At 66.1% G+C, this 113,208-nt stretch carries 105 protein-coding genes and 1 tRNA gene (2 of these 106 running past the window's edge); 49 read left to right on the top strand and 57 right to left on the bottom strand.

What is annotated here, in order from left to right:
• Positions 1-870: the 5' portion of an MFS transporter gene (locus ACG3SL_RS13580; protein ID WP_448665126.1), read on the bottom strand. It extends 423 nt beyond the left edge of the window; the window shows 870 of its 1,293 coding nt (coding positions 1-870); its start codon is at positions 868-870; the stop codon falls past the left edge of the window.
• Between the two features lie 119 nt (positions 871-989).
• Between ACG3SL_RS13580 and pgsA the strand changes: the two genes are divergently transcribed.
• The 4 genes from pgsA to ACG3SL_RS13560 are packed head-to-tail and all read left to right on the top strand — an operon-like array spanning position 990 to position 2,408.
• The gene (gene pgsA, locus ACG3SL_RS13575; protein WP_448661697.1) at positions 990-1,544 is read left to right on the top strand and encodes a CDP-diacylglycerol--glycerol-3-phosphate 3-phosphatidyltransferase; all 555 of its coding nucleotides are present in this window, start codon (positions 990-992) and stop codon (positions 1,542-1,544) included.
• Positions 1,544-1,801: a molybdopterin converting factor subunit 1 gene (moaD, locus tag ACG3SL_RS13570; RefSeq protein WP_448661696.1), complete on the top strand. Its 258-nt coding sequence runs from the start codon at positions 1,544-1,546 to the stop codon at positions 1,799-1,801. The genes pgsA and moaD overlap by 1 nt, the downstream gene beginning before the upstream one ends.
• Positions 1,798-2,235 carry a molybdenum cofactor biosynthesis protein MoaE gene (locus tag ACG3SL_RS13565; RefSeq protein WP_448661695.1) on the top strand — a complete coding sequence of 146 codons (438 nt, stop codon included), beginning with the start codon at positions 1,798-1,800 and terminating at the stop codon, positions 2,233-2,235. The genes moaD and ACG3SL_RS13565 overlap by 4 nt, the downstream gene beginning before the upstream one ends.
• Positions 2,235-2,408, top strand: a complete 174-nt coding sequence (locus ACG3SL_RS13560) for a hypothetical protein (protein ID WP_448661694.1) — start codon at positions 2,235-2,237, stop codon at positions 2,406-2,408. Before ACG3SL_RS13565 ends, ACG3SL_RS13560 begins: the two co-directional genes overlap by 1 nt.
• Before the next feature lie 122 nt (positions 2,409-2,530).
• Here the strand turns inward: ACG3SL_RS13560 and ACG3SL_RS13555 are convergent, their stop codons facing one another.
• A complete protein-coding gene (locus ACG3SL_RS13555) occupies positions 2,531-3,532 on the bottom strand; it encodes an IS30 family transposase (RefSeq protein ID WP_448661285.1) in 1,002 nt (333 codons plus the stop codon).
• A 223-nt stretch (positions 3,533-3,755) separates the two neighbouring features.
• Here ACG3SL_RS13555 and ACG3SL_RS13550 point away from each other — a divergent pair, with 223 nt between their 5' ends.
• The 3 genes from ACG3SL_RS13550 to ACG3SL_RS13540 all read left to right on the top strand — a co-directional run bounded on the left by ACG3SL_RS13550 (position 3,756) and on the right by ACG3SL_RS13540 (position 4,950).
• A complete protein-coding gene (locus tag ACG3SL_RS13550) occupies positions 3,756-4,019 on the top strand; it encodes a ribbon-helix-helix domain-containing protein (protein ID WP_448661693.1) in 264 nt (87 codons plus the stop codon).
• Positions 3,964-4,308, top strand: a complete 345-nt coding sequence (locus ACG3SL_RS13545; protein ID WP_448661692.1) for a type II toxin-antitoxin system RelE/ParE family toxin — start codon at positions 3,964-3,966, stop codon at positions 4,306-4,308. Before ACG3SL_RS13550 ends, ACG3SL_RS13545 begins: the two co-directional genes overlap by 56 nt.
• 243 nt (positions 4,309-4,551) lie before the next feature.
• Positions 4,552-4,950 (top strand): hypothetical protein, encoded by a 399-nt coding sequence (locus ACG3SL_RS13540; RefSeq protein ID WP_448661690.1) that lies wholly within the window; start codon positions 4,552-4,554, stop codon positions 4,948-4,950.
• Between the two features lie 173 nt (positions 4,951-5,123).
• Here ACG3SL_RS13540 and ACG3SL_RS13535 read toward each other — a convergent pair whose 3' ends face one another.
• From ACG3SL_RS13535 to ahpC, 3 genes are all read right to left on the bottom strand, one after another.
• Positions 5,124-6,026, bottom strand: a complete 903-nt coding sequence (locus ACG3SL_RS13535; protein ID WP_448665125.1) for a hydrogen peroxide-inducible genes activator — start codon at positions 6,024-6,026, stop codon at positions 5,124-5,126.
• Positions 6,027-6,478: 452 nt separating this feature from the next.
• Positions 6,479-8,062, bottom strand: a complete 1,584-nt coding sequence (ahpF, locus tag ACG3SL_RS13530) for an alkyl hydroperoxide reductase subunit F (protein WP_448661689.1) — start codon at positions 8,060-8,062, stop codon at positions 6,479-6,481.
• 122 nt (positions 8,063-8,184) lie between these two features.
• Positions 8,185-8,748, bottom strand: coding sequence for an alkyl hydroperoxide reductase subunit C (gene ahpC, locus ACG3SL_RS13525; protein WP_448661688.1), 564 nt, complete (start codon positions 8,746-8,748; stop codon positions 8,185-8,187).
• 344 nt (positions 8,749-9,092) lie between these two features.
• Here ahpC and ACG3SL_RS13520 point away from each other — a divergent pair, with 344 nt between their 5' ends.
• Positions 9,093-9,386 (top strand): GIY-YIG nuclease family protein, encoded by a 294-nt coding sequence (locus tag ACG3SL_RS13520; RefSeq protein ID WP_448661687.1) that lies wholly within the window; start codon positions 9,093-9,095, stop codon positions 9,384-9,386.
• 191 nt (positions 9,387-9,577) lie between these two features.
• On the opposite strand, the gene ACG3SL_RS13515 is transcribed toward ACG3SL_RS13520, so the two are convergent.
• Entirely contained in the window at positions 9,578-10,342 is a 765-nt protein-coding gene (locus ACG3SL_RS13515; RefSeq protein WP_448661686.1) for a sulfite exporter TauE/SafE family protein, read from the bottom strand.
• Between the two features lie 157 nt (positions 10,343-10,499).
• Between ACG3SL_RS13515 and epsC the strand changes: the two genes are divergently transcribed.
• Positions 10,500-11,180: a serine O-acetyltransferase EpsC gene (gene epsC / locus ACG3SL_RS13510; protein WP_448661684.1), complete on the top strand. Its 681-nt coding sequence runs from the start codon at positions 10,500-10,502 to the stop codon at positions 11,178-11,180.
• Between the two features lie 135 nt (positions 11,181-11,315).
• A complete protein-coding gene (locus tag ACG3SL_RS13505; RefSeq protein ID WP_448661682.1) occupies positions 11,316-11,654 on the top strand; it encodes a DUF2794 domain-containing protein in 339 nt (112 codons plus the stop codon).
• A gap of 453 nt (positions 11,655-12,107) precedes the next feature.
• Here the strand turns inward: ACG3SL_RS13505 and ACG3SL_RS13500 are convergent, their stop codons facing one another.
• The 11 genes from ACG3SL_RS13500 to ACG3SL_RS13450 all read right to left on the bottom strand — a co-directional run bounded on the left by ACG3SL_RS13500 (position 12,108) and on the right by ACG3SL_RS13450 (position 22,522).
• Positions 12,108-12,563 (bottom strand): nuclear transport factor 2 family protein, encoded by a 456-nt coding sequence (locus tag ACG3SL_RS13500; protein ID WP_448661681.1) that lies wholly within the window; start codon positions 12,561-12,563, stop codon positions 12,108-12,110.
• Positions 12,564-12,623: 60 nt separating this feature from the next.
• Entirely contained in the window at positions 12,624-13,742 is a 1,119-nt protein-coding gene (locus tag ACG3SL_RS13495; RefSeq protein WP_448661679.1) for a hypothetical protein, read from the bottom strand.
• Positions 13,743-13,803: 61 nt separating this feature from the next.
• A complete protein-coding gene (locus ACG3SL_RS13490; RefSeq protein ID WP_448661678.1) occupies positions 13,804-14,703 on the bottom strand; it encodes an SDR family NAD(P)-dependent oxidoreductase in 900 nt (299 codons plus the stop codon).
• Positions 14,704-14,806: 103 nt separating this feature from the next.
• Complete coding sequence (locus ACG3SL_RS13485) at positions 14,807-15,199, bottom strand: hypothetical protein (protein ID WP_448661677.1); 393 nt, start codon at positions 15,197-15,199, stop codon at positions 14,807-14,809.
• A 70-nt stretch (positions 15,200-15,269) separates the two neighbouring features.
• Positions 15,270-15,962 (bottom strand): phosphate regulon transcriptional regulator PhoB, encoded by a 693-nt coding sequence (gene phoB, locus ACG3SL_RS13480; RefSeq protein ID WP_448661676.1) that lies wholly within the window; start codon positions 15,960-15,962, stop codon positions 15,270-15,272.
• A gap of 9 nt (positions 15,963-15,971) precedes the next feature.
• Complete coding sequence (phoU, locus tag ACG3SL_RS13475; RefSeq protein ID WP_448661675.1) at positions 15,972-16,673, bottom strand: phosphate signaling complex protein PhoU; 702 nt, start codon at positions 16,671-16,673, stop codon at positions 15,972-15,974.
• 1 nt (position 16,674) lies between these two features.
• Positions 16,675-17,442, bottom strand: coding sequence for a phosphate ABC transporter ATP-binding protein PstB (pstB, locus tag ACG3SL_RS13470; RefSeq protein WP_448661674.1), 768 nt, complete (start codon positions 17,440-17,442; stop codon positions 16,675-16,677).
• The gene (gene pstA, locus ACG3SL_RS13465) at positions 17,442-18,770 is read right to left on the bottom strand and encodes a phosphate ABC transporter permease PstA (RefSeq protein ID WP_448661673.1); all 1,329 of its coding nucleotides are present in this window, start codon (positions 18,768-18,770) and stop codon (positions 17,442-17,444) included. Before pstA ends, pstB begins: the two co-directional genes overlap by 1 nt.
• Positions 18,763-20,136: a phosphate ABC transporter permease subunit PstC gene (gene pstC / locus ACG3SL_RS13460; RefSeq protein ID WP_448661672.1), complete on the bottom strand. Its 1,374-nt coding sequence runs from the start codon at positions 20,134-20,136 to the stop codon at positions 18,763-18,765. Before pstC ends, pstA begins: the two co-directional genes overlap by 8 nt.
• Before the next feature lie 56 nt (positions 20,137-20,192).
• Positions 20,193-21,188, bottom strand: coding sequence for a substrate-binding domain-containing protein (locus ACG3SL_RS13455; RefSeq protein WP_448661671.1), 996 nt, complete (start codon positions 21,186-21,188; stop codon positions 20,193-20,195).
• Between the two features lie 131 nt (positions 21,189-21,319).
• Positions 21,320-22,522 (bottom strand): ATP-binding protein, encoded by a 1,203-nt coding sequence (locus ACG3SL_RS13450; RefSeq protein WP_448661670.1) that lies wholly within the window; start codon positions 22,520-22,522, stop codon positions 21,320-21,322.
• 81 nt (positions 22,523-22,603) lie between these two features.
• On the opposite strand from ACG3SL_RS13450, the gene ACG3SL_RS13445 reads away from it, so the two are divergent.
• The 4 genes from ACG3SL_RS13445 to ACG3SL_RS13430 are packed head-to-tail and all read left to right on the top strand — an operon-like array spanning position 22,604 to position 25,170.
• Positions 22,604-22,996, top strand: a complete 393-nt coding sequence (locus ACG3SL_RS13445; RefSeq protein ID WP_448661669.1) for a hypothetical protein — start codon at positions 22,604-22,606, stop codon at positions 22,994-22,996.
• Between the two features lie 4 nt (positions 22,997-23,000).
• Positions 23,001-23,285: an HPr-rel-A system PqqD family peptide chaperone gene (locus ACG3SL_RS13440; RefSeq protein WP_448661668.1), complete on the top strand. Its 285-nt coding sequence runs from the start codon at positions 23,001-23,003 to the stop codon at positions 23,283-23,285.
• A complete protein-coding gene (locus tag ACG3SL_RS13435; RefSeq protein ID WP_448661667.1) occupies positions 23,273-24,133 on the top strand; it encodes an HprK-related kinase A in 861 nt (286 codons plus the stop codon). Before ACG3SL_RS13440 ends, ACG3SL_RS13435 begins: the two co-directional genes overlap by 13 nt.
• The gene (locus ACG3SL_RS13430; RefSeq protein WP_448661666.1) at positions 24,118-25,170 is read left to right on the top strand and encodes a nucleotidyltransferase domain-containing protein; all 1,053 of its coding nucleotides are present in this window, start codon (positions 24,118-24,120) and stop codon (positions 25,168-25,170) included. Before ACG3SL_RS13435 ends, ACG3SL_RS13430 begins: the two co-directional genes overlap by 16 nt.
• Here the strand turns inward: ACG3SL_RS13430 and ACG3SL_RS13425 are convergent.
• Positions 25,167-25,838 carry an HAD-IA family hydrolase gene (locus tag ACG3SL_RS13425; protein ID WP_448661665.1) on the bottom strand — a complete coding sequence of 224 codons (672 nt, stop codon included), beginning with the start codon at positions 25,836-25,838 and terminating at the stop codon, positions 25,167-25,169. The two genes, ACG3SL_RS13430 and ACG3SL_RS13425, sit on opposite strands and share 4 nt — an antisense overlap.
• 76 nt (positions 25,839-25,914) lie before the next feature.
• Between ACG3SL_RS13425 and glmU the strand changes: the two genes are divergently transcribed.
• From glmU to glmS, 3 genes are read left to right on the top strand one after another with little or no spacing between them, the layout of a single operon-like run.
• Positions 25,915-27,276: a bifunctional UDP-N-acetylglucosamine diphosphorylase/glucosamine-1-phosphate N-acetyltransferase GlmU gene (gene glmU, locus ACG3SL_RS13420; RefSeq protein ID WP_448661664.1), complete on the top strand. Its 1,362-nt coding sequence runs from the start codon at positions 25,915-25,917 to the stop codon at positions 27,274-27,276.
• Complete coding sequence (locus ACG3SL_RS13415) at positions 27,273-27,713, top strand: hypothetical protein (protein WP_448661662.1); 441 nt, start codon at positions 27,273-27,275, stop codon at positions 27,711-27,713. The genes glmU and ACG3SL_RS13415 overlap by 4 nt, the downstream gene beginning before the upstream one ends.
• A gap of 33 nt (positions 27,714-27,746) precedes the next feature.
• Positions 27,747-29,570 carry a glutamine--fructose-6-phosphate transaminase (isomerizing) gene (glmS, locus tag ACG3SL_RS13410; protein ID WP_448661661.1) on the top strand — a complete coding sequence of 608 codons (1,824 nt, stop codon included), beginning with the start codon at positions 27,747-27,749 and terminating at the stop codon, positions 29,568-29,570.
• A 19-nt stretch (positions 29,571-29,589) separates the two neighbouring features.
• Here glmS and ACG3SL_RS13405 read toward each other — a convergent pair whose 3' ends face one another.
• The gene (locus ACG3SL_RS13405; protein WP_448661660.1) at positions 29,590-30,462 is read right to left on the bottom strand and encodes an HpcH/HpaI aldolase/citrate lyase family protein; all 873 of its coding nucleotides are present in this window, start codon (positions 30,460-30,462) and stop codon (positions 29,590-29,592) included.
• A gap of 375 nt (positions 30,463-30,837) precedes the next feature.
• Between ACG3SL_RS13405 and ACG3SL_RS13400 the strand changes: the two genes are divergently transcribed.
• Together ACG3SL_RS13400 and ACG3SL_RS13395 are read left to right on the top strand one after the other, a co-directional pair.
• Complete coding sequence (locus ACG3SL_RS13400) at positions 30,838-32,751, top strand: GGDEF/EAL domain-containing response regulator (protein WP_448661659.1); 1,914 nt, start codon at positions 30,838-30,840, stop codon at positions 32,749-32,751.
• Positions 32,751-34,604, top strand: a complete 1,854-nt coding sequence (locus ACG3SL_RS13395) for a sensor histidine kinase (protein ID WP_448661658.1) — start codon at positions 32,751-32,753, stop codon at positions 34,602-34,604. The genes ACG3SL_RS13400 and ACG3SL_RS13395 overlap by 1 nt, the downstream gene beginning before the upstream one ends.
• On the opposite strand, the gene ACG3SL_RS13390 is transcribed toward ACG3SL_RS13395, so the two are convergent.
• Together ACG3SL_RS13390 and ACG3SL_RS13385 are read right to left on the bottom strand one after the other, a co-directional pair.
• A complete protein-coding gene (locus ACG3SL_RS13390) occupies positions 34,601-35,755 on the bottom strand; it encodes an SET domain-containing protein-lysine N-methyltransferase (protein WP_448661657.1) in 1,155 nt (384 codons plus the stop codon). The two genes, ACG3SL_RS13395 and ACG3SL_RS13390, sit on opposite strands and share 4 nt — an antisense overlap.
• A 91-nt stretch (positions 35,756-35,846) precedes the next feature.
• The gene (locus ACG3SL_RS13385) at positions 35,847-36,626 is read right to left on the bottom strand and encodes a 3'(2'),5'-bisphosphate nucleotidase CysQ (RefSeq protein WP_448661656.1); all 780 of its coding nucleotides are present in this window, start codon (positions 36,624-36,626) and stop codon (positions 35,847-35,849) included.
• Positions 36,627-37,137: 511 nt separating this feature from the next.
• On the opposite strand from ACG3SL_RS13385, the gene ACG3SL_RS13380 reads away from it, so the two are divergent.
• Genes ACG3SL_RS13380 through kdsA form a run of 6 tightly spaced genes read left to right on the top strand, consistent with a single transcriptional unit; the run spans position 37,138 to position 49,545 of the window.
• Positions 37,138-42,534: a beta strand repeat-containing protein gene (locus ACG3SL_RS13380; RefSeq protein WP_448661655.1), complete on the top strand. Its 5,397-nt coding sequence runs from the start codon at positions 37,138-37,140 to the stop codon at positions 42,532-42,534.
• A 25-nt stretch (positions 42,535-42,559) separates the two neighbouring features.
• Complete coding sequence (locus tag ACG3SL_RS13375) at positions 42,560-44,353, top strand: type I secretion system permease/ATPase (protein ID WP_448661654.1); 1,794 nt, start codon at positions 42,560-42,562, stop codon at positions 44,351-44,353.
• 10 nt (positions 44,354-44,363) lie between these two features.
• Positions 44,364-45,758, top strand: a complete 1,395-nt coding sequence (locus ACG3SL_RS13370; RefSeq protein ID WP_448661653.1) for an HlyD family type I secretion periplasmic adaptor subunit — start codon at positions 44,364-44,366, stop codon at positions 45,756-45,758.
• Entirely contained in the window at positions 45,758-47,314 is a 1,557-nt protein-coding gene (locus tag ACG3SL_RS13365; protein WP_448661651.1) for a TolC family protein, read from the top strand. The genes ACG3SL_RS13370 and ACG3SL_RS13365 overlap by 1 nt, the downstream gene beginning before the upstream one ends.
• Before the next feature lie 42 nt (positions 47,315-47,356).
• Entirely contained in the window at positions 47,357-48,691 is a 1,335-nt protein-coding gene (locus ACG3SL_RS13360) for a polysaccharide pyruvyl transferase family protein (RefSeq protein ID WP_448661650.1), read from the top strand.
• Positions 48,688-49,545, top strand: a complete 858-nt coding sequence (gene kdsA, locus ACG3SL_RS13355) for a 3-deoxy-8-phosphooctulonate synthase (RefSeq protein ID WP_448661649.1) — start codon at positions 48,688-48,690, stop codon at positions 49,543-49,545. The genes ACG3SL_RS13360 and kdsA overlap by 4 nt, the downstream gene beginning before the upstream one ends.
• A 26-nt stretch (positions 49,546-49,571) precedes the next feature.
• Here kdsA and ACG3SL_RS13350 read toward each other — a convergent pair whose 3' ends face one another.
• From ACG3SL_RS13350 to ACG3SL_RS13340, 3 genes are read right to left on the bottom strand one after another with little or no spacing between them, the layout of a single operon-like run.
• On the bottom strand, positions 49,572-50,195 hold the full coding sequence (locus ACG3SL_RS13350; RefSeq protein WP_448661648.1) for a histidine phosphatase family protein: 624 nt from the start codon (positions 50,193-50,195) through the stop codon (positions 49,572-49,574).
• A complete protein-coding gene (gene kdsB / locus ACG3SL_RS13345) occupies positions 50,192-51,007 on the bottom strand; it encodes a 3-deoxy-manno-octulosonate cytidylyltransferase (RefSeq protein ID WP_448661646.1) in 816 nt (271 codons plus the stop codon). The genes ACG3SL_RS13350 and kdsB overlap by 4 nt, the downstream gene beginning before the upstream one ends.
• Positions 51,008-51,020: 13 nt before the next feature.
• Entirely contained in the window at positions 51,021-52,022 is a 1,002-nt protein-coding gene (locus ACG3SL_RS13340) for a KpsF/GutQ family sugar-phosphate isomerase (protein WP_448661645.1), read from the bottom strand.
• 229 nt (positions 52,023-52,251) lie between these two features.
• Between ACG3SL_RS13340 and ACG3SL_RS13335 the strand changes: the two genes are divergently transcribed.
• The 4 genes from ACG3SL_RS13335 to ACG3SL_RS13320 all read left to right on the top strand — a co-directional run bounded on the left by ACG3SL_RS13335 (position 52,252) and on the right by ACG3SL_RS13320 (position 55,963).
• Complete coding sequence (locus ACG3SL_RS13335; protein WP_448661644.1) at positions 52,252-53,046, top strand: hypothetical protein; 795 nt, start codon at positions 52,252-52,254, stop codon at positions 53,044-53,046.
• A gap of 40 nt (positions 53,047-53,086) precedes the next feature.
• Positions 53,087-54,193 carry a glycosyltransferase family 4 protein gene (locus tag ACG3SL_RS13330; protein ID WP_448661643.1) on the top strand — a complete coding sequence of 369 codons (1,107 nt, stop codon included), beginning with the start codon at positions 53,087-53,089 and terminating at the stop codon, positions 54,191-54,193.
• Entirely contained in the window at positions 54,190-55,332 is a 1,143-nt protein-coding gene (locus ACG3SL_RS13325) for a capsular polysaccharide export protein, LipB/KpsS family (protein WP_448661642.1), read from the top strand. Before ACG3SL_RS13330 ends, ACG3SL_RS13325 begins: the two co-directional genes overlap by 4 nt.
• A 106-nt stretch (positions 55,333-55,438) precedes the next feature.
• Positions 55,439-55,963 (top strand): Dps family protein, encoded by a 525-nt coding sequence (locus ACG3SL_RS13320; protein ID WP_448661641.1) that lies wholly within the window; start codon positions 55,439-55,441, stop codon positions 55,961-55,963.
• Between the two features lie 81 nt (positions 55,964-56,044).
• Here ACG3SL_RS13320 and ACG3SL_RS13315 read toward each other — a convergent pair whose 3' ends face one another.
• From ACG3SL_RS13315 to ACG3SL_RS13300, 4 genes are all read right to left on the bottom strand, one after another.
• On the bottom strand, positions 56,045-56,386 hold the full coding sequence (locus ACG3SL_RS13315; RefSeq protein ID WP_448665124.1) for a response regulator transcription factor: 342 nt from the start codon (positions 56,384-56,386) through the stop codon (positions 56,045-56,047).
• A 62-nt stretch (positions 56,387-56,448) separates the two neighbouring features.
• A complete protein-coding gene (locus ACG3SL_RS13310) occupies positions 56,449-57,102 on the bottom strand; it encodes a response regulator transcription factor (RefSeq protein ID WP_448661639.1) in 654 nt (217 codons plus the stop codon).
• Positions 57,099-58,622 carry a sensor histidine kinase gene (locus tag ACG3SL_RS13305; RefSeq protein WP_448661638.1) on the bottom strand — a complete coding sequence of 508 codons (1,524 nt, stop codon included), beginning with the start codon at positions 58,620-58,622 and terminating at the stop codon, positions 57,099-57,101. The genes ACG3SL_RS13310 and ACG3SL_RS13305 overlap by 4 nt, the downstream gene beginning before the upstream one ends.
• 115 nt (positions 58,623-58,737) lie before the next feature.
• Positions 58,738-59,397, bottom strand: a complete 660-nt coding sequence (locus tag ACG3SL_RS13300; protein ID WP_448661637.1) for a sensor histidine kinase — start codon at positions 59,395-59,397, stop codon at positions 58,738-58,740.
• 217 nt (positions 59,398-59,614) lie between these two features.
• Here ACG3SL_RS13300 and ACG3SL_RS13295 point away from each other — a divergent pair, with 217 nt between their 5' ends.
• On the top strand, positions 59,615-59,917 hold the full coding sequence (locus tag ACG3SL_RS13295; RefSeq protein WP_448661636.1) for a UBP-type zinc finger domain-containing protein: 303 nt from the start codon (positions 59,615-59,617) through the stop codon (positions 59,915-59,917).
• A gap of 7 nt (positions 59,918-59,924) precedes the next feature.
• Here ACG3SL_RS13295 and ACG3SL_RS13290 read toward each other — a convergent pair whose 3' ends face one another.
• Positions 59,925-60,599 carry a glutathione S-transferase family protein gene (locus ACG3SL_RS13290; protein ID WP_448661635.1) on the bottom strand — a complete coding sequence of 225 codons (675 nt, stop codon included), beginning with the start codon at positions 60,597-60,599 and terminating at the stop codon, positions 59,925-59,927.
• A gap of 160 nt (positions 60,600-60,759) precedes the next feature.
• On the opposite strand from ACG3SL_RS13290, the gene ACG3SL_RS13285 reads away from it, so the two are divergent.
• Complete coding sequence (locus ACG3SL_RS13285) at positions 60,760-62,640, top strand: alpha/beta hydrolase family protein (protein WP_448661634.1); 1,881 nt, start codon at positions 60,760-60,762, stop codon at positions 62,638-62,640.
• Positions 62,641-62,769: 129 nt separating this feature from the next.
• Here the strand turns inward: ACG3SL_RS13285 and ACG3SL_RS13280 are convergent, their stop codons facing one another.
• The 7 genes from ACG3SL_RS13280 to rpmH all read right to left on the bottom strand — a co-directional run bounded on the left by ACG3SL_RS13280 (position 62,770) and on the right by rpmH (position 67,391).
• Positions 62,770-63,096 carry a gamma-glutamylcyclotransferase family protein gene (locus ACG3SL_RS13280; RefSeq protein ID WP_448661633.1) on the bottom strand — a complete coding sequence of 109 codons (327 nt, stop codon included), beginning with the start codon at positions 63,094-63,096 and terminating at the stop codon, positions 62,770-62,772.
• A complete protein-coding gene (locus tag ACG3SL_RS13275; RefSeq protein ID WP_448661632.1) occupies positions 63,096-64,220 on the bottom strand; it encodes an acyltransferase family protein in 1,125 nt (374 codons plus the stop codon). The genes ACG3SL_RS13280 and ACG3SL_RS13275 overlap by 1 nt, the downstream gene beginning before the upstream one ends.
• A complete protein-coding gene (gene yihA, locus ACG3SL_RS13270; RefSeq protein WP_448661631.1) occupies positions 64,217-64,855 on the bottom strand; it encodes a ribosome biogenesis GTP-binding protein YihA/YsxC in 639 nt (212 codons plus the stop codon). Before yihA ends, ACG3SL_RS13275 begins: the two co-directional genes overlap by 4 nt.
• Positions 64,852-66,573: a membrane protein insertase YidC gene (gene yidC / locus ACG3SL_RS13265; protein WP_448661630.1), complete on the bottom strand. Its 1,722-nt coding sequence runs from the start codon at positions 66,571-66,573 to the stop codon at positions 64,852-64,854. The genes yihA and yidC overlap by 4 nt, the downstream gene beginning before the upstream one ends.
• Before the next feature lie 22 nt (positions 66,574-66,595).
• Complete coding sequence (yidD, locus tag ACG3SL_RS13260) at positions 66,596-66,808, bottom strand: membrane protein insertion efficiency factor YidD (RefSeq protein WP_448661629.1); 213 nt, start codon at positions 66,806-66,808, stop codon at positions 66,596-66,598.
• Entirely contained in the window at positions 66,805-67,155 is a 351-nt protein-coding gene (rnpA, locus tag ACG3SL_RS13255) for a ribonuclease P protein component (protein WP_448661628.1), read from the bottom strand. The genes yidD and rnpA overlap by 4 nt, the downstream gene beginning before the upstream one ends.
• A gap of 101 nt (positions 67,156-67,256) precedes the next feature.
• Positions 67,257-67,391: a 50S ribosomal protein L34 gene (gene rpmH / locus ACG3SL_RS13250; protein ID WP_044332822.1), complete on the bottom strand. Its 135-nt coding sequence runs from the start codon at positions 67,389-67,391 to the stop codon at positions 67,257-67,259.
• A 364-nt stretch (positions 67,392-67,755) separates the two neighbouring features.
• Between rpmH and ACG3SL_RS13245 the strand changes: the two genes are divergently transcribed.
• The 3 genes from ACG3SL_RS13245 (at position 67,756) to ACG3SL_RS13235 (ending at position 70,810) form a co-directional block, all read left to right on the top strand.
• Complete coding sequence (locus ACG3SL_RS13245) at positions 67,756-69,264, top strand: YifB family Mg chelatase-like AAA ATPase (protein WP_448661626.1); 1,509 nt, start codon at positions 67,756-67,758, stop codon at positions 69,262-69,264.
• Between the two features lie 91 nt (positions 69,265-69,355).
• Positions 69,356-69,440, top strand: a tRNA-Leu gene (locus ACG3SL_RS13240).
• A 206-nt stretch (positions 69,441-69,646) separates the two neighbouring features.
• A complete protein-coding gene (locus ACG3SL_RS13235) occupies positions 69,647-70,810 on the top strand; it encodes a tyrosine-type recombinase/integrase (protein ID WP_448661625.1) in 1,164 nt (387 codons plus the stop codon).
• Positions 70,811-71,290: 480 nt separating this feature from the next.
• Here the strand turns inward: ACG3SL_RS13235 and ACG3SL_RS13230 are convergent, their stop codons facing one another.
• Positions 71,291-71,923, bottom strand: coding sequence for a TetR family transcriptional regulator (locus ACG3SL_RS13230; RefSeq protein ID WP_448661624.1), 633 nt, complete (start codon positions 71,921-71,923; stop codon positions 71,291-71,293).
• Between the two features lie 112 nt (positions 71,924-72,035).
• On the bottom strand, positions 72,036-73,310 hold the full coding sequence (locus ACG3SL_RS13225) for an acetyl-CoA C-acetyltransferase (RefSeq protein ID WP_448661623.1): 1,275 nt from the start codon (positions 73,308-73,310) through the stop codon (positions 72,036-72,038).
• A 255-nt stretch (positions 73,311-73,565) separates the two neighbouring features.
• Here ACG3SL_RS13225 and ACG3SL_RS13220 point away from each other — a divergent pair, with 255 nt between their 5' ends.
• The gene (locus ACG3SL_RS13220; RefSeq protein ID WP_448665123.1) at positions 73,566-75,623 is read left to right on the top strand and encodes a 3-hydroxyacyl-CoA dehydrogenase NAD-binding domain-containing protein; all 2,058 of its coding nucleotides are present in this window, start codon (positions 73,566-73,568) and stop codon (positions 75,621-75,623) included.
• A 52-nt stretch (positions 75,624-75,675) separates the two neighbouring features.
• Here ACG3SL_RS13220 and ACG3SL_RS13215 read toward each other — a convergent pair whose 3' ends face one another.
• The 5 genes from ACG3SL_RS13215 to ACG3SL_RS13195 all read right to left on the bottom strand — a co-directional run bounded on the left by ACG3SL_RS13215 (position 75,676) and on the right by ACG3SL_RS13195 (position 80,639).
• Positions 75,676-76,359 (bottom strand): nitroreductase, encoded by a 684-nt coding sequence (locus tag ACG3SL_RS13215; protein WP_448661622.1) that lies wholly within the window; start codon positions 76,357-76,359, stop codon positions 75,676-75,678.
• A complete protein-coding gene (locus tag ACG3SL_RS13210; RefSeq protein ID WP_448661621.1) occupies positions 76,356-77,345 on the bottom strand; it encodes an NAD(P)H-dependent flavin oxidoreductase in 990 nt (329 codons plus the stop codon). The genes ACG3SL_RS13215 and ACG3SL_RS13210 overlap by 4 nt, the downstream gene beginning before the upstream one ends.
• Before the next feature lie 45 nt (positions 77,346-77,390).
• Positions 77,391-78,533, bottom strand: coding sequence for an acyl-CoA dehydrogenase family protein (locus tag ACG3SL_RS13205; protein WP_448665122.1), 1,143 nt, complete (start codon positions 78,531-78,533; stop codon positions 77,391-77,393).
• Positions 78,534-78,640: 107 nt separating this feature from the next.
• Positions 78,641-79,420 carry an SDR family NAD(P)-dependent oxidoreductase gene (locus tag ACG3SL_RS13200; RefSeq protein WP_448661620.1) on the bottom strand — a complete coding sequence of 260 codons (780 nt, stop codon included), beginning with the start codon at positions 79,418-79,420 and terminating at the stop codon, positions 78,641-78,643.
• A 46-nt stretch (positions 79,421-79,466) separates the two neighbouring features.
• The gene (locus ACG3SL_RS13195) at positions 79,467-80,639 is read right to left on the bottom strand and encodes an acetyl-CoA C-acetyltransferase (protein ID WP_448661619.1); all 1,173 of its coding nucleotides are present in this window, start codon (positions 80,637-80,639) and stop codon (positions 79,467-79,469) included.
• Between the two features lie 267 nt (positions 80,640-80,906).
• On the opposite strand from ACG3SL_RS13195, the gene ACG3SL_RS13190 reads away from it, so the two are divergent.
• From ACG3SL_RS13190 to ACG3SL_RS13180, 3 genes are read left to right on the top strand one after another with little or no spacing between them, the layout of a single operon-like run.
• The gene (locus ACG3SL_RS13190) at positions 80,907-82,100 is read left to right on the top strand and encodes an acyl-CoA dehydrogenase family protein (RefSeq protein ID WP_448661618.1); all 1,194 of its coding nucleotides are present in this window, start codon (positions 80,907-80,909) and stop codon (positions 82,098-82,100) included.
• A complete protein-coding gene (locus ACG3SL_RS13185) occupies positions 82,046-83,215 on the top strand; it encodes a phosphotransferase (protein WP_448661617.1) in 1,170 nt (389 codons plus the stop codon). The genes ACG3SL_RS13190 and ACG3SL_RS13185 overlap by 55 nt, the downstream gene beginning before the upstream one ends.
• 22 nt (positions 83,216-83,237) lie before the next feature.
• Positions 83,238-84,125, top strand: coding sequence for a crotonase/enoyl-CoA hydratase family protein (locus ACG3SL_RS13180; RefSeq protein ID WP_448661616.1), 888 nt, complete (start codon positions 83,238-83,240; stop codon positions 84,123-84,125).
• Between the two features lie 203 nt (positions 84,126-84,328).
• Here ACG3SL_RS13180 and ACG3SL_RS13175 read toward each other — a convergent pair whose 3' ends face one another.
• Positions 84,329-86,521, bottom strand: a complete 2,193-nt coding sequence (locus ACG3SL_RS13175) for a TonB-dependent receptor (RefSeq protein WP_448661615.1) — start codon at positions 86,519-86,521, stop codon at positions 84,329-84,331.
• 833 nt (positions 86,522-87,354) lie between these two features.
• Here ACG3SL_RS13175 and ACG3SL_RS13170 point away from each other — a divergent pair.
• The 4 genes from ACG3SL_RS13170 (at position 87,355) to ACG3SL_RS13155 (ending at position 90,972) form a co-directional block, all read left to right on the top strand.
• Complete coding sequence (locus ACG3SL_RS13170) at positions 87,355-88,131, top strand: SDR family NAD(P)-dependent oxidoreductase (RefSeq protein ID WP_448661614.1); 777 nt, start codon at positions 87,355-87,357, stop codon at positions 88,129-88,131.
• A 20-nt stretch (positions 88,132-88,151) separates the two neighbouring features.
• The gene (locus tag ACG3SL_RS13165) at positions 88,152-88,400 is read left to right on the top strand and encodes a hypothetical protein (protein WP_448661613.1); all 249 of its coding nucleotides are present in this window, start codon (positions 88,152-88,154) and stop codon (positions 88,398-88,400) included.
• A 35-nt stretch (positions 88,401-88,435) separates the two neighbouring features.
• The gene (locus ACG3SL_RS13160) at positions 88,436-89,767 is read left to right on the top strand and encodes an amidohydrolase family protein (protein WP_448661612.1); all 1,332 of its coding nucleotides are present in this window, start codon (positions 88,436-88,438) and stop codon (positions 89,765-89,767) included.
• A gap of 68 nt (positions 89,768-89,835) precedes the next feature.
• The gene (locus tag ACG3SL_RS13155; protein WP_448661611.1) at positions 89,836-90,972 is read left to right on the top strand and encodes a CaiB/BaiF CoA transferase family protein; all 1,137 of its coding nucleotides are present in this window, start codon (positions 89,836-89,838) and stop codon (positions 90,970-90,972) included.
• A gap of 24 nt (positions 90,973-90,996) precedes the next feature.
• Here the strand turns inward: ACG3SL_RS13155 and ACG3SL_RS13150 are convergent, their stop codons facing one another.
• On the bottom strand, positions 90,997-92,571 hold the full coding sequence (locus tag ACG3SL_RS13150; protein WP_448661610.1) for a FadR/GntR family transcriptional regulator: 1,575 nt from the start codon (positions 92,569-92,571) through the stop codon (positions 90,997-90,999).
• Positions 92,572-92,859: 288 nt separating this feature from the next.
• On the opposite strand from ACG3SL_RS13150, the gene ACG3SL_RS13145 reads away from it, so the two are divergent.
• Entirely contained in the window at positions 92,860-93,711 is an 852-nt protein-coding gene (locus ACG3SL_RS13145; RefSeq protein ID WP_448661609.1) for a MaoC/PaaZ C-terminal domain-containing protein, read from the top strand.
• Positions 93,712-93,748: 37 nt separating this feature from the next.
• On the opposite strand, the gene ACG3SL_RS13140 is transcribed toward ACG3SL_RS13145, so the two are convergent.
• The 5 genes from ACG3SL_RS13140 to ACG3SL_RS13120 are packed head-to-tail and all read right to left on the bottom strand — an operon-like array spanning position 93,749 to position 98,290.
• Entirely contained in the window at positions 93,749-94,066 is a 318-nt protein-coding gene (locus ACG3SL_RS13140) for a 2Fe-2S iron-sulfur cluster-binding protein (RefSeq protein WP_448661608.1), read from the bottom strand.
• Positions 94,067-94,107: 41 nt separating this feature from the next.
• Complete coding sequence (locus ACG3SL_RS13135; protein WP_448661607.1) at positions 94,108-95,220, bottom strand: acyl-CoA dehydrogenase family protein; 1,113 nt, start codon at positions 95,218-95,220, stop codon at positions 94,108-94,110.
• A complete protein-coding gene (locus tag ACG3SL_RS13130) occupies positions 95,220-96,179 on the bottom strand; it encodes an acyl-CoA dehydrogenase family protein (protein WP_448661606.1) in 960 nt (319 codons plus the stop codon). The genes ACG3SL_RS13135 and ACG3SL_RS13130 overlap by 1 nt, the downstream gene beginning before the upstream one ends.
• A 1-nt stretch (position 96,180) precedes the next feature.
• Positions 96,181-97,137 carry an acyl-CoA dehydrogenase family protein gene (locus tag ACG3SL_RS13125; protein WP_448661605.1) on the bottom strand — a complete coding sequence of 319 codons (957 nt, stop codon included), beginning with the start codon at positions 97,135-97,137 and terminating at the stop codon, positions 96,181-96,183.
• Between the two features lie 4 nt (positions 97,138-97,141).
• A complete protein-coding gene (locus ACG3SL_RS13120; RefSeq protein ID WP_448661604.1) occupies positions 97,142-98,290 on the bottom strand; it encodes an acyl-CoA dehydrogenase family protein in 1,149 nt (382 codons plus the stop codon).
• A 282-nt stretch (positions 98,291-98,572) separates the two neighbouring features.
• Between ACG3SL_RS13120 and ACG3SL_RS13115 the strand changes: the two genes are divergently transcribed.
• The 6 genes from ACG3SL_RS13115 (at position 98,573) to ACG3SL_RS13090 (ending at position 106,104) form a co-directional block, all read left to right on the top strand.
• Positions 98,573-100,699: an acetate--CoA ligase family protein gene (locus ACG3SL_RS13115; protein ID WP_448661603.1), complete on the top strand. Its 2,127-nt coding sequence runs from the start codon at positions 98,573-98,575 to the stop codon at positions 100,697-100,699.
• Between the two features lie 81 nt (positions 100,700-100,780).
• Positions 100,781-102,010, top strand: coding sequence for a cytochrome P450 (locus ACG3SL_RS13110; RefSeq protein ID WP_448661602.1), 1,230 nt, complete (start codon positions 100,781-100,783; stop codon positions 102,008-102,010).
• A complete protein-coding gene (locus ACG3SL_RS13105) occupies positions 102,007-102,807 on the top strand; it encodes an enoyl-CoA hydratase-related protein (RefSeq protein WP_448661601.1) in 801 nt (266 codons plus the stop codon). The genes ACG3SL_RS13110 and ACG3SL_RS13105 overlap by 4 nt, the downstream gene beginning before the upstream one ends.
• Before the next feature lie 87 nt (positions 102,808-102,894).
• Positions 102,895-103,296, top strand: coding sequence for a Zn-ribbon domain-containing OB-fold protein (locus ACG3SL_RS13100; protein WP_448661600.1), 402 nt, complete (start codon positions 102,895-102,897; stop codon positions 103,294-103,296).
• Positions 103,297-103,315: 19 nt separating this feature from the next.
• Positions 103,316-104,467 carry a thiolase family protein gene (locus tag ACG3SL_RS13095; RefSeq protein ID WP_448661599.1) on the top strand — a complete coding sequence of 384 codons (1,152 nt, stop codon included), beginning with the start codon at positions 103,316-103,318 and terminating at the stop codon, positions 104,465-104,467.
• The gene (locus ACG3SL_RS13090) at positions 104,464-106,104 is read left to right on the top strand and encodes a GMC family oxidoreductase (protein ID WP_448661598.1); all 1,641 of its coding nucleotides are present in this window, start codon (positions 104,464-104,466) and stop codon (positions 106,102-106,104) included. Before ACG3SL_RS13095 ends, ACG3SL_RS13090 begins: the two co-directional genes overlap by 4 nt.
• A 28-nt stretch (positions 106,105-106,132) precedes the next feature.
• Here ACG3SL_RS13090 and ACG3SL_RS13085 read toward each other — a convergent pair whose 3' ends face one another.
• The 7 genes in view from ACG3SL_RS13085 to ACG3SL_RS13055 are tightly spaced (at most 27 nt apart) and all read right to left on the bottom strand, a layout consistent with a single transcriptional unit that may run on beyond the window.
• Positions 106,133-107,008, bottom strand: a complete 876-nt coding sequence (locus tag ACG3SL_RS13085) for an alpha/beta fold hydrolase (protein WP_448661597.1) — start codon at positions 107,006-107,008, stop codon at positions 106,133-106,135.
• Positions 107,005-107,868 carry an SDR family oxidoreductase gene (locus ACG3SL_RS13080; protein ID WP_448661595.1) on the bottom strand — a complete coding sequence of 288 codons (864 nt, stop codon included), beginning with the start codon at positions 107,866-107,868 and terminating at the stop codon, positions 107,005-107,007. Before ACG3SL_RS13080 ends, ACG3SL_RS13085 begins: the two co-directional genes overlap by 4 nt.
• A gap of 23 nt (positions 107,869-107,891) precedes the next feature.
• Positions 107,892-108,707, bottom strand: coding sequence for an enoyl-CoA hydratase/isomerase family protein (locus tag ACG3SL_RS13075; protein ID WP_448661594.1), 816 nt, complete (start codon positions 108,705-108,707; stop codon positions 107,892-107,894).
• An 11-nt stretch (positions 108,708-108,718) separates the two neighbouring features.
• Positions 108,719-109,942 (bottom strand): CaiB/BaiF CoA transferase family protein, encoded by a 1,224-nt coding sequence (locus ACG3SL_RS13070; protein WP_448661593.1) that lies wholly within the window; start codon positions 109,940-109,942, stop codon positions 108,719-108,721.
• A gap of 10 nt (positions 109,943-109,952) precedes the next feature.
• Positions 109,953-111,404: an aldehyde dehydrogenase family protein gene (locus ACG3SL_RS13065; protein ID WP_448661592.1), complete on the bottom strand. Its 1,452-nt coding sequence runs from the start codon at positions 111,402-111,404 to the stop codon at positions 109,953-109,955.
• Positions 111,405-111,431: 27 nt separating this feature from the next.
• Positions 111,432-112,661 carry an acyl-CoA dehydrogenase family protein gene (locus ACG3SL_RS13060; RefSeq protein ID WP_448661591.1) on the bottom strand — a complete coding sequence of 410 codons (1,230 nt, stop codon included), beginning with the start codon at positions 112,659-112,661 and terminating at the stop codon, positions 111,432-111,434.
• A 9-nt stretch (positions 112,662-112,670) separates the two neighbouring features.
• Positions 112,671-113,208: the 3' end of an acyl-CoA dehydrogenase family protein gene (locus ACG3SL_RS13055; RefSeq protein WP_448661590.1), read on the bottom strand. The gene runs 572 nt beyond the window's last position; only the last 538 of its 1,110 coding nucleotides appear in the window; its start codon lies off the right edge, out of view; its stop codon occupies positions 112,671-112,673.

The raw sequence follows: 113,208 nt of genomic DNA, 5'->3' as shown, positions 1-113,208 counted from the left end.
TGCGACGGCATATTTGGCCGACACATGCCCTTTCAGCAGCCGGTTGATGATGACCGAGCCGATGGCGATCCCGACCGAGAAGATGGCCAGGAAGATGCTGGCGACGTCCTTCTGCGCATGGAACACGTTCTTCACCAGCGGCGGAAACAGCACCGCGAGCACGGCGGCGATGGTCCAGAACACACTGATCGAAATGATCGCCAGGTACAGGCGCGGGATGTGCATCGTCGCCGCGATCAGCCGGTACGACGAGCGGAACACGTTGAAATCGAGCGTCAGCGTCGTCATCGGCGGCGCCGGCGGAATCTGGCGCGACGTCAGCCAGCCGATCGCCGCGACGGTCACGACCGCAATCGCCGCGACGTGCGGGCTGACGAGCCCGCCGACGATCGTGCCCATCAGCACCGCGATATAGGTGCCCGCCTCGACCAGGCCGGTGCCGCCCAGGACCTGGTCTTCCTCCAGATGCTGGGGCAGCACGGCATATTTGATCGGCCCGAAAAAGGTCGAATGCACGCCCATGCCGACCAGCGCGACCAGCATCAGCGGCAGGCTCTTGGCAAAGATGCCCGCGGCGCCGACCAGCATGATGCCGACTTCGGCGGCCTTGATGATCCGCATGATCCGCGCCTTGTCATAGCTGTCGGCCAATTGGCCCGCGAGCGCGGAAAACAGGAAGAAGGGCAGGATGAAGATACCGGTCGCGATCGCGCTGAACCGGGTTTCCGCCTCTACCGAATTGAAGATCTGGTAGGTCGCGAAAAAGACCATCGCGTTCTTGAACAGATTGTCGTTGAACGCGCCCAGAAACTGCGTGCAGAACAACGGCAGGAACCTGCGCTCCTTCATCAACCCGAGCGCACCTATCATATATATCCAACTCTCCAGCGGCGGGAGCCCCCGCCCGACGACCGGGCCGACATAGCCGAGCGGCAGGGAACACAGCAACGCTTATTCCGCTTGGGGGCAGAGGGTGTTACAGCCCGGCCATGCTGACGTTGCCCAACATCCTGACGCTGTCCAGGATCGTCACCGTGCCTTTGCTCGCGGCCTTCCTGTGGTGGCCCGAATGGCGCACCGGCTATGCCATCGCCTTCGCGATCTACTGCCTGATGGGCATCACCGACTATTTCGACGGCTATCTGGCGCGCGCACAGGGTACGGTGTCCAAGCTGGGCGTGTTCCTCGATCCGATCGCGGACAAGATCATGATCGCCGCCGTGATCCTGATGCTGGTGGGCAAGGGCGTGATCGCCGACCTTCACCTGATCGCCGCGCTCGTCATCCTGCTGCGCGAGATCACGGTTTCGGGGCTGCGCGAGTTCCTGGCGCAGTTGCAGGTATCGATGCCGGTGTCGCAACTCGCCAAATGGAAGACGGCGCTTCAGCTTATGGCGTTTGGCGCGCTGATCCTGGGCGGGGCGCTGGCGCAATGGCCCTGGGTCGAGACGGTGGGGCTGGTCGCCCTGTGGGGCGCCGCCGCGCTCACCGCGATCACCGGCTGGGACTATCTGCGCGTGGGCCTGCGGCACATGGACAGCTGATGGCGATCGCCGTCCTCTATTTCGCCTGGGTGCGCGAACGCGTCGGCACCGGGCAGGAAGCGGTCGATCCGCCGGAAGCGGTGGTGACGGTGGCGGACCTGATCGCGTGGCTGGCGGGCCGCAGCCCCGGCCATGCCGAAGCCTTTGCCGATCCCGCGCGGCTGCGCGCCGCGATCGACCAGCGCTTCGTCGCGCTCGATGCGCCGCTGGGCGGGGCGCGCGAAGTCGCCTTGTTCCCCCCGGTGACCGGCGGATGATCCGCGTCTCGGTCGATCCCGCGCCGATCGAGCTTGCGGTGGAGGTCGCCGCGCTCGAAGAACGCGGGGCAGGGGGTGTCGCGACCTTCACGGGCGTGGTGCGCGGCGACGATGGCGTGACCGAGCTGATGCTCGAACATTATCCCGGCATGACCGAAGCGGCGCTGATCGCGCTGGCCGAGACGGCGACCGCGCGCTGGTCGCTGCTGGGCGTCACGCTGGTCCACCGCGTCGGGCCGATGGTGCCCGGCGACCGCATCGTCTTTGTCGGCACCGCCGCCAGCCATCGGCGCGAGGCGCTGGACGCCTGCGCCTATCTGATCGACCGGCTCAAGACCGACGCCCCGTTCTGGAAGCGCGAGCGGCGCGGCGCGGATGCGGCGTGGGTCGAAGCGCGGACGACCGACGAGGACGCGGCAGCGCGCTGGGGCTGATGCGGACGCGGGCCAGCGTCTGTGCGCGCAAGCGTCGCTTTGCCTCGGCGGACGAAGCGGTGCAGGCGGCGGCGGGGTTCGGCCTGATGCTGCTCCCCTATCGCTGCGATCGCTGCCACGCCTTCCACCTGACCAGCCGCACCCGCGGCAAACGGATCGCGCGCCCGGACTAGCTGGTATCATATTCAGCGGCGGCAGTTCCGCACCTTATCCTCCACCGTCAGGGCAGGGGAATCGCATATGGCAGTCGGGCAACCATAAATTCAGTCATCCCGGCGCAGGCCGGGATGTGGACTCACGGTTGAAGTGCACCGGTTGAGATTTTGGAGAATGCCTCTGCGGGTGTGAGGAAGCCAAGGCATTTTCTTGGGATATTGTTGAGCCGGTCGGCACAGGCACGGAGTTGTCTGTGGCTGACGGTGTCGAGGTCAGTTTTGCGAGGCAGGCTTCGGCGCAGTCGGCCGATGGTGTTTTCGACACCGCCCTTTTGCCATGGGGCTCGGACATCGCAGAAGAAGGTCTGGATGCCGAGGCTGTCGTGAAGGCGGTGATGTTCGGCGAACTCGGTGCCGTTGTCGAAGCTGATGGTCCTGCGCAGATCCTGGGGGATATGGCGCAGTCTGCGGGTGATCCGGCGTGCGGTCAGCTCGGCTCTGCGGTGGGGAGGCTTGTCGAGGATGGTGTAGCGTGTGTGGCGCTCGTGCAAGACGAGGACATTGTGCCCATATCGGGCGAACAGCATATAGTCTGCTTCCCAATGGCCCGGCTGTGCGCGATCCCGGGCTTCGAGGGGGCGTTCGCCGATCGGCCTGCGCTGTTTGATGAAGCTGGCCGGGCTTCCGCCCTGGCGGCCATAGCGGCCGCGCCTTGCCTTGCAGCGGGGCAGAAGGCGGTGCCAGTAGTCCTTCTGGGCCGAGCGATGATAGACGTATCGATAGATTGACTCGTGGCTGACCATGGTGCGACCGTGCTCAAGCGCCAGTCGGCCGGCGATCTGTTCGGGAGAGCATCCCATCGCAAGGCCGTTCTTCACGATATCTCGCAGGTCCGGCTGGCGCGCCAGCTTGAAACGGCCGTCCCATCGTCGTCGTCTGATCGCGAGCCTATGGGCACGCCCGGGCGCATAGCCGCCGGGCCAGACCTTGGTCGGCTTGCTATTGCGCCTGAGTTCCCGACCGACCGTCGTGTGATCACGCCCGATCGCGGTGGCAATCTGTCGGCAAGATATACCGCCCTCATGAAGGCGGCATATCTCGATCCGCTCGTCGAGGCTGAGCTGCCTGTAATGTCGTCCCATCGCGCAATCACCTTAGCAGGTGGTGCACTTGTTCCGTGAGTCCGGGGGATCCATTGCCGCTGCGCTAGGTACAAGAAGCGCAGACGGAGCAAAGAATGGATCCTGACTTCCGTCAGGATGACGGCGTCATTTCGGATTTGCGATTCCCCACGCTGGCGCAGGAAGATGGTCGAGTGCGGATACGCGCTGGCGATACAGGATATTACAGCGTATCTGTACGCCCATGTCCAAGCCGATGAATCTCAACGTCCGCGTCTCCGGCCCCTTGAGCGATTTCGTCGCGCGCAATGTGGGGGAGGACGGGCTGTACGAAAACGTCAGCGAATATGTCCGCGACCTGATCCGCCGCGACAAGGAGCGGGTGGAACGCGCGATGTTCGACACGCTCAAGGCCGAACTCCAACGCGCCTTCGCCACGCCGGAGGATGAGTATGTCGAGGTCGATCGCGATGCGTTTCTCGAAGAACTGCGGCAGCAGCACGGGTGAGCCGCTACCAGCTCTCGCCGGTCGCGAAGGCTATACGCATGCGACCTGGGGGCGCGCGCAAGCGGACCGCTATTATCTCCAGCTCTTCGACTGCTTCGACGCGATGGCGGCGCGTCGGGCGATCTGGCGCAGCGTCGGCGCAGCGTTTGAAGTCGATGGCTATTTTTGCCGATGCGAGCACCATTTCGTCTATTGGCGCGTGGCCCCGGACGGCAGCCTGCGCATCGTCGCCATCCTCCACGAACGCATGCACCAGCTCGAACAGCTCCGCGCGGCGTGGGAGCCCTGACCTGGGCCGTAGACTAGTAAAGTGGTCTGTCGGCTAGCGACCCGATCTCGGACATCCAACTTGGTTGTGCCGGCGCCCGAAAGCGGAACTGCCTTCAGCCCTAGCCGGATCGGCGGAACACTTCCATTTTCTGCCATCGCAGGGATGCGAAGGCGGGCACGATCAGAAGGCTATTGCGAATCTGGTGGTATGTCAGCACCAAGGATCTCTTCTAGTCGGACTAGCTTTGGGAGAAAGAACGGCATGAGATCGAGCCAAATCTGGCGCAAGCTCGATAATCTGTTTCTGCCGCTTGCCAAGAAGGCCTACCTCGCCAAGCTGCGGCGGGTGGAAAAGCAGCTCGATATTCTGAGCCGCCGAATGGGATTGCTGCAGATGGGCGCAGCTGTTCAGTTGTTTGAGCGCGTGCCTGGGCTTTCTGAAATCGCCTCGGGCGGCGCGGGCGCCAAACAATCTATTGCCGCAATAAGACAGGTGCTTGAGGACGGCTCTTTCGTCCGCTGGACGAACGTGGATATGGTCATTCGCGAGGTCGAAATCTTCCTAGCCGACGCATGGGTCGTGCTTGCGGAACACGACAAGGGCCGACCGAAGCAGGAACGGATGTTTATAGCGCGCCGCGGTTTGAAGGGGCTCTTCTAGTGTGATTCGCAGGTGTCCAACGACCGCTCTCCACACCTTGACGGCCACTCCCGCTTAGCACCCAGGTTCGGCCGATATCGCGCCTTCTCGTTGAAAAAGCCGCCTGTCCGCTTCCCACCCATTCTCGGCCGCTCTGCCCCCCAGCCGAACCGGCCCGTTCATCCGTTCACGCCCTAGCCCCGCGCCGCCGCCAGCACGTCCGCCAGCAACCGGAAATCGCGTTCGCGCGGGGATGCCTTGCGCCACACCAGCGCGATGTGGCGCGATGCGTTGAGCGCGTCCAGTGGGCGTGCGGTGATGTGGGTGTGGTCCAATATCCCCGCGTCGATCGCCATTTCGGGCAGCATCGTCACGCCCAGTCCATTGTCCACCATCTGCACCATCGTGTGCAGCGACGTGCCCAGCATCGTCGCCTCGGCGCGCAGCTCGGGGCGGTTGCACGCCGCCAGCGCGTGGTCCTTCAGGCAATGCCCGTCCTCGAGCATCAGCAGCCGGGTCTCGTCGATGTCCTCGGGGCGAATCGAGGGCGTGGGGTCCATCTCGCCATCGGGAAAGGCGACGAACAGGCGGTCGTCGAACAGCGGCGCGCTTTCCACTTCGCCGCACGCAAAGGGCAGCGCGAGCAGCACGCAATCGGTGCGGCCATGGTGCAGCCCCTCGCATGCCTGCCCGCTGGTCTCTTCGCGCAGGAACAGCTTGAGGTCGGGATAGTCCTTGCGCAGCCGGGGCAGGATGCGCGGCAGCAGGAACGGCGCGATGGTGGGGATCACGCTCATCCGCATCTCGCCGGTCAGCGGGTGCCCCGCCGCCCGGGCCAGGTCGCCCAGCTCGTCCGCTTCGCGCAGCACGCGCCGCGCCTTCTCCACGATCCGCTCGCCCAGCGGCGTGAAGCGCACCACCCGCCGTGTCCGCTCGACCAGCACGACGCCGATCAGCGTCTCCAGCTCGCGGATGCCGGCCGACAGCGTCGATTGCGTCACGAACGTCGCCTCCGCCGCGCGCCCGAAATGCCCCGAGTCATGGAGCGCGACGAGATACTGAAGCTGCTTGAGCGTCGGCAGATAGGTAGCGGCCAGTGATCGTCTCCGTCGATTGTTGGCGACTTATATAGTGAACGGAGCGATTGAGGCAACCAAACTCCCCTCCCGCAAGCGGGAGGGGTCGGGGGAGGGCATGGCCGCGTGCGACGGGCTCGGGTTTCAAAACCAGCTGCTACCCCAAACCCTCCCCTAACCCCTCCACGGGCAGGATGATCGCCTGTTCCTGCACAAACGCGTCATCCCCGCGAAGGCGGGGATCCATTGGGGCTGATGCTGCGGCTCTTGCCTCGAACGGACAGGCGAATGGATTCCCGCCTTCGCGGGAATGACGGTGGCTTTTCTGAGCCGCTGCCGCGATCAAAACTCCCCTCCCGCAAGCGGGAGGGGTCGGGGGAGGGCGTGGCCGCGTGCGACCGGCTCGGGTTTCAAACCAGCCGCTACCCCAGGCCCTCCCCTAACCCCTCCCGCAAGCGGGAGGGGGATTCAGGTCACGCCGCCGCTTCGACCAGTTCCTCGGTCGGCAGGCGGATCAGATAGTCGAATGCCGAGAGCGCCGCCGTCGAGCCTGCGCCCATCGCGATCACGATCTGCTTGTACGGCACCGTGGTCGCGTCGCCGGCGGCGAAGATGCCCGGCTGGCTCGTCTCGCCGCGCGCGTCGATCTCGATCTCGCCGCGCGGGGTGAGGGCGACCGCGTCCTTCAGCCATTCGGTGTTCGGGACCAGCCCGATCTGGACGAAGATGCCTTCCAGCGCGATGTCGTGCTCGGCGCCGCTGTTGCGGTCCTTGTAGCTCAGCCCCGACACCTTCTCGCCATCGCCATTGACCTTGGTGGTCATGGCCGAAGTGAGGATCTTGACGTTGGGCAGGCTCGCCAGCTTGCGCTGGAGCACTGCGTCGGCGCGCAGCTGGCTGTCGAACTCGATCAGCGTGACGTGCGCGACGATGCCCGCCAGGTCGATTGCGGCCTCGACACCCGAATTGCCGCCGCCGATCACTGCGACGCGCTTGCCCTTGAACAGCGGGCCGTCGCAGTGCGGGCAATAGGCCACGCCCTTGTTCTTGTACTCGTCCTCGCCCGGCACGTTCATCTGGCGCCAGCGGGCGCCCGTCGACAGGATCAGCGTCTTGGCCTTCAGCCGCGCACCGTTCGCCAGCACGACTTCGTGGAAGCCGCCCTCGACCCGCGCCGGGATCAGCTTTTCGGCGCGCTGGAGGTTCATGATGTCGACGTCATAGTCCTTGACGTGCTGCTCCAGATGTGCGGCCAGCTTGGGCCCTTCGGTGTGGCTGACCGAGATGAAATTCTCGATCCCCATCGTGTCGAGCACCTGCCCGCCGAAACGCTCGGCCAGCACGCCGGTGCGGATGCCCTTGCGCGCGGTATAGATCGCCGCCGCAGCACCCGCCGGGCCGCCGCCGACGACCAGCACGTCGAACGGGTCCTTCTGCGCGATCTTCGCCGCCGCCTTGGCCTCGGCGCCGCTATCGATCTTGGCGACGATCTGCTCCAGCTCCATCCGGCCCTGGCCGAACGGCTCGCCGTTCAGGAACACGGTGGGGACCGCCATCACCTTGCGCTGCGTCACTTCGTCCTGGAACAGCGCGCCGTCGATCGCGACATGGCTGATGCGGGGGTTGAGCACGCTCATCAGGTTCAGCGCCTGCACCACGTCGGGGCAGTTCTGGCACGACAGCGAGAAATAGGTCTCGAACGCGAAGTCGCCGTCCAGGTCCTTGACCTGCTGGATCACGTCCTGCGCCGCCTTGCTCGGATGGCCGCCGACCTGGAGAAGTGCCAGCACCAGCGAAGTGAACTCATGCCCCATCGGGATGCCGGCAAAGCGCACGCCGATGTCGGTGCCGGTGCGGCGGATCATGAAGCTGGGCTTGCGCTTGTCGTCATTGGCCGGGACGACCGCGACCTTGTCGGACAATGCGGCGATTTCGTTCAGCAGTTCGCCCAACTCGCGCGACTTCGCATCGTCGCCCAGCGAGGCGACCAACTCGATCGGCTCGCGGATATTCACGAGATAGGCTTTGAGCTGCTGCGTCAGATTGGCGTCGAGCATGGGGGTAAACTCCTGAAACTGTGTGAAAAAGCGCGTGGCTCTCACAAAATAGAAACGGCCCGGGGCGGAAGAGGGAGGTCCGCCCCGGGCCGCGTAAGCACCCGAAAGGGGGGGCGGGTGCTTTAGATCTTGCCGACCAGGTCGAGCGACGGGGCCAGGGTCTCTTCACCCTCTTCCCACTTGGCCGGGCACACTTCGCCCGGATGCGCTGCGATATACTGCGCGGCCTTGATCTTGCGGAGCAGCTCGGTCGCGTTGCGGCCGACGCCTTCCGACGTGATTTCGACCAGCTGGATCACGCCCTCGGGATCGACGACGAAGGTGCCGCGGTCCGCCAGGCCCTGGCCGGCGCGCAGGATGTCGAAGTTGTTCGAGATCGTGTGGTTCTGGTCACCCAGCATGTAATAGTTGATCTTGCCGATCGCGGGCGACGTGTCGTGCCAGGCCTTGTGGCTGAAATGCGTGTCGGTCGAGACCGAATACACTTCCACACCCATGCCCTGGAGCGTCGGGTAGATGCCGGCCAGGTCTTCCAGCTCGGTCGGGCACACAAAGGTGAAGTCCGCCGGATAGAAGAAGAAGACGGCCCACTTGCCCTTGACGTCGGTGTCGCTGACTTCGACGAACTTGCCTTCCTTGTACGCCTGCGTGGTGAACGGCTTGATCGTGGTTCCGATGAGCGACATGCAGTAATTCCTCCGAAGCAGTGGTTGGGTTCGAGAGCCCATATATGCCCCGTGGCCGCGCTTGGGAAATTGGAAGGTCCGTTGGGAGTGATCGAGTTAATCACTCAATGGGGCGGGATTGATCGACGCGGGCGTAATTGAGCCGCCGCCCCGGGCTCGACCCGGGCCCAGCTTCTTCCTGTCCACCGCCTGCAGCAAATAGCGGGACCCCGGCTCAAGGCCGGGGCGACAATGGAAGAGGGAGCGCGTCCCACCCCCGTGGCCCCACCCCAAAACCACCCGCGACCGCTCCCCCCGTCACCCCGGGCTTGACCCGGGGCCCCGCTTCTTCGCATCCTCGGCGCATGGGGCATTCGGGCGGCTGGGTGTACATCATGGCCAATCGCTATCGTGGCACGATGTATGTCGGCGTCACATCCGATCTGGCCACACGCGCCCATCAGCACCGGACGGGCAGCGGCTCGGATTTCTGCCAGCGCTACGGATTGCATCGTCTTGTCTGGGCCGAACACGCCCCGTCGATCACCGACGCAATCGCACAGGAAAAGCGCATCAAACGCTGGCGCCGCGACTGGAAATTCGCCCTGATCGAGCAGGGCAACCCGGACTGGCGCGACCTGTTCGACACGCTCGCGTGATCGAAAACGTTCGCTCCCCCACCCATCGTCACCCCGGGCTTGACCCGGGGCCCAGCTTCTTATGCTCGGCGTATCAAGGAGTGATTGCGGACAAGGCCGATCGCCCGGCGCAGAGAAAGCGGGGCCCCGGGTCAAGCCCGGGGTGACAGAAAATGCGGGCGCCGAAGCCTTGCGCACCCGCCCCCGCAACCTCACCCCCACACCGCCCGCGCCACCGTCACCCCGCTGGTGATCGTCAGCAGCACCCCCACCATCGCCATCAGCGGGCGCGGGGGGACGTGTTTCGCCAGCCAGCCGCCGAACGGTGCTGCCGCCAGTCCGCCGATCAGGATGCCCAGCGTCTGGAAGGTGAACGCCGCCCAGCCCAGCGTCGCGATGAACGTCGCGGAGATCGTGGCTGTCAGGAAGAATTCGCTGGTATTGACCGTCCCGATCGTCGTGCGCGGCGATGCGCCCTGGACCAGCAGGTTGGACGTGACCACCGGCCCCCATCCGCCGCCGCCCGCTGCGTCGAGGAATCCGCCCGCCAGCCCCAAGGGCTCGATGATCCGGGGCTCGCGCGGCTCCACCGCGCCGCGCCAGGCGCGGTACAGCAGGTACAGCCCGATCGCCGCCAGATAGGTCATGACGAACGGCTTGGCCTGCGACGCATCGACGCTGCTCAGCACATAGGCGCCCAGCACCCCGCCGATCACGCCGGGGATCACCAGCCGCCGGAACAGCCGCCAGTCGACATTGCGGTGCAGCGTGTGGCTCACCCCCGATGCGGCGGTCGTAAACGTCTCCACGGCATGCACCATCGCGCTGGCATTGGCGGGGGGCACGCCCAGAAAGCTCACCAGCAGCGTCGAATTGACGATACCGAACGCCATGCCCAGCGCGCCGTCGACCATCTGTGCCGCAAAGCCCACCGCAATGAACGGCAGCAGCGCCGCAACGTCGATTCCAAAGATCATTCAGCGCCCTGTTCGCCTGTTCGATCCCGGCAAATGCCCGCCGGTGCGCGTGCTGCCAAGACACATCCTGTTTAGCCTGCGATAGCGCAAGGACGGGCGCGTTCTGGAAATCCGGCGCGTTACCCCCTAAATGGGGCCGCTAAAGGGGACTCCGGCCATGTTCCGTCGTCTGACGTCGTATCTCGATTCCATCCGTGCCCGCGATCCGGCGCCGCGTTCGCGCGCCGAAATCCTGCTCTATCCGGGCGTGTGGGCGCTGGGCTATCACCGCATCGCCCATGCGCTGTTCCGGCGCGGCTGGTTCTTCGCGGCGCGGTTCGTCAATCACTGGTCGCGCTGGATTACCGCGATTGACATCCATCCGGGCGCCACGATCGGGCGCAATTTCTTCATCGACCACGGCTTTGTCGTGATCGGCGAGACGGCGGAGATCGGCGACAATGTCACGATCTATCAATGCGTCACGCTGGGCGGGACCAGCCCGGACAATGGCGTGGCCGGCAAACGCCACCCGACGCTGCGCGACGGCGTGATCCTGGGCTCGGGCGCGCAGGTGCTGGGGCCCATCGTGGTGGGCGAGCGCGCCCGCGTCGGCGCCAATGCGGTGGTGACGCGCGACGTGCCCGAGGGCGCCGTGATGGTCGGCATCCCCGCGCGCCCGACGCTGATCGAGGCGCAGGCGTGGCAGCGCGATTTCGTCCCCTATGGCACGCCGTGCAGCGAAGTGTTCGATCCCCAGACCCAGAAGCTCGAACTGATGCGCTGCGAGCTGGAAACGCTGCGCAAGCGGCTCGATTCGATGATCGAGGAGCGCGAGGATCGCCGTGATCGTGCGTAACGGTTTGGTTTCAGGCGGTGCCAGCCCGCTCCGCCACCCGGCCAGCCAACGGCAGTATTCTATGGGTGGCCGGGTGGGGGAGCGGGCTGGCGCCGCCATGCGCCGTGAGGCGCATCCACAAGAGCTTTTTCGCTGATGGGGACCGTAACCCCGTTGCCGCTCGGGCGCCCCGATCAGGTCGGGTTTGAGCGGCTGGAGCTGAACCGCATCCTCGATCTCTACGGCCGCATGGTCGCCGCCGGGCACTGGCGCGACTATGCGATGCAGTTCGACAAGGAAGCGGCGGTCTTCGCCGCCTTCCGCCGCGCCGCCGAGCGGCCCGAATTCCGCATCGAGAAGCGCCCGACGCTGCGCAATCGCCAGGGCATGTGGGCGCTGATCGGCGAGGCCGGCGCCGTGCTCAAGCGCGGCCACGACCTCGGCCCGGTGCTCGCCCCCGTCGAGCGGCGGCTGATGAAGCTCGTCAGCGAATAGGCGCGGGGGCCTCTGTCCTCCCTCGTCATGCTGAACTTGTTTCAGCATCCAACGCGCAACAGGCTATGGCGTCGCCCGTGGAGGGTTGGACCCTGAAACAAGTTCAGGGTGATGACCTATTGGTTTGCGATCCAAGCCCATCGGCACTTCCCGAAAACCGATCCCGCCAAACCCTGTCCTACAGCCCGTCCGCCGCGCTATGCTCGGCGCACGGGCTCTTTGACATTGTCGATAGTGCATAGCGAACGCCGATCGCCGCGCAGGTTTTACGCGGTTCGGCAAAGGCTTGTGCGCGGGACGCGGCGGGGCGTGCAAACATCCGCGTCCACTCCGTGCGGCCAAACCGCCGCGACTCGGCGGAAATCCACGGCCCCGCCGCACCGCGCACCGCAAAGGAACCGGCCGCCCCCTGCGACAATCGCAACCTTGGGCGGCCGGAATGTCCCGTTTGCGTCAGCGCTGCGGGGGAGGGCCCTTGGGGCGGATCGGCGTGAACTGGGCCGACGCCATCTTCCACGCAGGCCCACTGCGCACGGCGAGGAAGCTCACCCGGATCGACACGGCGCGCGGCGGCTGGCCTTCGGGCGCGGGCAGGTCGAGCGATAGCCGCGCGATGACCGAGGCGGTGTCGCCATAGCGCCGCACCAGCGGCTCGCACACCGACACCTCCGGCGCCGGGCCGCGCTTGTCGGCGGCGTAGAAGCCCAGGAATGCGTCGTGCAGGTCCAGCTCGCCCAGCGGCGACACTTCGGCGTAATCGGGCGTCGTCAGTGCCGCGAGGCGCGGCTGGTCGAACCGATGCTCGGCGTCGAGGAAGTCGGTGACCAGCTGGAGCACCGGCGCATCGGCAGGCGACACGGTGGCCGCCGGGCAGGGCGCGGCCAGCGCAAGGATCAGGGGTGCGAGCATCAAACGTCCTTCTACCGTAAGGGCGAAGCCCCGGCACCATCGGCGCCGGGGCCTGCCGGATCAGGCCAGCGCCACTTGCTGGGTCGGCGGCAGCCGCTCCTGCAAACCGCCCAGCAGCCCGACGATAGCGCGCCGCATCGTCTGCCAGAAGGCCGAAAGCGTGAGCAGCGCCGATCCGATCACCAGCCCGGTGAGCGCCGCCGCCAGCTCGATCGCGCCACTCGCCTGGAACAGCGAATAGAGCGCCCACAGCACATAGACGAGGCTGGACACCAGCAGCGCCCGGCGGTCCACCGCCAGCGCCACGGCGGCAAAGGCAATGTACAGTGCGATCACCACCGCTGCCATCGGCGCGCTGACCGGGCCGTCGAACACGCCCAGCATGTGGAAGATGGGGTGCGCGATCAGCGGCGCCGCGCCCAGATGCAGCCAGAAGGCCACGTCCGACCGCCGCGTCCGCCGCTCGCGGTCCGACATGTCCCACCGCATCGCCAGCGCGAAGACGGCGAGGCCCGCGACCAGCAGCATCGGCTGGATCGCCTCGCGCGAGTCGGGCACGAACGCCGTGATCGCGCCCAGTGCCACGGCCACCAGCGCCAGCGCGCCCACGGCCACCGTGATCGGCACCATGAACCGGCGCCAGTGCAGCCATGCCGCCCCGGCGGTCACCACGCCGACGATGATGCCGATGCCACCGGCCAGCTGGCGTTGCTGCACGTCGGTGGTCAGCCCCATCTGTTCGGCCAGCCAGGGCGCATTGGCCCCGAACAGGCCGCCCATCCCGGCAAAGACGCCGCCGGCAAAGCCGATCAGCAACAGGATGCTGGGCAGCGCCATCCGCCGCTGCCGCGTGAAATACTCGCCCAGCAGCCAGCTCGCGCCCGCCACTGCGACGCCCGCGAACGCCACGGCAGTGCCCAGCTGCCGCGGTCCGCTGAACCCGCCAATGCCGGTCAGCTTGCCGCCGATATAGGACCCGATCCAGCCCAGCGCGACCAGGATCAGCACCGCTGCGATACTGACGAAAATGTCGTTGAATCCGGTCAGCAGCCGGAAACTCTCCTCGTCCACCGCCGGTGCGGCGCGGGTCGCGGCCACATGGTTGCGGATTGCATTGGCCGTCTCGGGGGAGATGACTCCCGCCTCGACGGCGCTCGCCAGATCGCTTTCGCTATACATCGGCATCCTCCTGTTGAGCCGACAGGATACGCCAAGTGTATTGGTGACGCAATACGCTGAGTCAGCCGGGCTGTCCCTGGAGCTTGCTCAGGATCAGCATGGTCTGCTCGGACCCCGAACCCGGCACGATCTCGCCGGTCCGGTCGGTGATCTCGGCCCATTGCGCCGCCACGCTTTCCGGCGTCGCCTCGTGCAGCCGGGCGCCCTGGGTCAGCGTGACATAGGCCGCCTGCACCACGCCGCCGCCTGCGCCAACGATCATGTTGCTGGGCGCGTCCTCGGACACGAGGAACAGCGCGGCGGGGGCTACATTCTCGGGCGCGAAGGCCTTGAACGCGGCTTCGGGGAAGATGTCCTCGGTCATCCGCGTCCCCGCCACGGGGGCGAGCGTGTTGACCCGGATCCCGTATTTCGCGCCCTCCAGGTGCAGCGTCTTGGTCAGTCCCGCCAGCCCCAGCTTGGCCGCGCCGTAATTGGCCTGGCCGAAATTGCCGTACAGCCCGCTGGAGGATGCGGTCATCAGGATGCGGCCATAGCCCTGCTCGCGCATCGTGTCCCACACCGCCTTGGCGCAATGGGCGGACCCGATCAGGTGGACGTCGATGACGAACGCGAAGTCCTCGGGCGTCATCTTGGCGAAGCTCTTGTCGCGCAGCACGCCGGCATTGTTGATGAGGATGTCGACCCGGCCCCAGCGCGCCTTGGCCGCCTCGACCATCGCGACCATCTGGCCATAGTCGGTGACGCTGCCGCCGTTGGACATCGCCTCGCCGCCCGCCGCCTCGATCTCCGCCACCACCTGCAGCGCGGCATCCGAATGGCCGGTGCCGTCCCGCGCGCCGCCCAGGTCGTTGACCACCACCTTCGCCCCGCGCCGCGCGAGTTCGAGCGCATAGGCCCGCCCCAGACCGCCGCCCGCGCCGGTCACGATCGCCACGCGATCTTGGAAGGAAATGGTCATCGAAGGGCTCTCCTGTGTCGTTTTGCCCTTCGTAAAACGAAACCGGGGGCGGTGGAATGCCACCGCCCCCGAATTCGTTGTCAGCCCGGATCGACTGCGCGGATCAGCGCTTGCCGCCGCGCTGCATGCACTGGTCGAACTGGCCGCGCTTGCAGATCGGATAGCTCTTGCGCGGGGCAGGGGCAGGGTAGGCGACGTCGGGCGAAGGCGCCTGGTTGAACACCACGCGCGCGCCGGGGGTCAGCGGGCCGCTCAGTGCCGGGGCGGCGGGCATATAGCCGCCGCGCGTCTCGACCGCGCCCACCGGCGCGCCCGGCGTCGCGGGCATCGCCGCGTCGGATGCCTCGGTGTCTTCGGGCATGGGAGCCTCGGCGGTGCCGGCGCCGGTGGTGCCGATCGCCGGCTTGTCCTGGCTGGCGCCGGGCTGCGACGGCATATCCTGTGCGATTGCGGTGCCGCCCATGGCGAGGGCCGCTGCCAATGCTATCAGCTTCATCGGATGTCTCCTGAAATCTGTACCCGGGCGCATTGCGGCGCCCGGGACAGGAGACTCCCGAACCGGGGTGCTAGTTCCCCGAATCCAGCGCGTAGCCGGCCGAGCGCACCGTGCGGATGATGTCGGGCCGGTCGCCCTGGTTGATCGCCTTGCGCAGCCGGCGGATGTGCACGTCGACGGTGCGCGACTCGATGTCGCTGTCATGCCCCCACACCGCGTCGAGCAGCCGCTCGCGCGAGAACACCCAGCCGGGATGCTCGAGGAAATGCTTGAGCAGGCGGAATTCGGTCGGCCCCAGCGAGATGACTTCGCCGCCGCGCCGGACCTTGTGGCCGACTGTGTCCATCTCGATGTCGGAATAGGTCAGCGCCTCGCCCGCCAGCGCCGGGCGCACGCGCCGCAGCACCGCGCCGACGCGCGCCACCAGCTCGCGCGGGGAAAACGGCTTGGTGACGTAATCGTCCGCGCCGGTTTCCAGCCCGCGCACGCGGTCTTCCTCTTCGCCGCGCGCAGTCAGCATGATGATCGGCACGTTCGCCGTCTCGGGCATCCGGCGCAGTCGCCGGCAGACCTCGATCCCCGAAAGCCCCTCGACCATCCAGTCGAGCAGAACGATGTCGGGCGTCGCCTCCTTGGCCAGAAGCAGGGCTTCCTCGCCATCGGGGGTGTGCTTGACTTCGTAATCCTCGCGCTTGAAGTGCCAGGTGACGAGTTCGGCGATCGCCGCATCGTCCTCAACCAGCAGCATCTTCACTCGTGCCATCGGAAATCCTTAAATCGAGCCCGTCTCGCCGGCTTCGCGCTCGGCGAGATAATGCCCCGTTGCGGCAAAATAGACCATCTCCGCGACGTTGGTCGCATGGTCCCCGATCCTCTCGATGTTCTTGGCGACGAACAGCAGGTGCGCGACCTGGCTGACCGTGCGCGGATTTTCGACCATGAAGGTAACCAGCGTGCGAAAGATCGAATCGTAGAAATCGTCCAGCGCATTGTCGCGCTCGACCACCGCCACCGCCGCTGCGGCATCGCGTGCGGAAAAGGCGTTGAGAACGTCGTGCACCATGTCGCTCGCCATCTGCGCCATCGACGGGAGCAGCGACAGCGCCTCGATCCGGTCCTCGCCCTCGGCATGGATCATCGGCACGCGCTTGGCGATGTTCTTGGCATAATCGCCGATCCGCTCGACCACGGCGGCAATCTTGAGCGCGGCGATCACTTCGCGCAGGTCGTCGGCCATGGGGGCACGCAGCGCGATGACGCGGACGACCAGCTTCTCCAGCTCGGCCTCGATGGCGTCGATCTGCTTGTCCTTCTTGCGCACCGACTTGGCCAGCGCCAGGTCACCGCGCTGCAGCGCCTTCATCGCGTCGTGGATCGCCTCTTCGGCCAGCCCGCCCATTTGCGAGATCAGGCCGCGCAGCTGGCCGATGTCCTGGTCGAATGCCTTGACCGTATGTTCGTGGCCCGTCGCCATCTTAGCCGTACCTTCCGGTGATATAGTCCTTGGTCCGCTCCTCGTGCGGGGCGGTGAAGATCTGGTCCGTCTCACCATACTCGACCAGGTGGCCCAGATGGAAGAACGCCGTGCGCTGGCTGACGCGCGCCGCCTGCTGCATGTTGTGCGTGACGATCACGATCGCATAGCGGCCGCGCAGTTCGTGGATCAGTTCCTCGATCTTGGCCGTGGCGATGGGATCGAGCGCCGATGCGGGCTCGTCCATCAGGATCACTTCGGGATCGACGGCGATCGCCCGGGCGATGCACAGCCGCTGCTGCTGGCCGCCCGACAGCGCGGTGCCGCTGTCCGGCAGGCGATCCTTCACTTCCTCCCACAGCCCGGCGCGCTTCAGCGAGCGCTCGACGATCTGGTCGAGATCGGCCTTGCTCGGCGCCAGCCCGTGGATGCGCGGGCCATAGGCCACGTTCTCGTAGATCGATTTGGGGAAGGGGTTCGGCTTCTGGAACACCATGCCCACGCGCGCGCGCAGCTGGACCACGTCCATGTCCGACGAATAGATATTCTCGCCGTCCAGCGTGATTTCGCCTTCGACGCGGGCCGAGGCGATCGTGTCGTTCATGCGGTTCAGCGTGCGCAGGAAGGTCGACTTGCCGCAGCCCGACGGGCCGATGAACGCCGTCACCTTGTCCATGTCGATGTCGATCGACACGCGCTTCACCGCCTGTTTGTCGCCGTAAAAGACGCTGACGTCGCGTGCCGTCATTTTGTGGGGAGCGTTTGGCATTACCAGCGGGTCTCGAATTTGTTGCGGAGATAGATGGCGAGCCCGTTCATGGCGAGCAGGAACACCAGCAGCACGAGGATCGCGGCACTGGTCTTTTCGACAAAGCCCCGGCTGACTTCGTCGGACCACAGGAAGATCTGCACCGGCAGCACGGTGGCAGGCTCGGTGAAGCTGCCCGGCGGGGTTACGATGAACGCGCGCATGCCGATCAGCAGCAGCGGCGCCGTCTCGCCCAGCGCGCGGGCCATGCCGATGATCGTGCCGGTCAGGATGCCGGGCATCGCGAGCGGCAGGACGTGGTGGAACACCACCTGGATCGGGCTGGCGCCGATGCCGAGCGCGGCGTCGCGGATCGACGGGGGCACCGCCTTGATCGCGTTGCGGCTGGCGATCACGATCACCGGCATGATCATCAGCGCGAGCGTAAGCCCGCCGACCAGCGCGGCGGAGCGCGGCAGCATCGGCCCGATAGTGACGCCGCCGACCTGCCACGTGCCCAGGAACACCGCGAGGCCGAGCAGGCCGAAGATGATCGACGGCACTGCCGCAAGGTTGTTGATCGATACTTCGATCAGGTCGGTCCAGCGGTTCCGGGGGGCATATTCCTCCAGATAGATCGCGGACAGCACGCCGACCGGGAACGCGATCAGGAAGGTGATCGCCATCGTCAGCAGCGATCCTTTCAGCGCGCCCCAGATGCCGACCGCGACCGGATCGGTGGAATCGGATGCGTGGAGGAAACCGGTGTTGAAGTGGCGCGACAGTGCGCCCGCCGCCTTCAGCTTCGCCACCGCCGCCTGCACTTCGGGCGTGCCGCCGCCGCGCGTGCCCTGGTCGATCTCGGTCGATGCGGGGAGCGAGAAGGTGACCGAGCGTGTCAGGATCGTCGGATTGGCCTTGATCGCGTCGCGCACCTGCACCCAGGCGCGGCTCGACACGAAGGTATCGCCACCGGGGCCGAACCGCTCGGCAGCGGCGCTGCGGACCGCGTCTTCCAGCCCGGCGCCGGCCAGCGCCAGATCGGCGGCGGGGGTGCGCAGCTGTTCCGGCGTGACGTCGAGCTCGATCTTGGGGAAGTTCACTTCCAGCGCGATGTCGGTCCGCGTGAACCCGCGCCATCCCTGTGCCACCATCGTGACGAGGAGGAAGGCGAGGAACGCCGCCGACAGCAGCACTGCCGCCATGCCGAAGAAGCGAAAGCGCCGCTCGGCCGCATAGCGGCGGCGGATGCGCTTCTGCATCGACGCGGTCTTCCAGTCGGTCGGCGCGCGCTCGGCGGGTTCGCCCGCCATGGCTTCCGGCAGGCCGGGCACGATCGAATTACTCATACGCTTCCCGATACCGTTTGACGACGCGCAGCGCGACGATGTTGAGCAGCAGGGTGATGACGAACAGCGTCAGGCCCAGCGCGAACGCGGCCAGCGTCTTGGGGCTGTCGAATTCGGCGTCGCCGGTCAGCAGGTCGACGATCTGCTTGGTCACTGTGGTCGCACTCTCGAACGGGTTGAGCGTGATGTTGGCGGCGCCCGATGCGGCCATCACGACGATCATCGTTTCGCCAATCGCGCGCGATACCGCCAGCAGGATGCCGGCGACCACGCCCGGCAGCGCTGCGGGGATCAGCACGCGCGAGATCGTCTCGCTGGTCGTCGCCCCCATCGCCAGGCTGCCGTCGCGCATCGCGGTGGGCACGGCGGCGATCGAATCGTCCGCCATCGAGGATACGAACGGGATGATCATCACGCCCATGACGAGCCCGGCGGCCAGCGCGCTTTCCGAGCTGGCATAGGTATAGCCCAGCGATACGGCGAGGTCGCGCACTGCCGGGGCGACGGTCAGCGCGGCGAAATAGCCATAGACCACCGTGGGCACGCCGGCGAGGATCTCCAGGATCGGCTTCATCCAGCGTCGCACGCGCGGCGCGGCATATTGGGTGAGGTAGATTGCGCTCATCAGTCCGAACGGGATCGCGACGATCATCGCGATCACTGCGCCGATGAAGAACGTGCCCCAGAACAGCGGCACTGCGCCCAGCGACTTGCCGGGATTGGACGCGTCGATCACCTGCGGGCTCCAATGCGTGCCGAACAGGAAATCGGTGATCGGCACCTGCCCGAAAAAGCGCAGCGATTCCCACAGCAGCGACAGGAAGATGCCCAGCGTCGTGAGGATCGCGATCAGCGACGCGACCAGCAGCAGCGCCATCACCCCGCGCTCGACACGGGTGCGGGCATGGAAACCGGCACGGATGCGCGTGAAGGCAAATGCGCCACCGGCAAAGGCGAGAAGGACCGCCAGCGCAGTGCCCAGCCAGCTATAGCGCGACCGCGCCTCGCCCACCACAGGCGCCAGCCGGTGCGCCAGCGGATCGCCGTCCGCCGTCGGGTCTATCGACAGGCGGCGGGCTTCCGAAAGCACTGCATCGCGCTCGAAATCGAAGTCCGAAAGCTCGGCGGCGGCGGGCGATTGCAGTACTTCCTGTCGCACCAGTCCGGGCGTCACTGCGTTCCACACCGCCAGGAACAGCAGCGCCGGCAGCATCATCCACAGGACGACGTACCATCCATGCTGCGACGGCAGCGAATGCAGCCGTTTCTGCGTTCCCCGATCGAAACGCGCGGCGCGCGCACGGGCGGTAAGCCACCCGATCAGGCCCAGTCCGGCAATGAGAAACAGAAGCGCGTAGAGGTTCACCGGGGACCCATTTCAGTCTTTCGCGCCCGCATCGCTGCGGGGCGTTGGCGTGGCGTTCAGTGCAACTCTGCGGGATTGAGCGCAATCCCCTGGCGAATCACGTCGGCGTTGCGATCGCGGGCCGCCTGCGGCTCGGCGATCAGCCCGCGCTTCACCAGCGGGCCGTCCGGGCCCCACATCGTCGCGTACAGGTTCAGGAAATCCTGCAGGCCCGGCACGGCCTTCAGGTGGCGTTTCTTCACATACAGGAACAGCGGGCGCGCGCCCGGATACTGGCCGTCGGCGATCGTCGCATAAGTGGGCGCCACGCCGTCGATCGGCACGCCGTGGATGCGCGTCACATTCTCTTCGAGATAGCTGTAGCCGAACAGCCCCAGTGCATTGGGGTTCTGCGCCAGCCCCTGGACGATCAGATTGTCGTTCTCGCCCTTGTCGATATAGGCGCCGTCCTCGCGGATGCGGCGGCACAGATTGTCGAACGGCGCGGTCTGCGGCGCCTTTTTCAGATCCTTCGCGGCGGGCACGGCCTCCAGACAGCCGGGCTCGAGGATCAGCTCGACAAAGGCGTCGCGCGTGCCGCTGGTCGATGGCGGGCCCATCACCTGGATGGGGACGGGGGGCAGGGCCGGATTGACGTCGCGCCACGTCCGCGCGGCGTTGGGCTTGCCCATCGGATTGGCGGCCAGCGCCAGATAGACGTCCTTCTTCGACAGCGCCAGCTTGGGGCCCGCATTCGATTCTGCGAGCGCGATGCCGTCGATCCCGATCGTGACTTCCATCACTTCGCCGACCTTGTTCGCCGCGCACTTTTCATATTCGGTGCGCTTCATCCGGCGCGAGGCATTGGCGATGTCCGGGAACTGACGGCCGACGCCGTCGCAGAAGCGCTTGATCCCCGCACCCGTGCCGATCGATTCGATCACCGGCGCGCGGCGCCCGCTCTTTGCGTTGACGAATGCCTCGGCCACGGCGGTGGTGAAGGGATAGACGGTCGACGAGCCGACGACACGGATTTCGCGCGCGGAATCGCTCTCGCACGAAACGAGCGCCATTGCGGCGCACGCCGTGAATGCAATCCGGCCAAGCATCGCCCTTATTCTCCTGCTGCGGCAGAATGTGCCTTATGGGCGCCGGTGCCCATGCGATCCAATTCCAGCCCCTGTCCGGCAACAGGGTTACGGCTTCATGACACCCGCTGGACGGGCAGCAGGATGCTGACGGTGGTTCCCTTGCCGACCGTGCTGGCGATGTCCAGCCGGCCACGGTGCCGCTCGACGATGTGCTTGACGATCGCCAGCCCCAGTCCCGTGCCGCCGAGCGAGCGGCTGCGCCCCGAATCGACGCGATAGAAACGTTCGGTCAGGCGCGGGATGTGCTGGGCCGGGATGCCTTCGCCTTCGTCCGCGACGATCAGCCGCACCATCGATTCGCCGTCCGCGCGCACCGTCACGCTCACGGGCGTCCCGTGGCGGCCATATTTCATGGCATTGCCGATGACGTTGTGGAGCAACTGGCTGAGCTGGGTCGGGTCGGCGCGAAGGGGCGCCACATCGCCGATCTGCGTCACGAGATCGGCGGCACGCGGGCTGCTCGACAGTTCGCGACAGACCTGGCCGACCAGTTCGGCGAGGTCCACGGTCTGGTCCGGCGCGCGATATTTCTCCGCCTCGATACGGCTGAGCGAGATCAGGTCGTCGATCAGGCGCTGCATCCGCTGCGCCTCGCCATACATGATCTTGAGGAAGCGGTTGCGCACTTCGGCATCCTCGCCGGCCTCGTCGCTCAGCGTCTCGACATAGCCGAGCAGCGAGGCGAGCGGCGTGCGCAGCTCGTGGCTGGCATTGGCGACGAAATCGACGCGCATCCGCTCCGCCGCATAGCTGCCGGTACGGTCCACCAGATGCACGACGCGGCGGCTGTCGCCCAGCGTGCGGACGCGCATTTCCCAACGCTGTTCGCGCGTGCCGAGGCCCACCAGATGGATCGGCGCGCTCTGCGTGCCTTCGCCCGGATTGAGCAGCCGTTCGGCGGCGGCGGGGTGGCGGATCGCCACGCGCACGTCTTCGCCCAGGATATGCTCGCCCAGCAATTGTCGCGCGCCGCGATTGGCCGCCTCGACATGATTGCTCGAGATCACCAGCACCGGCTCCGCAATCGCCTCGATCACTTCGCCGATGGCGGGGCCGTGGGGCTGGGGGGCGGGTTCCGCCGCAGGCGGCGGCGGTGCCGAATCGCCGTTGCCGCCCGCCAGCATCACGGCGGCAATCGCGACGACCAGCACGACCAGGCTGGCCTGCACGTCGCCATTGATGAGCAGGCTGGCGACCGCAGCAAGAGCGGCGACCAGCAGCGCCAATAGTGCGCGCATACCATGCGAAAGGGGCATGGCGTCCTTACTAGCGAAACCCGCGCAGCATGCGAGCGCTGATTTACGATTGCGAAACACGATTGGGCGCACGAAGACAGCATGATGGCAGATGAACCCGAAGCACCCCAGGCACCCGGTCGCCGCGCATTGATGCTCGGCGCGGCCGGCGCGTCGGCGATCGTATCGATCCGCCCCGCGCTGGCGCAGACCAGTGCCTCGGTCATGGCATGCGAGATTCCGGTGCCCGATCCGGGCCGTGCGGGAAAATACATCGCCGCCGATGGATCGTTGGTCGCCCCCGGCACGCCGGGCGCGTTCCCCCCGGCGGGCGCGCCGTTCAAGGCAGAGGATGTGAAGCGCGCGCTGGCGGGCGGCAATCTGCCCGGCGCGGATTACGAACGCAGCCGCGCCTACACCAACTATATCCGTCGCCTGCAATCGGGCACGAGCGGCTTCACCTGCTTCGCATCGCTCCAGATGCCGCGCGGCTGAGGCCGTGGGCGCGCCGCTCTATCGCGCGGCGGCGCCCGCCGTGCTGCGGATCGTGCCGCTCGATGCGCTGACTTTGGTCTATCATCGCAGCTCGGGGATCACGCATATCGTCGATACCCCGGTGCCCGAGCTACTCGCCGCGCTGGGCGAAGGGCCGCTGTCACTGGCCGATCTGCTGGCGCGGTTGGAGGCGGATTTCGACGTCGTCGATGCCGATCCGATGGCGCTGGCGGTGCGGTTGGACGAGTTGGTCGCCGCCGGACTCGTGGAGCGGCTATGCGCCATGTGACTCGGCTGCGGATCGGGCCGATCGGCTTTCGCATCGGCTGCGACTGGCGCGCGCCGATCGCGGCGCTGGAGGATCTGTACCGCGACTATCCCGCACCCGAAGACGGAATTCCCGACTTCAACGTCCATCTGTTCGCCGCGCGGCCATGGCGGCGCGTGCTGCGTCCCTCGGTCCATATTGGTGGGGATTTCGTGATTCCCGATGCGGCGCCTTTGCCGCTGGCACAGGGGCTGCTGGCCGCCGAGATGGGGATGAACCTCCAGATGGCGCTGGGCCAGCGCCGCTACCTGCTGCTTCACGCTTCTGCGGTCGAGCGCGACGGGCGGGCGCTGGTGATGACGGGTCTGTCGGGCGCGGGCAAATCGACGCTGGCGGCGCTGCTGATGGCGCGGGGCTGGCGGCTGATGGGTGACGAGTTCGCGCTGCTCGATCCGGCAACCGGGCAGCTGCTCGGCTTTCCCCGCCTCATCAGCCTGAAGAACGACGCGATCCCCGTGCTGGCGCGCGCGCTGCCGGGTGCGCGGTTCGGCCCCGTGCTGGCGGGCACGCCCAAGGGGACGATCCGTCATGTCGTGCCCGATGCGCGCGCCATCGCGGCAATGGCGGAGCCCGCGACTCCCGCGCTGATCCTGTTCCCCAGCTTCGGCTTCGCCGCTGCCGAACGCGCGGTGCTGCCCAGCGAGACGTTCGTGCGGCTGACCCAGGCATCGACCAACTATGTCGCGATGGGCGAGCGGGGGTTCGATGCCTTGACCGCGCTGGTCCAGTCGGTGCCCGCCTGCGCGATTGACTATCCCGATGGCGAGACGGCGCTGGCCCAGATCGAGCGGCTATGGGCGGCGCTGTGACCGACGCGGCGATCCTGGCCCGCGCGCTGCGCGATCCCGCCTCTGTGGCGACGCTGGATGGCGAGGGGTGGACCGCGCTGCTCGCGATCGCCCGCGCCGAGCAACTGATTGGCACGCTCGCGCACCGGGTGGAGGGGCTGCCCGTGCCGCCCGCTGCCGCGCGCGTGCTCGCCGATGCGCGTGCGTCGGCCGAACAGGGGCGGATGGCGGCGCTGTGGGAGGCGGAAATGGCGCGCCGGGCGCTGGCGGGCACGGGCATCCCGCTGATCCTGCTGAAAGGCACCGCCTTTGTCGCCGCCGGGCTTTCCGCCGGGGTAGGGCGCGCGATCGGCGATCTCGACATCCTCGTGCCCCGCGACCGGATCGAGGCGGCGGAGGCGGCGCTGTTCGCGGCGGGCTGGGAATGGGTGAAGCCCAATGCCTATGACGATGCCTATTACCGCCGCTGGATGCACGAGCTGCCGCCGATGATCCACCGCGAGCGCGACCGGATGATCGACGTGCACCACACGATCCTGCCGCTCACCGCGCGGATCACCCCCGATGTGGTGGGGCTGATCGCGGACAGCGTCGCGCTGGAGAACGGGATGCGCATCCTGTCGAGCACCGACATTTTGTGTCACGCCGCCGCGCATCTGTTTGCCGATGGCGACTTGGCGGGCGGGATGCGCAATTTGTGGGACATCGATCGACTGTTTCGCGAGTATGCCGAGGCTGAGCCGGACTTCGAGTTGAACCTCTATGAGCGCAGCAGCGCCCACGGTCTTTTTGAGGCAGTGGCGCGGACGCTTCGGATTGCGCGTGCGCTGTATGGTACGCCGGTCACGGGGTTCACCGCCCCCCTTCGGGTCAGCGTTGCGTTGCGTTGGTCGGATCGCCTGTTTCTTCGCCGCCTGCTGGCCCGCGACGGCTGGGGGCGTCCGACGCGGCGGCTGACGCGGCTCGGGTTCTTCATCCGCAGCCATGCGATCCGGATGCCCCCGGCAATGCTGCTGCGCCATCTGTGGACCAAATGGCGGATGGGGCACCGGCCCTAGCCAAGCGCCTCCAGTGCGGGCACCAACGCTGCGTAGGTCGAGATCACCGCGTCGGCGCCAAGCGTCTCCACCGGCACGTTCGAAAAGCCGAAATCGACCACGACCGACGGGAGCCCGGCGGCCCGCGCTGCTTCCACATCGAATACCGAATCGCCGACGAACGCCGCCCGCCCGCCGCCACATCGGCGCACCATCGTGTGAAGCAGCGCTGGGGAGGGCTTGGCATGACCGGCGCCGAGCGAATCTCCGCCAAGGATCACCGCGAAGCGATCCGCCAGCCCCAGCTGCGCGACCAGACTGACCGCGAGCCGTTCGGGCTTGTTCGTCGCGATTGCCAGCGTCACGCCCCGTGCGTCGAGCGCGTCGAGCGCTTCGGCCATTCCCGGATAGGGGCGGGTATGGTCGGCGATGTGCGCGGCGTAATAGGCGAGCAGCGCGTCGAGATCGGCATCGAACGTCGCCGGATCGACGCCGCCGGTCGCCGCCAGCCCTTGCTCCAGCATCGTCCGGGTGCCGCGCCCCACCATCGTCAGCACCGCCGCGACCGACAGCGGCGCGCGCCCCTTTGCCGCCAGGACATGGTTCAGCGCAGCGGCCAGATCGCCGCTGGTGTCGAGCAAGGTGCCATCGAGGTCGAAGCCGACGATCGCGAAAGGGAAATCCGCCATGCCCGCGCCGCTGCCAGCATTGCTATGGAATTGGCAAGCGCGGCGTGGCAGGGGAGTGCCGGTTTCGGAGAGAGCGATGACTGCCAATATTGCTGCGATAATTCTTGCCGCCGGCAAGGGCACGCGGATGAAATCCGACACGCACAAGGTGCTGCACCCGATCGCGGGGCGGCCCATGCTGTTGCACCTGATCGACAGCGTCGCGGCGCTGGAGCCTGCCCGCACGATCGTGGTGGTGGGCGCGGGGCGCGAGCAGGTCGAGGCGGCGGTGCAGCCGCTGGGCGCCGAGATCGCCGAACAGACCGAGCAGCTGGGCACCGGCCATGCCGTGCGGATGGCGGAAGGCGCGCTCACCGTGTTCGAGGGCGATGTCCTCATCCTCTATGGCGACGTGCCGCTGGTGACGGCGGAGACGATGCGGCGGATGCTGGATCGGTTGCACGGCACCGATGCCCCCGCCGCCGTGGTGCTGGGCTTCCGCCCGGCGGACCCCGGCGCCTATGGCCGCGTGATCGCCGATGCTGAGGGGCGGATCGCCCGGATGGTGGAATATAAGGACGCCTCGCCCGCCGAGCTGGCCGAGACGTTGTGCAATTCCGGGCTGATGGCGGTGGCGGCGCGCGATCTGTTCCCGCTGCTCGCGCGCGTCACCAATCAGAATGCGGCGGGCGAATACTACCTGCCCGACATCGTCACGCTGGCCACTGCCGACGGCCGCCACGCCGCCGTGATCGAAACCGACGCGCACGAAGTCACCGGCGTGAACAGCCGGGGCGAGCTGGCCGCGCTGGAGCGGGAATGGCAACAGGCTCGGCGGGCACGGGCGATGGTCGACGGCGCCACGCTGCTGGCGCCCGAAACAGTGTGGTTCAGCCACGACACTGTGGTCGGCCGCGACGTGGTGATCGAACAGAATGTCGTCTTCGGCCCCGGCGTGATGGTGGCCGACAAGGTGACCATCCATGCCTTCAGCCATCTCGAGGGCGCGACCGTGCTGAGCGGCGCGCAGATCGGCCCCTATGCCCGGCTGCGCCCCGGCACGGTGCTGGAACAGGGCAGCAAGGTCGGCAATTTCGTCGAGACCAAGAATGCGGTGCTGGGGCCGGGGGCCAAGGCCAACCACCTGACGTATCTGGGCGATGCCGTGGTGGGCTCCGGCGCCAACATTGGCGCGGGGACGATTACGTGCAATTATAACGGCTTCCTGAAGTCGCGGACCGCAATCGGGCACGGTGCGTTCATCGGATCGAACAGCGCGCTGGTGGCGCCGGTGACGATCGGGGACGGCGCGATCGTCGCGGCGGGATCGGTGATCACGCAGGATGTGGAAGGCAATGCGCTGGCGATCGCCCGCGCGGGGCAGGATGCGAAGCCCGGCTGGGCGCATCGCTTCCGCGAGATGATGAAGGCACGCAAGGCAGCGGAGAAAGCGAAATGAAGCGCATGATCCTGACGATCGCCGGACTGGCACTGGTTCCGGCGGTACTCGTGCCGGTGTCTGCGGCGTATGCGCAGGCTGGGTCGGCGATGACGCCCGCCCAGGCGATCGCCGCCGCCGCGACTGCGGGGGAGGCCGGGGTGACCGGCGTATTCGAGTTCCAGGTCGGATCGGCGGCGGGCGCGGGCTTCAACACCTACCTCAATTCCGAACCCGATTATCGCAGCCCCGCCAACCTCTCGATCCAGCTCAAGCCCGCCGCGATCAACGGCCTCAAGACGCGGCTGGGCGGCTTTCCAGAGGATGTGCTGAAGGGCAAGCGCGTCCGCGCAAAGGGCGTGGCCCGCCGCGTGGAAATTACCGGCCGCGACGGCACCAAACATTATCAGACACGCATCGAAATCGAAGATGCAAGTCAGCTTGAAGTCCTCGGCTGACCGAATTTTTCTCCAGCGGGAATAACTGACACCATGTGTGGAATCGTTGGCATTGTCGGCGCCGAAGACGTCGCATCGCGGCTGTATGACGGGCTCAAGCGGCTGGAATATCGCGGCTATGATTCGGCGGGCATCGCCACCGATTTCGAAGGGCGGATCGAGCGTCGCCGCGCATCGGGCAAGCTGGTCCATCTGGGCGAGGAGCTTGCGGCCAACCCGCTGCCCGGCACCACCGGCATCGCGCATACCCGCTGGGCGACGCATGGCGGCCCGACGACCAACAACGCCCACCCGCACGCGACCGGCGAAGTCGCGCTGGTCCACAACGGCATCATCGAGAATTTCAAGGCGCTGCGCGACGAACTGATCGCGCGCGGCCGCAGGTTCGAGAGCGAGACCGACACCGAAGTGGTCGCGCATCTCGTCAGCGAGAAGGTCGAGGCGGGCATGGCCCCGGCGGAAGCCGTTGCCGAAGTGCTGCCGCGCCTGCACGGCGCCTTCGCGCTCGCCATCCTGTTTCGCCAGCACCCCGATCTGCTGATCGGCGCGCGGCTCGGCTCACCGCTGGTGGTCGGTTATGGCGAAGGCGAGACCTATCTGGGCTCCGACGCGCTCGCGCTCGCGCCGCTGACTCAGCGCATCTCGTATCTCGAGGAAGGCGACTGGGTCGTTATCACCCGCGATGGCGCGCAGATCTTCGACAAGGACAATGTCCCTGTCGAGCGCCCGATCACCATCTCCGGCGTCACTGGCGAGCTGATCTCCAAGGGCAACCACCGGCATTACATGCTCAAGGAAATCTATGAGCAGCCGATCGTCGTCGCCCAGACGCTGCGCTCGTACCTCCAGCGGATGGAGGAGCGGGTCACGCTGCCGATCCCGGAATTCGACCTGTCGAAGATCAAGCGCGTCACGATCGTCGCGTGCGGTACCAGTTTTTACGCAGGGATGGTCGCCAAATACTGGTTCGAACAGTTTGCGCGCGTGCCGGTCGACCTCGATGTTGCATCCGAGTTCCGCTACCGCGCGCCGGTGATGGAAGAGGGCGGGCTGGCGCTCTTCATCAGCCAGTCGGGCGAGACGGCGGATACCTTGGCCGCGCTGCGCCATGCGCGGGCCGAGGGGCAGACGATCGCGGTGGTCGTCAACGTCCCCACCAGCTCGATGGCGCGTGAGGCGGACCTGTTGCTCCCCACGCACGCCGGACCGGAGATCGGCGTCGCCTCGACCAAGGCGTTCACCTGTCAGCTCGCGGTGCTTGCCGCGCTCGCCGCCAATCTCGCGCGGGCCAAGGGCAAGCTGAGCCCGGCGGAGGAAAAGGCGATCGTGCGCCATCTGGCCGAGGCGCCCGCCGCGCTGAACGGCGCGCTGGCCTATGACGAGACGATCGAGGCGATGGCGCACACCATCGCGGGCGCGCGCGACGTGCTGTATCTGGGGCGCGGCACCGATTACCCGCTGGCGCTCGAAGGCGCGCTGAAGCTCAAGGAAATCAGCTACATCCATGCCGAAGGCTATGCCGCCGGCGAAATGAAGCACGGCCCCATCGCGCTGATCGACGACAGCGTGCCCGTGATCGTCATCGCGCCGTCGGGCCCTTTGTTCGACAAGACCGTGTCGAACATGCAGGAAGTCCAGGCGCGCGGCGGCAAGGTCGTGCTCATCAGCGACTATGACGGCGTGCAGGCGGCCGGCGAGGGATGCATGGCGACGATCACCATGCCGAAGGTGCATCCGCTGATCGCGCCGCTGGTCTATGCGGTGCCGGTGCAGCTGCTGGCCTATCACGTCGCGGTGGCCAAGGGCACCGACGTCGATCAGCCGCGCAATCTGGCCAAGTCGGTCACCGTCGAATAGCGATCGGGCGGCGGGGCGTTCAGTCCCGCCGCATCGCCAGCACTGCCTCGGCGCGCTTCAGGTGCGGCATGTCGAGCATCGCGCCGTCCAGCCCGATCGTGCCCGCGCCGGGGCGATCGGCAAAGGCGGCAACGATACGCTCCGCCCGCTCGATCTCGGCGGGGGAGGGGGAAAAGGCGCGGTTGAGGATCGGCACCTGATCGGGATGGATCGCCATCATGCCGCGAAACCCCGCGCGGCGCGCCTTGGCGGCAACGGCGCCAAGGCCGGTCAGGTCGCGATAGTCGCCATGGATCGTCTCGATCGGCGTCACCCCCGCCGCCGCCGCCCCGGCGAGGCACAGCGCGCGGAAGAGCTGGTAGGGGAAGTCATACTCGCCATTCTCATCGCGATTGTCGGTGGCGCCCAGCGCGGTCGCGCTGTCCTCCGCGCCCCAGGTCAGCGCCGCCAGCCGGGGGCAGCCGGCATAGTCGCCCAGCCCGAACAGCGCCGGCGCCGTCTCGGTCGCCACCACCATCACTGGGATTGCGCCGAGCGCCAGCCCCGCCGCCGCTTCCAGCGCGGTCAGATAATGGTGCAGGCGATCGGTGTCGGCGCGGGTGGCCTTGGGCAGCATGATTCCGTCGGGGCGCGCGGGGACGATCGCCGCGAGGTCCGCCAGCGCATGTTCGGTATCCAGGGGATTGATGCGAACCCATTGCGGCTGCGTGCGAGGGGCGGTGGCAAGGTGCTCGGTGACGATGCCGCGCGCCTCGGCCTTGCTGGCGGGCGCTACTGCGTCTTCAAGGTCGAGCAGCACCAGATCGGCACCGCTGGCACCGGCCTTGGCCAGCTTGCGCGGGGAATCGCCGGGAGCGAACAATAGCGATCGGGCAAACAGGGGGGCGGTCATCGATTGCTCCAGCTTGGAAGCAATGACCTATCGTGCAGACGCTATCGGGTAAACCGTGCAGGTCCAAGCCGAAGCCGCTGAGGGATGGGTGCGGCTTCGGCTTGTCCTACAAGGATGTACCGCCGGGCGAGGCGGTGACATCCCTACGCAGTACAGATGGAGACCCCGAGGGAGGCGGAGGTCATCCACAACTTCTATTTAGACGGTCGGCGGCGGATTTTAATTCGGGGAAAACACAGTAAGTATCGCCCCGGAAGCGCGTTTGACTTGCTGCGATTTGACTTGCGGTGGCAATAGCCTCGCGCCGCGTCCTTTACGGCTCCTTAACCCTGTCTGCTTACCTCGTTTCGGACGTAGAACAAGGGAACGAGTATCGTGCGCATTCTGATCGTTGACGACGAACCGGCGATGCACGAATCTTACCGCCAGTGCTTCGCGCCTACGCGAACCGGCGGCAATGAAACCGCGCTGAGCGCGATGGCGGCCGAACTGTTCGGCGACGACGCGGAGGAAGATGCCGCGCCGGACTCCGCGGACGATAGCGCCGGCGCGATCCAGTTCGATTGCACGCACAAGATGCAGGGGCTGGACGCCGTCGCCGCCGTGCAGGACGCGATCGAGCGCGGCGATCGCTATGCCGTCGCGTTCATCGACGTACGGATGCCGCCGGGTATCGATGGCAAGGAAACCGCCAAGCGCATTCGCGCGCTGGACCCCGAGATCAATCTGGTGATCGTCACCGGCTATTCCGATTTCTCGCCGCTCGATATCAGCCGTGCCGCAGGGCCGGCCGACAAGATCTTCTACATCGCCAAGCCGTTCCAGGCAGAGGAAGTCGTGCAGACCGCAACCGCACTCGCCCAACGCTGGCGCGTCGATGGCGAATTGCAGGCGGTGCGCGATGCGCTGGCCGAGAAGGTCGGGCTGCTCGAGGAACAGAAGCTGGAACTCGCGGCGAATGAATCGCGCGCAGTGCACATGGCGAACCATGATTCGTTGACCGATGCGCCGAACCGGCTGGCCTTTCTCCACGCCCTCGGCACGGCGGTGAAAGACAATGCGCGCTTCGCCATGGCGATGATGGACCTCGATCGGTTCAAGCTGGTCAACGACACGCTCGGCCATCTGGCGGGGGACGAATTGATCCGCATGGTCTGCGACATCCTCCAGACGCGCATGTCGCGATCCGGGTTCGTCGCGCGGCTGGGCGGGGACGAGTTCGCGGTGCTGATGCCCGTGACCGGCGAGGACGAGGCCGTGATGCTGTGCGAACGGCTGCTGAAAGCCGTGTCGGTCAGCTTCAAGGTATTCGGCCATTCGGTGCAGGGCGGAGCGTCGATGGGGCTGATGGTGGTCGAACCCGGCACGATCACCGATCCGGTGGATGTGATGCGCCGCGCCGACCTCGCGCTCAACGAAGCCAAGCGGCACGGGCGCGGGATCGTGCGCGTGTTCGACGAAAGCATGGACGAATCGATCCGCTTCCGCCGTCAGATCGAAGGCGGCCTGTCCGGCGCGATCGCGAAGGGCGAGCTGAAGCTGGTCTATCAGCCGATCGTGGCGCGCGATGGGTTGGAAATCATCGGGTTCGAGGCGCTGGTGCGCTGGTGCAGCCCCGAATACGGGATGGTGTCGCCCGGCATGTTCATTCCGATTGCGGAGGAATCGAACCTGATCCACGAACTGGGCGACTGGGTGATCGACGAGGCGGTGCGCACGCTAAAGGCGTGGCCGAGCCAATATGTCTCGGTCAACTTCTCGCCGCGCCAGTTCCGCCGGCACAATTTCGTCGGCCACATCGTCGAGCGGGTCACCAATACCGGCGTATCGCCCAGCCGGTTCCAGATCGAGATTACCGAAACGGCGATCTTCGACGATGTCGATCGCGCCGCCGATACGCTGTTCAAGCTGCGCCAGATGGGGTTCCGCATCGCGCTGGACGATTTCGGCACCGGCTATTCGTCGCTTTACAATATCCGCCGTTTCGCGCTGGATTGCCTGAAGATCGACCGCAGCTTCGTCGACGGCATGGGCCGCGAGCGCGAGAGCGCGGCGATCGTCCATTCGATCATCCATCTGGGCCGCGCGCTGGGGATGGAAGTGGTGGCCGAGGGCGTCGAGACGCTGACTCAGCTCCAGGAACTGCGGCTCGCCGGGTGCAGCCACATGCAGGGCTATTTCCTGTCGCGTCCGATCGACTATGATTCCGCGCTGGCGCTCGCCGAACAGCGTTTCCTGGTGGACAGCGTGCCGGCGACCGAGTTGCAGAGTAACGGAACCCACGGCTGATGCGACGTATCATGCGCCTGCGCGCGCCGGCGTCGCTGGGCGCGAAGTTGGTCCTGATCCTGACCGGCGTGGGGCTACTTGGCGCCATCGCGCTGACACTGTTGCTGGCGATGGTCATCACGCCCAGTTTCAACAAGCTGGAGCGCGCCCAGGTGACGGGCCATGTCGAGCGCACCCGCGCGGTGATCCATGATCTGGCGACCAAGGTCGAGAACGCCGTGCGCGACTATGGCGACTGGACCGCGTCGTACGACTATATGGCGCGCCCGACCCGCGCGTTCGAGCAGGAGAGTTTCTCGACGCTGGCGATGGTCAACCTCGCGGTCAACGGCATGGCCTATGTCGGCGCGGACGGAAAGATCGTGATCGCGCGCTGGCTCGACCTGGATCGGCAGGCCGACGACGCGGCGATGCGTGCGCGGTTGATGCAGGCGATCGGGCGGCTGGACCTTGCCGCCGCGCTGCATGGCCGAAGTTCGGCGGGCTTCTATCTGCGGCTGGGCGATACGCTGGCGGTGGTTGGTGTCGCACAGGTGCGGCGCAGCGACGGCAGCGGTGCCCCGCGCGGCCATGTGTTGATGGCGCGGACGATCACGTCGGGGCAACTCAGCAATCTGTTGCAATTGCAGGCGGCGCTGGACCTGCAGCATCCCGTGGCCGCCGTCAGCGTGGTTCCCACAGCGAAGCGTACACAGATCGCGGTGCCTATCCCCGGACCCGATGGGCGCGCCGTGGCGACCGCCGACTATTCGGTGCCACGCGACCTTTCGATGCTGGGCCAGCGGATGCTCGTGCTGGCGGTGCTGGGATCGTCGCTGTTGCTGGTGGTGGTGCTCTGGGTATTGCGGCGGATGATCGCGCGGCTGGTGCTCAAGCCGTTGCACCGGGTGGAGCGGCATATGGGCGTCGTGCGTGCCTCGGGCACGCTCGGGCTGCTCACCGATAGCCCGCGCAACGACGAGATCGGCAGCCTGGTCACCAGCTTCAATTCGATGCTGCGCCAGTTGAAGGATCTGCGCGAACAACTGGAGATGCAGAGCTTCACGCTCGGCCGCAGCGAGAGCGCGGTGGCGGTGATGCACAATGTCCGCAATGCGCTCAATCCGATCAGCACGGTGCTCAGCCAGGGGCTGGGGCGCGGGCTGAACCTGGATTGCGCGACGCTCGACAAGGCGCTGTCCGAACTCGCGCGCGAGGACATTCCGGCGGCGCGCCGCCAGAAGCTGGTCGCCTTCGTCGCCGCGGCGCTGGAGGCGATGGCGCAGGAACGCGAGGACCGCCGCGACCAGATGGGCATCGGTCGCGAGGCGCTGCACCATGTGCTCGAGATCATCGGGCAGCAACAAGAGGCGGCGCACGAGCGTCCACCGCTGGACGCGTGCGACGTTACCGATATCGTCGCACAGAACGCCACGATCGCGCGCTATTCCGGCGAGACGTCGATCGCCTTTACCTTTCCGGACACATCGTTTTGGGTAATGGCGAACCGCGTCATCTTGAGCCAGGTCATCGGCAACCTGTTCGCCAACGCTGCCGAAGCGATCGCGGCCACCGGGCGCAGCGGTGGTTCGATCGCCGTCACGCTGGATAGTCTGGGCGATCGGATCGAAATCCAGATCCGCGACGACGGCGAGGGGTTCGATCCCGCTGCGGCGCCTACGCTGTTTCAGCGCGGCTTTTCCACCCGCGCGCACAAATCGGGCGGGCTCGGGCTCCATTGGTGCGCCAATTCGATGCTGGCGATGGAGGGGGCGCTCGAGCTGCGCAGCGAGGGCATCGGCACGGGCGCGCGGGCCGTGCTCACGCTCCGGGCCGCCAAGACCGTTGCCCAGGCTGCGGAAATCGCGGCCTAGCGGCGACCGGTGGTGCCCGTCGCGCGAACCGCGACGTCTTCGTCTGCAACGCGGAGATAGGGCGGTACGAGATTGCGGGCGCGGAACCACTGCTGTCGCTCTGCGGGCAGGGAATCGAAATTGCCGATGACCTTGCGGCACTCGGGGGCACCACATTGGCACAGCATGCGCCAGTCGGAGTCCTTGAGCGTGGTCGAGTAATCCCAGGCGATCTCCTCGCCAGGGGCTATGGCGCGGATCGCGACGAGCAGGACGGCGTCGTCGAGGAAACGCAGCCCGGCATTGGGCGCGCAACTGTGATTGACCAAGTCATCGATGCGGCCCGACGGACCCATATACTGGTCGGGTGTTACTTGAACGAAACGATCGCGCCGCCCGTGCAGCAATCCAGGGAGCTGATCGGCACGAAAGCGCCGCCCCGTGAATTCGATCAGCGTATCGCCCGCCGCAAAGGGTGCGGCGGCGTACACGGCCTTGCCCAGATGGTTTTCACCGACTCTGAACAGGTTGTCGGTCGGCCGATAGCGATCGAATAGCAGCAATCCCCCGCGCCGCACGCCCAATGCGCGAAGCGGATTGATTGTCGCCAATCCGATGAAGAACCATACGCTGGCGTGGCACAGGAGTTCGACGAGCACATAGCCGAGTTCGGCCACGCCGATCGGCCCGCGCACGGCGACCAGCAGCGTGGCGAGGTCGCCGAACGTCCACAGTCCCCATGCCGGCGACCGCTCCCGCGCACGGTCGGTCCAAACGCTCGCCCAGGTCGGCCAGAAGCTCACGGGGACGGCGGCTACGACGAGCATATGCGCCCAGAATGCGTTGCGGAACGCGAGCCACAGGACCAGCGCGCTCAGGCAGGCGGCAATGCAGAAGGTCTCGCTGGGGGAGGGGGCTGCCCAGGCCGATCGGCGCCAGATGCCGATCGTCACCGCGACACAGGCGACCGCCGATACCGCGAATACCCACCCCTGCGGTGCCTGCGGATTGACGGCGGCATAGGTCAGCGCCTCCAGCCCGGTGGCAGTGCTCCAGATCAGCCATGACGCCCGGTTCGGCTGCACCGTCTCCCGCCGAAGGCCGATCAGATAGGCCGCGTAGCCCAGAAAACTCAGCCCGATCGCCAGCAGGAACCAGATATCGATTGCCAAAACGCCCCCTTTGTTACGGAGGCGTTTACCATGTTCGGAGAAAGCGTGTCTACGCGCTGCGCCGCTCGACTCCCCGAGTCGCGACGGGGCGTCAGGCGCAGTCGCGAACGGCGGCGAGCACGGCCTCTGCCCATTCCTTGCGGCAGATCAGCAGGTCCGGGACGCTGGTGTCGCGGTCATTGTAGCGGATCGGCGAGCCGTCGATGCGCGACGCGTGCAGCCCTGCGGCAAGCGCCACCGCCACGGGAGCGCAATTGTCCCACTGATACTGTCCGCCCGCGTGCAGATAGATCTCGGCCTCCCCGCGCACGACCGCCATCGCCTTTGCGCCCGCAGAGCCCATCGGCACTGCCACTGCGCCTATGCGACGTCCCACATCGGAACACACGCTGCTGGGGCGGGTGCGGCTGACCAACATTCGTGGTGGAATCTGAGTGGGTAAGAGCGGCGGGGGTGAGTCGCTGCTCAGCGTCAGTCCCAATTTGGGAAGGGCAACCGTCCCAACGGCAGGTGCGCCGTCGATCGAAAGCGCAATATGCACCGCCCAGTCATCCCGCCGCTCGCCGAACTCACGCGTCCCGTCGAGCGGATCGATGATCCACACCCGCTGGCGATCGAGACGCGAGAGATCGTCGGCGGATTCTTCGGAAAGCACGCCGTCTTCGGGGCGCTCCGCATGCAACCGGGCGAGAATCAGCCGGTTAGCTTCGCGGTCGCCTGCGTCGCACAGCGCGCGCCCTTCCAGGCCCGATTCGGCCAGGAGGGCGAGGAGCAGGCGGCCCGAATCGTCGGCAATCGTCCGTGCGAGGTCCGAATCGGACGTTTTTTCGGAATGCCGGGCTGGGCCGGTCTGGTCGGGTTTTGGTTCCATTGCTCCGACCTACCCCGGGGCGCTCCCCGAGGAAAGTCGGGGAGGGGAGCACGCGCTGCGCACCCATGCTGCACTGCAGCAAACTGCGGCTCGTTTCGATGCCGTTCCGGGGTTTTGGGGTGCGGATTACGGGGTTTCCACGGGAGCGGCGGTAAAGGCTTACAAAGAGTCATATTGCAACGGTATGAAGTACTTACGTGTCATATTGTAAGAAACAACAGGTTGCATCCGGTAATATTTGTTGTGGCGCGGCGGCGTTTTCAGTAGAAATGCGTAGGGAGAATAGAGCTGCCAGGCGGCTCGGGGTTTCCATAGTGGGTTTTCAGGGTGATCGGCGCAGCGGCGATGTCGCGTGCCAATTGGGGGTAAAATGGCCGGAAAAGTAACTCTTCCGCGGCGGCGGTTCTTCCACCTTCGGGGTGGTCAGATCGAGTTGGCGGTAGGTTTCCTGCTGGCGACAATCCTGGAATCTGGGGCGGCCCAGGCAAAGGATGCGGACGGCAAGACTCTGGTGCTTACCCCCAGTGGTAATGGCGCCGATCTCGCGGCGGTGGATGGCGCTGCGCTAGCCGAAGGGCTTGGCGTCGACCCTGCCACTGTCAAGGCGATGTCGCTCGATGAACTCAAGGCACTGCTCACGCCCGAGATGCTGGCCCAGCTGGGTCTTGGCGACGACTTCCTCGACAAGCTCGACAGCGATCTGAAGGCTGCGATCCGCGACCTGGAAGCTGCATTCCGCAAGAAGATCGTTGTCTCCGCGCAGGGCGCAAGCAAGGTTGATGGCGATGGTCATGGCGACCAGGGCGATGGTGCCAGCCATGACGATGGCGGTAGCGCGCATGGCGGCGTTTCTCCGCTTCTCATTCTGGGCGGCGTGGCGATCGTCGGGGGCGGGATTGCGCTCGCGGTCAGCGGCGGAAGCGATGCTACCGTGCTGCCGATCAACAACGCGCCTTCGGCGGTGAACGACACGTTCAGCGTGGCCGAAGATACGCCGGTCACGTTCGATGTGCGCGCCAACGACACCGATCCCGATGGCAATGCTCTGACGGTGACCGCGATCAACGGCACGGCGATCACGACGACGAGCCCGGTGGCCGTCACGGGTGGTAGCGTCAGCCTCGGTGCGGATGGTCGGCTGACCTTCACGCCGGCCGCCAACTATACTGGCTCGCCCAGCTTCACCTATACCGTAAGCGACGGCCATGGTGGCACTGCAAATGGCACCGTTTCGGGTACGGTTACGCCGGTGAACGATGCTCCGGTGGCTGTGAGCGACACGTTCACGACCGCCGAAGATACGCCGGTGACGATCAATGTTCGCGCCAACGATACCGATGCGGATGGCGATACGCTGACCGTCACTGCGGTCAACGGCACTGCGATCAACGCGAACACGCCGGTTGCCGTGACGGGCGGCGTCGTGACCTTGGTCGGCGGCAATCTCGTCTTCACGCCCACGGCGAATTACAATGGCGCCCCCTCGTTCACCTACACAGTGAGCGATGGCCATAACGGCACCTCGACCGCGACGGTCTCGGGTACGGTCACTGCGGTCAACGATGCGCCGGTCAACGCTACCCCTGGTGCGGTCACGGGCGGCTCTGGCCTCCCGATTGCAGTGGGCGGGCTTGCGATCTCCGACCCCGATGGTGCGACGGGGACCTTCACGACGACGCTGACGGTCGCAAACGGCACGCTTGCGATCGGCGCGGTCAGCGGTGGCGCGACAATCGTGGGCTCTGGCACGGGTACGGTGACGATCACGGGCACGCTGGCCCAGGTCAATGCGTCGCTGGGAGCGACCACCTATACCAGCGGCACTGGCTTTACCGGCAACACGACGCTGACGATGACCACCAGCGATGGCGCGTTAACCGACACCGATACGCTGACGCTGAGCGTGACGGCTGTGCAGGCGGGCATCGTCCAGGACGGCTATATCAGCGGCGCGCAGGTGTTTTACGACGCCAACGGCAATGGCCAGTTCGATCAGGGCGAACCTGTCGCGACCACCGACGCGGAGGGCCGCTATTCGATGGTCCTGCCCGCCGGAGCCACCGGCAGCGTGATCGCGCTGGGCGGTACCAACGTGGACACCGGCCTTGCGAACCTTGTTCCGCTCAAGGCGCCACTGGGTACAACCGTCGTCAACCCGCTGACCACGCTGGTCGCGACGCTGATGGAATCGGGTGTCAGCGCGGACGCTGCGAACGCCTCGGTTCTGGCTTCGCTCGGCCTTCCTGCGGGTGTGGACCTGGGCTCGTTCGACTTCCTCGCAGCGGGTACCGACCCCGCGCTGTCGCTGGCGATCCAGAAGGCAGCGGTGCAGATCGCGCAGGTAATCACCGACGCGGTTGAAGCGGGCGTGAGCGCATCGGCGGTGTTCAACGCGATCACCGACAGCATCGACAGCGGTGCCTCAATCGACCTGACCAGTGCGGCAGCGCTCGGCGCGTTGCTGGTGTCGGCCGGTGCCGACGCTTCGACTGCTGCTTCCGTCGCGACGGCCACAGCTTCGGTCAACCAGGCGATTGCGGCTGCCACTGATCCAAGCCAGATCTCGGACGTGCAGGGCGAGTTCAACCAGCCTGGCGCGAACCTGCCGCCGGTGACCGGGGTCGATGCCATTACGGTTGCCGAAGACGGCGCGCCGGTATCGATCAATCTGCTCACGAACGATGTGGACCCCGAGGGCAGCCGGCTAAGCTTGACCAAGATCGCTGGCGTCGACGTGCAGGTCGGGTCGGTCGTGGCAGTCACCGGGGGTACGGTCACGGTGGGCGCGAATGGCGTTATCACCTTCACCCCGGCTGCCGATTTCAACGGCACGCCGAGCTTCGAATACACGGTTGCCGACGAGGCAGGTCGTGAACAGCTGGGCACGGTCAATGTAACGGTCACACCGGTCAACGATGCGCCGGCCGGCACCGATCTGGACGGCACCACGCCGGTGTTCGGTTCGGTCATCCTGTCGCCGCTTGCGACGGCTACCGATATAGACGGCGACGTGCTGACCATCACCTTGATCGACGGCAAGGCGATTGCGGTCGGTGAGACGGTCGTTCTGGACAATGGCGGCACCGTTACGCTGAATAGCGACGGCACGCTGACCTTCTCGGATGCCACTGCCGGCACTTCGCAGTTCACCTACACCGTCAGTGACGGGCAGGGTGGCTCGTTCACCGCGACGATCACGGTTACGCCGACCACGGAGTCCGCGCAGCTTGAGCTGACGCCCGCGCAGCTCGCGCTGTTCACCGACCATGTGGCCTCTTTCCCGACGGTGCAGAGCATTGTGGTGGTCGGCGATGGCGCCAGCATCGATGTGGCGCAGGCATCGGCCCTGCTCACGGCAGGTGTCACGTTGCTGGGCGCGCCCGTCACGCTCGCGCTGGATGCCGGGACCGAGCTGCTCACGCTGAGCCAGCTCCAGGATCTCGATATCGACGCGGTGACCGGCTCTGGAGACCTGGTGCTCCAGGCTGGCGATACGCTCGACGCGATCGCGCTTCGGTCGCTGCCGAGCTTCGGAGGCGGTCGCGCAGTGACGCTGGAGATTGCGGGTGGCACCTTAGGTGTTTCCACCGTCCTTTCGGCGATTGGAGCGGGCGTCGTCGACGCAGGTATCACCCAGTTGTCGGTTCCGGCTGGTGAGAACCTGTCGTTGTCGATGTCGGCAGCGGGCGCGCTGTCCGACGCCCAACTCGGCATCACCGATGCCAGCGATGTGACCCTTGTTGTCAATGCGAACGAAGCGGTCGCGCTGGCGGCCGATCCGGCGCTCATCACCGGGCTCGGCATCGGCGTCGATCATCTCGACGTGGTGGATGACTCGGTTACGATCACGGAGGCACAGGCAGGCGCGCTTGCCGGAATCGGCGTCGATTTCGTCGCCGATGACAATGTTACGGTGGTCGCCGATGGTACGCACCTCGATACCAGCCTGAAGGGTCTGCAGGACCTGGGTGTTGACTCGGTCGCGGTCGGGGTCGGGGTCGGCGTACTTTCGCTCGACCTGGGCGGCAGCCTGGATCAGATCAAGATCGGCAGCGGTGTCAGCTTCACGGCAGCGCAGTCGGATGCCGCGCTCGATGTCACGGTAAACGTGGCTGCGGGCACGCTCGGCGGCGGCTTCGATGCATCGGGCATCGCGACGTCGCTCGCGTCGATCGGCGTGGATCACATCGGCGTGGTCGATAACGGCGCGCTGACGATGGACTATGCGCAGCTCACGGAGATCAGCTCCGCCGGCCTCACTTTCGCGGACGGCGCGCAGATCACGGTCGGCGTTACCGACGCGCAGGTATCTGCGCTTGCGGCAGATCCGAACCTTGGCGCCACGCACATCGACACGCTCGACGTGCTCGACAACAATGTCACCATTACCGAAGCCCAGGCCCAGGCGCTGGTGAACGGGCAAGTCGCGTTCGCGGGCGACGACACCGTTACGGTGGTTGCCGATGGCACGCATCTCGATACCAACCTGAAGGGGCTGCAGGACCTCGGGGTTGATTCGATCGCGGTCGGTGCGGGTGTCACTGCGCTGTCGGTCGATCTTGGCGGCGCGCTCGACAAGGTTTCGGTTGGCTCGCTCGTGCACTTCAATACGGTGCAGACCGACGCTGCGCTGGACGTGACCGTCCATGTCGACGCGGGCACGCTCGCCGCTGGCTTTGATGCCACGGGCATTGCGACCTCGCTGGCCGACATCGGCGTCGATCACATCGGCGTGGTCGGCGATGGCGCGCTGACGCTCAACTACGCCCAGGCCCATGCGATCACCGAGGCGGGCCTCACCTTCGATGCCAAGGCGGATATTACGGTACACGCCGCTGCATCGCAGGTCGGGGATCTGGCAGGGGTCGGGGTCGATCATATCGACGTCAATGGCAGCGGCGCGACGATCAATGACGCGACGGCGGCGGCGCTGGCCGCTGGCGGTACGGACTTTATCGAGAGCGACACGATCACGGTGACCGCGCAGGGCACCGAGATGACCACGACGCTGAAGGGCCTGCAGGATCTGCATGTCGACAAGATCGCGGTTGAGGCCGGTGTGAGCGTGCTCCACGTCGATGCCGGCGATCTCAGCACGGTCATGCCGGGCGACCTGCCGCAGTTCGATGTGGTGCAGAGCGATGCCTCGCTCGACGTCACGCTGCGGGTGTCGGTCGACAATCTGTCCGACCTGGATCGTCTGGGCACCGCGCTCCGCGATGCCGGCATCGACCATTTCGGCCTCGATGCCGACCCCGCGAGCTACACGTCGGAGCAGCAGGCGGCGATGACGGCCATCACCAACGCAACGGGCATTACGTTCGTGCAGGATGCGACGGCGCAGTCGGTTGCCTTCTCGTCGTTCCTCACCAACGCTGACCAGGCGAGCGACACGACCGATGCGCACGGCAGCGCCGCGCCGGTCGAGATCCTCGACGGCGCAGCCGCGTCGCTGTTCGAATCGGGGATGCTCAACGCCTTCACCGCCGACAACCTGGTCGTCGATGCGACGGACTCGGGCCAGTATCTGGCCACGACGCTGCGCGATATCGCCGACTTCGGCATCGATCACGTCAATGTCGAGAGCGGTGACGGTCCGGTTTATGTGCAGTTCGGAGCGTTGCAAGGCGAAGGGCTCAGCGAAATCCAGGCGCTGTTCAACCACCTGACCCAGGAGGCTCCGTCCAGCATATTCAGCGGCAACGATCATGTCGCGCTTGTGGTGGACGCGCAGGTAGCGGATGCGCTATCCCACATAGAAGGGGCATTCGATCAACTCGCTTCGATCGGGTTCACGGAAGTGGACGTGCTGGGTGGCGATACGCATGCCTTCTCGACGGATGCGATCGAAGTTAAGGTAATCGGCGAAGACGACGACCTCTATCACCAGTTGGCACATGACCGGTAAGAGTGGGTTTTGAGGTAATTCGCGTATGGCAAGTGTCCCGGACGGTCAGACGACCGACCTAAAGCCTCTGGCTCGGCTCCTCCGGGACACCCGCCACTCATTCTATATCGTCTTTGCGTTGTCCACGGTCTTGGAGCTGCTGAAGCTGGCTCCAATTCTGTACATGTGGAACGTGATGGACCGCGCCATCTCCAGCCGCAGTGGGGTTACCTTAACCTCGCTCGCGGTCATGATTATGGGCGTTTACGTGTTTTGGGCGGCGATCGACTGGCTGCGCTCGCGCTTGCTGGTCCGCATTTCTTTGCGCATCGACTGGGACCTGGCGGCCGAGGTGTTCGACGCGTCGTTCCGCCGCACGGTGGGGCGGCAATCGGTCAATGTGCAGCAGCTGCTTGGCGACCTCGTCACGGTGCGCCAGTTCATTACCGGCGAGCCGATCCTGGCACTGATCGGGGTGCCGCACGCGCTGATCTTCGTCATCGTCGGTGGGCTGTTCCACCCGCTGCTCGCGGTGTTCATCGCGGCTGCTGTCGTGCTGATGCTGATCTCGACCTATGCGACCGAAAAGGTGTCGGGTCCGATCCTGCGCCGCGCGAACGAGGAAAATGCAGAGGCGACGCGCCTCGCGCAGTCGAGCCTGCGCCAGTCCGAGGCGACGCTGGCCCTCGGCATGCTCCCGGCGGTGCGGCATCGCTGGTACGAGCGCCATCGCAATTACCTCCAGTCGTCGGTCAACGCGAGCGAGGCCACGGGGATCACTGGCGGGGCCTCCAAGTTCCTGTCGCGCGCGCTGCCGTCGATGCAGCTTACGCTCGGCGCTTTCCTCGCGATCAACGGCGAGATCACGGGCGGCATGGTGATCGCTGCGTCGATGCTGATTTCCCGCGCGGTGTCGCCGATCCAGCGGGCGATGGGCCGGTGGAAGGATATTACTGCGGCGCGGCAGGCCTATGCGCACCTCAACCAGCTGCTTTCCGACACGCGTGTCGCGAGCCAGCGGATGCAGCTTCCCCCGCCGACCGGCCGGCTCGACGTCCAGGGTGTTACCGCGATCCCGCCCGGTGCATCGCGCCCGGTGGTTGCCGAGGTGACCTTTCATATCGAGCCCGGCCAGGCCGTTGCGATCATCGGCCCCAGCGGGTCGGGCAAGACGTCGCTCACGCGGTTGCTGATCGGCGTCTGGGCGCCGCAAAAGGGATCAGTGCGCCTCGACGGTGTCGAGCTGTTCGAGTGGGACCATGAGGAAGTCGGCCCGCATGTCGGCTATGTCCCGCAGGAGATCAGCCTGCACGAGGCGACGATTGCCGAGAATATCGCGCGCCTGGGCCCCGTCGATTCCGAAAAGGTCGTCGAGGCGGCGACATTGATCGGGATGCATGAGACGATCCTGAGCTTCCCGAACGGGTACGACACCATGTTGGGCGAGACGGGCTTCGCGCTTTCGGGCGGCCAGCGGCAGCGGGTGGCGATCGCGCGCGCGCTGTACGACAATCCCAAATATGTCGTGATGGACGAACCCAACGCCAGCCTGGACGAAGTGGGCGAGGGCGCGCTGATCAAGGCGATCGTCGCGATGAAGGCGCGCGGCACCAGCTTTGCCATCACCACCCATCGGCCTCGCCTGATGACCATTGCCGACAATCTTCTGGTGCTCCGCCAGGGGCTTCAGGTGGGTTTCGGCCCGACCGCCGACATCATCGGCGCGGTTCGGAACCTGCAAGTGCCCAAGCCCGAAGACGCCAAGCCGGATCGCGCGGGCGAACCGCATTTGCGGGCGGTCCCGCCGGCGGCGGGCGCGCTGAAGCAGCAGGCATCCTAGGAGAAGTTCGATGGCAACCGCAGGGACTATGGACTCGGCCGAGAGGCCGGGCCTTATCAAGCGGATAGACCAGTCCATCGACCGGTGGGTCTCGGCCTGGAATCCGTATCATCCGGCCAAGCTGGTCGAACGCAACCTCGAGCCCGCGCAGGTCGAGGAATCCAAGATCCGCAAGACGGGCAGCCGCATCGCAATCTTCGCGATGCTGGCATTCCTCGTCTGGGCCGTGACGGCGCCGCTCGACGCAGGCGGCGTGACGCAGGGCAACCTGGTGGTGGCAGGCTATCGCAAGGCGGTGCAGCATCCCACCGGCGGCGTGGTCACCAAGGTGCTGGTCCACGAAGGATCGGTGGTGAAGCAGGGCGAAGTGCTGCTGCGGATCAACCCGCTCGAAACCGCCGCGACGGTCAGCGAAGTGCAGCAGCAATATATCAACATCCTGGTCAGCGAGTCGCGCGCCAAGGCCGAGATGCTGGGGCGCGACATCGTCTGGGACCCTGACCTTGCCGCGCTGGAGCGGCTCGATCCCGAGCGGGTGCGCGAAGCCAAGTCGGTACAGAGCCAGTTTTTCGGCACGCGCCGGTCGCAGTTCGGGCAGCAGGTGCGCGCGCTGGAATCGCAGAAGAACGGGTTGCGGGGCTCGATCGAGTCCCACCGCGTCCAGCTTGGTACGCTTTCGGACGAGCTGAAGAACATCGAGAAGCTGGCCAGCCAGGGCTTCGTGCCCAAGTCGCAAGAGAATGAGACGCGGCGCCAGGTGGCCGAGCAGACGGCTGCGCTGCAAACCGCCCAGTCCGAAATCGGCAAGATCGATGCCCAGATCGCCCAGGTCCGATCGGAATTCCTGTCGGCGGTGGCGAAGGAACTGGCCGAGCTGCAAACCTCGCGCGAGGCGGCCGCACCGAAGTTGACCGCGGCGCGCTTCAACCAGTCGCTGGCCGAGATCCGCGCACCGGTGGCCGGGACCGTCGTCAACCTCAAGGCATTCACCGACGGGGGCGTGATCTCCGGCAAGGAAGTCGTGATGGAGATCGTGCCGAACGAGGGGCGCATGATCGTCGAGACGAAGGTGCCGCCGTCGCAGATCGACAAGGTCCGGGTCGGCCAGACCGCGGACGTGCGCTTCACGTCGTTCAACGCAGTGACGACGCCGGTGCTGCAGGGCATCGTCAAGTCCGTGGGTGTCGACAAGCTGAAGGCGATGCCGGGCGAGACGCTCAAGGAAGGCGATGACTATTATCTGGCCCAGGTGGAAGTGCCGCCCGAGCAATTGAAGCGGCTCGAGGGCAAGACGCTGGTCGCCGGCATGCCCGTGGACGTTATCGTCAAGCGCGGCGAGCGCACCTTCATGAGCTATTTGTTGAAGCCGCTGACGGACAAGCTTGCGCGGGCGTTCCGAGACTGATGGTCCGGCCTGTGTTTCTCCACAGCAGCGCCGTGGCGGCTGCATTGGCGCTGTGCGGCGTGTGCGCGGGTGCGGCATCTGCGCAGACCAGCCCGCCTTCCGAGGCGTCCGGCATCGCGGCGCTGCCCCAGACCACGCCGCCCCCGCCGGTGACTACCGAGACGGTGCCGTCCAACCCCGTGCTGCCCCAGACGGCGCGGCCGGTGGATGTGCCGCCGCCAGTGGCGGTCGAGCCCGCGCGTGCCGGCCCGGGCATCCCGCGCGGCGCGCTGCGGCAGGTCGATGCCCTGCCGCAACAGCAGCGCGGCCAGGCCGCGCCGGCGCCGGGTGGCATTTCCACCGGGCGGTCGGGGGGCGATGAGGCGCCGAACCCAAATGCGATGGACTTGGTCAAGGCATTTGACCGGGGATATGACAATGATCCCACGTTCCGCGCCGCCGTTGCGGAGCGGCAGGCCAATCGCCAGACGGCGGACCAGAGCATCGCGGGCTATCTGCCGTCGGCCAGCTACAGCTTCGCCAATATCCCGACCGAAAGCGGAACGCGGCAAGTGCTCAGCGTGACGCAGCCGATCCTGAGCCTGTCGGGCTATGCGACGCTGAAGCAGCGCGGGCCGCGCCGCCGCTACGCCGATGCGACGTTCGAAGTGCGCATCCAGGATCTGGCCGTGCGCACGGTCACTGCGATCACGGATATCATCAAGGCCAATGAGGCCAGCGCGCTGAACGATGCCAAGATCGAACAGTTGCGCACCCAGTCGGAGCGCGCCGAGCGGCTCTATCGCAACGGCCTGGGCACGATCACCGATGCCCGCGATATCCAGGTGCGCTATGAGCAGGCGCTGGCCAATCGCGTGTTGCTGCGCAGCGACCAGATCGCTGCCGCCGCGCGGCTGGAATCCTATACGGGGCAGACCATCCGCCCGGAGGATTTTCGCCTGCCGTCGCATTTCGGCCCGATCTCGCTCCAGCCGGCGGATTCCTATCTGCTGCGCCAGGAAGCCGATAACCCCCAGATCGCCGCCGCCCGCGAGACCGAGCGGATCGGCCGGCTCGAGGCACTGCGCACCCGCGGCGCCATGCTGCCGGTGCTGGGCGCCAACGCCACGTATTCTCGCCGCGCGGGAGTCGAATCCAGCTATGTGGGCATTTCGCTCAACGCGCCCTTGAACGCCGGCAGCTTCTTCCAGACCGGCGCGGCCAACGCATCTGCCCGGCGTTCGGCCGAGGAACGTCGCGCGACCGAGGCCAAGGCGCGGGTCGAACTGCAACGGCTCTATGCGCTCGTTGATGGGGGGCAACAGGCGCTGGCGCTGACGTCGAAGGCGATCGAGTCCGCCGAACTCAGCGTCTATGCCAACACCCAGAGCTACGAAGGCGGCGTGCGCACCAATGTCGACGTGGTGAACGCGATCCAGACCGTGTTCGAGGTGAAGAACTCGCAGGTGACCTCGGCTGCCACGCTGGCGCTCAACTACCTCAATCTTTTGCTGCTGGCCGGCGAGGATCCCGAAGATGCAGTCGCGGCTACACAGCGCTTTCTGCTCAACCGCTGAGGCGCCACTGGCGCTCGCGCCGAGTCCGGTTCGACCGGGGCGATGAGTCGTGTCCTCGTCACAGGCGGCGCCGGCTTCGGCAATGCCGGCGACGAGGCGCTGCTGTTGTCGGCGGTGCAGGTCGTGCGGGCGCATTCACCCGACGATACCCATCTGACCGTGGTGGCCGCGGATGCGGCGCTTACCCGCGCAACGCTGGGGCCGGGCCTGTTCGATATGGTGCACGGGCCGCGACAGGCGCTGTACGGAGACCCGGCGCATTATCGCAGTGCAGACGCGGTGTTCCGCACGCGGTGGCATCTGGCGCGCGACCTGATGGTGGGGGTATCGCCCGCGCGGGTGCGCGAACGCGTGGCGGGCCTGGACCTTCTGGATTTTGTCGATCGGCCCCGGATGCTGGCATTTCTGGACGCACTGGAGCAGGCGGACGCGCTCGTCGTCCATGGCGGCGGCATCCTGACATCGGCGACGCGATCCCGGTTGTGGGAACACGCCCTGACGATCGAACTTGCGAAAAGCTGGGGCAAGCGCGTGCTGTTGCGCAGCCATCAGTTTGGCCCCTTTGACGATGAAGAGGATCGCGAACGCGCCCGCACGATCGCACAGTGCGCGGATTTCCTGACCACGCGCGACAAGGGGCAGAGCAGCGCGGTCTTGCAGGCGCTGGTGCCGGGGATCGCTTTTTCCGATCAGGTGGACGATGCGCTGCGGCTCGCGTTGGAGCCGGCGCCGGCGGTCCTCGCGCGGCATGGCCTGACGCCGCGAGGGTATATCTGCGTGTCGATGCGTCACAATCCGCGGGTCGGCATCGGCGACGATGCTGCGCGCGCGATCAAGAGTATCGTCCGCATGGCGCGGCGGCGATTGGGGTTGCCGGTCGTTCTGCTCCCGCTGTCTGCGCCCGATGCCGTGCCGCTGGATCGTCTGGGCCGGCGATTGGGACGCGGCGATCGGCCGCTGGTGCTCGATGATCCTTTTCGCGATCCGATCATGATCGCGGCGTCCGCGCGGCTGATGATTTCCTCGCCCCACCACAGCCTGATCTTTGCGCTGCGCGGCGGCGTTCCGGTGCTGTCGCCTGTCAGCGGCGACTATTATCGGTTCAAGAATGCGGGAAGCATGCGGTTCTTCGGGCTTGAGGACGCTGTGATCGACATCGAAGCCGCAGGCTGGCGCCGGCGCGTCGCGATGCGTCTTGCGGAAATCCTCGACGAGGGCGACGCGATATTCGACCGGTTGGGACGGGTTTCCGCCGGCCTTGTCGCACAGTCGCGGGCCACCGATGCACATTTCGCCCGCGCCCTCGGGCACGCGCTTCCCATGGATTGCACCCCAAACGCCGCGTATAAGGCGCGAAACTCGAAGGATATAGCATGAGCGTTCAAGCCACCCCCAAGACCGTTTCGATCGGCACCGTCGAAATGGCGAACGACAAGCCGTTCGTGCTGATTTCGGGCCCCTGCCAGATCGAGAGCCGCGATCATGCGATGATGGTCGCAGAGACGCTGAAGAAGCAGTGCGACGCCGCTGGCGTGCCGCTGATCTTCAAGTCTTCGTACGACAAGGCCAATCGTACGTCGCTCAACGCCCAGCGCGGGATCGGCATCGACGAGGGGCTGCGCATCCTGGCCGATGTGCGCGAGGCGTTCGGGTGCCCGGTGCTGACCGATATCCATGACGCGGCCCAGTGCAAGGCAGCGGCACAGGCGGTGGACGTGATCCAGATTCCCGCCTTCCTCTGCCGCCAGACCGACCTGCTGCTCGCCGCCGGCGAGAGCGGCGCTGCGATCAACGTCAAGAAGGGGCAGTTCCTCGCGCCCTGGGACATGGCGAATGTGGCGGCCAAGATCGCGTCCACGGGCAACGACCGCATCATGCTGTGCGATCGCGGCACGTCGTTCGGGTACAACACGTTGATCAGCGATTTCCGTGGGCTGCCGACGATGGCGGAAACCGGCTATCCGGTGGTGTTCGACGCCACGCATTCGGTGCAGGAGCCGGGCGGTCGCGGCGGTTCGTCGGGCGGCAAGCGCGCCTTTGCCCCTGCGCTGGCACGCGCCGCGATGGCGGTCGGCGTGGCGGCGGTGTTTGCCGAGGCGCATGAGGACCCGGACAATGCCCCGTCCGACGGCCCGAACATGCTGCCGCTGGAGTGGATTCCCGATTTCCTCGCCGATCTGGTCGCGATCGACACGATCATCAAGGCACGCCCGGCGCGTCCCAGCTACTGATTGCCAAGGCGCCGGCCCGGTGGCGCTCAGGCGTCGCCGGGCCGGCGATCCCATGCAGCTACGGTGAAGCCGTCGTCGGTGGCCGCGATCTCCGCATAGGCGCCGGTGCGCAGCTTCATCCCTTCCTGGTGCCGCCGGACCTGATCGGCGAGGCGTTCGGATGCCAGCAGGGCAAAGCGCGCGGCGCCATTGCTCGTGACCAGCAGCGTATCGCGGGCAAGCGGCGTCGCCAGAAGTGCCTGCCATGCCGCGACCCGGGACTCGCGGTCCACGGTCCATCCCGGAGGCGCCTCGCCATGGCTGTCCCAGCGTGCCAGTGCCTCCTTGCCGATCCGCGCGACGATCGCGTCGTCGGTCAGGTTCTCGTCGGGGCCGTGGTCGATTTCGGCGAGCCAGGACGTGCTCTCGATCGCCGGGCCGCCGCCCAGCGCGGCAAGGATTGCCGCGGCGGTCTGGCGCGTACGCAGCAAGGGGCTGCACAGCACGCGATCGAAGCTGAGGTTGCGCTCGGCGAAATGGCTGCCCAGCGCCTCGGCCTGGCGCTGCCCCGATTCCACCAGCGGAATATCGGTCTTAAGCCCCACGCGGCGTGCGGGCTCGCCGGGGGCGAAGGTGTTGCCGTGGCGGACGATGAACAGCCGGCCGCTCACAATGCCACCTCCATCGGATCGCCGAATTCGGCGATCATCCGTTCGGCCAGCGTGATGTCTTCGGCGGTGTCGATGCCGCTCATCGAAATGCGCGGGCGCGCGATCTCGACCGTGTGGACGGGGATGCCGAGGGCGAAGAAGCGCAGTTGCTCCAGCCCCTCCAGCGTCTCGTACAGCGAGGGCTCGGCTGCCTCGAACTGCTCGAGCGCAGCGTAGCGATAGGCATAGAGGCCCAGATGGCGCAGCACCGGCGATGCCGGCCCCGCTGCGCGCAGTTTCTCCTCGTCGCGGATCGCCGGCAGGATGTTCTTGGAAAACCAGTGCGCCCGCCCGTCCGGCCCGCGCACACAGGTCGTGCCGCTGAACGGCGCGCTCTGCTTGTGGGCGCGCAGCACGTCCAGATCGTCCCAGTCGAGCGGCACCACCGGCGTGACGACGCCGCCCTCCGACACGCGCACTGCCTCGATCAGTTGGCGCACGACGTCCGCCGGGATGAACGGCGCATCGCCCTGAAGGTTGATGATCGCACGCGGTGGTGTGGGGCGGGCGCGGGCGGCGGCGAGGGCGCGGCCGCTGCCTGAACTGATCGCGGAATCGGTCATCACGACGTCGCAACCGATTTCGTCTGCATGGGCGGCGATGCGCGGATCATCGGTGGCGACGACGATGTCGACATCGTCGAACGCCTGTTGCGCGCGGCGGGCGACCGCGACGACGCGCGCCAGCAGGCTGTGCCCGGCGATCTTGAGCAGGGGCTTGCCCGGCAGCCGCTTCGATCCGTAGCGGGCGGGAATTACGATCAGGTCGGTCATGCGGCCCCTCGGTTCAGGCGACGCCGGCGCGGAGCAGGTCGTGCAGGTGCACGATGCCCACCAGCCGCCGCTCGGTCGCGACGAACAGCGTCGTGATCTTGCGGTCGTTCATGATCTTCAGCGCTTCGGATGCCAGCATTTCCGGGACGATGGTGACCGGATCGCTCGACATGTGGCCGCCGACCGTGTCGTGCAGATTGCCCGCCGTGATGCTGCGCCGCAAGTCGCCGTCGGTGAAGGCGCCGATCAGATGGCCGTCGCCGTCGATCACGGCGGTAATGCCGAAACGCTTGCGCGACATTTCCAGCGTGGCGTCGATCAGCGTGTCCTTGGGCCCGACATGGGGCACGTCGGCGTCGCGGGCCATGAGGTCGGCCACCGCCATCAACTGCGCCCCCAGCTTGCCGCCGGGATGGAAGTTACGGAAATCGGCGGCGGAAAATCCGCGTGCCTCGATCAGCGACACCGCGAGCGCGTCGCCAAAGGCGAGCTGTACGGTGGTCGAGCTGGTCGGCGCGAGCTGGTTGGGGCACGCTTCCTGGACACGCGGCAGCGCCAGGCAGATGTCCGCCGAGCGGCCCAGCGCACTGTCCGCGCGCGACGTGATCGCCGCCAGCGGCACGCCGAATCGTCGACAAAAGGCAATGACATCGCCCAGTTCCGCCGTCTCGCCGGACCAGGACAGCGCGAGCACGACGTCATCCGGGGTAATCATCCCCAGATCGCCATGGCTCGCCTCGCCCGGATGCATGAACATCGACGGCGTGCCGGTGGACGCCAGCGTCGCCGCGATCTTGCGACCGACATGGCCGCTCTTGCCCATGCCCGTCACGATCAGCCGCCCCTTGGCCTCGACGATGGTGGTCGCGGCGCGGACAAAAGCCTCGGCCAGCGGAGGTTCGGCGAGCGCGGCGGCGAGGTCGTGCAGGGCCTTGATCTCAATGTCTATTGTGCGCAGCGCGGACGCCAGCGCATCGTCGCCGTGCGGCACGGATTTCACTTCGGATAGGCTCATCACATATAGTCCCCAATGCGGCCCGGCTGCTCTTGCGTGCGGCACGCTGCCCCCGCTTCGCGCCGCCACAGGCGGGCCTCCAATGCCGTCGTGCCTATCGCAACGGCGCATCGAGAGACAGGGTGTTTCAGTACAATTGCCGACAAATCCTTGACTGCATCGCGTGGCGGCGCGAGTGCGAATTGCGCGATCCACCTTCGCGAAGCGCATTGGGGGCGCGACAGATACGATGACGCCGACGGACCGACTGACACTCGCGAACGACCTCGCCTCGCTGCTGGTCACTACCGCCCAGGCCGAGGCGCTGGTGGGCAGCGACATGCGCAAGGTGCACGAGCGGATCGACGGCGAACTGGTGCGCACGTTCGGCGACGCGCTGGCGCCGCTGGCCGATCTCGCGCGCCGCGACAAGGACGGGCTGGCGGCAGCCGTGGTGGCGCTTAGCGCAGCCGTTGCGCGGCTGCAGGCGGACCTGTTCGCGCTGAAGGCCGAGCGGCTGGTCGGCGCGGGCGGGGAGGCGCCGTCGAACCTGTCGCTGCTCGCCGCGTGGGAAAAGCCCGCGGCGGACGCCACGGGCGTGGTCGATGTCGTCGTCGAGCTGGGGCCCACTGTACTGGGGCATGGCTGGTTCGTCGAGGATAAGGGCGGCGGCAGGTTCTGGCGCTGGCTGGGGCCCGAGCCTCAGGCCGCGCTGGTGCTGCCGGCTTTCGGGCCGGGAACCTATGAACTGTCCACAGTCGTCACGGCGTTGCGCGCAGACCAGCTCGCATCGCTGGCAGTAACCGTCAACGGCGTGCCGGTGGTGGTGAAGGCGGGTGCGGTCGACGGCAGCAGCATGCCGCTGCATTTCACGGTGGAATTGTCGGCGGTGGATTCGAACTTTCTGTTCCTGCATTTCACGATCGCCCATACGCTCACGCCCCGCGAAGTCAGCGGTGGCGAGGATGTGCGTCGGCTCGGCATCGGCCTGGCCAATCTACGCGTGCGCCGCGTGCCGCCAGCGGCCTCCGTCGGGGCCGGCTGAGGCCATGCCCGTGCATGCTGCCCGGCGACGCGTTCTGTTCGTGACCGACATTCCGTTCTGGGAGCAGGCGTTCGGCAGCCACAGCCGGATCGCCGCGCTGGTCGGCGGGCTGTGCGAAGACCATGAGGTTGGGGTGCTGTATCTCGGTCCGCACTCTAGGGGACCCGGCGGAACGCTGCCCGGGAACGCCGGTATCACGATGTTCGCCGTCGATCCGGCGAGGGTTGCAGATCATGCGGACGTCGCGCGGGCACGGCAACGTTGGCCGTGGTTCGAGCCGGTCCGCGCGGATTGGCTGGCGGCGGTGGAGCATGTGTGCGCCGCGTGGCGGCCCGAAGCGGTCATCCTGGAATATGTGCATCTCGGCTACCTTGTCGAAGGCGTGCCGGAGGGGGTGCTGCGCATTCTCGACAGCCTCGACGTGATGTCGCATCGGATGGCGGTATTCGCTGCGGCGGGCTGCGAAAGCTCGATCCGGCTGGGCGCTCGCGACGAGGCGGAGGCGCTGTCGCGCTTCGATGCAGTGCTTGCGATTTCGCAGTTCGACCTTGGCTATATGCGCGACGTGCTGCGCGTCCGCAAAGTGCTGTACGCGCCGCATGCCATCCCGGCTGCGCCGTCGCCGCACGCGCTGGGGACCGGACGCGAGATCCTGTTCATCGCCGGCATGAGCGATGCCAATGTCGCGGGCCTTCGCGCGTTTCTGTGTCACGCATGGCCGGTGCTCCAGCGCGATTTCACGCTGACCGTGATCGGCAATATTGGCGAGATGCCGGCGGTGCGGAACGCGCCATCGGTCCGCGTGCTGGGCCATGTGCCCGATCTGGCCGCCGAATATGCGCGCGCGGACCTGGCGGTGAATCCGGTTTTCCTGGGCGGGGGGCTCAAGATCAAGACATTGGAGGCGATGGCGGCGGGACTGCCGTGTGTGACGACGGGTGAGGGCGCGCGCGGGCTCGACGCGGCGGTGCCGGGGGGGCTGTGCGTCGCCGATGGCTGGATCGGCTATATCGAGCAGTTGCTCGCGCTGGGCGAAGACGGCGCGTTGCGCAGGGCGGTGGGCGAACATGCGCGCCACTTCGTCGAACGCCATTTTTCGCCCCAGGCGAGCCTGCGCGGCCTGCGCCTGTTGCTGGAGCATATGTGACGATGGCACCGCCCGGCATCCGTCGCATCGTCTTCACCGGCGATTTCCTGCGCCCCGCCGAGTTCAGCGAGCGGCCGACCCAGCATTTCAACATCCGCTGGCTCGCCGATCTGGTCGGCGCACAGATCGCCGCGGCGGTCGGGCTGCCGATCGCGCATTTCTTCTGGTGTGCCGAGGGGCTGACCGAGGGGCAGATCGACACCGCCGGCGTGCGCGCCTTCTACGCCGCTTTGGGCCACGAAGAAGTGTCTATCGGGGCATGGGCGCAGATCGTGGAGCTGCCCGATCTGCCGCCGGTGGCTGCGGCCTATCTCGATGGGATATTCGCCGACGCGCTGGTCATCGGGTTCGAGATGCCCGACTTCCTGCTCGCCCATCTGGAGCGGCGGGGCACGCCCTATATCAATTGCAGCATCCACCCGATCCGCTTCCTGGACGACATTTTCCTGGGATTCGTGTCCAATCACGCAGGCATCCGCCAGGCGCTGGCGCACTATGCCCTGTCGGACGAGGAAATCGCGGTCGGGGCGGGGCTGACTCGCGCGGCGGCGGGGCGGATGTTCCGCTTTCCGACCGACGGCAATACGGCGCTGCTGGTCGGGCAGGTCGCGTCGGACCGGACGCAGGTGCGCGACGGGCGATTCTACAGTTTCGTCGATTTCGCCGAGCCCCTGCTGGCGCGGCTGCGCGATTTCGACGATGTGCTTATCAAGGAACACCCGCTCGACCGGCACAATCCCGGCGTCCGCTTCCTGGAAGGCGCGAGCATCCGGGTGCGGCGCGTCGAGGACAATATCTACAGCCTGTTGTCGGTCGCCAACCTCAGCACGGTCATCACGCTCAGCTCCAGCGTCGGGATCGAGGCGCCCTATTTCGGCAAGCGCACCGAATTCCTGCTGCGGTCGCCGATGCGCCTGTATCGTCCGCCGGAAACCCCCGCGCAGGGCGACTATATCGGCATCTTCGACGCATTCCTGTCGCCCGACTTCTGGCGCACGGTGCTCGATCCGCTCGCGCCGGCGGTGCGAGTCAGCAAGCCCAGCGGCTATCGTGTCCCGCCCAAGCCCAACCGGCTCCGGATATCGCTCGCCAGTTTCTGGGGCTTCGACACGGTCGATTTCAAACGCGAGACCAACTGAGTGGCGGGAGGGCCGAAACCTTGGTGTAGGTTGGTTCGGCCCTTGCCACGGCGCATCTCTCGGCAGGCGGCGGCATCTTGCCGGTCGCGATTGAAGGAGATGCATCATGGCCAGCGAACTGAGCAAGGTAGCGGAACGCTTCCTGGGAACCCCGAGCGACCTGGGCGCAGACGCCACCCGTGATATCGCCGCCGGGCTGACCGGGCTGCTCGCGGACGTGTTTGCGTTGTATCTGAAGACCAAGAACTTCCACTGGCACATGAGCGGCCCTAACTTCCGCGACTATCACCTGCTCCTCGACGAGCATGGCGACCAGATCTATGCGATGACCGATCCCATCGCCGAGCGCGCGCGCAAGATCGGCGGCGGCACGATCCGGTCGATCTCCGACATCGCCAAGCGCCAGCGCATCCTCGACAACAATGCCGATTATGTCGATCCGCTCGACATGCTGGCCGAGCTGCACGGCGACAACAAGCAACTGGTCGCCGAGATGCGCCGGGTGCACGAGCTGTGCGACGAGTATAGCGACGTCGCCACCGCCAGCCTGATCGAAGTGTGGATCGATGAGACCGAGCGCCGGGGATGGTTCCTGTACGAAACGTGCCGCAGCGCCGGGGCCATGCTGTAAGGCCGGGCCGACCGCCACCAGCCAAAAAGGGGCGCTATCGTGAGGTAGCGCCCCTTTTGCTGTGTCCATGTACGGGTGTTTTCAGCCGCCCGCGCTCTCGATCGCCTCGATCAGCGCGTCGGGATCGACGGGCTTGACCAGAAACGCATGGGCGCCCGCGCGCATCGCCTGTTCGCGTGCAGCATCGGTCGGATGGGCGGTCATCACGATCACGGGCTGACGCCAGCCACGGCGGAGGATCTCCTCCTGCAGTTCCAGCCCGGTCATGCCGGGCATGTGCAGGTCGGTGACGATGCACGAAACCGTCGCCTCGGCGCCGGAAGCCAACAGCGCCTCGGCGGCTGCGAAGGGCAGGGTGGTCATGCCCACGGAACGCATGAGGCTGTCGATGCTGCCCCGGACGCCGGGGTCATCATCGACGATGGCGATGACGGAAAGTGCACGCAGGGTCGGTACTCCAAAAACGGTCGGCGGGCGCCGGCCCCTTATTGCGGGGCGTTGAATCGATGGATGCTCTCATCACGAATCCCAAGCAGCTCGGCCATGCGGACCAGATCGGCGAGCGATTGCGCCTCCATCTTGCGCATCACGTTACCACGATGGATTTTTACCGTGATTTCGGAAAGCGCCATGCGCGCCGCAACCTGCTTGTTCATCAACCCCGTGACCACCAGCCCCATGACTTCGCGTTCGCGCGGGGTGAGGCGGGCAAACGCATCGGCGACCTTTGCGTTGCCGGCTGCCTCTGCACGGCGCGTGCGATCCGCATCGAGTGCGGTGGTGACGGCGGCTAGCATCTGATCTTCGGTAAAGGGCTTGGGCAGGAAATCGACGGCGCCCGCGCGCATGCCGCGCACGGTCATCGGGATGTCGCCATGGCCGGTGATGAGGATGACGGGGATTTGCATCCCCTGCCGCGCCAGCCGCTCCTGGAAATCCAGCCCGCTCTCGCCCGGCAGGCGCACGTCGAGGACGAGGCACGACGCGCGCGGCGGAACGCCGGCGGCCAGAAACGCATCGGTCGTGTCATAGAGCGCGACGTCGAGGTCGTTCGATCGGAAGAGGCTGCTCAGCGAACCGCGCACTTCGGCATCGTCATCGACGACACACACGCAACCGGGGGTCTGTTCGGCGATCATGCGGGGACAAGCTCCTGAAGGTCGAGGGCGGGCAGCGAGAAGCGGAACGTCGCGCCACCCTCCGGATTATTGGTCGCCACCAGCGTGCCGCCATGCTGCTCCAGGATCGAACGGCAGATCGACAGGCCCATTCCCATCCCGTCGGCCTTGGTGGTGAAAAAGGGGGTGAACAGGCTTTCGGGGTCGACGCCGACGATGCCGGTGCCGCAATCGCGCACGTCGACGACGACGCGGTCGTCGATCCGCCGCGCGTCGATGCACAGCGCGCGCCGCTCGGGCGATGTCGCGGCCATTGCCTGTTCGGCGTTGATGAGCAGGTTCATCAGCACCTGCTGCACCTGCACCCGGTCGCCCGATACGGGCGGCAGGTCGGGGGCGATCGTGGCGCGCGTCACGACGTGGTTCTCGTCGAGGTTGCGGCCCAGCAGCGCGATCGTCTCTGCGATCAGCGGTTCGATCTCCAGCGGCACCTGTTTGGGATCGGCGTTGCGCGCGAGCATCCGGATGCGGGCGATGACATCGGCCGCGCGCGTGCCGTTAGCGGCGATATGGTCGAGGCAATCGGCGACTTCGCTGGCATCGGCGGCCTCGCGCGCCAGCCAGCGCTTGCCCGACTTGGCATAGGTGATGATCGCGGACAGCGGCTGGTTCACTTCATGCGCGATCGATGCGGCCAACTGGCCCAGCGTGGTGACGCGCGCGACATGCGCCAGTTCGGCCTGTGCGCGTGCCAGGCGGGCCTGCGCCCGGTTCCGCTCGGTCACGTCCAGGGCCATGATGAGCACGCGCTTCCACCCCTCGTCCGGGGCGGGGACGGTGACGCGGAGCACGACGTCGATCGTCTCGCCCGACGCGGTGCGGAACTGGGTTTCCTCCTCGATCTCGGGATCGCCCTGTGCAAGCGCTGCCAGAATGCGGGGGAGTGTCGCTTCCGCTGCGGGGGTGTGATGCGCTATCAGCCCGTGCCCGAGCAGGTCCGCCTTGCTGGCCACGCCGAACAGCCGCGCCGTCGCCTGGTTCGCGGCGCGCACCGTCAGCGTATCGGCGATCCGGCTGATCGTGGCCGGGTCCATCGCGCCGCCGTCGCGGAACAGCTTGTGGGCGACTGACCAGTCGCCTTCCCAGATCGCCAGTCCGGCGGCGTTGAAGATGGTGCGATAGCGCTCGTCGGACTTGCGGCGCTCCTCGGCGGCGGCGTGGGTGCGGATGCACAGCGCGGTGGTGATCGCGATTGCCGTCAGGCTTACCGCCAGCCGCATCGCCGGCGAACCCAGCGGCGCATGCCAATGGCTGAGGCAGTAGCCGCCGAGCGACAACAGTCCGCACACCGCCGCCGCGAGCAGCACCAGCGCGCGATCATTGCCGCGCGCGGCGAGCAGGACCACGGTGGTATACAGCACCGCGACCGCCCCTTGCAGCGGGCTGAGCACGTCCAGCGCGAAAATGCCGATCGCCAGCAGGATCGCGAAGCCCGCCTGTAGCCGGCTTGCCAGCCTGATCGATTCCCTGTCGCCCCGCATCAATGTCTCCCGCCATGCCGGGTGCAATGCCCGCCAGGCGAAGGGGACGCTGGACGCGGGGTAACGGGGCGACAACACCCCAATGGGGGATGCGGAAAATTTCGTTTGCGCCATGTTATCGCAGCACGGAAAGCACGAAGCGCGTGCCGGGCCGCGCATCCTGCCATGCCTGGAACCCGCGCAGCCGGGCGACCATCAGGTCGATCAGCCGGCTGCCGAGCCCGGTTCCCTGCGGGGTGCCGCCATGCAGCCCGCATCCCCGGTCCTCGACCTCAAGGCGGTAGCCGGCGGGACCGATCGCGCACAGGCGCAGCGCGATATCGCCGGGGGTGCCGGGCGCATAGGCGTATTTGCAGGCATTGGTGACCAGTTCCGACACGAGTATGCCGATCGCCGTTGCCTGTTCGGGGGCGACGTGGATCGGCGCCGCATCGACGCAGATCCGGCGCCCGCCCGCCCGATCCGCATAGCCATCCTCAAGATCGCCCGCCAGCTCTTCCAGATAGGTGGCCAGGTTGACTCGGTCGCCGCCTTCCGTCTGGTAGAGCTGGCGGTGGACGCTGGCGATCGCGCCGATCCGCCGCCGCGTCATGTCCAGCGCGGCGCGCGCCGCCGGGTCGGCCAGCCCGCGCGCCTCGACCGAGACCAGCGCGGACAGCAATTGCAGGCTGTTGGCGATGCGATGGTTGATCTCGTCGGCGGCGCTGGGGTCGGGCGCGGCGGGCAGGATGGTGACCGCAGGATCGTGCTCGGCGAGGGTTGCGGTCATCTGCATCGGGGCGTCCTTTGTCCACGGTTGCGGTGTCGATGCGTCCTTGTCCTCCACGCGCGGCCCTGCCGGGTATCATACGCAGGTTTGTGACCCCTGCGCCTGCAGATGGCATCGGCGGGTGTGCCCATCATCCTTTCGGATGCGTTGAATGCGCCGGAGCTGGACGACAACAAGGGGGCAGCGGGCGCGTGTGGTGCCCGCGCCACCAGGAGCCGACGCCATGGCCGGATGCCACCATCTGATGACGATCAACACGGTCACCCCCAGCGCGCGGGGATGCGAGGAATGCCTGAAGATCGGCAGCGAATGGGTGCATCTGCGGTTGTGCCGTAGCTGCGGCCATGTCGGCTGCTGCGACGAATCGCCGCATCGCCATGCGCGCGCGCATTTCCACGCGACGCGCCATCCGATCATCGAAGGCTATGACCCGCCCGAAGGCTGGGGCTGGTGCTATATCGACGAGGTCGAAGTCGACCTGCCCGACCAGACCCCGCAATGGGGGCCGATCCCGCGCTACTATTGAGATGCGGTCAGCGGGCCGGTGCCTCGGGCGTCAGCTCGAACTGTTCGATCACCCAATCCTCTTCCTGCGCGCCCGCGATCCAGTCCTGGAGGAACGGATGCTGGAGCACGGCCATCATATAGGCCTGGGCAAAGCGGGGGACGGGGAGCGAATAGGTCACGATGCGCGTGACGACGGGCGCGAACATGATGTCGGCCGCGCCGAAGCTGCTGAACAGGAACTCGCCCTCGCCGCCGAAGCGGGCGCGGGCCTGTGCCCATAGCTCGAAGATGCGGCTCAGGTCGCGCACCACATCGTCGTCGGGCGCCTGCGGCGGATAGACCTGGCGGATGTTCATGCTGTGCTTGCGGCGCAGCGCGGCGAAGCTGGAGTGCATTTCCGCCGCCATCGACCGCGCCATCGCGCGAGCGGCGTCGCCCTGCGGCCAGAAGCGGGTGTTGCCGGTCTTGTCGTTCAGATACTCGACGATCGCCAGGCTGTCCCACACCACGGCGTCGCCATCCCACAGGATCGGCACCTTGCCCGACGACGGCGCGAACTCGTCGCCTTCGCGGCGCTTGTCCCATTGCTCGTCGTACAGCGGCACCACGACTTCCTCGAACGGGAGCCCCGATTGCTTGCACGCAAGCCAGCCGCGCAGCGACCAGGAGGAATAGGCCTTGTTGCCGATGATGAGCTTCATGGGGTCGGGATAGCCGGGAGGGGCGGCAGGGGCAACCGGGCGCACCGAACATCGCTTGATCGCGCGATGCAAAAGTACGACCACTGAAAACAGGGGCAAGACAAACGATTCGGGGGGAATAATGCTGCGTTACGGTTTGGGCCTGCTGTTGGCAGGTGCAATGGTCTCGCCTGTGGTGGCGCAGGAGCAGAAGCGGGTTCCGATCGCCACAGAAGTATTTGCCGAACTGCCCGCGATCGAAGACCCGAGCATTTCGCCGAACGGCAAGACGATCGCCGCGAAGGTGGCCGTCAACGGCGTGCAGTATTTCGCGATCGTCCCGCTCTATACCAACGAGGCGCCCCGGCTGGTCGGATTGGGGGATACCGATCTCAACTGGTGGAAATGGGTTAATGACGACTGGCTCGTGCTCGGCATCGGCAAGCTGGTGCCGGTCGAAGGCGATGAGTGGTATCTGTCCCGCGCGATGGCGCTGAACGCCACCACGCGGAAGATGACCGTCCTCGCCAAGAAGGACGCGGCCCAGATGGCCGACGACGTGCTGTGGACGGCGCGCGACGGCTCCACGCGCATCCTGATGGCGCTCCAGACGTCGGTCTTTTCGAGCGAGCCTGGCTTCTATCCGCGCGTCGAGGAAATCGACATTGCCACCGGCAAGCGCAGGACGGTGACCGAAAGCCATGACGGCGTGTGGGACTGGTATCCCGATGGCGCGGGGGTGGTGCGGATGGGCATCGGCATGACCGATGACGGCCGTTCCCGCCGCCTGCTCTATCGCGACAACGCGAAGGCGTCGTTCAAGGTCGTCGATCGCGCCAAGACACGCGAGGATACGCTGACCGTGCCGGCGATGTTCCTGAATGAACCCGGCAAGGCAGTGATGATCGCCGACGACGAACAGGGCTATTCGGCGCTGTACGAGATGGACCTCAAGACGCTGGCGCGCGGCAAGCAGTTGTTCGGCACGCCGGGCTTCGACATCGGCGGGCTGGTGTCGGATGCCGATGGTTTCAATTACCTGGGCGTGCGCGTGAATCAGGACAGGCCCGGCATCCACTGGACCGATCCCGCCCTGGCCGCGCTCCAGGCGCAGGCAGAGGGCTATATCAAGGGCGGGGCGCCGCGCATCCTGTCGTTCAGCCGCGACCGCAGCGCCGCGATCGTCCATGTCGGCTATGCCAATGCGCCGGGCGCCTATTTCCTGTTCAAGCCGGCAGAGGGCGTGATGTCGCCGCTGGGCATGACCAACGCCACGCTGGGGATGAAGCGGCTGCATCCGGTCAAGACGATCCGGTACAAGGCGCGCGACGGGCTGGAGATCGCGGCGGTGCTGACGCTGCCGCGCGGGGTGGAGGCCAAGAACCTGCCGCTGATCGTGATGCCGCACGGCGGCCCCTTCGCCCGCGACACCGAGGAATGGGACTGGTGGACCCAGTTCCTGGCCGATCGCGGCTATGCGGTGATCCAGCCCAATTATCGCGGCTCTTCGGGCTATGGCACCCCATTCACCGAAAAGGGTGAGGGGCAATGGGGCCTGGCGATGCAGGACGACCTGAACGATGCGGTCAAGGCGCTGGCCGATCAGGGCCTGGCCGATCCCAAGCGCGTGTGCATGGTGGGGGCGTCCTATGGCGGCTATGCAGCGATGCGCGCGGCCCAGCGCGACGGCAAGCTCTATCGCTGCGCGGTGTCCTATGCCGGCGTGTCCGACCTCAACCGGATGCTGCGCCAGAACAGTAACTTCCTCGGCTCCGGCGCGCGGCAGGACTGGCTGAAGAAGCAGGCGCCGGACCTGAAGGGCGTGTCGCCGCTGTTCGCGCCCGAGCAGTTCTCGATCCCCATCCTGCTGTTCCACGGCAAGCAGGACCGCGTCGTCCAGCCGGTCCAGAGCCGCGCAATGGCGAGCAAGCTCAAGGCGGCGGGCAAGGATTATATCTATGTCGAGCAGCCCGAGGGCGACCACCATTTCTCGCGCAGTGCCGACCGGCTGGAGTTCCTGAAGGCGCTGGAGGCGTTTCTCGCCAAGCATAACCCCGCCTGAGGGGGTAATCGTGTCTCCCTCTCCCCTTGTGGGAGAGGGAAGGGGCCCGCCGCCATGGGCGGTGGGAAGGGTGAGGGGGACGGCCCTCCAAATGCGTACCCCTGCGCCTGAGGCAGAGCGAACGCCTTTTCAGGCCAGGACATACACCCACGCGCGGGTGCCCGACGCGAGCGTGACGGGCACACGACGGTAATTCTCGCTTTCGTAGACATCGGCGGCGGCGAGTTCGTCGGGGGTGAGGGCGAACACCATCCCCGCGATCGCCGGCCCGTCGCCGGGGACCAGCGCCAGATGCGTCTCGATCCCGCTTGCGGCCAGCACGTCGGGGTCGCGGATCTGGACCTGGGTGAGGACGAACCCCGTCAGGCTGTCCGCCGCGCCCGTCAGGAGCCGCCCGAACTGGCTGCGCTGCACGCTCTCCAGCTGAAGCGTGCCATAGGAGAAGAGCTGCTCCATCACAGCCGCAAATGGATGCCGCGCCGGTGCAGCGGGATCAGCATCGCCAGCACCACCGCGAGAATGACGACCGCATAGAGGAACGAGGCGAGGAAGGGATCGGGCACGACCCGGCTGATGGCTGCAAATCCCACCGCCTGGAAGCCGAGCCGCATCCCCGCGAGCCCGATCAGCAGCGACAGCAGATAGCCGAGGATCGCGTTCATCCCCAGCACGTCTAGCGGCCACAATGCCCTGCGCACCGCCGGTCGCCGCGCAGCGCGCTCGCACAGCGCGAACAGGATGCCACCAAGCCCCGAGGTCAGCAGCGCATAGCTGCTCGACCACAGCTTCTTGTTGAGCGGAAAGACCGTGGCGAGCGCGAGTCCCGCCAGCGCCAGCGCGCCGCCCGCCAGCGCGATGCGCATCAGCCCCCGCTCCGGCGCGCGCTTCCACACCAGCGCCGCCAGCGTGCCGAGCAGGACATTGGCAAGCGCGGGCAGGGTGGAGAGCAGCCCTTCGGGGTCATAGACGATGTTCCCCGCCGCATCGGTACCAAAGCGCCACATATGCGCGGTGCCCACGGTGATGCGATCGACATAGCCGGCCAGATTGCCCTCGGGCGTCAGTATCCCCGCGCCGTGGCCGGGCACCGGGACCAGCGCCATCAACGCCCAGTATCCGAGCAGCAGCGCGGCGGTCGCGGCGGCCAGTGCCGCGCCGTTCAGCGCCCGCTTGCCGTCGGCGCGGGGGCGGGCAGTAAGGATCGCAAGGCTGGCGGCAAGGCCATAGCAAAGCCCAAGGCGGGGCAGCACGCCGAACACGCGGAACGTCTCAAGCCCCGGCCGCGCCAGCATCTGCCACGCCCAGCCGATCGCGATTAGCAACAGCGTGCGGCGCAGGATGCGCGTCCAGCCCGCGGCGTCGATCCGGCGCGGGAAGGAAAGGCCCAGCGCGAAGCCCATCGCGCAGAGAAAGGCGGGAAACACCAGATCGGTCGGCGTGAAGCCATCCCACGCGGCATGATCGAGCGGCCACCACACATGCTCGCCCGAGCCGGGGGTGTTGACCAGGATCATGCCGGCAACGGCCAGCCCGCGGAAAATGTCGAGCCCGGGAACGCGCTGGGGCCCGGCAGCGGTCAACCAACCGCTTCCAGTACGGCGGCGCGCAGTTCCGGGATGCCCATGCCTTTTTCGGACGAGGTCACGAGGATGTCCGGGTGCGCCGCCGGGCGCTTGCGCACTTCCTCGGCGGTACGTGCGGTCACTTCGGCCAGTTCGCTCGCCTTGATCTTGTCCGCCTTGGTCAGCACCACGCGGTAGCTGACGGCAGCGGCGTCCAGCATCTCCAGGATCTCGCGATCGACTTCCTTGATGCCGTGGCGCGAATCGATCAGCACCAGCGCGCGCTTGAGCACGTCGCGCCCGCGCAGGAAATCGTTCACCAGATAGCGCCACTGGCGGATCATGTCCTTGGGCGCTTTGGCAAAGCCATAGCCGGGCATGTCCACCAGCCGGAAGGCCAGCGGCTCGCCCACGTCGAAGAAGTTAAGCTCCTGCGTCCGCCCCGGCGTGTTCGACGTGCGCGCCAGACCGTTGCGGTTGGCGAGCGCGTTGAGCAGCGACGATTTGCCGACGTTCGAGCGGCCGGCAAAGGCGACCTCGGGAACGTCGGGGCTGGGCAGATGCCGCAGCTCGGGCGCCGATTTCAGGAACGCGACCGGGCCGGCGAAGATCTTGCGCGCGGTTTCGATCGCGTCGGGGCTGAATGCACTCACTTTGCGACCGCTTCCTTCTTCGCGACCGGCACCTTGAGCCCCGGATGCCGCGAATACAGCCATTGCTGCTGGAGGATGGTCAGCACGTTGGACGTGATCCAGTACACCTGCAGGCCCACCGCGAACGGTGCCATCACGAACATCAGCATCCACGGCATGATCGCGAAGATCTGCTTCTGCATCTCGTCCATCGGCGCCGGGTTCAGCTTCATCTGATAGTACATCGAGATGCCGAGCAGCACCGGCACGACGCCGATCGCCAGGAAGCTGGGGGGCGTGAAGTTGAGATAACCGAACAGGTTCAGGATCGTCGCCGGATCGGGCGCGGACAGATCGTGGATCCAGCCGAAGAAGGGCTGGTGCCGCATTTCGATCGTGATCAGCAGCACCTTGTACAGCGCGAACATGATCGGAATCTGCAGAAGGAGCGGAAGGCAGCCCGCGATCGGGTTCACCTTCTCTTCCTTGTACAGCTTCATCACTTCCTGCTGCTGGCGCTGCTTGTCGTCCTTGTAGCGCTCCTGAACCGCCTTCATCTTGGGCTGGAGCACCCGCATTTTCGCCATCGACGCGAACTGCTTCTGCGCGATCGGGAACAGCAGGCCACGGATCGTGATCGTCAGCAGGATGATCGCGACGCCGAAATTGCTGACCATGCGGAACAGCCAGTCGAGATAATAGAAGATCGGCTTCTCGATGATGCCGAACCAGCCCCAGTCGATCGCGCGATCGAACTGCACGATGCCCAGCTTGTCCTGATAATCCTCGAGCAGCTTCACTTCCTTCGCGCCGGCGAAGAAATGGCTGGTGTAGCTGATCTGCTTGCCCGCCGGCACGGCGAGCGGGCTGGCGAGCTGATAGTCGGCCTGATACGCCTTGGACGGGGTCTGGCGCTGGTTCACCTGGATGGGAATGCGCTGGTCGGGGATCACCGCGGTCAGCCAGTAATGGTCGGTATAGCCCGCCCAGCCGCCGGTGGTGGCAAAGCTGGTCGGTGCCGAATCGACATCGGTATATTTCAGATATTTGGCCGCGCCGTCCTGGATCGCGACCGGGCCGACATGCGCCGCCCACTGGCCCGGGTCCTTCGACTTCTCGGCGCGCGAAACCAGCGCGTACGGCGTCACCGAGACAGGAGCGGCACCGACATTGGCGACGCTCTGCTTGACCGTGAACATATAGTCGGCGTCGACGGCGAGCTCGATGCGGAAGATCTGGCCGGCGGCGTTGCGGGTGCTGAGCGTGACCGGGGTGGCGGGCGTCAGCGTGGTGCCGCTGGCCTGCCACACGGTGTTCGCATCGGGGGTCTGGACGCCGGCGCCCTGCCAGCCGAACTGCGCGAAATAGGCCTGGCCCGCGCCGCTCGGCGAAAGCAGCCGGATCGGCGGCGAATTCTTGGCGACGGTCTCGTCATATTTGCTGAGGACGAGATCGTCGATCCGTGCGCCCTTGAGGTTGATCGACCCCTTCAGCGACGGCGTGTCGATCGCGACGCGCGGGCTTTCGTCCAGCACGATCTGGCGATCGCGCAGCGCGCCCGGCGAATCGACGGCGGGGCCGGCGCGCGGATCGGGCAGCGCCTTGCTCTTGCCGTCTTCCAGCTTGGTCGTGGCGGGCGATTGCTGCGGGAACACCCAGTGCATGATCTGCGGCCAGCCGAACAGGATCAGCGCGGCCAGCACTGCAAAGAGCACGAAATTCTTTTGGTCGTCTTTCACCGGTGTTTCCCTGGAAATTCCATCATGGCACGGGATCGTAGCCGTGCCCGCCCCATGGATGGCAGCGCGCGAGGCGGCGAGCGGCCAGCCAGCTGCCCTTCACTGCCCCATAGCGGCGAAGCGCCTCGATTGCATAGGCCGAACAGGAGGGTTGATAGCGGCAGGTGGGCGGCAGCAGCAGCGACGGGCCCAATTGCCACGCCCGCGCAACCAGGATGAGCAGGCGCGCGATCACCGCTTCACCTTTGACAGCGCCTTTGCCAGCTGATGTTTGAGGTCCGCGAAATCGCGCTCGATCCCGCCGTTGCGGCCGATCAGGACATGGTCGGCGCCGGGAATCCCTGCATTGGGCAGGATCTCGCGCGCCAATACGCGGAAACGCCGCTTCATCCGGTTGCGGACGACGGCGTTGCCGACTTTCTTGGATACGGTAATGCCGATTCGCATCGTCGAATCGGCGTCCTGCCGCGGGCGAACCAACAGGACAAAAGCGGGCATGGGCGCCCGCTTGCCCGCGTTCGCGGCAAGATAGTGCTTGCGCTCGGTAAGCTGCGTAAGCGCCGGTGTCGCTTCGGAAGGCATGGGCGAATCAGTCGCCGAGCCCGGTTCCGTGGCGACGGCGTCCCGAAGGGCGCCGGGCCGGGAATCGGGCTGGACCGAAGCCGCCGATGCCGTAACCGAGGTTACGCCGACAGCTTGTTGCGGCCGCGGGCGCGGCGGGCGCGGATCACGTTGCGGCCACCGGGGGTCGCCATCCGCGCGCGGAAGCCGTGCCGGCGCGCACGCACCAGGTTGCTCGGCTGAAAAGTCCGCTTCATCGCTCATCCTCAAGTATCTAGAACGTAAAAGGGCCACCACTAGGGCGGCCGTGTGAGGGGTGCCCATAAAGGCGTGCGGTGCCGAAGTCAACGCGGCTTGGCCCGGAATCCGCGTGGTGCCGCCTCCGCACGCGCGATTTCCGCCGCCGTATCGCGTTCGCGGCCTTGGCGAACGCGGCGGTGGCGCGGTGCCGTGCCGGCGTGGCGGCCGAATCGGGGAGGGCGGGGTTCATGCCGCAGAGGTGGGTGCGGTGTGTTGCATTGGCAATACGGCCGCCGCCGGGTTGCTCCATTTCGGCGGCGAACCGTTCCACATCGGACAATTCGCGCTATGCTCGCCCTCTACCGGGGGGAGAAGGCGAACGTGGTCGCGAGCGTATCGACGGTTGCCTATCTGGGTCTAGAGGCCCGCGCGGTAGAGGTGCAGTGCAATCTGGTCGCCGGCCTGCCCAAGTTCGTCGTGGTGGGCCTGCCCGACAAGGCCGTGGGCGAGAGCCGCGAGCGCGTGCGCGCCGCAATGGCCGCGATCGGGCTGGCGCTGCCGCCCAAGCACATCATCCTGAACCTGTCGCCGGCGGACCTGCCCAAAGAGGGATCGCATTTCGACCTGGCGGTGGCGCTCGCGCTGCTGGGGGCGATGGGCGTGGTAGATGCCGAGACGCTGGCGGGCTATGTCGTGGTCGGCGAACTCGCGCTGGATGGCCGCATCGCGCCGTCGCCGGGGGTGCTGCTCGCCGCGCTCCATGCCTCCGAAATCGGCAAGGGGCTGGTGTGCCCGGCTGCGCAAGGGGCAGAGGCGGCCTGGGCCGGGCAGATCGAAGTCGTCGCGGCGCCCGACCTGATCGCGCTGCTCAATCACTTCAAGGGCCAGCAACTCCTGTCCGCGCCGGTCGCCGGGGAAGTCGAAGCGCCCGTGCCGGGACCCGATCTGCGGCAGGTGCGGGGACAGGAAACGGCGAAGCGCGCGCTGGAGATCGCAGCGGCCGGGGGCCATAATCTGCTGATGAACGGGCCGCCGGGTGCGGGCAAGTCGCTGCTCGCCTCGTGCCTGCCCGGCATCCTGCCGCCGCTCGACGCCGCCGAGGCGCTGGAAGTATCGATGGTCGCGTCGGTTTCGGGCACGCTCAACGGCGGGCGGCTTACTCGCACGCGGCCGTTCCGCAGTCCGCACCACTCCGCATCGATGGCGGCGCTGACCGGCGGCGGATTGAAAGTGAAGCCGGGCGAAGTCAGCCTCGCGCATCTGGGGGTGCTGTTCCTCGACGAACTGCCCGAATTCCAGCGCGCGGTGCTCGATTCGCTGCGCCAGCCGCTGGAGGCGGGGGTGGTCAGCGTTGCGCGGGCCAATGCGCATGTGACCTTTCCGGCGCGCGTCCAGCTGGTTGCGGCGATGAACCCGTGCCGGTGCGGGCATCTGGGCGATCCGGCACTCGCCTGCGCCCGTGCGCCGCGCTGTGCGGCGGATTACCAGGCGAAGGTCTCGGGCCCGCTGCTCGACCGCATCGACCTGCACGTCGATGTCCAGCCGGTGACTGCCGCCGACCTGATCCTGCCGCCGTCGCCCGAGGGCTCGGCTGAGGTCGCCGCGCGCGTGGCGGAGGCGCGGGCGATCCAGCGCCGCCGCTATGGGGGAAAGACGGTGCGCACCAATGCCGAGGCCGACGGTCCGGTGCTCGAAAAGGCGGTGGTGCTCGACGCGCCCGCCCAAGCGCTGCTGGCGCAGGCGGCGGAGACGATGCGGCTGTCGGCGCGCGGCTTCCACCGCGTACTCCGCGTTTCGCGCACGATCGCCGACCTGGCGGGGGCCGACGGCGTCGGGCGCATCCATGTCGCCGAGGCGCTGCGCTATCGCCGCCAGTCGCCGCGAAATTGAGGGGGCGGTGGGAAAGGGGCCGCAATCTGCGCCCCAACGCATTTCACCCGCTTGCCCTGCGCGCGCCCATGGTCTAGCCACGCCCTCCGCTGCCCCTGTGGCGAAATTGGTAGACGCGACCGACTCAAAATCGGTTGCCGCAAGGCATGCTGGTTCGAGTCCGGCCAGGGGCACCAGTACATATTGAGAACATTGTAGAAATCCGCGGACAACTGCGATGAAATCGCTGTTGGCAATCGCGTGGTTTCTCACGTTGTTCCGCTAAGGCCCACGAAAAGTGGGCCACGAATCGGTGGACCACGGGCCTCGCAGCAGTCGTGGCCCACCATGCTAACCGTCGTTGGAATCGGTGCGCTGAGGCCTCGCGATCGCCCGTTCTACGGTGTTGGACGGCGACGGCCCGTATCTCCTCGTCCAGCCATCCGGGGCATTGCTCTGGCGCTTTCGCTACAAGGTTTTCGGGATAGAGCGGGAGCTTTCGCTCGGGGGCTTTCCCCAAGTGACGCTTCAACAGGCTCGGCGGAAGCGCGACGAGGCGCGTTCCGAGCTCACGGATGGCTTTGACCCAGTCGAGGCCAAACGGTTGAAGCGCCTGGAAGCGGAACACTCGGCGAAGACCACGTTCGGGCTGGTTGCCGGCGAATATATCGAGAAGATGGAGCGCGAGGGGAAATCCGCCGCTACGCTGAAGAAGGCGCGTTGGTTTCTGGAGCTGCTGGCCGGCATCGCCAAGCGGCCGATCACCGACATCACCCCGCACGAGTTGCTGGACACGCTCAAGCGTGTCGAACGAAAGGGGCACCATGAAACGGCGGTTCGTCTGCGGTCCTTTGCCGGGCGGGTGTTTCGCTATGGCTTTGCGACGTTGCGCACCGAGCGAAACCCCGCCGAAATCCTTCGCGGCGCGCTGATCGTCCCACGCGTGAAGCATCACGCCGCTATTGTCGAGCCGAAGAAAGTGGGGGAACTGCTTCGGGCGATTGAGGACTATAAGGGGCGACCGGAAACGCTCTATGCCCTGCGCATCGCGCCGCACGTCTTCCTGCGGCCGGTCGAACTGCGGCAGGCCAAGTGGAACGAGATCGACTTCGTCGACAAGGTCTGGCGGGTGCCGCCCGAGCGCATGAAGATGAAGCAGCCGCATGCCGTGCCGCTATCGCGTCAGGTGGTGTATATTTTGCAGGAGCTGCGTTCGCTTCCACGAACGAGCGAATATCTGTTCCCCTCGCTCTACACCACGCAGCGTCCGATTTCAGACAACACGATGAACGTTGCGCTCCGGCGGCTGGGCTTCGACCATGATGAAATGACCAGCCATGGCTTTCGCGCGATGGCCAGCACGCTGCTCAACGAATCGGGCCTGTGGCACCCCGATGCAATCGAGCGGGCGCTGGCGCACGGCGAAAGGGATCGCGTTCGGGCAGCATATCATCGTGGCGCGCATTGGGAGGAACGCGTTCGCATGGCACAATGGTGGTCGGATTATCTCGACGAGCTGCGGGTGGGAGGCACGGTAATCAAGGCGAAATTCAAGAAGCGCGGATGAAGTCGGCCTAATGGTCCGCGGTGAAGGGAACCAACCGGTTGAAATACACGTCTTAAAATAGGTGCTTACCGCACCGCAGCAAAATTTGAGCCCCGGGGGTCAGGCCCCACTCCCCTTTCGTAAATCGGGTTCGAAGCACGAACGCGATCGGGTTGGGCAACTACGAACGTCGGAAATGTCCCACGATCGTTCGGCAGCTGGCGACCAGCTTAAGCCATTCCGATGTAAAAGCCGGAATGTCGGCGCACACCGGAACCGGCCATTCGTTCTGCCATATTCTCTCTATCTCATCCGTTTCGCCGGATAAGTGTTTGCACCGCGAAGCACCGCAAATCCGGTGACCACACGGCTGGCGAGGTGTTGCCGATGGGTATGGCCTTTCGATCGACGTGGCGACGGTAGTACTCGGCATCGAACTGCTCTGCCGCTCGACGGAGTAAGTATGTGGAACGACAATTGGAGGCGGGCAGCCGATCCGCTTCAAGCGCGGCTTCGGTCGACCAGAATGCCGTTGAGTATGAGGTCCAGCAGGGCACGCGTATAGTCTTGGCGGAGAGCTTCGTCGATTTGTCGGACGCCAAACGCGTGGTTCAATACATGCTGGCCGAAGAAGAGCTGATCGCACGCCCCCATCACGATGAAGTAGAACATCATCGGATCGATGGCGCGGAATGCGTTGCTTTCCACGCCCGCCTGAAGCAGCCGCCGCTGGGCGTCAGCGAGTGGGCGTGAAATTGTTTCCGATACCCGATAGGCCGATTCTTTATCGGCCAGCATCGCGTGTATCAGCCTGTTGATAAAAGGATAGCGGAAATAGACGTCGATGATGCCCTTGATATGAAGCTTCAGCTTCTCGACGGGCGGTAGATCCATCTGGACCAGGCCGTTCAGTTGGTGCAACCCACGCGACAGCACGTCTTCGGTAAGCGCGAGTAGCAGGCCGTTCTTGCTGCCGAAATAATATTTCACCAACGCGGAATTGAGCTGCGAGCGCTGCGCAATTTCGTTGAGCGAGATGTCGATACTTCCCTGCTCGATCATCAGGTCCGCAGCTGCGCGCAGCAGCAAGGTTCGCGAAGAGACTTTATCACCTGCACCGGACGTGGCGGCCATTCGAAGAAATACCTGAAGCTGAAGCCTGGGCTATGCCGGAGTGGTCCCATTCAATCAACTGATGAATTGAACGATACTGTGCCTTGTCGCGCGGATGCCTAGTGTGCGTGCTTCAGGCGACGGCTGCGCCTGCGTCGAGCCGTTCGACGATGACCGCTGGCGCCATGCCACCGGCGGCGCACATGGTCACCAGCCCATAGCGTCCGCCCGATCGTTCGAGCTCGTCCAGCACCGTGCCTATGAGGATGGCGCCTGTCGCGCCGATCGGGTGACCGAGCGCGATGGCGCCGCCGTTGACGTTCACCTTGCTCCGGTCGAGGTCTAGGTCGCGCATGAACTTTTCGGCGACGACGGCAAAGGCTTCATTGATCTCCCACAGGTCGATATCGTCCTTTGCGAGACCCGCCTTGGCCAGCGCCTTTTTCGCCGCGGGAACGGGAGCGTTGAGCATCAGCGTCGGATCGTCGCCGATATTGGCGGTCGCGACGATCCGGGCGCGGGGATGCAGCCCATGCTTGCGCGCATAGGCGGCTGACGTCAGCAGAATTGCCGCAGCGCCGTCCACGACACCCGACGAATTGCCTGCATGGTGGACATGTTCGATCATCAGGCCCGGATAGCGTCGGCGGATTTGGTCGCCAAAGGTCGCGCCGCGGTCGCCATAGGGCTGGTCGGCCAAGCCGATAAACGCCGGCGTGAGCTGGGCGAGCCCTTCGGCGGTGGTTCCGGGCCGGGGATACTCGTCGCGAGCCAGCAGCACAGTAGCGTCTTCTGCCCGTACGGGAACGATCGAACGGTCGAATCGCCCTTCCGCGATCGCGCATGCCGCTTTCCGCTGGCTCTCCAGCGCGAGCGCATCAAGCGTCGCCCGATCGATCTTCTCGATCGTCGCGATCGCGTCGGCGCAGATCCCTTGATGGGATTGTGGATGGACGCGGTCGAGATGCGCGTTGTGCGCCCCCATCAGCGTCGGTGGGCGGCCGGCAGCGGCGTCTTCGGCGGCGAGCGTGGCGGTGTAGCTCATCATCTCAGTCCCGCCGGCAATCACGACTTCCTCCATGCCGGACATCAGCTGCGCTGCCGCGAGGCTGACGGACGAAATTCCGCCGCCGCAGAAGCGGTCAAGCGTGAGGCCGCTCGCGGTTACCGCATAGCCTGCGTCGAGCGCGGCCATGCGCGCTAGATCACCGCCCTGCTTGTCGCGCTGGGTGCTGGTCGACCAGAGGATGTCGTCGACATCTGCCGTGTCGAGCTGATTCCGGTCGCGGATCGCTGCCAGCACTGTCGCGGCAAGATGTTGCGGATGCAGATGGGCGAGCGCGCCCTTTCCCGTCTTGCCGATGCCGCGAGGCGTGCGGACGGCGTCGATGATGAGAGCGTCGGACATGGTCTTTTCCTCGAACCGTATCAGCCTTCGGCGGGTAGCGCGTGCTCTGCGATCGAGTCAAGCAATCGATTAATTGATTTTCACGGCGCCAAGAACTCTGCCGTCGCGAAGCCACCGGATCGAAGGCATCCTGCCCCGCTATGTTCCGGGATGAGGGGGCTCGAACACCTTCTTAGGTAAGTGACCAATTAAATTATCTGGTGTGAGGTTCACGGCATGATATGAGCGGCCGCGCCAAAGAGGGAGGAAGTGTCGATGCACGAGGTTGGAACCTATGTGGTGGAAGCGGGCGGGATTGGTGTGATCACCATCGACCACCCGCCGGTGAATGCGTTGGGCATTCAGGCGAGACGTGCGATCGCGCAAGGCATCGAGCAGCTCGGTGCCGATCCGGTGGTGCAGGCGATCGTCCTGATATGTGCCGGGCGGACGTTCTTCGCTGGCGCGGACATTTCCGAATTCGGTCGTCCTCTGGAAGCACCCGATCTGCTTGCGGTGATGGACCGGATCGAGCGGAGTGCGAAGCCGGTGGTCGCCGCCATCCATGGCACTGCGTTGGGCGGCGGATACGAGCTGTCGCTCGTTTGCCATCGCCGCATCGCGGTGCCGTCTGCCGTCGTCGGTCTCCCCGAAGTGCATCTGGGGCTGCTGCCGGGAGCGGGCGGAACGCAGCGGCTTCCGCGCATTGTCGGGGTCTCGGCCGCACTGGATCTCATCACTGGCGGTACGCCGATCAAGGCAGCGCAGGCGCACGAACTCGGCATGATCGACGCATTGGCGGAGGAGGGCAGGTTGCGCGAAGATGCGATCGCCTATGCCCGGACGCTCGTAGCCGATGGTGCGCCACTGACACGGATCCGGGACCGCAACGAGAAGTTGACAGAAGCACAGGGGCAAAAAGACCTGTTCGATGCCCATCTTGCGCGGAATGCGCGCGCGTTCCGCGGTTACAAGGCGCCAGGCCACATCGTCCGGGCAGTCGCTGCGGCCGTGGAGACCGCGCCCGATTTCGATGCCGGCATGGCTCGCGAAGCGGCGCTGTTCCGCGAGCTAGAGGCGAGCCCGGAATCAGCCGCACAGCGCTATTATTTCTTCGCCGAGCGCGAGACCGGCAAGATTCCCGACATCGACCGGACCGTGGCGCCGTTGCCCATCACGTCGGTTGGCGTGATCGGGGCGGGCACCATGGGCGGCGGCATCGCAATGAATTTCCTCAACATCGGCGTGCCGGTCACGCTGGTCGAGCGCAGTCAGGCGGTGTTGGACCGCGGGATTGGCGTGATCCGCCGGAACTATGAGAGCAGCGCCAGGAAGGGGCGCCTGACGGATCGGCAGGTGGAGCAACGTATGGCGCTGATCACGCCGGCGACAGGGCTGGAGGCGCTGGCTGAAGTCGACCTCGTGATCGAGGCGGTGTTCGAGGAAATGGCGGTGAAGCAGGATATCTTCGCGCAGCTCGACAAGGTCTGCAAGGCTGGCGCCATTCTGGCGTCGAACACCAGCTTTCTCGACCTCGATGCGATCGCCGCTGTAACCAGCCGTCCCGAGCGTGTTGTGGGAATGCACTTCTTCTCGCCCGCCAATGTAATGCGGCTGCTGGAGGTCGTACGCGGGGAAAAGACGGCACGAGAGGTCGTCGCGACGGTGATGGCGCTCGGTAAGCGTATCGGCAAGGTGGCCGTACTCAGCGGGGTCTGCTGGGGGTTCATCGCAAACCGGATCATGGCCAGGCGTGGCGAGGAAGCCGATGCGCTGGTGCTGGAAGGCACCAACCCGGAAGCCGTGGACCAGGCGATCGTCGACTATGGCTTCGCGATGGGACCGTTCCAGATGATGGATCTGGTCGGCCTCGACGTGATCGGTCGAGACAAGGTCGAGCGCTCGGTGACCGGCGATCTGGTGAAGCTGGGTCGGCTGGGGCAAAAGCAGAATGGCGGCTATTATGATTATGCGGCCGATAGGACGGCGTCACCCTCGCCGATCGCGGCACAGGTGATCCGCGACTTCGCCGCTTTCCATGGCATCGAACCCAAAAGGGTACGAGACGGTGCCGATATCGTCGCGCGGCTGCTCTACCCCGTGGTGAACGAAGGTGCCAAGTTGCTGGAAGAGGGGATCGCCCTTCGCGCCTCGGACATCGATGTGGCGGCGATCCTCGGCTATAACTGGCCCGTCTATACCGGTGGGCCGATGTTCTGGGGGGACACCGTAGGGCTTCCTCTGATCGTAGAGTCGCTGCGCGCCCAGGGCGTTTCCCCATCGGAATTGTTGGTGGAGAAGGCGCGGAACGGGGGGAGCTTCACCCGCGGGTAAAGCGGAGGGCGCCGGGGAGCACGCGGCACCCCGGCGCCCTCCGCCGTCCATGTCATGGATGGAATTGTACGAACGCTTCGATCGGAGCACGCGTTGGCCGCAGGCCGTTGGCGGGGTCGGTTTCGTCGATCCAGCCGATCGCCATGCCGGCGAACAGCATGTGCTCGGCCGGTGCACCCAGGAATTCGGCCAGTGTGTGCGGATACATTGCCCAGCATTCCTGCGGGCAGGAATCGAGCCCGGCCTCGCGCAGCAACAGCATCAGCGTCTGGAGATACATGCCAAGATCGGCCCATTGCGGCGGCCCGTTGCCGCGATGGACATAGCAGAACAGGCCGACAGGCGCACCGAAGAGCTGGAAATTGCGGGCGAACCAGCGCGCGCGTGCCGGCTTGTCCGTGCGCGGAATTCCCAAGCGATCGTACAGCGCCTCGCCAACCGCATAACGGCGCTCACGATAGGGTGAGACGAGGTTCCGAGGGTAGATGTCATATTCCATGCCCTCTCCGGACGGGGCGGCCACCACCCGCTCTGCCATCCGTTGCTTCAGGGACGCGAGCCTGGCACCCGTGACGACATGAAGATGCCAAGGCTGTAGATTGCCGCCGCTGGGTGCCCAACTGGCTTTTGCCAGCAGGGTACGAAGCAGTGCCGGATCGACCGGCCGGTCTTGGAAGCCGCGCACTGATCGGCGGCTCGCTACCGCATCGCTGACCGTCGTCGCCGGCCCCGTCATGCAGGTCGATCGCCGGCATCGAGCATGGACGCCAACCGTTGCCGGATGAGCGATTCCGCTTCGGCGACGATCGATTCGATCAGCTCCGCCACGCTGGGAATGTCCTTTATCAGCCCCATTACGGGACCAGCGGTCCAGATGCCGCGATCGGTATCGCCGCTGTGCAGCCCTTCCAGACCACGCGCACCCTTCACGAGATGCGCCACATCGTTGAATGGGCGCCCTTCACGTTCGAGTTGGAGGACCGCCTGGCTGACCGCGTTGCGGGCGACGCGTGCGCTGTTCCGATAGGTGCGGAAGATGATGTCAGTCGCGCGCTCGTCCGCTGCCACCATGGCTTGCTTGAAATTGTCGTGGATCGGCGCCTCGCGCGTGGCGCAGAAGCGTGTGCCCATGTTGATGCCGTCGGCGCCCAGTGCCAGCGCTGCCGCCAGGCCGCGCCCGTCGGCGAAGCCGCCCGAGGCGAGGATGGGTACCTTGACCACGTCGGCAGCCGCAGGGATGAGGATGAGACCGGGAATATCGTCCTCGCCGGGGTGCCCTGCGCATTCGAAACCGTCGATCGAGATCGCATCCACGCCCATGCGTTCCGCCGAAAGCGCGTGCCGCACCGCAGTGCATTTGTGGATCACCTGGACGCCATGCGCCTTGAAATCGTCGACATGCTCCTGCGGCTTGTAGCCGGCGGTTTCGACGATGGTCACGCCTGATTCGATAATCGCGCGACGATATTCGGCATAGGGTGGCGGGCTGATCGACGGCAGAATCGTGAGATTGACGCCGAAAGGCCGGTCCGTGCGTTCGCGGGTCCGGGCGATCTCCCGAGCCAGTGCCTCTGGCGTCGGCTGAGTCAGGGCGGTCAGGAAGCCGAGCGCGCCGGCATTGGCCACCGGTGCGACCAGTTCGGCCGTGCCGACCCACATCATTCCCCCCTGGACGATGGGATGGTCGACCCCGAACGCTTCGGTGAAGCGGGTCTTGATCATGTCCTCACTCTTTCCCTTGCCCCATGTGGGTTGCGGAGGCGGTGCTCAGAGGGCGCGGCCGACCACTTCCTTCATGATTTCGTTTGTGCCCCCGAAGATCCGCGTGACCCGCGCATCTCGCCAGATTCGCGCGATCGGATATTCGTTCATGTAGCCGGCGCCGCCGTGCAGTTGCAGCGCGACGTCGGCGACGCGGTTGAGCATGTCGGTGTGCCATTGCTTCGCCGCCGAGGCCTCAGCAGTGGTAAGTTCGCCACGAAGATGGCGGTCGAGCGCCCAGTCGATATGCGCCCAGCCGACCTGGAGCTGACTCTTGAGATCCGCGAGGCTGAACTTGGTATTCTGAAATTCGAACACCGTTTTGCCGAAGGCTTTGCGCTCCTTGGTGAACTTCACCGCCTCATCGAACGCGCGTTGCGCGCTCGCCTGGGCGGAGACCGCGATCGACAGCCGTTCCTGCGGCAGCTGGCCCATCAGATAGGCGAAGCCCGCACCCTCTTCGCCCAGCCGAGCGCTGCAGGGCACGCGCACGTCCTCGAAGAACATTTCCGACGTGTCTGCCGAATGCTGGCCGATCTTGTCGAGGTTGCGTCCGCGGACGAAACCGGGGGTATCCGCGTCGACGAGCAGGATCGAAATCCCCTTGGCCCCCAGCGACGGATCCGTCTTCGCGCACACGAGGATCAGATCGGCGTTCTGGCCATTGGTGATATAGGTCTTCGAGCCGTTCACGACATAGTGGTCGCCGTCCCTGCGCGCGGTGGTGCGTAGGGCCTGAAGGTCCGAACCGGTGCTGGGCTCGGTCATCGCGATGGCGGTGATGCACTCACCCAAGACCATCTTCGGCAGATAGTGTCGCTTCTGTGCTTCCGAGCCATACGCCTCGAGATACTCGGCGACGATATCGCTCTGCAGCGTGATCCCGGCCGAGGAGCCCGCATAGGCCAATTCTTCGGCGACGACGGCGTTATAGCCGAAATCAGCGCCCAGCCCGCCATATTCCGGCTTGACCGTCGGGCACAGCAGCCCGGCCTCGCCGCATGCCAACCAGAAGTCGCGATCGACGATGCCGTCATGCTCATGGCGGTCGAGGTTGGGGATCAGTATGCGATCGAAGAGACGACGCACCGCCTCGCGGAACGCCTTATGTTCGTCGCTGAAGATGGTACGCGTGGACGTGTCGAGCATAGAAACTCCCAGAATCGTCGAGGCAGTACGTGCAGGATGCGGAAGAACGGAAGGGTCGGAGGGCACGCCCAGAGTGGCCACCGCCATCCACGATCCTTGTTAACGGTTCAGCGCGGCGCCATGCGAATCGCACCGTCGAGACGCACATCCTCGCCGTTGAAATAGGGGTTGCGGAGCATTTCCAGCGCCAGGCTGGCATATTCTTCCGGCATGCCGAGGCGTTTCGGGAACGGCACCTGGGCGGCGAGCGCATCGAGCACATTCTGCGGCGCGCTGCGGAGTAGCGGCGTGGCGAACAGGCCCGGCAAGATGGTGTTGATGCGGATTCCCTCGCTCGAAAGGTCGCGCGCGATCGGCAAGGTCATGCCGACGACGCCACCCTTCGAGGCGGAATAGGCGGCCTGGCCGATCTGGCCGTCTTCTGCCGCCGCGCTCGCGGTGTTGACGATCGCGCCGCGCTCGCCGTCGGCCTGCGCATCGAGGGTCAGCATCCCCGCCGCGGACTTGGCGACGCATCGAAAGGTACCGACGAGGTTGATCTGAATGATCCGATCGAAGTCCGCGAGCGGGAAGTGGTGGATCTCACCGGTCTTCTTGTCGCGGCTGGCGGTCTTGATGGCATTGCCGGTGCCGGCACAGTTCACCAGGATGCGCTCCTGCCCGTGTGTGGCTCGCGCCTTTGCAAAGCCTGCATCCACGCTCGCGTCGTCAGTGACGTTCACCGAACAGAAAATCCCGCCAATCTCGGCCGCCACCACGGCGCCGCGCTCGGCATTCATGTCGAAGATCGCGACTTTTGCTCCCGCCTCGGCCAAGCGTCGTGCCGTCGCTTCGCCGAGGCCGCTCGCGCCGCCCGTTACTACTGCCGCCGTTCCCGAAATTTCCACCCGTCGATCCTCCCAATCGTTTCTCAGCACCCTGCCGATGCTGCTTTCACAGCGCCTCGACGATCGTCACGTTCGCGAGGCCGCCGCCTTCGCACATGGTCTGAAGCCCATAGCGCTTGCCGCGGGCACGCAGCGCGTGGATCAGCGTCGTCATCAGCTTGGTGCCCGACGCGCCGAGCGGATGCCCGAGCGCGATCGCCCCGCCATGGACGTTGAGCCTGTCCGGATCGGCGTCCAACGCCTTCAGCCAGGCCAGCGGCACCGGGGCGAATGCCTCGTTGACTTCGTACAGGTCGATCGCGTCGATTTTCATGCCGGCACGTTCCAGGGCCCGCTGCGTGGCCGGAATCGGCTCTTCGAGCATGATCACCGGGTCGCCTGCCGTCACCGTCATCGCACACACCCGCGCGAGGGGAACCAAGCCATGTGTCTTCAGGGCGCGGGCGCTGACCACCATGATCCCGGAGGCGCCGTCGCAGACCTGGCTCGACGTCGCCGCGGTCAGCGTGCCGCCTTCCACCAATAGCTTCACGTTCGCGATCGATTCGGCCGAGGCATCGAAGCGAATGCCTTCGTCGATCACATGCGCGGAGCTGCTGCCATCGGCGAGCGTGACTTCGATCGGTGTGATCTCCAACTCGAAGGCGCCTGCCCGCGTCGCCGCCGCCGCCCGCTGCTGGCTGCGGAGCCCGAACGCGTCCAGGTCGGCGCGGGTAAGGCCATATTTCCTCGCGATCATTTCGGCGCCCGCGAACTGGCTGAATGCGTTGACGCCGAAACGGGCCTGGATCTTTTCGCTCCACGGACCCACCGGGGTACTGTCGCCGACAAGCCCGAGACCCATGGGGACACGCGTCATGCTTTCGGTGCCGCACGCGATGACGACATCCTGCGTGCCGGACATGACTGCCTGAGCGGCGAAATGCAGCGCCTGCTGCGAAGACCCGCACTGTCGGTCGATCGTTACCGCAGGCACGCTTTGCGGCAGCGAGGATGCAAGTACGGCGTTGCGACCGATATGCATCGATTGCTCGCCCGCCTGGGTGACGCATCCGAGGATCACGTCTTCCACTGCCGCAGGGTCGATGCCGGTGCGGGCCACGAGCGCGTCGAGTACTGCTCCGGCGAGATCCGCCGGATGCCACCCCGCCAGACGGCCGCCGCGCCGTCCTCCCGCCGTTCGGGTTGCCGCCACGATATATGCTTCCGATGTCGCCACCCGTATCCTCCCAGACGCTGCTTTGGCGGCTTTCTAGCCGTCGGCCAAAAAATAATCAATCGATCAATGAATGCCGTCGCGTCCGGCATCTGGCTTGACAGAAGAATTCAACCGAATGATTAAAAGCGGTGACGGCACGGTGTCTTTTGTGAGGATCATCGTGCACTCTGCTAGCGAACAGTATGCTGATTTGGACTCGCGCCCGGGCGTTGGGCATAAGGTGAGTGATCCGCCGCAGAATCGGCAAGGATAGGTTGGGGATACGGAATGACCGAGGAACAAGCTGGATTGGCTGCGGAGATCGCCCAGCGGGTGGAGACCTTCGTGCGGACCGTGGTGATTCCCTATGAGCGCGATCCGCGCCGGGACCATCATGGCGCTCCCACCGGGGAACTGATCGCCGAGCTGCGCGAGCGGGCCCGTGCTGCGGGTCTGGTCTCACCGCACATCCTGCCGGACGGCAACCATCTGAGCCAGCGCGGAACCGCGCTGGTTCTGATCAAGAGCGGGCTGTCGCCGCTTGGACCGCTGGCCTGCAACACCGCCGCCCCCGAAGAGGGCAACATGTACTTGCTCGGCAAGGTGGGCTGCCCGGAGATCAAGGAAAAGTTCCTGACGCCGATGGTCGAAGGCAGGGCGCGGTCGGCGTTCTTCATGACCGAGCCGGCCGATCTCAACGGGGCAGGATCGGACCCCTCGATGATGATCACGACCTGCCGTCGCGACGGCAACCACTGGGTGATCAACGGACGCAAGCGATTCATCACCGGCGCGCAAGGTGCACAAGTCGGCATCGTGATGGCAAAATCGGAGGAAGCGGACAGTCAGGGCGGTGCCTGCATGTTCCTCGTCGACTTGCCTGATCCTGCGATCCGGATCGATCACATTCCCAACACCATCGACAGTTCGATGCCGGGGGGGCATGCGACGATTACGATCGACAACCTGCGGGTTCCTGCAACGCAGATGCTCGGCGAGGCGGGAGAGGGGTTCCAATACGCGCAGGTGCGGTTGAGCCCGGCGCGATTATCGCACTGCATGCGCTGGCTGGGCGCATGCCTCCGGGCGAACGAGATCGCCACCGACTATGCCAACCGGCGCGTTGCCTTTGGCAAGGCGCTGATCGATCACGAAGGCGTGGGCTTCATGCTAGCCGACAATCTGATCGACCTGAAACAGGCCGAGTTGATGATCGATTGGTGCGCCGGCGTGCTCGACACTGGATCACTCGGCACGGCGGAGAGTTCGATGGCCAAGGTCGCGGTGTCGGAAGCGCTGATGCGTGTCGCCGATCGCTGCGTGCAGGTGATGGGTGGCACCGGCGTTACCGACGAGACGATCGTCGAGCAGGTGTTTCGCGAAATCCGCGCGTTCCGGATCTATGACGGGCCGACCGAGGTGCATAAATGGAGTCTCGCCAAGAAGATCCGGCGCGACTGGAAGGCGGCGGCAGCGGCATGAGCGACGTGGCGGCACCCACCGGCAGCACGCAACGGCACGCGCCTGCCGCGGCCATCGAAGCCGGAAACAGCGGCACTACCGCCGTGCGTGCGGCGCATCGTTTCGACGAGGCGGCGCTGGCGCGCTGGATGGAGGCCCATGTCGAGGGCTATGCCGGGCCGCTGACGGTCGAGCAATTCAGGGGCGGCCAGTCCAACCCGACCTACAAGCTGATCACGCCGCACCGCGCCTATGTGCTGCGCCGCAAGCCGCCGGGCGCTCTGCTGAAAGGCGCGCACGCCGTGGATCGCGAGGCGCGCGTGATGGCGGCGCTGCATGGCGACGGCTTTCCGGTCGCCCGCGTGCGCGGACTGTGCACCGACGACAGCGTGATCGGCACATGGTTCTACGTGATGGACATGGTGGAAGGGCGCATCTTCTGGGATGCGACCTTCGCCACCGTGCCGGATGGCGAGCGGGCCGCCTATTTCGATGCGATGAATGCCACGATCGCGCAATTGCACAGCGTCGACCCTGAGGCTGTCGGTCTGGGCGATTTTGGCAGGCCGGGCAGTTATTTCGCCCGTCAGATTTCGCGCTGGTCGCGGCAATATCTCGAGGACGGGGATGCCGGGCGGGACCCGTTGATGGACAGACTGATCGCTTGGCTGCCCGGCGCGATTCCGAGCGGTGAGGAAGTGGCGGTGGTCCATGGCGATTTCCGCTGCGACAACATGATCTTCCACCCGACCGAGCCTCGGGTTCTCGCGGTGCTCGATTGGGAGCTGTCGACCCTGGGGCACCCGCTCGCGGATTTCGCCTATCACGCGATGATGTACCGGATGCCGCCCACTATCGTCGCTGGGCTCGCCGGCGCCGATCTTGCTGTCCTGCGGATCCCCGATGAGGCCGAATATTGCGCTTCCTATGTGCGGCGCACGGGGCGCAGCGGCTTGCCCGGTTATGATTTCGCGATCGCGTTCAATTTCTTCCGGCTCGCGGCGATCTTCCACGGCATCAAGGGGCGAGTCCTGCGCGGGACTGCCGCCAATGCGCAGGCGCAGCAGCGCGTGGAAGTGCTGCCGCAGCTTATTCGCCTCGCCTGGGAGCAGGCCGAGCGCGCTGGCGCGCGCTGATTTGGGGAGGGAACCGTCCGTCATGCCGTTTGAGACGATCCACTATGAAGTCGCCGATGCGATCGCCACGATTACGCTAAACCGGCCAGACCGGATGAATGCGTTCAATCCGGAAATGTCTCGCGAGATCATTGCGGCCTTCGATCGCAGCGATGCGGACGACAATGTGCGGGCCGTGATCGTGACTGGCGCGGGACGCGCCTTTTGCGCCGGTGCGGATCTGGGGGCGGGCGCCGCTACCTTCGATTATGCGCAAGGGCCGGCTGCTGCCGCGCTTCGCGCGGACGGCTCGGTCGATTGGGGCCATCCGGCGGTGCGCGATCATGGGGGGCTGGCGTCGCTGCGCATCTATGAATCGCTGAAGCCGGTGATCGGCGCGATCAACGGCGCGGCGGTGGGAATTGGCATCACGTTGACACTGCCGATGGACATCCGCCTCGTTGCGGACGGTGCCAAGATCGGCTTCGTTTTCGCCCGGCGCGGGATCGTGCCGGAGGCCGCTTCGAGCTGGTTCCTGCCGCGTCTGGTCGGCATCAGCCGGGCGGTCGAATGGTGCGTCACGGGACGCGTCTTTTCCGCCCAGGAGGGCGCGCAGGCCGGCCTGTTCCGGTCCGTCCACCCGGCGGACGATCTGTTAGACGCTGCGCGTGCGTTGGCAACGGAGATCGCCGAGAGCGCACCGGTCTCCGTCGCGCTTACGCGCAAGATGCTGTGGCAGGGCCTGTCGATGCAGGTCCCGATGGAGGCGCACCGCGTCGATAGTCGCGGTGTCTATTTCCGTGGCCGCAGCGACGATGCGAAAGAGGGGGTGCTGAGCTTCCTCGAAAAGCGCCGACCGGTCTACACCGATCGAGTCTCTACCGGGATGCCGGAATGGTACCCGTGGGGGCCGGAAGCCGGCTGGGAATAGTCACCGCGCCCATAGGCAATTCGCTGCCGCAAGCAGCGAGCGCTGGTTCCTGCACGTCGGGCGTGACCGTCGGCCGCCCGTGAGCGTCCCGCGCCGCTAGCCGCGCGCACCGGCGATGCCTGTTGTTTCCATGCAAGCGGAAGGGGCGGGCGGTCTGGAGCGGCGATGCCGGTTTCCAGAACGCCCGCCCCTTGCCCGGTTCGTCAGAAGTCGAAGCGAAGCGTGGCGAGAACGGTGCGCGGCGCGCCCGGCAATCCCAATGCCGTCCCGATCGAATTGGGGCCCGCCGAACGGGACGGGGGCGTCAAGGCGAGCGCCCCGATATCATACTGCCGGTCGAACAGGTTCCGAACCGCGACGGTCAGGCTCAGTTGCTTGCCGCCGATCTGCTCAAGCCCCAGCGACGCATTGACCAGCGCATAGCCCGAAAGCTTGCTGCCAATCGCGTTGATGTCGAGGCTTTCCGTCGACGTCTGGGCATAGCCGTCGATCCCCAGCACCGGCCGACCGAAGGACCAGTTGGTTTCCGGCTGGAAGCGGATCGCGGCCGTGCCCGAATGCTCCGGCGCATTGGCGAACCGATTGGCCGAGAGATCGGTGACGACGCCGCCGACTCCTGCCGCCACGAAGCTCTGGTAGCTAGGCTTCGAATAGGAATAACCGGCGGATAGGCTGAGGGAAGGCACCGGTCGCCATTCGGTATCGACCTCCACCCCCTTGATCGTGGCGCTCGCCGCGTTGACAATCGTATTGAAGATATTGTTGTTTCGTAATGTCGAAACCAGTCGCTGAATGTTGTCGTACCGGACGTAATAGGCCGCGACGTTCAGTCGGAGGACTCCCGCCCCCTGCATATGGAACGTATTCTTCGATCCGATCTCAAGGTCCTTCACCGTCTCAGGTGCAAAAGGGCGCCTCAATTCTTCGATCGTGCTGAGCCGCTGATTGAATCCGCCGGTGCGATAGCTTCGACGGTGCGCGATATAGAGAAGATTGTCCGGCGCCGCCTGCCAGTTGAGGCCAACCGTATAGCTGGGCTTGCTGAAATCGGCGCTATCCGAGAAATGGCAATCGCTCAGCGCATATCCCGCGCGTCCGGTACCCGAGGGCGCCGGCCCTGTGACCGGGCAGACCGTGACCCGGGCCAGATTGTCCGGGCCGGGCGCCTGACCCGTCAACACGAACAGCGGCGCATTGCTCGTCGGAGCGACAGCAACCGAGCGGCGATCCCACGTATACCGCCCGCCGAGTGTCAGGCTGAGCGTCTTCGTCAGCTTGTATTCGCCTTGAGCGAACAGGCCGATGCTACGGTTCACGGCGTTCTCCGCGCCGCTATGCTGGCGGATCAGATCGGGGCCGATCACCGTGTTGGTGAAGTCCGACCCATATTCGCGGAAGAAGATGCCCCCGGCGGTCCAGCTGAGCCGGTCCGCGAATGCCTTGCCGGACAGGATCATTTCCTCGCTGAACTGCTTCACGTTCACCAGCTGGTCGGTGGAGATGATCGGCAGCGCCGTTGCGTCCAGATCCCCCAGGTCGCGGGCACGCAGGTGGCGATAGCCGACGATGTTCTTCAGCGTGACTCCGCCCAGCTCGATTGTGGTGATGTTGGTGACGGCGCTGTTCTCGGCATAGCTGGGGCCGTAGACATCGTTTGCGGCCTTGAACCGGCCGTTCGTGCGCTGCTGGTCATAGGCCTGTTGCAGCGCAGGGCCGAAGCCCAGCGACTCGGCGAGGCTGCCTGGTATCGCGATCGCGCGCAAATAGGCCGTGGGGGATCGGGCGTTCGACTCGTAATAGCTGCCGACCAGCACATTCTCGATCGATGGTCCGATTCGCAGGAGAAGCGAGCCGCGGAGGCTGTAGTCGTCGCGATTGCCACCATTCTTGCCGCTCACGGCGTTATAGACATAGCCGTCCCGCTTGTCGCGGCTGCCCGCAATGCGGATCGCGGCATTGTCCGAGAGCGGTACGTTCAACGCACCTTGCACGCCATAGGCCTCGTAGTTGCCGACATAGGCACGCGCATAGCCCGAGATCGCATCGGTAGATGGCCGTGCCGAGGTTATGACGACCGCGCCGCCCGTAGTGTTCTTGCCGAACAACGTGCCTTGTGGCCCTTTCAGGGCCTGGACCGACTGCACATCCACCAGTGCGCCGCCAAGGCCTGCGGCACGCCCCTGATACACCTCGTCGACATAGGTGCCGACGGCGCCGTCTTGGGTCACCACGGTGTCGAGCTGCGACTGCGAACGCAGTGTCGGCCGCAGTGAGCTCTCGCGACCGCTAACCGGCGTGAGCTGGAACGATGGGATCGATTGCCGAAGATCCTCGAACTTTACGATTCCGCGCTGTTCGAGACCCTTTTCCGAAAAGGCTGTGATCGCCACCGGCACCGACTGGAGACGTTCCTCGGTCCGTCGGGCTGTGACGATGATGTCTTCGATCTGGTTTTGGTTGGCCTGCGCGGATGGGTCATTTGACGCAGTAGGAGAGGCTTGGGTCTGTTGAGTCTGAGGGGGGGTCTGCGCTGCGGTAAGCGCGCTGGCGGCGGTCGTTGCCAGTAGAAACACTGGTAGAAGGGTCATCCAATCCTCTCCCGATCAAATGGGAGGTACCGCGCCGCCGTCGTTCTCGCTGCACGTGGCGCCAAACCTCTGGCTTGGCCGTATGGATGCAGAGATTGCGCCGCCGGACGAGCGCCGCCCGATGATTTTGTTCGCGACTTTTATCGCTCCGTTCCGTGTACTATTCACCCCTTAACTAGTCTACTGATTAATTTCGCTGCGCCTGGTGTTTGCCTGCCGGTGGGTGCCCGGCGGCGTCATTGGCTGCATATAGTGTCCTGCATGCAACAGCTTGGTGCCGCCTCGCTGTGGTAGGCTGAGGTGACCTAAGGTCGAGAATTTCCGCAGAAATACGCGCGAAAATGGCGCCAGAGCTGCCGGTGCCGTATCGGGCGGCGGAAAAATAACGAGAAATCAGCTCGTTGCCCTGGGGTGTTGGATGCGCTGCGTGGCGTTCGCGCCTAAAAAAGGATACTATTAGTGTCGACTCGCTTGCTCTGGGCCGTCGATTGGGGCAAACCAACGGGCAACAAAGCGCGCGACGCAGTGGGAGAGACGGAGTGAGCGAATTGTTCGCATGCGGTGTCGGCAGGATGGCCGGGCGTGCCGCCGATGGCGGTGTGGGCCGTCTTTTGCCAGACACGCGCAACTAGGAGGGGCTGGTGGCGGCATCTCCCATTTTCGATCTCTCAGGACGCATCGCGCTGATCACCGGCGCTTCCTCTGGTATCGGTGATCGTTGGGCGCGAATTCTTGCCGTTGCTGGCGCGCGCGTCGTATTGGCGGCGCGGCGCGTCGACCGGCTGGAAGCGACGCGCGACGCCATCGTCGCGGGCGGTGGGGAAGCGATTGCCGTGGCCATGGACGTCGCGGATGAAGCATCGGTAATCGCTGCCTATGATGCTGCCGAAGCTGCGTTCGGGACGGTCGATACGATCGTTGCGAATGCCGGCGTGAGCGGCGAAGGCGCCGCCCTGACGCTCTCGCCCGATGTTTTCGATCAGACCGTCGCGATCAACCTCAAGGGCGCGTTTCTAACTGCCCGCGAAGGCGCACGGCGGCTGATCGCGGCGGGTTCCGCCGACCGCGAACATGGTCGCGTCATCATCACCTGCTCGATCACCGCGCACGCGGTGGAACCGGGAATAGCCCTGTACAGCGCAACCAAGGCTGGCGTGCTCCAGATGGGCAAGGTGCTGGCGCGCGACTGGATCCGCAAGGGCATCAACGTCAATCTGATTTGTCCCGGCTATATCCGGACGGAATTGAACGACGCCTGGTTCGCCAGCGAGGCCGGGGCCCGCCAGATCGCCCGCTTCCATCGCCATCGGCTGATGGACGAAAGCGATCTGGATACGATGCTTCTCTACCTCGCGTCCGATGCGTCGCGGGCGGTGACGGGCGCCGCCTTCACCATCGACGATGGGCAGTCGCTCTGAACGCGAAGGAAGGTTTTGCCATGCGTGATCTGACGGAATTTGCCCGGCAGGGATATGATGCGGGCGACGATCAGGCGCCGCTTTTCGCGCATGGGTCGAGCGCGTTCCTTGCCTGGCGGGTGGGGCGATGGCTGCGGAGCAACGGTGGCATCCGGCCCAGCAGCGTCACCGCCGAGCCCGGCTATTCGGTGCGGGTGGACGGCGTGAAGGTCGATGTGCCCGCTGGCGCTACCGCCGAACCCCGTATCTCGGCCGAGCAGACGGACTGAACATGCTTGCCCCTTGCAATGTGTTAAATAGATCTTTGGAGAGCGAGATGCGTAAGGAAGACATGGTCATTATCAGCGTCGACGACCACATCGTCGAGCCGGCTGGGATATTCGATCAGCATATCGGCGCACAGTGGAAGGATCGCGCGCCCAAGTGCGTCGAACAGGATGACGGCTTTACGTGGGTGTTCCAAGGCAGGCCCAGCGTGAACTTCGCACTCAACGCCGTGGCTGGGCGCCCGCGCGAAGAACTCGGCTTCGAACCCAATCATTTCGACCAGATTCGCAAAGGGTGCTACGACGCGCGCAGCCGGGTTGACGACATGAGCGTCAACGGCGTCTTCGGTGGCGTCAACTTCCCGACATTTCCCGGCTTCGCGTTGGAGATGTTCCAGTCCGGCAAGGACAAGCCGTTGCAGACGGCGATCATCCAGGCCTACAACGACTGGCATGTCGACGAGTTCTGCGCGACGGCTCCGGATCGCCTGATCCCGATGATTTCCCTGCCCCTGTTCGACATGGATGCGGCGGTGGCGGAGGTGAAGCGCACCGCCCGCAAGGGCGCGCGTACGATCAGCATCCCACAGATGCCGCATCAGCTGGGCCTTCCCAACATCCACGATCCCTATTGGCGGCCGCTGTGGAAGGTCGCGAACGACGAGCAGATGCCGCTTTCGATTCACATCAGTGCGGGCGCTGGAACCGGATCCGAGCACATGACGCAGGATTCTCCGCTGGGGGCCTTTCTTACCAAGGTGGGGCTCGCCTCGATGACGGTCTTCGCCGAATATCTGTGGTCGGACTTCATCCACGAATTTCCGGACTTGAAGATCATCCTGTCGGAAGGCGGAATCGGCTGGCTGCCCTATGCGCTGGAGCGTGCCGAACTGGTCTACCAAAATCATGGCCCGTGGATGCGCCACGATTGGCACGGCAAGCGGCCAACCGACGTGTATCGCGAGCATTTCATCTCCTGTTTCATCCAGGATGAAGCCGGGATCGCGGCGCGCGACCGGATCGGCGTCGACACGATCACCTTCGAGAACGACTATCCCCATGCCGATATCACCTGGCCGAATACGCCCGAGCAGCTGTGGGAAGGCGAATTTCGGAACGGTGCGGTCGAAGCGGAGGTGATCGACAAGATCACCTGGCAGAACGCGGCGCGCACCTATCGGTGGGATGCCGTCGAGCGGCTGGGTCGCGAAAACTGCAACGTCGCGGCGATGCGGGCGTTGGCCGGCCATGTCGACCTGACGCCGATCACCGGCGGTGGCCGCCCGCCTGCGGAGCATAGCGGCACAGTGCGCGCGCGCGATATCCTGCGTCTCTTCCCCCAAAGCAACACGTTCGAGACGGCGCAATAGGATCGGGCGGCGCGATGCCCCGGCGCCCGGCACCGGGGCAGTGTGGCGGACGTGAAAGGAGGAAGGTAATGGCAGGACCGCTTGCCGGGCTGCGGATCGTTGAGCTGGCGGGGATCGGCCCCGCGCCGTTCTGCGGAATGATGCTGGCGGACCATGGTGCCGAGGTCGTGCGGGTGGAGCGCCCTGGGGCGGTGATCGATCCGCAGGATCCGCTCGCCCGCTCGCGTCGCTCCATCGTCGTCGACGTTAAGAAGCCGGCGGGAGCCGCCGTGGTCCGCGACCTCGTGCGTAACGCCGATGGCTTTATCGAAGGCTTTCGGCCGGGCGTGACGGAGCGGCTGGGATTGGGGCCGGAGGTTCTGCTCGCGGACAACCCCAGGCTGGTTTACGGCCGGATGACGGGCTGGGGCCAATATGGGCCCTATGCCCACGCCGCCGGGCACGACATCAACTATATCGCGCTTTCAGGCGTGCTGCATACGGTGGGGGTGGGTGGTGGGCGACCGGTGCCACCGGTCAACTATGTCGGCGATTTCGGCGGCGGCGGGATGATGCTGGCCTTTGCCATGCTGGCGGCCCTGCTGGCCGTTCGCATGGGTGGTCCCGGCGACGTGATCGACTGCGCGATGACCGAGGGGTCGGCGTTGCTTTCGGCGATGACCTGGCACGGCGTTGCCAGCGGTACCTGGGAGGATCGCCCGGGCGTGAACCTGCTGGATGGCGGCGCCCCTTTCTACGACACCTATGCCTGTGCGGACGGAAACTATATCGCGCTGGGTGCGATCGAGCCGCAATTCTACGCACAGCTTCGGGCTGTTCTGGGCGTGGAGGAGGACCCCGATTTCGACGATCATCTCGGCATGGACCGCGCGCGCTGGGCGCGTGCCAAGCAGAAGATGGCGGCAATCGTGCGTATGCGTAGCCGCGCGGAATGGGTGGCGCTGATGGAGGGGCGTGACGCGTGCTTCGCGCCGGTCCTGTCGTTGGCGGAGGCGGTTCGGCACCCGCACAATGTCGAGCGCGCCAGTTTCGTTGAGGTTGCGGGAGCGACCCAGCCTGCGCCCGCGCCCCGCTATGCCGGCCGCCCGCTGGCGATGCCCCGGGCAGGCGCGACGGCGGGCTCCAGTAGCCGGGCGCTTCTTGCCGAGATCGGCTATGACGAAGCGCGGATCGAAGCGCTCCGCGCCGAGGCCGTCATCGCTTGATCGCCTATCGCACCCGGACGCCGATCAGGCGTCGAGCCACATGCGGGACTGGGTGAACAACCGCGTCATCGCACCGGTCGCCGCCGCGACGTCGTGATCCGCGATGGCGGCGACCAAAGCGCCGTGCTGCCGGATCAGCCAGGGCATGCTCGCGGCGCTCACGGGCGGGAAGACGACCATTCCGTACCGAAGCAATGTCTTGATAAACAACGATAGGGCACGATTCTCGGTGCGATCGGCGATCTCGCGGTGGAGCAGCGCGGAGCGGGCGAGGAAGTCGAGCGGGGTCGCCTGCTCCAGTTCCTGGAAGGCCTGGCGCAGTGCCTCGCAATCGGCATCGGAGGCGATCGAGCACAGGGTTTCGGCGGCGAACACCGACAGGCGCGACTGCACCTCCCACAGATCGCGCATCCGAATACCGGTGGAACGCAGATAGGTGACGACGACTTCTTCGGTGTAGGCGGAATCGACCCGGCCGACGATAAGGCCGCCGCTTACCCCGGGCTTGACCCGCACGATGCCGTGCAGTTCGAGCTGCCGTACCGCTTCGCGAAGCACGGCCCGGCTCACGCCAAGATGTTCCTGCAAGGCCGCTTCGTTGCCTAGATTATGGCCCTCTCGCCAATCGTTGCGCTCCAGTTCCTGCACGATGGTGGTGCAGGTACGCACGCTCAGCTTCTGGTTCAGCCCGACTTCGTCCGCCCAGTTCGGGATCGCGTCGAACGGTTCGATGGGGAATTGCGACGGCGCCATGAGGCTCTGAGTCAGCGTTGCCCGCAGCCGCCGGCGTGAATCGAGCAGAACGAGCCGTTCCGCCTCGCGGTCGTCGCGCGCGAGGATCGCGTTGATCAGTTCGACCTTGTAATTGCTCGACAGGTTGCGGTCGCGCAGAAACGCGGCACGGTCGACGTGCAGGACGCGCAGAATGTCGCTGAGCACGCCGTTCAGGGCTTCGATGAACAGCGGCAGCGCGGGGTTGTGCGAGGCCGTGGCGACGGCGAGGCGTGCGCGCATGTTCCACGCGACGCTTTCCGGCGCGCGGCTTCCCTCGGAGGGGAAGTCCGCCAGGATCGCGTTGAAAGCGGCGATTGCCGCATCATCGAGCCGTTCGGTGGCGAGGCGGGCGGCCATGACCTCCAGTTGCTCGCGAACCTCATGCTGCTCGCTGAAGCTGATCCTTGTCAGCTCCAGATAGGTCACGATCGCGCGAACCGCGGCGAGCCGGGGGGGGCTGTTCACGATCAGCCCGCCGCCCGCACCGCGCCGCATCGTCGCAGCCCCATGTTGTTCGACCTGGCGCACCGCTTCGCGGAACGTCGCGCGCGAGATGTCGTACCGTGCGATCAGCTCTCGCTCCGTTCCCAGGACGCGGCCGGTCTGCCATTGTCCCGCTCCGACATCCTCGAGGATCAGGCGGGCGATCCGCTCGCCAAGCTTGGACTTGCGGACATGGCCGTGGCTCTTGGCTTCCAGCAGGTCCGAATAAATCTGAAGCCGCGCCTCCACGAGGTTCGAAACCTTTGTAGCGGGCTGTGCGCCGGTGGTCTCGACAGTGGCGTGGTCGTGATCAAGCGCCGGGTTTGGTTCCGGTGAATCCATGTCCTTGCATATCTTTCGTCGACGGCGATGCATCCTAAACCGCATCGTAGCATCGGGTCTACCATTTCACGGGAGCGGCACTTGGTCCGTGCCGGATCGACGTCACTGTACCACCGATTTCTCGTCGCACAATCACCAAGTCGATGGACCGTCACTGCAATAGAGTGTACTGGTTAAGTGGTGGTGACGCCGCCGTCCGATCCGGTGTGTCGTATCGTCGGTTCCCGTCAGGGCCATGCCACCCGCAGGCGTCATCGATAGCCATCGTTATCATCATAAAGGAATGATATGCCTATCAATGTTGATGCAATCCGTAACCGCGTCTTCGCGCCGGTGACCGAGGCATATGGTCCTGACCGCGCTATTCTCTACGCGCTCGGGCTGGGCGTGGGAAGCGACGCCAACGCAGCGGATCTTACACTGGTATATGAGCAATCCCTGAAGGTGCTGCCGAGCTTGGCGGTCGTGCTCGCGCCGGATCCTTTTTGGATGGAGGAGCCCGAACTCGGCGTGACGTTTGCGCAGGTATTGCATGGCGAACAGGGGCTCGAGTTGCATACGCCGATCCCGCCTTCGGGGACGGTCGTCGCACAGACCACAATCGACGGGCTCTACGACAAAGGCCCCAAAGGAGCCGTGCTGCTGCTACGGCGCGAACTCCATACCGCGCAGGGCGAGCATCTCGCCACGGTGCGCTCTACAGCCTTTCTGCGCGCCGATGGCGGCTTTGGCGGCAGCAGCGAGGGCCAACCGGCGCCGCATCCCGTGCCAGAGCGGTTGCCCGATCTCGTTCTGCCGCTGTCGACGCGACCGGACCAGGCGCTGCTCTATCGCCTGTCGGGCGACTATAATCCGCTGCACATCGATCCCGTCGTCGCGGTGCAGGCGGGGTTCCCGCGCCCGATCCTGCACGGACTGTGCAGCTATGGGGTTGCCGGGCGGGCGATCGTGCGGGCGCTGTGCGACGGTGATCCGGATCGGTTGCTGCGCCTGGACGCGCGCTTCTCAACGCCGGTCTTCCCCGGGGAGACGCTGGCGACCGAAATCTGGCACGAGGGCAACGGCCGTGCCGCCTTCCGTGTAAAGGTGGTCGAGCGCGACGTGATCGCGCTCAACAACGGGCGCGCCGAATATCGATAGACGTATGGCGTGCGCCGCGCGGCGCACGCCGGCTGGATCAGTCTTCGGCGGCGATGCGGAAGCGCATCCCGTCGAGCGCTGCCGTCACCGGAATCTGGCAGGCAAGGCGGGATTGCGGCACCCGATGGGCGGAACTGTCCAGCAGATCGCTCTCCGCCTCGGACATCGCTGGAAGTGCGTCGCCTGCGGAGTCTTCTGTGAGCACATGGCACGTGGCGCACGCGCAGCCGCCGCCGCACAGCGCGAGCAGCTCGTCGATCCCGGCATTGCGGATCGCTTCCATGACGGAGATGCCCTCTTCCGCAACGACGGGATGTTCCGTCCCGTCGCGGGTGAGGATGGTGAGGTTCGGCATTCTGCTACTCCATGTTTTGGTCGGGTTGGCGCCGCGGTCGCTCAGGCGCGCAGCCCGAGCCCGCCGCGCGCGATGATGCTGGTCATGATTTCGGTCGTCCCACCGCCCAGCGATTCTTCCATGGTCTGGCGCCATAGCAGCTCGGTGACGCTGCCCTCGCGCACGGCCTCGGGCATTCCGAATTCCATCGCCGCGCGGGCGATTGCCTGAATCGTATCGGTCGACGCGCGCTTGTTCGCCGCTGCGGCGACGCTGGCCAGCGCATCATTGCCATAGGCGGCGAGGATGCGCAGCGCGTGCGCCTGGCATTCCAGCACGCTGACGGCTAGTTCGGCCAGCCGTTCCCGCACGACGGGATCGTCGGTCAGGCCCCGCTTCGTCGCCCAGTCGCGGACTTCCTCATAATCGGCCAGCACCCTTTTTGGGGGGAACTGGACGTGGCGCTCGTCGGCCAGGCTGGCGTTCATCATCTTCCACGCTCCATTTTCCGGGCCGATACGATGCTCGGCGGGGACGAGAACGTCGTCGAAGACGAGCTCGCAGAAGATGTTGCCGCTCATCTTGGCCATGGGCCGGATCGAAAGCCGCGGCGACTTCAGATCGACGATCATCAGCGAGAGGCCCGCCGCCCGGCTGCCCGCATCACCGGTGCGGCAGAGCAGCCACAGATAGTCGGAGACCTGCGCGGCCGAGCTCCAGATCTTCGTTCCCGACACGACATACGTTTCACCGCGGCGCTCGGCCGTCACCCGCAGCCCGGCAAGGTCCGATCCCGCTTCCGGTTCCGAATAGCCGAGCGAGAACATCAGTGCGCCAGAACGGATGGGTTCGAGCCAGCGCTGCTTCTGTGCCTCGGTACCGTGGCGGATGATGGTCTTGGCGACGATGCCGGCCGAGAGCGGGGGGCGCGCGATACGGGCGTGGGCCATTTCATCCCAGAGCAGGAACTCGTAGATCGGCGGTAACCCGTGGCCGCCATATTCGACGGGCCAGCCAAGCGACAACCAGTTGCGCTCGCCCAGTGCGTGATGCAGCGCCCGCAACCGGGCGGGCTCCTCGCCGCACAGATACTGGTCCGTGCCGAGCCAGGGTTTGAGGAAGGCGCGCACCTCTGCAAGAAAGGCGCGTTCTTGTACTGAGAGCGAAAGCTGCATCAGATGGACTCCGCGACGGGCCAAAGATCGGGGGAGAGCGCCGCTGCAATGTCGAGCGGCAGCCCGGAACGCGTCTGGCGGACCGATGGCGCCAAGGTCGCGAGCTCCTGGATGCGCCGCGACAGCCAGCCGACCGGGCCATCGTCGAGCACGCCATAGGCACCGAACACCTGGTGCGCCGCGAACGAGGCCTTCAGTGCTGCCCGCGACGCCGACAGTCGTGCGGCACCCGCGATGGCGGGCGCGTCGTCGCGGCGCGCGTCCAGTGCCCGTGCGGCACCGCGCGCCAGTAATTCTGCGGAATCGAGCAGCATCAATGCCTCGGCAAGCGGATAGGCGACCGCCTGGAACTCGCCGATCGCTCGGCCGAACTGGCGCCGCGTGCGTGCATGTTCTGCCGCGGCATCCACCAGAAATCGCCCGGCGCCGGCGACATAGGCCGCCGATGCCATGTCGTAGCGGGCACGTACGGCAACGCCGTCGCCCGTGAGGGGGGCTCCCGCGGTAACGTCCGCAGCCCGGGTCCGGCCCAGCGTTGCCACCGCCGGGCCGACGACGGCGCTTCGTAGCGTGTCCGCCTCCAGGCAAATCACGTCGTCGGCGATCTCGGCCCAGGCGACCAGAGGGGCGGCGCCAATGGTGACGATGCGTGCACCGCTTGCCTGCGCATCCCAGGCGGGGCCGGGCACCGCAGACGCGGCGATGGTGTGCGGCACCGGCCCGGGAAAGCCGTGATAGCCGAGCACGCCGGTACCGATGCACGCCAGCAGCAGTGCATCCTCCATGTCGGTGCCGGCAATCTCGAACAGGCCGAGCTCGGCCAATTGCTGCCAGAGCGCGCGCGAGAAGCCGACGGCGCGGCGTTCCAGGACGTCGCTTCCCAGCACCTGCTCGCAGAAGCTTTGCACCGAGTCCTTAAAGGCCGCAGCCTCCGGGGACAAATCCAGGATGATCGGCATGTCAGGCGGCCTCCGTGCTCGGTAGATCCCAGACCGCGTGCGCCAGTGCCGCCGCCTGCGCTGCCGGGCCGCCCAGATCGCCCTGGAGCAGCCGCAACCGGAAGGTCCAGCAATGCAGATCGTGCTCGAGCGTCATGCCCAACGCGCCGTTGAACTGGTGGGTATCGTAATTGATCGAAGCGATCGCTTGTTGCGCGTACAATGCCGCGCAGAGTGCGTCGGCAGCGGAGCCGCTCCACGCCGCTCGCATCGCCAGCCAATAGCTGGCGCGGGCAGCCTGCAGGTCGGCGGACAAACGATGCTGTACTGCCTGGAACGAGCCGACCGGGCGACCGAACACCTTGCGTTCCTTGACATAGCTAGTGGTGAAATCGACCGCCGCCTGCATCGCTGCGGCGCTTTCCAGCGTGGTCGCGATGCGCCAGAGCCGGTGCAGTTCGGGTAGCGCCCCGGCGCCGAGGCGCCGCGCCCGTGAAAGATCGGGTGGCGCGGTCAGTCGACCGACCGGATAGGCGTACATGGCGTGCACGGTCGCTACATCGAGTTCTTCGGTAGACAGGACGGCAACATCGTCGCCGAGATCGACGATCAGCGTCTTCGCCCGGTCCAGCCAGCGCACCATGCGCGGTAGATCTTCGGCGCGGGCAATGGCGATCGGCCGCGGCAGTATCTCGCCCGTCAGCAAGGGGGCGACCAGCGCAGAGTTCGCCGCCTCAAGCGCCAGCGGGGACCGTCCGACCTCGTACACGAGGAGCGCCGCTTCCACCGCGCCATATCCCTCCACCGTCGCAACGGAGAAGAATTCGCCTGCCGTCAGCTCGTTGTCGAGCGCATCGGCGTAATGGAATTCCGCCGGTTTCAAGACACCGCCGATCCGCGGCACTTCAAGATGCGTCGAGACCATCCGCACGATGGCGTCGTGCAATGCCTTCTGATCGTCGTTGAGCTCTAGGTTCATCGTGTTATGCCCCCCGCGGCAGGCCGAGATAGCGGCCGGAGATCATGTTGAGCTGGACTTCCGCCGCGCCGGCCGCGATGCCGGCGGTGATTGCAGCCGTGAAGTGGGCGCGAAGCCAGCCATCACCGTCATGCGTCAGCAGATCCGGCAGATAGGTGGAGGCGATGTTGGCGACGGCGTGATCGGCCTGGATCATCGCAAAGCGGGCGACATTGGTGTCGGCGGTGGGCGGCAGGTTCTTCGCGCGTCCGTCGATCACGATATAGGTGAGCAGGCGTGCGGCTTCGACCGCCCCGAGCGCCGTCGCGCACTGCGCGCGGATGGCGGAATCGCCGAACAGGCCGCGTTCCTGGAGCAGCGCGACGATGCGATCGAGCGTCCGTCGCGAGAATTCGTATCGCGCTGCGCCGATGCGCTCATAGTGGAGGATCGTCGTCACAATCTCCCAGCCGCGGCCTTCTTCGCCGAGGCGCGCATCCTCCGGTACGAAAACCTCGGAGAGGAACAGTTCGTTGAAGTCGTGCGGACTGTGGATCGCCGGTATTGGGCGTACCTCCACGCCGGGCGTGTCGACCGGTAGGATGAAGCAGCTGACGCCGCTCTTGCCTGTCCCCCCGGCGCGGGCGAGCAGGAACAGCGTGTCGGCGCGGGCGGCGTAGGAAGTCCACACCTTGGAGCCGTTGATGCGATAGCCGCCGTCGACGGGCTCCGCGCGCGTTTTCATGTTGGCCAGGTCTGTGCCAGCTTCCGGTTCCGAAAAACCTTGGCACCACAATAGCTTGCCTTGGGCGATCGCGGGCAGGTAGCGCTGCTTCTGCGCATCGGTACCGAACGCCATGATCGCAGGCCCGACCCAGTTGGCGCCGAGATAGAGGGAGGAGCGCGGCTCGCCTCTCGACCACATCTCCTCGGAAAGGATAATCTGCTTCCACGCATCCGCGTCTTGGCCGCCATAGGCTCGCGGCCAGTGGCGCACGACCAGTTCGCGTTCGGCCAGTGCCGCGTTGAAGGAAGGCGCATTCGCCATCAGTTCCGGGCCGGCGGGTCCGTCATAGGCATAGCCATCCCACCAATTGTCCGGGAGTTGTTCGTTGAGCAGTGCGCGAAGCTCGGCTCGATAGGCCTGGTCGCTTTCGGTCCACGCAAAATCCATGCGCCTCTCCATCGTCGCGATGCGTCTGCGCGGTGTCGCAGTGCAGCGTTTTGCCCCTTCGATAGCATTCGAACGAAGCTTGGCAAGTCTAAATAGTATCCTGAAATGCCGCGTGTCGGCGCGTCCGTCGTTCTTCGCGTTTCATCCAAAGGATTGTCGAAAAGGCTGTTCGCTTGGGCTTGTCGAGCGCATGTCGGGCGGCTACAGAATGGCGTAACTAGTATACCAGAATGGCGCTACTCCCCTTGGAGTGGCAGTCATCGACTCAGGAGCGGTCTCAGGATGTCCAGCCTCTCAGCATTGTTCCGGCCGCGCAATGTCGCGATCGTCGGCGCGTCCGATCGCAATCCCTGGGGGGCGATGGCGTTGCGGTTGCTGGAATCGCTCGCGTTTGACGGTGCCGTCCATTGCGTCAATCCGCGTGGCGGAACCGCGATCGGGAGGCATTGCGCACGGTCCGCCGTCGCGATTGGCGAGACGGTCGACGCGGCCTTCATCGCAGTACCCGCCGCAGCGCTGCCCGACGCGCTCGAGGACATGGCGGCCGCAGGAATCCGGTACGGCGTGGTGGTGACCTCCGGCTTCGCCGAGGCAGGTCCGGACGGTGCGGCCGAACAGGCGCGCATCTTCGCGCGTGCGCGCCAGTTGGGCGTCACGCTGATGGGGCCGAACAGCCTTGGCTTCGTCAATTTCGCCGATCGGGTCGGGCTGGGGACGTTGCCGGTCGCGGTTCCCGCATTGCCGAACCCCCGAGTCGGGCTGGTCAGTCAGAGCGGCGCGACGGCCGGCATTCTCACGCGCAGCGCGGGCCGCAACAATGTCTCGCTAACCCACGCGGTCGCACTGGGGAACGAGGCGCACGTCGATCTGTCGCGCGTCGTCGACTTTCTCGTCGAGGATGCTCAGACCCGCGCCATTGCCATCTTTGCCGAAACGATCCGCGATCCCGCCAGCTTCCTGGCGGCGGCGCGCAAGGCGCTGCAGGCCCGCAAGCCGGTGGTGATGCTGAAGGTAGGTGTAGGCGAGCTAGCCGCAGCGGTGGCGCAGGCGCATACCGGTGCCCTAGTGGGCAACGACCGGATCTTTCGCTCGGCCGCGCACGAGACCGGCATCACGCTGGTCGACACGCTGGAAGATCTTCTCGCGACTGCGGACTTCATGGCCTATGCGGGGGTGTTGCCGGCGGGCAAGGCCTTCGCGGTCGCGTCGATCTCCGGCGGTGCTTGCGAGATGATCGCGGATCGTGGCGAAGATCATGGGGTGCCGTTTTCTCGCTTTGATTCCGACACCGCTGCTCGCCTGACCGCTGAGCTGCCGGGTTTCGCCACGGCGCACAATCCACTCGACATCACCGGCGCGGCGATGGCGGACCCCGATCTCTTCCGACGTTCGATTGTCGCGATCGCCGGCAGCCCGGACGTGGCGCTGATAGGGGCCTGCTTCGAGCTGCCTTCGTCACAGCAGGACCTGTCCCCGGTCAGCAAGCCCGTGCTGGGCGCCATCGGGCGGGGATTTGCGGAAGCCGGTGTGAAGGGCTTTCTGCTGCAGCAGACGATTCAGCCCATGTCCGGATTTGCGCGCGATATCGCGACGGAAGCAGGCCTGCCCCATGTTGCGAGCGGGATCGGCCAGACAATGGGCGCGGTGGGGGCGGCGTTCGCGTGGTCGCAAAAGGTGCATGTCGCCCCCGCCTCGGCGCCCCCGTCGCCGGTGCCGATTGGTGCCCGCCCGAAGAGCGAGCGCGAGACACTGGACGTTCTGGCATCGGCGGGCGTTCCGGTGGTGCCGGCGCGGATTGTCGGCTCCCGGGCCGCGGCGGTGGCTGCGGCGAGGGAGATGGCCGAACCGGTCGTGCTGAAAATCCTGTCGCCGGACATCGCGCACAAGACCGAAATAGGCGGCGTCGTACTGGACCTGATCGGGGATCAGGCAGTGGGCGATGCCTATGACGCGATGATCGCCCGGGTAGCGGCGGCGCGACCCGACGCGCGCATCGACGGCGTCATCGTATCGCCGTTGCGCCAGGGGGGGCTGGAATTGTTCGTCGGTATCGCCCGCGATCCCGCCTGGGGGCTCGCTATCGCCGTTGGCTTCGGCGGCACGCTCGTCGAACTGCTTCAGGATTCGGCGCTGCGGTTGCTGCCGGTGACGCCGCAGACGGTGCGCGAGATGCTGCGCGAGTTGCGCGGCGCGCGCCTGTTCAACGGCTATCGGGGGGCGCCGCCTTCCGACCTTGATGCCATTGCCGAGGCCGTGGCGCGGATTGGCGATGTCGCGCTGGCGCTGGGCGACGACTTGGCATCGCTTGAGGTCAATCCCGTGTGGGTTCGGGAAAGCCGGGTCGAGTGCCTCGACGCGCTGGCGTTGTGGCACGATTCCGTTCGGCACCGGGAGACGACCGAACATTGAAACGGCAATCAAGCGGCGGCCCGGCAAGCGCACGCAAGCACAGGCCCGCGGTTTTGGATAGGTAGGAGAGAGAGTGCGATGTTGACGAGCTTTGCGACACCGGCGGACGCAGCGGATCTGCAAGACGATGTCGCGCTGCGCGACTTCGTCTCTCGGTTCGACCATCATTCGCCGTTCTTCCGGGACCGGCACCGGGACGTCTTGCGATACATGCTCGCCCATTCGCCGGTTACCTGGACCGAAGCGCATGGCGGTTTTTGGGTGTTCACCCGCTACGAGGACGTGTGCCGCATCGCGAAGGACGACGAGACCTTCTCGTCCGAGGACGGCATCATCCTCCCCAAGCCGCTGAGCGACATCAGGAGCCTGCCCATCGAGAAGGATGCGCCGGCGCATCTCTTCTACCGTGTTCCGTTGAACGCCGCCTTCACGCCGGGCAAGATGCGCGAGCTGAAGCTTGAGTTGCGCGCGCTGGCCGATGAACTGATCGCCGCCAAACAGCCGCAGGGCGGCCTGGACATCGTGCTGGATCTTGCACAGCCGCTGGCTGGTATCATCACGATGCGCCTGTTGGGCGTTCCCGAGGAGGACTGGCACGCCTATGCCGGGCCGATCCACGACGCGACCTTCGGCAACGGAACGCCCGAGGAGCGGATGGCGGCGATCATCGACTATGGCACCCGCGTCGCCGCCGATGTCCGCAATCCCGACTATCGCAAGACCGGCGGAATCATCCAGCGGCTGCACGAGCATGAATCGCGCGGGCGAAGCTTCTCCATCGACGAGATCCAGAGCATGGTGAGCCTGGTCTATATCGGCGGGCTGGACACCGCCCAGGCGGCGGTGGGCACCTTCGCGGTCCACCTTGCGCGCAATCCAGCGCTGCGTGCTCGGCTCGCCGCGGATCCGTCGCTGATGCCACGCGCGGTGGAGGAATTCTTGCGGGTCATGGCGCCGCAACAGGCGCTCGCCCGCACCGCAACGCGTGACGTGGAGGTTGGTGGTGCCACGATCCGCAAAGGCCAGAAAGTGTTGATGCTGTGGGCGGCCGCTAACTTCGATTCGAGCAAGTTCGGTTGCCCGTTCGACGTTGATATCGAGCGCACCGACAATCGCCACCTGACCTTTGGCATCGGTGCCCATACCTGCCTGGGGGCGCCTTTGGCGCGCGTGGAGATCCAGGCCGCGCTCGAGGCGCTGCTCGCTGCCGCGCCGGACTATCGTCTGATCGAGGAGCAAATGGAGTTTGCCGAGGATGTCGGCGTGGTGTTCGGCTACAACAAGCTGCCCATCCGGTTCGACGCGGCATGAGCATGACGGCGGGTGATGCGCTTGCGGATGTGGTCCTCGTCGATCACCCGGCGCCGCATGTGCTGCGGGTCGTGCTCAACCGGCCGCAGGTTCACAATGCGGTCAACGGCACGCTCGCCCGCGCGCTGGAAGCGGCCGTCGACCGTTCCGAAGCGGATGCGGACGTACGGGTGGTGGTGCTCGCCGCCGCCGGAGAACGGAGTTTCTGTGCCGGTGCGGATCTGAGCGAGGTTGCAGCGGGACGGGGCCGGGACCTGGTGACTGAGCGCGGGGGCTTTGCCGGCTTCGTGCACGCGGCGCGGACCAAGCCGTGGATCGCGATGGTGAACGCCCAAGCGCTGGGCGGCGGGCTCGAACTGTGTCTCGCCTGCGACATGATCGTCGCGTCGTCTTCGGCGCGTTTCGGGCTCCCCGAAGCGCGGCGTGGCATCTTTGCGGGGGCAGGCGGGGCGTTTCGGCTGCCGCGCCGGATTCCGCGCGCCGTAGCGATGGAAATGCTGGCCACCGGCGAGCCGATCGACGCGCAACGGGCCTATGACCTGGGACTGATCAACCGCATCGCCGATCCGGACTCGCTGCTCGACGCGACGCTCGATCTGGCCGGCTTGATCGGCGCCAACGCGCCGCTGGCGGTGGTCGAGGCGCTCGCCCTGGCGCGGGCGGCGACGGAGGCGGACGAGCCGGCGCTCTGGGCGCGGAACGCGGAAACGGCCGCTCGGATCGCCGCCAGCGCGGATGCGCGCGAGGGCGCCCGCGCTTTCGTCGAAAAGCGGCGGCCGCACTGGCGCGGCTGCTAGTCGATCGCTTCAGTGCGACCGCCACGCCCGGGCGGCTGGTGGACGTTCCCTTTTGGACAAGGGCCACGGCCCTGGAAAGGTAGAGAGATGGGAGATGTTTTCGGGGCCGTTGCCTGGGTGACGGTCGAAGAGGGGAGCGGCCGGGTCGAGGCGCGGCGCTGCACCGCGTGCGGGGCCATCGTGACGCAGAAGACGCTGGCATGCCCGAGCTGCGGCGCGCGGGGAACGATGCAAGTTTTCACCGTCGCCGATACCGGGCGGCTGCACAGCTGGTCGATCGTCCATCGCTCGTTCCCCGGCGTGCCGGTACCGTTCATTTCGGCGGTGGTGGACATGGACGACGGCACCGTCCTCAAGTCCAATCTCCGGGGGATACCGGTGGAGCCGGAGGCGATCCGCTTTGGAATGCCGGTGCGGCTGGTGATGGAAGAAGCGGGCCAGGACGCCGCCGGCAATCGCTTTCTCGGCTATGTTTTCGAAGCGGCATGACGGGGCGGAGGATCTTCCAATGAGAGACGTATTTATCGTCGGCATCGACATGCTGAAATTCGGGCGCTTTCCGGGCCGCACACCAGGGCAGCTGGGCGCTGAGGCGGCGCTGCTCGCGATGGACGAGGCAGGCGTCGGCATCGGCGACATCGATGCGCTGTACTGTGGCAACCAGTTCGACCCGATCGGCATGATCGCGCAGGACGTGCAGAAGCAGATCGGCCAGACCGGAATCCCCGCCGCCAACGTGAAGAATGCCTGCGCCACCGGTGCAACTGCGTTCCGCGAGGCGATGTTCTTCATCCGTGCGGGCGCTGGCGAGATCACCCTGGCGATTGGTTGCGAGGTCATGCCGCGCGGCATGCTGGCCGGCGGGGAACCGGCGTTCGGGATCGACGTCGAGGGGCGGATGGGGTCGTCCTCGATGCCCTGTGTCTTCGCCGAAGCGGGCCAGTCCTACGCGCGCGATCATGGGACGAGCTTTGCCCAGTTCGCGCAGGTTTCGGTGAAGAACCACTGGCACTCCACCATGAATCCGAAGGCGATGTACCAGAAGGAAACGCCGCTGGAGGAAGTGATGGGCGCCGAGATGATCGCCTATCCCAATACCAAGCTGATGTGTTCGGTGAATGTCGACGGCGCGGCTGCTGCCGTGCTGATGAGCGGCGAGGAAGTCGCACGGCGCGGATTGACGGCACAGGCGGTGAAGGTGCGGGCGTCGGCGCTGGCTTCCGATCCCTATACGCCGCGCAACCTGGCGATGTGGGACATCAATGCAGCCACGCGGATGGCGGCGGATTCGGCCTATGAACAGGCCGGCGTCGGCCCCGAGGACATCGATCTCGTCGAACTGCACGATTGCTTCGCCACGGCCGAGCTGCTGCACTATGAGAATCTGCGGCTCTGCGGCGTCGGCGAGGCGGGGCGCATGATCGACACCGGCGAGACCCAGCTGGGCGGTCGCATCCCGGTGAACGTCTCGGGCGGGCTGCTCTCCAAGGGGCATCCGATCGCAGCCACCGGCATCGCCAATCTCTACGAGATTGCCACCCATCTTCGTGGCAGGGCTGGTCGGCGCCAGGTCGAGGGCGCGCGGCTGGGCATGACGCACGTCGTCGGCCTGGGTACCGTCGCCGCAGTGCATATTCTGGAGATGGCGGGGCGCGCATGACGAAGGCCAGGCAAGAAGCAGCGCCGCCACCCGCGGCCGACGTCATTATCGTCGGCGCCGGCAGCGCCGGGTGCGTGCTGGCGGCACGGCTTTCGGAAGATCCGGGCATCGAGGTGCTGTTGATCGAGGCGGGGTCGACGGGCGGCGGCTTCCTCGTCGATATGCCGGCCGGTACCTTCAAGCTGATCGGCGACGCCAAGGCCGACTGGCGATACCGTACCGAGCCCGATCCCTCGCTGGGGGGCCGCGAGGTGCAATGGTCGGGTGGGCGTATGCTGGGTGGCTCCAGCGCGATCAACGGGATGGTCTATATTCGCGGTGACCGTGCCGATTATGAAGACTGGGTGGAGGCCGGGGCGAAAGGCTGGTCGTTCGACGAGCTTCTGCCATATTTCCTGAAGTCCGAGGGGTTCGAAGGACCCGCCAGCCAGAGCCACGGTACGCTCGGCGCGCTTGCCGTTTCGGCCGGACGCACACGCGCCGCGGTAACCGACCTGTTCATCGCTGCCTGCAACGAAGTCGGCCTGCCGAGCAATCCCGATTATTGCAACGGCGACCCGTTCGGCGTGTTTCCGGTCTATAGCACGACCGGCGGCGGCCAGCGTTCCAGCGTCGCCAAGGCATTTCTGGAGCCCGCCCGCAGCCGTCCGAACCTGACGGTTCTCACCGAGGCGACCGTCGACAAGGTGATCGTCGAGCACGGCCGTGCGCAGGGCGTTCGCATTCTCCAAGGTGGCGAGGTTCGCGAGCTGCGCGCTGCCGCCGAGGTGATCATCAGCGCAGGCGCCATCGCATCCCCGGCCATCCTGCTGCGCTCGGGAATCGGTCCTGCCTCCGCGATAGTGCCGCACGGCATTGCGATGGTGCACGAACTGCCCGCAGTGGGTCGTAACCTGCAGGACCATAGTGCGACGTCGATCAGCAAGCTGGTCGACATGCCGACCTATAACAGCCCGTTCGGCCTGCTCGTGCTGGCGCGCAACCTGGCCCGCTATGCGCTGTTCAAATCGGGGCCGATGACGTCCGCCGCCGTGCAGGCCATGGCCTATGCGCGCTCGCGCCCCGATCTAGCCGTCCCCGACATCAGCCTCAGCCTGATGCCGCTGGCGGTCAGCTTTGCGAAGGGCAAGCCCGCGATGCACCCTCAGCCGGGGATCACCATCGCCGGAAATGTGTTGCGGCCGCGCAGTCGGGGCGAGATTCGCCTGCGCTCGGCAGATCCCGCTGCACTGCCAGTGATCGATCATCGCCTGATCGGTGATGCGCACGACATGGAGCTGCTGATCGCAACGTCGCGCCTGATCGCCAATGTCTATGACGCACCCAGCCTGAAGGCGCATGTCGTGGGTGAGAACATGCCGTCGCCGCTGCCCGACACCGATGCCGAGTGGGAGCGCTATATCCGCGCCTCGGCCGGCATCGGCTATCATGCCGCGAGCACCTGCCGGATGGGGGAGGGCCCCAATAGCGTGGTCGATCCTGAACTGCGGCTGCGGGGGATCGCCGGCCTGCGCGTGATCGACGCATCGGTGATGCCCAACATCATTTCGGGCAATACCAATGCGCCGACGATCATGATCGCCGAAAAGGGAGCGGAACTGGTGCGGCGCAGTCTCGCAGCGCACCGGGCCGGCTGACTGCGCCGCCCCTGGCGGCGATCGCCCCTCAATCGGGATCGATCGCCGCCAGGAAATCGACGATGGCGGCGTTGAACGCATCGTTGCGGTCGCCGGCGACCATGTGCCCGGCACCGGCAACGTCGACATAGCGCGCCTCGGGCACGAGCGCGCGGAAATGTGCAACTTCGGCGTCTCCCACCAGTTCGCTGCGCGTGCCGCGGACGAGCAGCGTGGGGATGCGAAGGCCCTGGGCGGCGGCTTCCAGCCGGGCGCGAAACGCCGTCGGCCGCAACTGCGGCGTCGCCATGAATTGCGGATCCCAGTGCCAGAACAGCCGGCCGCCGACTTCGCGCAGGTTACGGCGGAGCCCCGAGATGTCGGCCGGCCGAGGTCGGTGCGGGTTATAGGCCGAAACCGCGTCAGCGACCTCTTCCAGCGAGCCGAAGCCATCGGCATTGGCCCGCATGAAGGCACCGATCCGGGCTGCTCCGTCCTGATTGACCTGCGGGGTGACGTCGATCAGGACGAGTGCGCGGGCAGGCGGTGCGTCGGGTTCGCCGAGCAGCGCCAGTTGCGTCACCCCGCCCATCGATGCCCCGACCAATACCGGCCGGGGCGGCAGCTGCGCCATCACCGCGCGGAGGTCCCGGACAAAGGCGTCGAGCCGATAGTCCCCCGCTGGATCCCAGTCGCTCGCGCCATGGCCGCGCAGGTCGAGCGCGAAGACGCGGTAGCCGCGCTCGGCAATCGCGTGCAGGCCGGCTTTCCAGCTGCCCCGCGTCTGTCCGCCGCCATGCATCAGGATGACCGGGCGGCCTGTCTCTGGCCCGGCGACATCCGCCGCGATCCGCAGCCCGTCGGCGCCGTCGAAATAGCGGCTTGGCGACGGGTCCGTTATGCGCGCCGTGGCGGTCGGCATCATTCGAACCCGATCTCGGCGGTTTCGGGCAGGAAGATGCGGTCGTAATTGTCGACGATGCCCTGCACCGTCGGCATGTCGTCGCCAGGCCAATAACCCGGCCCGGCCACCATCCGCAGTTCCTGGATCTTCGAGCCGGAAACCGAGAGGATCTTTCCGGTAAGCGGCTTGGAAGCATCGCTCACCATGTAGAGTACCGCCGGCGCGAGACGCGGCGCTCGCCACTTGGCGGCCAGTTCGGGGGGCAGCAGCTGTTCGGTCAGCCGCGTGGTGGCGGTGGGGGCCAGCGTCCATACGCGGATGCCGAATTTCGCGCCTTCGATCGCCAGCACGTTCGACAGGCCCCAGATGCCCGCCTTGGCCGCAGCATAGTTGGCCTGGCCGAAATTGCCCAGCAGGCCGGAGGCTGACGAGGTGTTGACGATCACGCCGCCCTCGCCATGCTCCTTCATCCAGGTGAAGACCGGCCTCGTGACGGCGTAGGTGCCCTTCAGGTGGACGCGGATCACGGCGTCCCAATCGTCTTCTTCGGTCTTCACGAAGCTGCGGTCACGCAGGATGCCGGCATTGTTGACGAGGATATCGACCCGGCCAAATGCGTCCAGGGCGGCTTGCAGCAGTGTGGCAGCCTGTTCGGTGGAACCGACATCGGCGCCGTTCGCCACCGCCTCGCCGCCGGCTGCGCGGATCTCATCAACCACCGCCTGTGCCGCTGGCGATCCCGCGCCGCGGCCATCTGGTGCGCCGCCAAAATCATTGACGACGATTTTCGCGCCTTCACGCGCGAAGAGCAGCGCATATTCGCGCCCGAGGCCGCCGCCTGCCCCCGTGATGATGGCGACCTTTCCGTCCAGCATTCCCATGAAATTCCCCTCTTTTTACAGTATCAGCGTCGCGCGTTCCGGTCCGGATTCCAGGCCGGCGGGCGCTTGTCGCGAAACGAGTCCGGCCCTTCGGCGAAGTCCGGATGGCTCCAGTGCAGGCGCAGCAGCTGCCAGCCGCTCTCCAGCGCGCGGGAATAGCCCTGCTCCATTGCGCCCCAGATCGCCTGTTTGGAGAGCCGCATCGCGTTGGGCGAGTTGGCGGCGATTTCCTTCGCCAATGCCCGGGCACGGACGAGGGCGGCGGTCGGATCGGGTTCAAGCAGGTCGACCAGGCCCAGCTGGTGCGCGCGCGCGGCGTCCATGCGGAAGCTCTTGCCGGCCAGCGTCAGTAACATGGCGGTGCCCAGCGTCGAGCGCAGGGCGATTCCCATATTCTCGAGCGCACCGACCTGGCCGATGCTGGTATGGGTATCCATGAACTTGGCGTTGGCGGAGGCGATCACGATGTCGCTGTCGACCACCATGTGGAAGCCGCCACCGTTCACCAGGCCGTTGACGCAGCAGATGACCGGTTTCCATACCTTGTTCTGATAGGGCGAGAGATGTTGCGTCTCTTCCATGGTGCCCTGTTCCAGGGCGCCGGATTCGCCGTCTGTGGTCAGCCCCTCTACCGAAGCACCGGTGCAGAAATGGCGTTCCCCCGCGCCGGTGACGATCGCGACGCGAACTGCGGGGTTGTCGTCGACGTCGCGCCACACCCGCCGCAGTGCATGGTGCATTGCCATGGTTAGTGCGTTGCCCTCATGCGGGCGGTTGAGCGTGATCAGCGCGACGCCATCTGCGTCGATCTCGTAGAGCAGGCCATCGGGCAGTTCCATGCAATGCTCCTTCAATGTCCGGCGGCGACGCGGCGAGCGTTCAGGTCGGCGAGGATTTCAGCGGTGTGTTCGCCAAGCTCGGGCGCGGGCCGGACGGCACCGTAGCGCTCGCCCGAGATGATCGCCGGAAAGCCAAGATAGCCAAGCCGCCCTGCGCGAGGATGATCGTCTTCGACGATCACGCCGCGTGCCACCATGTGCGGATCGGTGACGACGTCCTGCAGGCGGTGCGCGGGGCCCATGGCGATGTCGTGTTCCGCGGCGAGCTGCGTCCAGTCGGCTTGCGAGCGGCTGCGGAAGATCGTGGTCAGTTCCTGGCGCAGGGCCGTTTCGGCATGGCCGAAATCGACGGGTGCGTGTGGATCGATCGTGGCGATCAGATCCTCGCGGCCGATCGCGCGACAGAAATTGCCCCAGAATTTCGGCTCGATCGCGCAGAACAGTATGAAGCGGTCGTCCGCCGTCGGGTACAGCTGGTAACGCGCCGATCCACCGCCGACCTCGCCGGAGGCGCTCTCGTCGGCAAGGCCGATCCGGCTGGTGAGCTTGTCTCCGTTGAGCAGGAAGCTGCCACCGATCCAGCTCGCCGCCAGCACCGCATCCGAGGCCGCGACGTCGATATAGCAGCCCTTGCCGGTCCGCTGGCGCTGGACCAACGCGGCGGTGGCGGCGAAGGCGGCGGCGGTGGCGCCCACTGCAGGGCCGGCGCCGGCCTGTTCGGTACCGCCCATGAACTGGGTGCCGCGCGTGAAATGGACGAATCCGTCCGCCCCCACCTCGGCCGGCATCCCGCCGGCCAGCGCGTTCATCTGCTGGCCGTGGGTGGGGATGGAGGCATAGGGGCCATGCGCGCCATAGCCGGTGTGCTGGACATAGATGATGTCGGGCTTGACCTGGCACTGTGCCGCATAGCCGACGCCAAGCGCATCATGGACGCCGGCGCGAAGGCCATCGATGAAGATGTCGGCGGTTGCGATCAGTTCCAGGAACAGCGCCTTGCCCGCGTCGCTGCGCACGTCGATTTCGATCGAGCGCTTGTTCTTGTTGACCTGGGCGTGCGGCGGGCTGACGTGCGGCACGATCTGGCCGAGAAAATCGCGAAGATAGTCGCCCCGGCCCGGCGCCTCCACCTTGATCACATCGGCGCCAAGATCGGCCAGATGCATGCCGACGGCGTCGCCATTGAACAGCATCGCCGATTCGATCACGCGCACACCTTCGAGAAGCTTGAACATGGCGATCCTTTCAGAACGGGATGTAGATGTTCTTCTGCTGCAGGAACTCGTCGATCCCGGCCTTGCCGCCCTCGCGTCCGAAGCCCGATTGCTTGTACCCGCCGAACGGCGTGTTGGGCGCCATCGGCGGTCCGCTGTTCACGGCGATCGCCCCCGCCTTGAGCTTGGCAGCAAGGCGGTGGGCACGCGCGAGATCGCGGGTGTGGACATAGGCGCCCAGCCCGAAGCGTGTGTCGTTGGCCTTGGCAAGGGCATCGTCGTCGTCGCTGAAGCGGGAGATGGCGAGTACCGGGCCGAACACTTCGTTCTGGGCCAGATCGCTTTCGTGCCGAACATTCCCGAACACGGTGGGCGCGATGAAATTGCCTTCCGCCAGGGCTCCGCCCAGCTTTTCGCCCCCGGTGACAAGCTCGGCACCGTCCCGCCGGGCACGGTCGATCACGCCCAGGATACGGTCGCTCGCCGCACGGTTGATGACCGGTCCGACGAAGCTGGTGGGATCGAGCGGATCGCCGACCGCGAGTGACTCGGTCACGGCTTTCACGCGCGCGACGAACGCATCGTAGACGCTGTCGTGCACATAGGCCCGGGTGGGCAGCACGCAGCCTTGGCCCGTCAGTACCGCGGTACCATGGATCGCCGCCATTTGGGCGGCGGCGTCGAGATCGGCGTCCGCGAAGATCAGGTTGGCGGATTTGCCGCCCAGCTCCAATGCCAGCGGTTTCAGATACTCTGCGCAGTTGCGCATGACGACCCGGCCGACCTGCTCGCCGCCGGTGAAGCTGATCTTGGCGATATCGGGATGGGCGACCAGCGCGTTGCCTGCTTCGGCGTCGCCCGGCACGACGTTGAACACGCCGTCGGGCAATCCCGCCTCAAGTGCGAGTTCGGCCAGCCGCAGCGCCACGAAAGGCGTGAGCGTCGGCGGTTTGAGCACTGCGCCATTTCCGGCCGCGAGCGCAGGCACCACCTTCATCGCGCTGGCAACCAGCGGCGAGTTCCACGGGATGATCAGCCCTACCACGCCGTACGGCTCGTGCCGGGTATAGTTGAGCCCCGGTGCGCCGATCGGCTCGACCACGTCCCCGACGAGGCGATCGGCCCAGCCCGCATAATAGCGGATCCATGCCAGCGCCAGGTCGACGCCGCCACCCAGCATCACGGGTGTCCCGCTTTCGAGCGCGATCAACTGCACCAGCTCGGCGCGGGCGCCATCGATCAGCGTGGCCCAGCGCTCAAGGATCGTTCGGCGGCGGTCCCCCGGCAGGTCTGCCCAGGCGCGTTGCCCCTGGACGGCGGCGGTCACGGCGGCGTCGATCTCTGCCGCACCGCCGACGTGCAATTGGGCCTGCACGCGATTGGTCGCGGGATTGCGGTGCTCGATGGTCCCGAGGGAGGTTTGGTCCAGCCAGCGCCCCGCGATCAGGGGCGCATTGCGCTGAAATCTCTGTGGCTCTGCCATCGTCATGCTCTCCTGCATTGTGTCGCTTCAGCCGCGCGGGGCTGTTGGTACGTCCTGAAAGGGCATCTTGTTGTCCGGGCGCTCTTCCAGCGGCAGCCGCAGCACGCGCTCGGCAAGCACGTTGCGCAGCACTTCGTCGGAGCCTCCCGCCGCGCGCTGCGCCGGACCGAAATAGAACATGTCACGATACATCCGGTCCGGATGCGCGCCGAAGGGGAGGGCAAGGCTCTGTTCACCCAGCAGATCGAGGGCATAGGCCGCCATGTCCTCGATCATCACCCCACCCACGAGCTTTATCGTGGCGGCCTCAGGCCCCGGCGAGCGCCCCTCGCCGATCTCGGTCAGTTGTCGTGCGACGCAGGCGCGCAGCCCGCGTTCCTGGATCATCCAGTCGGCGACACGCGTGCGTACGTCGGCGCGGGCGATGCTCCCGGTGCGCACCGCAAGGTCGAGCAGCGCTGCGCTGTCCACGTCCAGGATCGCGCCGATCGCCATGCGCTCGCTGTTGAGGGTGACAACGGCGGCCTTCCAGCCGCCGCCCACCTCGCCCAGCCGTTGCTCGTCCGGCACGAACACGTCGTCTAGGAAGATCTCGTTGAACTCCGCTTCGCCGGACATCAGCGCGATCGGCCGCACGCGAATGCCCGGGCTCTCCATGTCCAGGAAGAACATGGTGAGGCCCTTGTGCTTCGGCACCTTCGGATCGGTTCGGGTGAGGATCGTCGCCCAGCGTGCCTTGTGGGCGCCGCTGGTCCAGACCTTCTGGCCGTTGATCCTCCACCCACCATCGACCCGCTCGGCGCGGGTGCGCACCGCCGCCAGATCGGAACCCGCGCCGGGTTCGGAGAACATCTGGCACCAGATATCGTCGGCGCGCGCGATGCGCGGGAGGAAACGGGCTTTCTGCTCCGGGCTGGCAAAGCCCATGAGCGTCGCGCCGCACATGAACTGGGTGATGACGAGAAAGCCTTGGAGCCGCGCGAGATCGCCTTCCTCTTCCGCGAAGATCGCAGCCAGATTGGGGGCGTCGCGGCCGCCATGTTCGACCGGCCAGGTGAGCACGCCATAGCCCGCGTCATATTTGCGGGCGTGCCAGTCGCAGGCAATCCTCCAAAGGTCGTCCGATGGGAGCGGCGCGCCGCTGCTCGCCAGCCCCTTCAGGGCCTCCATGGTGGCATCGTCGTAGCGATTGGCGGCGATCCAGGCGCGTGCTTCGGCGCGGAAGGCTGCCTCTTCAGGGGCATCGTGCAAGTTCATCGCGGATCCTCAGGCGGCGTGATCGAGCGGCGCGGCCTGGCCGCTCCGGGCAAGGGCATCGGCCAGGAAGCGTTCGCGCCAAAACGCCGACGGGCCCAGTACCGCGCCGAATGCCTGTGCCTTGCGATAAAGAAGATGTGCGTCCGACTCTGCGGTCGCGCCCAGCCCGCCGAGATAGTGGACCAGCGCCCGGGCCGCGAGGCGCGCGGCATCGCTTGCCGATACGCGGGCGGCCGCCGCCGCGGCGGTGAGGTTGCTGCCTTCCTCCAACGACGCGGCGGCGAGCCACGCGTTGGAGCGGGCCAGTTCGATCGCGGCGAGCACGTCCGAAAGCCCGTGTTTCACCGCCTGGAACGAACCCAGCGGCCGGCCGAAGGCGAAGCGCTGGCGAACATGCTCGCACGCTGTCTCGAGCGCGGTCTGGGCAACGCCGATCTGGACGAAGGCGAGCAGAACAGCATGGCGATCCAGCAGCACGTCCCACAGCGCCGCGGCCTGCGGACCGGTGGCAACGGTGCGAACCGGTGCTTCCTCGATGCGCAGCGCC

Source organism: Sphingomonas degradans, assembly GCF_053502645.1.
Note: the sequence above shows the minus strand (reverse complement) of the source record. Positions and strands in the feature narration are given on the sequence as shown.

Bases quoted from the DNA above. Each gene is read 5' to 3' on its own strand.
- pgsA (WP_448661697.1), top strand. From the start codon at position 990: ATGCTGACGTTGCCCAACATCCTGACGCTGTCCAGGATCGTCACCGTG.
- moaD (WP_448661696.1), top strand. From the start codon at position 1,544: ATGGCGATCGCCGTCCTCTATTTCGCCTGGGTGCGCGAACGCGTCGGC.
- ACG3SL_RS13565 (WP_448661695.1), top strand. From the start codon at position 1,798: ATGATCCGCGTCTCGGTCGATCCCGCGCCGATCGAGCTTGCGGTGGAG.
- ACG3SL_RS13560 (WP_448661694.1), top strand. From the start codon at position 2,235: ATGCGGACGCGGGCCAGCGTCTGTGCGCGCAAGCGTCGCTTTGCCTCG.
- ACG3SL_RS13555 (WP_448661285.1), bottom strand. From the start codon at position 3,532: ATGGGACGACATTACAGGCAGCTCAGCCTCGACGAGCGGATCGAGATA.
- ACG3SL_RS13550 (WP_448661693.1), top strand. From the start codon at position 3,756: ATGTCCAAGCCGATGAATCTCAACGTCCGCGTCTCCGGCCCCTTGAGC.
- ACG3SL_RS13545 (WP_448661692.1), top strand. From the start codon at position 3,964: ATGTCGAGGTCGATCGCGATGCGTTTCTCGAAGAACTGCGGCAGCAGC.
- ACG3SL_RS13540 (WP_448661690.1), top strand. From the start codon at position 4,552: ATGAGATCGAGCCAAATCTGGCGCAAGCTCGATAATCTGTTTCTGCCG.
- ahpF (WP_448661689.1), bottom strand. From the start codon at position 8,062: ATGCTCGACGCCAATCTGACGCAGCAGCTCAAAGCCTATCTCGTGAAT.
- ahpC (WP_448661688.1), bottom strand. From the start codon at position 8,748: ATGTCGCTCATCGGAACCACGATCAAGCCGTTCACCACGCAGGCGTAC.
- ACG3SL_RS13520 (WP_448661687.1), top strand. From the start codon at position 9,093: ATGGGGCATTCGGGCGGCTGGGTGTACATCATGGCCAATCGCTATCGT.
- ACG3SL_RS13515 (WP_448661686.1), bottom strand. From the start codon at position 10,342: ATGATCTTTGGAATCGACGTTGCGGCGCTGCTGCCGTTCATTGCGGTG.
- epsC (WP_448661684.1), top strand. From the start codon at position 10,500: ATGTTCCGTCGTCTGACGTCGTATCTCGATTCCATCCGTGCCCGCGAT.
- ACG3SL_RS13505 (WP_448661682.1), top strand. From the start codon at position 11,316: ATGGGGACCGTAACCCCGTTGCCGCTCGGGCGCCCCGATCAGGTCGGG.
- ACG3SL_RS13500 (WP_448661681.1), bottom strand. From the start codon at position 12,563: ATGCTCGCACCCCTGATCCTTGCGCTGGCCGCGCCCTGCCCGGCGGCC.
- ACG3SL_RS13495 (WP_448661679.1), bottom strand. From the start codon at position 13,742: ATGTATAGCGAAAGCGATCTGGCGAGCGCCGTCGAGGCGGGAGTCATC.
- ACG3SL_RS13490 (WP_448661678.1), bottom strand. From the start codon at position 14,703: ATGACCATTTCCTTCCAAGATCGCGTGGCGATCGTGACCGGCGCGGGC.
- ACG3SL_RS13485 (WP_448661677.1), bottom strand. From the start codon at position 15,199: ATGAAGCTGATAGCATTGGCAGCGGCCCTCGCCATGGGCGGCACCGCA.
- phoB (WP_448661676.1), bottom strand. From the start codon at position 15,962: ATGGCACGAGTGAAGATGCTGCTGGTTGAGGACGATGCGGCGATCGCC.
- phoU (WP_448661675.1), bottom strand. From the start codon at position 16,673: ATGGCGACGGGCCACGAACATACGGTCAAGGCATTCGACCAGGACATC.
- pstB (WP_448661674.1), bottom strand. From the start codon at position 17,442: ATGCCAAACGCTCCCCACAAAATGACGGCACGCGACGTCAGCGTCTTT.
- pstA (WP_448661673.1), bottom strand. From the start codon at position 18,770: ATGAGTAATTCGATCGTGCCCGGCCTGCCGGAAGCCATGGCGGGCGAA.
- ACG3SL_RS13455 (WP_448661671.1), bottom strand. From the start codon at position 21,188: ATGGCGCTCGTTTCGTGCGAGAGCGATTCCGCGCGCGAAATCCGTGTC.
- ACG3SL_RS13450 (WP_448661670.1), bottom strand. From the start codon at position 22,522: ATGCCCCTTTCGCATGGTATGCGCGCACTATTGGCGCTGCTGGTCGCC.
- ACG3SL_RS13445 (WP_448661669.1), top strand. From the start codon at position 22,604: ATGATGGCAGATGAACCCGAAGCACCCCAGGCACCCGGTCGCCGCGCA.
- ACG3SL_RS13435 (WP_448661667.1), top strand. From the start codon at position 23,273: ATGCGCCATGTGACTCGGCTGCGGATCGGGCCGATCGGCTTTCGCATC.
- ACG3SL_RS13430 (WP_448661666.1), top strand. From the start codon at position 24,118: ATGGGCGGCGCTGTGACCGACGCGGCGATCCTGGCCCGCGCGCTGCGC.
- ACG3SL_RS13425 (WP_448661665.1), bottom strand. From the start codon at position 25,838: ATGGCGGATTTCCCTTTCGCGATCGTCGGCTTCGACCTCGATGGCACC.
- glmU (WP_448661664.1), top strand. From the start codon at position 25,915: ATGACTGCCAATATTGCTGCGATAATTCTTGCCGCCGGCAAGGGCACG.
- ACG3SL_RS13415 (WP_448661662.1), top strand. From the start codon at position 27,273: ATGAAGCGCATGATCCTGACGATCGCCGGACTGGCACTGGTTCCGGCG.
- glmS (WP_448661661.1), top strand. From the start codon at position 27,747: ATGTGTGGAATCGTTGGCATTGTCGGCGCCGAAGACGTCGCATCGCGG.
- ACG3SL_RS13405 (WP_448661660.1), bottom strand. From the start codon at position 30,462: ATGACCGCCCCCCTGTTTGCCCGATCGCTATTGTTCGCTCCCGGCGAT.
- ACG3SL_RS13395 (WP_448661658.1), top strand. From the start codon at position 32,751: ATGCGACGTATCATGCGCCTGCGCGCGCCGGCGTCGCTGGGCGCGAAG.
- ACG3SL_RS13385 (WP_448661656.1), bottom strand. From the start codon at position 36,626: ATGGAACCAAAACCCGACCAGACCGGCCCAGCCCGGCATTCCGAAAAA.
- ACG3SL_RS13375 (WP_448661654.1), top strand. From the start codon at position 42,560: ATGGCAAGTGTCCCGGACGGTCAGACGACCGACCTAAAGCCTCTGGCT.
- ACG3SL_RS13370 (WP_448661653.1), top strand. From the start codon at position 44,364: ATGGCAACCGCAGGGACTATGGACTCGGCCGAGAGGCCGGGCCTTATC.
- ACG3SL_RS13365 (WP_448661651.1), top strand. From the start codon at position 45,758: ATGGTCCGGCCTGTGTTTCTCCACAGCAGCGCCGTGGCGGCTGCATTG.
- ACG3SL_RS13360 (WP_448661650.1), top strand. From the start codon at position 47,357: ATGAGTCGTGTCCTCGTCACAGGCGGCGCCGGCTTCGGCAATGCCGGC.
- kdsA (WP_448661649.1), top strand. From the start codon at position 48,688: ATGAGCGTTCAAGCCACCCCCAAGACCGTTTCGATCGGCACCGTCGAA.
- kdsB (WP_448661646.1), bottom strand. From the start codon at position 51,007: ATGACCGACCTGATCGTAATTCCCGCCCGCTACGGATCGAAGCGGCTG.
- ACG3SL_RS13340 (WP_448661645.1), bottom strand. From the start codon at position 52,022: ATGAGCCTATCCGAAGTGAAATCCGTGCCGCACGGCGACGATGCGCTG.
- ACG3SL_RS13335 (WP_448661644.1), top strand. From the start codon at position 52,252: ATGACGCCGACGGACCGACTGACACTCGCGAACGACCTCGCCTCGCTG.
- ACG3SL_RS13320 (WP_448661641.1), top strand. From the start codon at position 55,439: ATGGCCAGCGAACTGAGCAAGGTAGCGGAACGCTTCCTGGGAACCCCG.
- ACG3SL_RS13310 (WP_448661639.1), bottom strand. From the start codon at position 57,102: ATGATCGCCGAACAGACCCCCGGTTGCGTGTGTGTCGTCGATGACGAT.
- ACG3SL_RS13305 (WP_448661638.1), bottom strand. From the start codon at position 58,622: ATGCGGGGCGACAGGGAATCGATCAGGCTGGCAAGCCGGCTACAGGCG.
- ACG3SL_RS13300 (WP_448661637.1), bottom strand. From the start codon at position 59,397: ATGCAGATGACCGCAACCCTCGCCGAGCACGATCCTGCGGTCACCATC.
- ACG3SL_RS13295 (WP_448661636.1), top strand. From the start codon at position 59,615: ATGGCCGGATGCCACCATCTGATGACGATCAACACGGTCACCCCCAGC.
- ACG3SL_RS13290 (WP_448661635.1), bottom strand. From the start codon at position 60,599: ATGAAGCTCATCATCGGCAACAAGGCCTATTCCTCCTGGTCGCTGCGC.
- ACG3SL_RS13285 (WP_448661634.1), top strand. From the start codon at position 60,760: ATGGTCTCGCCTGTGGTGGCGCAGGAGCAGAAGCGGGTTCCGATCGCC.
- ACG3SL_RS13280 (WP_448661633.1), bottom strand. From the start codon at position 63,096: ATGGAGCAGCTCTTCTCCTATGGCACGCTTCAGCTGGAGAGCGTGCAG.
- rnpA (WP_448661628.1), bottom strand. From the start codon at position 67,155: ATGCCTTCCGAAGCGACACCGGCGCTTACGCAGCTTACCGAGCGCAAG.
- rpmH (WP_044332822.1), bottom strand. From the start codon at position 67,391: ATGAAGCGGACTTTTCAGCCGAGCAACCTGGTGCGTGCGCGCCGGCAC.
- ACG3SL_RS13230 (WP_448661624.1), bottom strand. From the start codon at position 71,923: ATGGCCGCCACGTCCGGTGCAGGTGATAAAGTCTCTTCGCGAACCTTG.
- ACG3SL_RS13225 (WP_448661623.1), bottom strand. From the start codon at position 73,310: ATGTCCGACGCTCTCATCATCGACGCCGTCCGCACGCCTCGCGGCATC.
- ACG3SL_RS13220 (WP_448665123.1), top strand. From the start codon at position 73,566: ATGCACGAGGTTGGAACCTATGTGGTGGAAGCGGGCGGGATTGGTGTG.
- ACG3SL_RS13215 (WP_448661622.1), bottom strand. From the start codon at position 76,359: ATGACGGGGCCGGCGACGACGGTCAGCGATGCGGTAGCGAGCCGCCGA.
- ACG3SL_RS13210 (WP_448661621.1), bottom strand. From the start codon at position 77,345: ATGATCAAGACCCGCTTCACCGAAGCGTTCGGGGTCGACCATCCCATC.
- ACG3SL_RS13205 (WP_448665122.1), bottom strand. From the start codon at position 78,533: ATGCTCGACACGTCCACGCGTACCATCTTCAGCGACGAACATAAGGCG.
- ACG3SL_RS13190 (WP_448661618.1), top strand. From the start codon at position 80,907: ATGACCGAGGAACAAGCTGGATTGGCTGCGGAGATCGCCCAGCGGGTG.
- ACG3SL_RS13185 (WP_448661617.1), top strand. From the start codon at position 82,046: ATGGAGTCTCGCCAAGAAGATCCGGCGCGACTGGAAGGCGGCGGCAGC.
- ACG3SL_RS13180 (WP_448661616.1), top strand. From the start codon at position 83,238: ATGCCGTTTGAGACGATCCACTATGAAGTCGCCGATGCGATCGCCACG.
- ACG3SL_RS13165 (WP_448661613.1), top strand. From the start codon at position 88,152: ATGCGTGATCTGACGGAATTTGCCCGGCAGGGATATGATGCGGGCGAC.
- ACG3SL_RS13155 (WP_448661611.1), top strand. From the start codon at position 89,836: ATGGCAGGACCGCTTGCCGGGCTGCGGATCGTTGAGCTGGCGGGGATC.
- ACG3SL_RS13150 (WP_448661610.1), bottom strand. From the start codon at position 92,571: ATGGATTCACCGGAACCAAACCCGGCGCTTGATCACGACCACGCCACT.
- ACG3SL_RS13145 (WP_448661609.1), top strand. From the start codon at position 92,860: ATGCCTATCAATGTTGATGCAATCCGTAACCGCGTCTTCGCGCCGGTG.
- ACG3SL_RS13140 (WP_448661608.1), bottom strand. From the start codon at position 94,066: ATGCCGAACCTCACCATCCTCACCCGCGACGGGACGGAACATCCCGTC.
- ACG3SL_RS13135 (WP_448661607.1), bottom strand. From the start codon at position 95,220: ATGCAGCTTTCGCTCTCAGTACAAGAACGCGCCTTTCTTGCAGAGGTG.
- ACG3SL_RS13130 (WP_448661606.1), bottom strand. From the start codon at position 96,179: ATGCCGATCATCCTGGATTTGTCCCCGGAGGCTGCGGCCTTTAAGGAC.
- ACG3SL_RS13125 (WP_448661605.1), bottom strand. From the start codon at position 97,137: ATGAACCTAGAGCTCAACGACGATCAGAAGGCATTGCACGACGCCATC.
- ACG3SL_RS13120 (WP_448661604.1), bottom strand. From the start codon at position 98,290: ATGGATTTTGCGTGGACCGAAAGCGACCAGGCCTATCGAGCCGAGCTT.
- ACG3SL_RS13115 (WP_448661603.1), top strand. From the start codon at position 98,573: ATGTCCAGCCTCTCAGCATTGTTCCGGCCGCGCAATGTCGCGATCGTC.
- ACG3SL_RS13105 (WP_448661601.1), top strand. From the start codon at position 102,007: ATGAGCATGACGGCGGGTGATGCGCTTGCGGATGTGGTCCTCGTCGAT.
- ACG3SL_RS13100 (WP_448661600.1), top strand. From the start codon at position 102,895: ATGGGAGATGTTTTCGGGGCCGTTGCCTGGGTGACGGTCGAAGAGGGG.
- ACG3SL_RS13095 (WP_448661599.1), top strand. From the start codon at position 103,316: ATGAGAGACGTATTTATCGTCGGCATCGACATGCTGAAATTCGGGCGC.
- ACG3SL_RS13090 (WP_448661598.1), top strand. From the start codon at position 104,464: ATGACGAAGGCCAGGCAAGAAGCAGCGCCGCCACCCGCGGCCGACGTC.
- ACG3SL_RS13085 (WP_448661597.1), bottom strand. From the start codon at position 107,008: ATGATGCCGACCGCCACGGCGCGCATAACGGACCCGTCGCCAAGCCGC.
- ACG3SL_RS13080 (WP_448661595.1), bottom strand. From the start codon at position 107,868: ATGGGAATGCTGGACGGAAAGGTCGCCATCATCACGGGGGCAGGCGGC.
- ACG3SL_RS13075 (WP_448661594.1), bottom strand. From the start codon at position 108,707: ATGGAACTGCCCGATGGCCTGCTCTACGAGATCGACGCAGATGGCGTC.
- ACG3SL_RS13070 (WP_448661593.1), bottom strand. From the start codon at position 109,942: ATGTTCAAGCTTCTCGAAGGTGTGCGCGTGATCGAATCGGCGATGCTG.
- ACG3SL_RS13065 (WP_448661592.1), bottom strand. From the start codon at position 111,404: ATGGCAGAGCCACAGAGATTTCAGCGCAATGCGCCCCTGATCGCGGGG.
- ACG3SL_RS13060 (WP_448661591.1), bottom strand. From the start codon at position 112,661: ATGAACTTGCACGATGCCCCTGAAGAGGCAGCCTTCCGCGCCGAAGCA.